We start from the raw sequence: 108,489 nt of genomic DNA on the forward strand, positions 1-108,489 counted from the left end.
TCGACCTCCTCGGTGAAGGAGCCGCTTGCGAGGCGCTGCTGCTGGACCTGGAAGCCGAGGGTCCAGTTCTCGCCGATCTTCGGGGAGTTGGGGGAGCCGAGGTCGTCGTAGGTTGCGGCTTCGACGGTGACGGGGGTGACCTGGGGGTCGACGCCGGTGATGCGGCGGATCGGCTGCCAGGCGCCGGCGATCTCGATGTCGACGCCGTATTCGTAGGAGAAGCCGTACTGGGAGTCTTCGATGCTGGGGTCGTACGTGTTCATGGGTGGGCCCCTTTCAGGGTCGGAGGATGATCTGGTAGTTGTCGGTGCGTTCGTCACGCCCGTTGCCGTCTTGGCCGAGGAGGGCGAAGGAGAGCCGCTGCGCACGACTGATCACGGCGTCTGCGTGGAGCCAGTGCAGGGCGTTGAGGAGGTCGTCGGCGATGCGGTCCGCAGAGAAGGGGTCACCGGGGCGGCCGCGGCACCAGAACTGCACCCTGCGGATCCGGGCGGTGGTGTCGTCCTCGGTGGCGTACACGGTGATCGCGATGCCAGCATCGGGGGAGGAGGCGAGGCGCTTCGCGGCGATGGCGGGCCCGTCGCGGAACTCGATGCCCTGCAGCAGGGTGCGCAGGTGCCTGGTCAGCTGTTCGTCATCCACCGAGGGCACGCCGCACCTCCGCTGCCATGATGTCCTGGGCGCGGCCGCGTTCCTCGAGCATGGTGTTCTCGAGGTACTTCGCCTGTCCGCCCTTGGGGTGCCGCCACCCGAGTTCCTCGTGCTGCCGTGCGGCGTACTCGGTGTCGAAGTAGATGCTCGCTCGGTCGTCGTCGACGTCTGTGCCGCCGCTCGAGCGGAGGTCACCGTCACGGAACGGGGTGCGGGGGATGGCCTGGGCGAGGATGAACGAGGCTCCCTTGCCGAGCGCTGCCCGGGTCGCGCCATTCACCTGCTGGGCGATCTGGGGGCCTCGCCAGGAGACGTGGAAGTCAGCCATGAAGCACCTCCCGTCAGCTCAGGTGGAGGACGTCCACGGTGGGGGATCGGGGGTGCTCGTAGTGGTCGACTCGCTCCACGGTCTCGGTCCGCTCCCGCGGCTGCCCGGGCCAGATCGTGACCCGGTCACCGACCGAGATGATCGGGTCGCCGTTCGTGTGGACCCGCGCGGACGAGACGAGCTCGGTCGCGCCAGTGGCCTGCTCCTCCTCGGTCGCGTCGACGGTGAGGACCCACGGCACCTCCACGGGGGGTGCGTATTCGTCGTCGCCCCAGCCCTGGTCATCGGTGAGCTTCTGCTCCCACACGATGGTGTGGGGGACGAGGCGGCGGGGGATCTTCACCAGGCTCACCCCCATGCGCTGTTGCCGACTGTCCCGTTGAGGAGGCTGTTCGCGGCGAGGATCTCGAGCGCCTTCGGGGCATACAGTGCCGCCATCCGGGCCTGCGCCGACCGCTGCCCGCCACCAGGCCGCGAGGTGAGCGACAGCGGCCCCAGGGACACGCTCCCGGACTCTGCCGCGGCACCGGTGGGGTCGCCGGTTTCTGCCGTGTAGACGGCCTGCGCGGCGGTCGCGGCGGCGAACACGTCGGCGAGGTCCCCGGTGGGGTACCCGTCGGGTGTGGTCTGGTAGATCGCGGCGCGGGTGAGGTGGGCGACCGTCGCGGACGCCGACTCGAGATCATGGTCATCCAGGTCTTGGATGCCCCACTTCTCTCGGGTCTCCGCGTCCATGACCTTGGTGTAGTCACGCATGGCCGCCCACCTCCCCTCTCGATCAGTCCTGCTCGGGCTCGCCCTGGAAGAGGGCCTTGATGTCGTCCCGCTTCCAGTCCTCGAGGACGTCGAAGCCCTTGGACTTCGCGTAGGCGGCCCAGTCGTCGCGGGAGGCGTTGCCCGCGGGGGCCTCGCCGTCCTCGTCGCTCTCGTCCTCGACGGTGTAACCGAGACGCTTGAGCTGGCCGATGGCCTTCTCGTCGCTGGTCTCACCGACGCCGTTCACGAACTTGATACCGGCACGGGTACCGGTGAACTCGGGGTTCTTGGTGCGGATCTTCACGGGGTGCCCTCCTCAGGGTCAGTCGGCTCCGGATCGGGCTCCGGAGCGTCTTCCACGCCCTGCCACTGCGAGGCGTGCGCCGACTCCTCCGTCGACTGGGTGGCGGCATCTGCGGAGACAGCGCCGGGACGAACCGGGCGGATGCCCTGCTCGCCGTGGATGCCCGGCGCGTACACGTTCGGGCCGTGCGGATTCCCTTCCTCCCCGCTCTTGCCCGCGTTCACGGGAGGGAGGAAGTCACCCGGGCGCGGGTCGACAGCAGCGTCACGAAGACGAGTGCCGACCCGCGTCGGGTTCACGTAGTCACGCGGATCCGCAGACATCAGGCGCTCGCGACCCGGACACCGCGCAGCACGGTGGCGGCGCGGGTCTTCTTCAGCGCGACACCGACGGGGCCCATCTCGACCTCACCGGTCTTCACCGCGCCGGCGCGGGAGAAGTCCGGCAGCCAGGACTGCACCAGCTGCGAACCGACGGTCGCGACGCCGTGGAAGCCGTCGAGGCCGACGCGGTAGGCGTACAGGTCGGTGAGGCCACCGGTGACGGGGATGATCTGCTCGTTGGTGCCGGAGCGGGTGCCCGGGTCCTGGAGGTAGATGTTCCCGTACCGCTCGGTGCGGCCGATGGTGTTGCCGTCGTTCTCGTACTGGGCGACGCCGACCATCGGGGAGATGGTGTACATCGAGGCGCGGCGGGCGACGGCGCGGACACGGGCGAGTGCCCGCTTGTTGCCGAGGATCACGGTGGGCTGGCCGTCGAGGTTGGACAGCCACTCATCGATCAGGTCGATGACGCCGTGGTACTGGGCGGACTCGTCCACGGCGGTCCAGTCGGCGTTGCCGAGGTCGGCGGCCTGGAACTCGGTGGACGAGCCGGTGAGGGCCACGTTCAGGCCGTCGAAGGAATCCTCGTTCTCCGCGGAGTCGCCGTTGATGACGGCGTCGGCGAAGGTGGAGCGGGCCGACTGGATCTTGTCGCTCATCTGGAACGCGATCTCGCCGGACGCGGCGGGGCCGAGGTTCGCGAGGACGCGGTCGATCTGGAAGGAGCCGCCGAGGACCTTCAGCTCGGTGGTGAACTGCTCCGTGGTCGCCTCGCTGGGCTGGTACTCGGAGTTGATCGCACGGAAGTCCGTGCCGGACTGGGTGACCTTGCGGCGGTACCCGTAGGTGAGGGTCGCGCCGCCACCGGCGGGGTTCACTGCCTGGTCGAACTGCATGGTGTCCAGGACCGGGTTGTCCTTGCGGAACTCGTCGATGACGAACGGGTCGTAGTCTTCCTGGGTGTTCTGCGCTGCCTGCGCGAGAGTGATCGGCATTGCCGCCTCCTATTTCACTGGTATCGGGCCGCGATCGCGGCCGTCATGTCCTTCGGCTTGGGCCGGGTGGCCTCGCCGCTGTGGTGGTCTCCCCCTGTGCGTCCCACCGTCGAGGCGGCCTTGATGTGGGGGTGCTGGTCCGCCACCTGGAGGAGTGCGTCCTGCACTGCCTTGGTGTCGGTCAGGTCGATGCCCTCGAGGGCCTTGTCGGTGGCCTTGAGGTCGAGGGCCTTGTCCGCGTCGATCGCCACGGTCTGGGCGGCGGCGCGGATGGTCTGCTGGGTCTCGTACGCCTTCACGGCGGCGAGGGCCTGGTCGCGCTCCTGGGTGAGGGTGCCGAGCTGGTCGGTGACCTTGTCGGGGTCTGCCTCGCCGAGGCCGAGAGCGGCTGCGATGGATTCGGTGATCTCGCGGCGGGCCTTGTCGGCGGCGGATTCCTGCTGGGCGGTGCGGTCGCGCTTGTTCTCGGCGCGGAGGGAGCGGATGTAGTCCTGGGCGCCGGGCGGGAGCTGGTCCATCTGCCAGTCCTCGGCGTCCTTGCCGTCGCTGCCCTTGTCGTCCTGGGCCTGCTGGGCGGCCTGCTGCGCGCCGTCCTGCCCGTCCGTGCCGGCCTGGTCGCCCTGAGCGACGGAGCCACCGGTATCGGCGCTCCCGTCGCCCTCTGCGAGGACGAGGTGGCCGAGCTGGGCGAGGAGCTGGGTGCGGGTGATCTTCATGAGGGTCTGCCTCCTGGTGGTGGTGTTCAGCGGGGACCGGGGTGGTGCCCGTAGTTCAGTTGCTCGCGCTCGCGGCGGCGCGGCTCGCCGGTCTCGTCGATGTGGTCACGGATCTTCGCCTGCAGGCGGCGGGTCTTGGAGCGGGCGGCCTTCGCTTCGTCCTCGTCCAGTGCGCCGATCTCGTCGCGCTTCGACTTGCGGACCTCGACCTCGAGCGCCCGGAGCCGGGCCTGCGCGTCCTCGGACTCCTGCGTCCATGCGGGGCCGGTGTTCTGGGCCATGCCGGGGAAGTAGCCGACGAGAGTGCACCTGCAGTTCGGGTGCTGGAACCCGTCAGCGATCGCATCATCCACAGATCCGCGCACCCGGACGGTGACGGTGGTGTCACGGGTCGAGTGCGGCACCTGCACGGTGCGGGCGCCGGTCCCGCCCTGGGACATGACGGCACCAGCCCAGCGGCCACATGCCTCGCATTGCCCGCCGCCACCGATCGCGGTGACGAGGTCGATGCCGTACGAGGCGAGGGTGGCGAGGTTCGAGTCCATGAACGCCCGCCTCGTGGCGGTGCGGGTCGCCATCTCGACGTAGGTGGCGAGGTTCCAGCGCCGGTCAGCAGAGTCGATGAACCCCGTGACGCCGGCGCGGCGGAGTTCACGCCATGCCCGGACCTGGGCTTGCCTGCCGGTGTCGCCACCGATCAGGATCCCGGGGACGGTGCGGGCGATGACCTCGCGGTAGGTGTCGTCGGGCCAGCGGAGGATCCGCCTAGTGACGTCCTCGAACCTGTTGTGCAGGTCCTGGGCGAGCAGCGACGTGGCGAGGGTGCCGTGCGGCAGGGGACTGCCGGGGAGGTCGCCGAGCATCGAACGGGTCCATGCTTCGGCGAACGTCTCGCCCGAGCTGAGGGCGCGCATTATCACGTCATCGGCGAGCGGCCCGGCCTGCTCCTGCACCTCAGCAGCAGCGGCCTCGCCTGCCGCGCGGAGCCGCTGGATGGCGGCGAGGCGGGGGGCTTGCTCGGTGATGTCTCGTGCCCGGAGCTCGAGGGCCACAGAGCGGATGAGGCGTTCCTCGGTCGCGGCGAACACTCCGGTGACGTCCCCGATGATTGCTTCGAGCACTTGGGGCCAGGGGTCTGGTGGGAGGGGACGACGAGCCATTCATACCCCCTTCCGATCAGCTGAGCTGCTGGATCGCCTCAGCGAGGCTGGGTCCCCTGCGTTCCCGTTCTCGCTCGCGCCGCCGTTCACCTTCGGCCAGCGCCGCCTGGTAGCGCCTGCCCGCGCCGTAGCCGAGCGCGTAGATCCGCGCCGCCATCCGGTGCAGGTCGCCGATGCCGGACTCGTCCAGCGCTTCCCGGTTGTCGTACTGGGTGATCTGTCGCAGCTCGTTCTCGATGTGGTCGTTGACAGCTTGAGCGACGTCTGCGGGGATCGGGGTGTCGACGCTCATGGGCGCTCCTCTCTGCTCACAGCGGCCAGCCCGTCGGGTCAGCCACATCACGGCCCTGATCGGCACGGATCAGCGCGACCTCAGCCATGACCTGCTCGTCATCCCAGCCCGGGTTCACCGTGCGCACCAGGGTCTCGGTCGATGCGGCCTGAGCCGTCGACAGCAGCCCCGCCGTGCGCGCCAGAGCCTCCGGATCCGCCTGCGCCTCGCGGGCGAACAGGACGTTCACCTCACCGGCCGGTGCGGCACCGCCGTAGTGGACCCGGTCCAGGTCCAGCAGCGCCCGAGCGAACTCGGTCAGGCGGGGCCGCCAGTGGCCGAGCTTGATCTCCCTCGTCCCCTCTGACGTTTCCTTGCGGGCCTTGATCTCCGTCGCGGTCGTGTTCACCGGGACCGCGTCGTCACCGAACGTCGCCGGCGACAGCCCCGCGGCGCGGAGTGCGGCGCGGGTGAGCTCCCGGATCGTCTCCTGATGCTCCTGCACCCTGATCTTGAACTGCGCCACCGTGAACGGGGACGACTCGTTGCTGGTCGCGAGCATCTCGAGGCCCTGGAACACTTCCCGGTCCTCGTCGAACGACACACCGTCACCGGGGCGGGTGCCCTCGAGATACATCTGGGGGACGATGATGCGACCCTTGCCGATGCGGACGTCCCGCATCCACGAGGAGTAGGTCTCGTCGATCGCGTCGAAGATCCCCTCCGCCGCGTAGAAGTCCGACCGGCCATGATCAGCTAGGCCCGGGGTGGTGCGGAAGCGGCGGTTCGGGGTCTTGTTCGGCACGTAGGTGGCGGTGAGCTGATCGATCCCTGTGGGGATCTCCCCGCTCGTGCCGACCTCGAGCGCGAGATGCTCCGTCGCCGGATCCTCCACCAGGCGGACGCGGGTGCCGAGGTTCGACGCGGTGCCGCGGTAGAGGCCGTGCAGGATCACGCCCGGCTCGTGCCGCTCGAGGTGCCGGTAGACGTGCTGCCCCTCATGCCGGGTGACGGTCCAGAACGTGACCGCGGTGAGTTTCCCGTGCCGCCACTCGGGGACGGCCTGGTCCACGTCGTGGGACGTGAACGTGGCGTGGTCGAACGCGGTCTTGTCGATCAACGCTCTCAAGTAGACGCCACCGAGGGCGGACTGCATCTCGCCCGCACCGAGGAGGATCCCGTTCGCGTGCTCGGACCCGATGATCAGGTCGAGCCGATCCTGGGTGCGCTGGTCGTCAGCGGCCCAAGTGGGTGCTTCACCGAACAGGAGGCGTGAGGCGGCTTCGGAGATGTCGGAGGCGACGGGGACGTGGATACGGGTGCGGGCCTCGCGGGCGGGCTGTTCCTTGCCCCAGAAGAACGAGGCGACGCGGCCGCGGAGGTTCCGTCGCTGCCCGTCGGTGGTGCCGGCGTAGACGGCGGCGAGCCTGTTGGCGTCGCCCTCCCACCATGCGTCATGCACGGCGGCCTGCATCATGACGGGCTTCAGTTCACGCGGCGGCCAGACCTGGTCCTTGACTGGGAGCATTCGTGACCTCCTCGGTGAAGCGGAGCGCGGTGCGCCACAGGGCCTGGGTCGTGTAGATCGCGTACCTTGCGGCGTCTGCGGAATGATCATTCGCCTTCACGGGTGCGTCTTCGCCCTTCTCGGTCTTCTTGTCGTCCCACACGTAGCCGGGGAGCTCACCGATCAGGCCCTTGCACCTGTCGGTGATGAGGAGCTGGTCGGTGGCGATGAGGGACGACATGAGCTTGATGCCGGGCAGGACGTCGTTTGCGGCGTCCCAGATGCCGCGGTGCCCGTCGTGGGCGAGCTGCACCTTCAACGATGCGGCGGCGGGGTCGATGACCGTGTACGGCGGCTGCGGGAGAGCCTGGGTGGGGTGGTGCCGGCCGTTCAGGAACACGCGGATCCGGCGGGACTGTTCCGCGTCGGTGAGCTTCCCGTGCGTCTCCGGGTCGTGCCGGTACTCGTCGAGGAACACGAGCCTGGGGTGCTGCTCGGCGGTGAGGCCGAGAATCAGCGCGCTCGTGGGGTTCGTGGTGCCGTAGTCGATCCCAGCCGCGAGCACCCGCGCGATCTGCGGCGTCTCGGCGAAGGGGATGACATGCCGGTCCTCGTCGAACTGCTCGTAGATGGAGCCTTCGGCAGCGACCCATTCGCCGTTGATGTTGCGGCGGTAGAACACGCCGGTCTGCTCGGCCTTCAGCGAGGTCTTGTAGTCCTCGTCGAGGCTGGGGTTGTCGTCGAGGGTGAACCGCCACGACACCATGGACAGCGCGGCCTTGCGGTCGATGAACTTCTTCTTCAGCCAGTGCGCGGGGCTGCCGGGGTTGGTGGTGGCGAGGAGGCGGGCGCCGGGGATGGAGAGGCGGGCGAGGAGCTGGTTCCAGAACGCCTCCGGCACGAGCGTCGCCTCGTCGAGCATGGCGAGGCACGCGGTGAGGCCGCGGAGCTTCTCCTCGGCGCGGGCGTCGGCGGCACCAATGAGGTGCACGTCCCGGCCAAGGATCCGGGCGATGGACGAGCCACGGGTGTGGGTGACGGATGCGGCGAGGGCGCCGAAGATCGCGGCGTCCATCATCGGTTCGATGATGTTCCGTTCGATGGTCTGCAGGGTGCGGCCGGCGACGATGATCAGGCCGGAGGCGGGTGCTTCGGCGACGGCGTCGAAGAACGCGAGCATCGCCGAGAACGTCTTCCCGCTCCTTACGGCCCCTTCCCAGAGGCTGATGCGGGCGCCGCGGCATTCGACGATGGAGTCGACCTGCTTCGGGGACAGGCTCATTGCGGGTTCCGCCGCTCGTAGTCGGCGTTCAGCCCTCCGATGAGGTCGGCGAGGACGGACTTCGCGTCGTCGTGGTCGCCGGTCTGGTCATCGAGGCGGGCGATGATCGTCGACGAGGAGTTCAGCGCGGACATCATGTCCTTCGCGTCCCGTGCTGGGACGTGGTTGAGCCGCTGGGTGTGCTCGGCCCCGCCGTCGCCCTTCAGGATCGTCTGCCAGCCGTGGCCGGCCGCGCCCCGCTCCACGGACGCCTGGAGCAGTTCGGTGATGGTGAGCTGCTTCTCGACGATCGCGAGGCGGCGTGCCTTCGCGTCGACGGTGCGGGCCTCGTTCGCTGCCTTCACCTTCGCCCTTGACCAGGACAGGCCGGCGGCCTTGCCGTGCCTCGCGATGGTGGACGAGGAGCGGCCGAGCTCTCGGGCGATCGAGGTGAGGGTGCGGCCCTCGGCATGGAGGGCGCGGAGCTTGGCATCGTCTTCGGCGGTCCACGGGTTTGCCATGGGTCACCTCCGGAGGCTCTGACCCGTGTCTCGCGCGCGCACGCATGGCGCTGTCGCGGAATGTTCTCCGCTGGTCGCTTCGATGAGGGTCCCGTCTGGGGAATGTGTGGGTGGTCCTCGAGGCCCGGCACCAGGATTGTTCGCTCTGGTGCCGGGCCTTCGAGGTTGCGCTGCGCGGGAAGGAGTCGCGCGCGCGGCCCGCGAGCTTGCCTGTCCAGGGGCTGCTTCGAGCGGGGGTATGGGGAAAGCCCCGGACCGTGGTGGTCGCGGGGCTTCGTGGAGAAACACTTCTCCACGCCCAAGTGTGACAGGTGTTTGCATTATGCGCAAACACGTCGGGCGAGCGTGTCTTTGATCCATTCGACGGGGTAGCGGCGGTGGGGGATGTTGTGGCCGTCTTCGCGGGCGCGTTGGGCGCGTTTGCGGAGGGTGGCCCAGGCGGTGGGGTCGAGGCGGTTGGGCCAGAAGTGCTCGGCTTCGTCGCGGGTGAGGAGCTTGTCTTCGGGGATGAGGTCGGCCATGGCGGTGAGGTCGATGGTCTCCTCGAGTGGTGTGGAGTCGTGGCGGTCGTCGACCTCGGCGGGCACGAGGGCTCGGAGGCGGCCGTGGACGGCTTCGATGTCGTCGCGCCAGGCGGTCGTCCACGGGGACTCCAGGATCCAGGGGGTCTGGTCTCGGAGGTAGCGGAGCGCTTCGGCATAGCGGAGCCGTGCCGTGGGGATGGTGCCGTGGGCGTCGTAGATGGTGTGCGCCCACTCGACGATCGTCTGCGCGGGGTGCGGGGTGTCGTCGCCGTGGGTGGCATCGGACGCCCAGGGGCCGGTGAGGACGAGGGCGTCGCCTCCGGGGAGGGGTGGTTCGGTGCTGGTGGAGGGGCCGGCGAGGTCCATGGCGTAGCTCGAGATGGTGAGCATGGTGTCGGGGATCTCGGTGAGCATGCGGTCGATGGCGTTGAGGGTGTTCCGCCAGTAGTCGACGTCGTGCTGGTGATCGGGTGACGTGGTCATCGGGGATCTCCGTTCGCGAGCTCGAGGAGGACGTCGGCGTGGCAGGGCTGATCGAGGGGGCACCAGCACATAAGGTCCCGGCCCGCGAGCTCGGCGCGGACGGCGGCGCGGAACTCCTCGTGGTCCGTCACCCGGACGCCGTAGTGGACGAGGGGCTCAGCACCGATCCGTTCGGCGAACAGGCGCACGCACTGCTCGGCGGTCGCGTCCTCGACCTGATGCCAGGTGACAGGCATCGGCTCTCCGAGCGGCGCCGAGTGGTAGAACGCGTGGGACTCACCGGATGTCTTGTGCAGTCGCCCCTCGTGCTCCCAATCGCCGCCGTCGAGTGCGGGCATCCTCACCTGGGCGTCGCCGACCTTGAACGGGTTGCCCCACTTCGTGCCGCGGCCGACGGCGACCGCGCCCTCGGGCTTCCGCCAGCCCTTCGTGCGGCGCTGCTGGATCCGCTGCGGGCTCATCGGTCGCTCCGTCCCGGCACAGGCAGATGCGAGACCCGCGACGGGGCCTGTTTCCGGGCCACGGGCAGGAGCCAGACGGTGCGCCCGTGCTCGCGCCGCACCTGCAGCCCCTGACCGAAACGGCGGGTGAGGAGCTCCGTCATCTCGCGGACGGGGGAGTGGCGGGTGGTGGCGAGCATCGCGATGGGCTGCGCATCGGTCGGGAGAGCGGGGGCGTAGGGGTTCTCGGTGGTGGTCATCGGGTCATCTCCAGGACGGTGTCGGTGGTCGGGGCAGTCGGCAACGGGTCGCCGTACCCACTCGCGCGCAGCTGCGCGAGCAGGGAGTCGAGAGTCATGCGGATGGTGTGGTCGGGGCCGGCCTGCAGCTCGGCGGCGAGCTCGCCGGGGTAGGCCCGCCAGGTCGCGAGCCACGAGGCCCGCACATACGCCCACCACAGGTGTGCCCGGGCAGCACCGACGCCCTTCCGCTTCAGGACGAGAGCGCCGGCGAGGGCGCCGGCGTTGGCGAGCTCGCGTTCGGTCTCGAGCATCCACGCCTCGATCTGGGCGTCCGAGGCTTGCTCGGCGGCCTTGCCGCCCTTCACCTCGAGGTGGACGTAGGGGGCGAGGCGGACGTCGCCGAGGTCGTCGGCGCCGTGGAGGACGAGCCGCTCTGCGAGCGGGAAGCCGAGGGGGATCGCGGCGTTGACGACAGCGGACTCGGTCCAGGTGCCGATCTGTTTCGGGCGGTTGGTCATGCTGCTGCTCCATTCGTGTGGGTGACGCGGTCGTTGATGAGCTGGGTGAGGATGTCGCGGGGCCCGGTCTGGTCGGTTCCGGTGCCGGTGGTGACGTGGTGGTCGCTGTTCGGGGTGAGGTCGTCGAGGACGTCGATGGTTCGGGCGAGCACTGCGTGGATGCGGGCGTCGAGGGTGTTCTCGGCGATGAGGGTGGTGATCTGGACGGGCTGGGTCTGGCCGATGCGGTGCTGTCGGTCTTCGGCCTGGACGACGTTGGCGGGGGTCCAGTCCGTTTCGACGAACAGGGCGGTGGAGCCGCGGGTGAGGGTGAGGCCGACGCCGGCGGCGACGATCTGGGCGATGAGCACGTCGACGTCCCCGGCCTGGAAGGCGGTGACGGCTTCGTCGCGGGCTTCGTGGGGTGTGGAGCCGTCGAGGACGCGGATACGGGCGTCGGGCCGCTCGGTGGAGAGCTGCTGGGCGAGGGCGGTGGTGACGTCGCGGTGGATGGTCCAGGCGATGAGGGGCTCGTCGGGGGAGCCGTCGAGGTGGGTGGCGATCCAGTCGGTGGCGGCGGGGATCTTGGCGATGCCTGTGGCGCGGCGCAGCTGGGACACGAAGGGGAGGGCGTCGCCGACGAGCTCGCTGATGTCGTCCTGGGTGGGGTTGGGGTGGCGCTCGAGCCAGGCGTCGATCTTGTCGGTCACGTCGGTGTAGGCGTCGCGGATCTCAGCGCCGTCGGGGGTGACGTGCTGGATGCCGCGGAGCTTGGCGGGGAGGTCGGTGAGGACGTCGGCCTTGTTGCGGCGGGTCCACACGTGCTGCTCGAGCAGGGCGTGGAGGTGGGGGAGCTTGGCCTTGATGGGGAGGCGGCCGCCCTTCCACGGCGCCGGGGTCGTGTACTCGTCGATGAAGGCGCGGCCGGTGGGGTAGCCGATGGTCTCGAGCTTCCCGAGGATGCGGAGGAGGGGGAGGACGTCGAGGGGCGAGGAGACGATGGGGGTGCCGGTGAGGAGGATCTGGTGCTTCGTGGTCTTGGCGACGCGGGTGACAGCCTTGGTGCGGCGGGTGCCGGGGTTCTTGAAGCGGTGGGCTTCGTCGACGATGAGGAGGTCCGCGGCCCAGCCGTCGAGGAGGGGGTCGAGGCTGCGGCGTGAGCTCACGAGCGCGTCGGAGGCGATGACGTAGCCGGTGTCGGGCAGCTGGGTGGGGGTCTTCGATCCGGCGGTGATGGTGAGGATTTCCCCGCCAATGTGTTCGGCGTTTCCGGTGCGGCGGGGTTCTTTTTTCCAGTTGGTGACGAGGATGGGCGGGCAGATGATGAGGATTCGTTGTGCGCCGATTAGGCGGGCGGCGAGAAGTGCCTGGATTGTTTTGCCGAGGCCGGGGGAGTCGGCGATGAGGGTGTGGCCGTCCCAGGCTGCTCGGCAGGCGCCGTGGAGTTGGTAGGGGAACGGCGTGGGGGTGAACGGCGTGGTGCTCATGGGTGGTGGTCCTCTCCGCCGTGGATCTCTCCGGTGTGCTTGTCGATGTAGGTCTGCCCGGTGGGATGAGGTCGAGGTGTTCCGTGGTTCTCTACGCGCTCTTCGACCTCTACCCCCTCCCGTAAAGGGGAGGGGGTGGGATGAGGTCGTTGGGATGAGGTCGCGTCCTCATCCGGGATGAGGTCGGGATGAGGTCGGGATGAGGTGGTGTCGTAGGCGCTGAGGTCGCCTCGGTAGTCCTCGCTCAGCGGGTCGTTCGCGGAGCGGTAGACGCGAGCGGAGCGGAACATGCGAGCGTTCCGCGGCCCCTGCGTCTCGGTGATGCTGCCGAGCTCGCGGAGGAGGTTCAGCGCCTCGACGATGGTGGTCTCCTTCGCCCGCCCGGATTCCCGATAGGCACGAATGACCGCTTGCCTGGACACGGGTTCGCGCATTGTTTCGAGAATGCGGGAAATCTTCTCCATCACCTTCGTGGGGCGGAACGGCTTGTCGTTGTCGTGGGCCTGGATTTCGCCATATTCGGGGGGTTGGACGGTGACGTCGGTGGTGCCGTCTTCCGCTGAGGAGTCGATGCGGATGCGCGCTGCCTCTTGGGTGCGGTCGGTCTTCCGCCAGTCGCCGGCATGGGCGCGGACTTGGCCGGGCCGGTCTTTGGCGACGCGGACCGTGAGGGAGCCGTCGAGGCCTCGCCCGAGCGCGGTGAGGGGTTCGACGAGGTAGCCGGTGCCGTCGATCGCGGCCATCTTGGCTTGCCCGCCGATGGGGAAGCGGCCGCGGCCTTCGGTGGCTTTGACGACGTGGTCGACGAGGATGACGGCGGCGCCGGTGTGGCGGGCGATGGTGCGGGGGATGTCGCGCATCCAGGCGGTGATCTCGTCGTTGTCCATCGTGGACTTGCCGGAGAGGCCGAGCGCTTCGGTGACGCCGTCGAGGATGGCGAGGTCCCACTCCTGCTCGAGGAGCTGCCGGAACTCTGGGGCTTCGGCGAAGGTGTGGGGTGAGGCTTCGGGGCGGACGTACGCGAACGCGTCGGAGAGGAGCTGGTCGCGGGTGGTGCCGATGGTTGTGAGGCGGCCGGTGACGTCGGGGGCGTCGGACTCGAAGTCGATGTAGAGGACGCGGCCTCCGCCGCGGAGGACGGTGCTGGTGGCGTGCTGTGCGATCCAGGATTTCCCGGACTCGGATTCGCCGTAGACGGTGTGGACCTTGCCTGGGTAGAAGAGGCCGGGCCCGTCGGTGCGGCGCATGATGGTGGGCTCGGGCGGGGTGTAGGTGCCGGAGAGGATGGTGGTGAGGTCGAGGGGCCGCCAGGACGGGGCGGGCTCGTCCGCGGCGGTGGTGGCTGCGGTGGTGGGGTCGAGGAGGCGGTCGAGGTCGCTGACGGGACCAGACGTAGTGGCCGTCGGGGTCGACGTGTTCGGTGGGGGCGACGATGATGACGCCGTTTGCGCCGCGGACGTCTCCCCAGCCGGGGGTGAGGGCGCCGAGGCCGTTGCCGAGGGTGCGCCCTTCGGGTTGGCGGTAGACGTAGTGGCGGCGTGCGGCGTCGTTGCGGCGGGTGCGTTGGAAGGGTGCGGGGTGTTCGGTGAGGGTGTCGGTGAGGACGTCGGGCATGCCGGCGGTGGGGTTGTCGACGTCGATGACGATGCCGCCGGAGCGGCCGACGTGGAGGAAGATGCCGGCGTTGTCGTGGGTCATCCAGTAGTCGGCGATGATCTGGGGGTCGCGGGTGGTCTTGGACTGCCATTGCTTGCCGAGGATGGAGCCGGGGTTCTTGGAGCCTTGGCGGACGGGGCCGACGTACCAGCCGTGTTTGGCGTAGGCGAAGGCTGCGGCCATGGGGTCGAGGCCGGTGATGTCGGGGACCTCGAGGTGCTGGGGTGCTGGCTCGGGGTGGGTCATGGTCACGTGGTCTCCAGGTAGTCGAGTAGGTCGAGCTGCACGGGCTCCGGCTTGGGCGGGGTGCCGGGTTCGGCTGGCGGCTCGGGTGCGGGATCCGGCGCGGGTTCGGGGGCGTAGTCCTTGAACGGCTGCCACTGGTACTTGTCCTCGCCGGGGCCGTAGATGCGGGGCCCGTTGAATCCGAGCGGCCACGGGACGCGGCCCTCCGGGTAGAGGACATGCGCGATATCCCGGAACCGCGGCCACTCGTCCGAGAACCACTGACCGGCGCAGTGGGGTTGAGGGTGGGGGCACTCAGGGTTCTCGCACGGCTCCGACCCGGGGTAGGTCTTCTGCTGAAGGCGACCAGTGACGTCGTCCCAGCACTGCAACCGTCGCCAGCGGGCGGTCTGGTCTCCGTCGACGGGCATGTCCGGTTCCACGCCCCGCTCCTCGTAGTAGGCGAGGACGTCGGCGAGGGGGTGGAGGTGGAAGCACGGGTGCAGGCCCCGCCCGGAGGACCGGGCCTGGTGGGTCGCGTCCGGGTGCGGGTGCTCGGGTGGGACGCCCGGAGTGTTGTCCGGCACCGGCCTGTAAAGGCGCGTGGTGCCGGTGGCGTCGGTCATCTGCTCACGATCAACAAGAGCCATCACGCCACCGCTCCGTGGACTGTGGACGCCACAGCGTTGCGGCCCGCGCGGTGCGCAGCGCGCTCTGCGGCAGGGATCGAGGGGAAGCCAGCACGGCGGACCGCTTCATGCACGGGCGTTCCGGCGTCGATGAGAAACTCGAGCTCGTCGAGCCGTTCCTCCGCTGTCGCACGAATATCGGCTCCCTGGTACGGGTGCTCGTCGTGGTCGATGTCATCCCACGCTGCTGGTGGCACCCAGCCCATGCGGGCGGCACGGCCCCGTGCACGGGACGCCGCGATCTTGTCCCGATGCGTCTCCTCGGGTGGGGCCTGGTCCCATAGCTCCTCGTACAGCGCGTTGACCGCACGGACCGTCGCGGCAGTGGCGGGCGCTCCGTCGAGGATGGGTCGAATCCGCTGGGAGGTGATCCCGGCACGGGCCGCGATCTTCTCCTGGGACCAGCCACGAGCGACGAGCGCCTGGACACGGCGGGCCGTGCCACGGGATGGGACGAGCGCCCCGTCACCGAGGATGTCGAGCGAAGGCTCGACCGCGAGGATCTTCTCCGCGGTCTCCCGCTTCACCCGCTTCGCCGGCCCCGCGTCGGGACGGTCGGGGTGGTGGTAGAGGATCGTCTGCACGGCTGTGAGGGACACGCCCGCGACCTCGGAGGCGCGCTTGTACCCGATCCCCGCCTCGGAGAGGACGGCGAGATGGTCACGGACGGGCTGCGCATCGGTCAGGCCAGCGTCGATGCCGTACAGGCGGGCGCGGCGACGCTTCTGCTCAGCGACACGGGACGCGGTCGTGCAGTCCTCGCACCGGCACCGGTCCTTCACGTACGCGACCCGGGTGCCGTGGACATGGATACCGCCGTGCGTGCATTCGCGGGCGATGCGGGGGGCGCGGTTGCTCGGGGTCTTCACGGTGTTCTCCTGTCTGTGGATCCAGCGATGTGCTCGCCGTCGTGTCCAGCGCGGCGGGTGCATCGGGTGCGCATGATCGGATGGACGTGCGTGCACTTCATGCCGCGCCCTCCACGTACGAGCGCTCCCACATGAGCGACGAGAGGATGTCGTGACGGCCGTGGTCCCGGGCCGCGGACTCAGCGCCCGCGAGGGTCCAGCCACACCGCTGTGCTGCACGGGTGGGCCATTCCCCTCCCCACAGCAGGTGCGCGAGCTCGTCCAGACGCTCCGGCACCGACACCGGGATCGGCTTCGACGCCTTCATGCCGGCGGCGAGGGTGCGTTGGTAGTGGCGGCCGCAGATCCCCCGCCTGGACGGGGCCCGGTCGCATCCGATCCACAGGCACGTCATGCGGCTGCCCTCCGCGAGGGGACCTTCACGGACATCACTGCGACGGCGGTCCGCTCGGTGACGGTGGGCTGCTCAGCTCGGAGGATGAGGTGGAGGTTCGTGAACGACATGCCTGACTCGTCGGCGATCTGTCGCACGGTGAGGCCGCGTTCCTTGAGGAGCTCGAGGCGGCGGCGGACGGGTTCAGCGGCGCGGCGGCGGGTGCGGCCGGTGGCGTTGAGGTGGGTGCCGATCTTCTTGTACCGGGTCGCGCCCTTGAGACACGGCTCGCATCCGCAGGCGTGGTAGTCGTAGCCGTGGATCCCGCCGTGGGGGCGTGGTGGGTTGCAGTCGCAGTCGCGTGCGAGGCCGCGGATGATCGGGGTTCGGGGCAGGCGTGGCATTGGTGGTGTCCTTCCTGGCGTTGGTGGGTGCTGGTGTTGGGTGCCCCGGTGCGGGTCCGGGCCGTGAGCCGTCCTCGTGTCGGCATCACCGGGGCGATGGAGGGGTCAGAAGTAGGCGTCCGGATCGCAGTCCTCGTGCACGACCTCGTTGAAGGCGTTGAAGGAGACGTCGTCGCCCTCATCGATCGGCTCGCTGCACTCGGGGCAGCGGCCGGGTTAGCGGGCGGTGAACACGCGTCCCATAGGTCAGCCCTGGAGGGTCTGGCGGAGGATGCCGACGACGTCGATGTCGAGGCCGAGCTGTGCCGCGATCGTGTTGTCGTCGAGGCCGAGCTCGATCAGCTGTCGCGCCTTCTCGTTCGGGGACTTCTCCCCGGCCGGTGCGGCGTCGGGCGCCGGAGCAGCCGGGGCCGCTGGGGTGGCCGGGGCCTGCTGGGCCGGGGCCTGGGTGGCGGGCTGGTCGGTCAGGTTGGACAGGCCTGCCGACCCGGCGGTGATCTCGTACTGGAACAGCTTCGGGGCGTTGAACCGGGCGTTCTTCTTCTCCCCGTCCCCGGTGTAGGTGGCGGTGAAGATGTCGCCGGCGCGGGGGTTGCGGCCCAGCGCCTTGGCGGCTTGACGGAACTGCTTGAGCTGGTCGCCCCAGCCCTTGATGTAGACGTTCCGGTGGCCGTCGTCGTCGGGGCCGGTCGAGTCGGCGGTGGCGATGGTGACGACGATCTGTTCCTGCGGGTTCCCGTCGTCCCAGAACGAGGGCTTGCCGGTGTCGTAGTCGTTGACCTGGCGGACGGCGATGTCGACGATCTCGCCGGCGTACGTTTCGCCGGGGGCTTCGAACTTCGCGGTGGCTCCGCCGCCGGAGAGGATGTCGTCGAGGGTGGAGAGGTTCATGGTCATGCTGCCTTTCGGTTGGTGGTGCTGGTGGTGGTCCCGAACTCGGTGGCGAGTCGGGAGGTAGGGGTCCAGTCGGGGTAGCGGGGGCAGGAGAAGCAGCCCTCGGCCCGTGCCTGGTCGGTGATCCACGCGTCCCGTACCTCGGCGCCGATGGAGGCGAGGGTGGTGAGGTTGGCGTGGATGCGGTTGGCCCGCTCGAGCGCCTGGTGGGCGACCGAGGGGTCGTAGTCCTCGACGCTGATCACGGCTTGCGCGAGGGACACGGCGTTGCGGGGAAGGTGCGCGATCGCGACCCGCCGCGGTGTGTGTCCCGCGTTCTCTTGGCCGAGGCCGTACAGCTGCCCCTGGATCCGGTAGACCGGCTTCGGGGCGGCTTTCGCGGTGCGGAGCGTCTGGGCGCCGACGATCTTCCAGTCGAGGACGGTGCCGTCGAACGTGTCGTACAGGTCGCAGGTCCCGGAGATGTGATGGCCTCCGATGGTGCCGACCTCGACCCGCTTCTCGACGCGCCAGCGGGCCCGCTGCCCGGCCGCGATGGCTCGGGCGTTGCTGGCTTCGAAGATGTTCGCGAGCTCGGCGTGCACGGCCGTTCCGATGAAGGGGAGCCATGCGACGTCGCGCTCGGTCTCTTCCCAACCTGCGAGCTTCGCCGCGAGGCAGTGGTCGCAGTCGGTGCCGATTTCGGACGGGCCGATCAGCTTCTGCTGGGAGCGGGGCTGGTGGCGGATGCCGTTCTCGATCACCGTGAGGGCATCGGTGATGGTGTCCGTCCCGGCCTTGTGCCCGAGGAGCTGCTCGAGGGTGGACATCGGTTACGAGATCCGGACCGTGGGGGACCCGGCGGTCTGGTAGTCGGCGAGCACGAGCTGGCCGAGCTCTCCGGCGGCCTTGACCTTCGCCGTGTCGACGCCCCGCTTGTACAGCTCGGGGTGCTGGGCGACGGGGAACGCGGCCTCGAGCTTCTTGGCGTCGAGGCGCTTGGGGACGGTGACGGTGACCTTGTAGGGCCCGGCCTTGGTGGTGCCCTCGCCGGCGAGGGCGGCGATCTTCTCGTCGTACTCCTTGCGGAGCTCCTCGAGGTTCTTGACCTCTTCGGCGATCTTGGCGCGGTGCATGGCGAGTTGCTCGAGCTCGGCGGTCTGGTCAGTGGTGAGTGCGGTCATGGCGGTTCTCCTTCTGGGTGGACGTGCGGATCAGGGACACCTGCTCGGCGAGCAGGACAGTGATGAAGGCGATGGCGGCGAGGATGATGAGCAGGAGCGCGGCGCGGACGAGCAGGGTCGCGGTCGCGAGTAGCAGCCCGGTCATGCCGCGTCGGCCTGGGCTGGTGGGTGGAGGAGGTGGGGGTTGGCGCGGCGGAATTCGATCCGCTGGCGGATGATCGCCTTGCTGGGGCCGGTGGGGGTGTAGGCCTGGTCGACGGCGTCGTCGATGCTGGTGCCGTCCCAGCCGAGGAGGGTGCGGTAGGCGAGGGCGAGGGGCTTGGCGGCGTGGAGGATGGGCTGGTCGGTGCGGGCGTCGATCCCTGCCTGGATCTGTTCACGGATCGTGGTGCTCATGGCTGGGGCTCCTCGGGTGTGCAGGCGGGGCAGGTGGGGTTGTCGTCAGGGCAGGACGAGACGGCGGCGTTGGCGATGTCGCGGGCCAGCTGCTCCGTGCCGGCGCGGCGCGGCATGTCGACCACGACGTGCTTGGCGCCGGCGGCGAGGGCGGCCTCTGCGCGGTCGGCGTGGGCCTGGACCATCGCCATCCACGGCGGGACGGGCATGGGGCGGGCATGGCCGGTGGGGCCGGTGCGGGCGGTAGAGTGGCGCATGAGAGTTCCCTTCGGGGTTCGTGCGCCTCCACCCATTGCCCGGGTGGGGGCGCTTTCTTGTGTGCGCTCGGTGTCAGGCCGCGACGGTCTGACGTGAGCGAGTTCTTCCAGGGGTGACAGCGGGTCGCTTCTGGCTGGACACCTCGGGCACGAAAAGAGTGCCCGGGAGGACGCTCAGGCCCTCCTCGATGAGGGTTCCGACCTTCTCGGAACATGTCCGCGCCTCCCCGGTCACCAGCTTGTGGATGAACTGGCGGGAGACGCCTGCGTAGCGGCCGAGTCGAGCCTGGGAGAAGTCCTTGGCCTCCATGTAGCGGGCTAGGAGTTCGGCGTCGCGGAGCTTCATCCATCGATCCCTTCGTGCTCGTGGTCGTCGTGCCATGAAGTGTCACCTCTGAATGTCTTGGTTGTCAACTGTGATGGGACTGAATGTACCGCCTGGGTTGACAGAGTGTCAACTGCTCGCAGGGGTGTAGTTCGGCAGGTGGCAGGTGGGAACCGGTTTGCCGATCCAACTAGTCGGTTGACACGAAACATGGGAAAGTGGGTCCACCCTTGGGTGACACATTGCCGCCGGCAACGTTGCACCCCCGCCACGACCTCAGGAACCTTGGCTCATGCACGCATACCGAAAGTTCGTCCAGGACGAGATGGACAAGCGCGGATGGACAGCAGCCGAGCTCAGCCGAGCATCCGGACTCAGCCGCCAGAACCTCTCTCGCCTCCTGAACGACGACCGGGACGTGCTGCAGAGGCGGCCGGAACCGTCCACGATCACCGGGCTCGCGAGAGCGTTCCGGATGACCGAGGACCAGGTTCTGAGCTACGTGGCCGAGGCGATGGGCTTCAAGCCCGCGCGGATCCCGGTGTCGGACGTCTCTGCCCTGAGTAACGAAGAGCTGCTCCGCGTCCTCGCGGAGCGCCTGAGCAGAGGTGGCACCCATGAACCAGCACCAGACCCCGCAGCAGCAGCGCCGGCGCCGGACCGAGACGACCTGGCGGATCCAGCTGTCACGCATGGCGCAACAAGCGGCCGTACCGACATCGCATTCCCTGGCCCGATGCCGGAGCGGGACGATCGCCCGTGGGAGCAGAACGAGTACGGGCTCGCCGCGAAGCGCGGCCGGAACCGCGGCCGCGAGGCGCGCGAGCAGCAGGACCGCAATGCCGAAGGCGGCGGAGCGTGAACTCATCGATCGGTGGACCTCTAGGTCTCGGGAAGTAGGAGTAGGACTATGGCAAAGAAGCGCACAGTCCGCGTGCTGCAGGCTGTACGGATTGACGACGAGACGCAAGGTCTGGCAGAGCTCGAGAGCAACTCGTTCTGGGATGTCGTCATGGGCATGCTGCGGGATCGACCCGACGGCGAACAGACCCACTTCCACGCTGGTCATCACTTCACCGGTGTCTACCAACCGACGTCACTGCCGAGGGAGCCGCTGCTCTACATGGCAAAGGAACGGAACGCTGAGGATCTTCCGAGCACGTGGGGGCCTACGCGTCAGGGAGTTCCGCTCGATCTACAGATCCATGAGCCACTTTTCGTGCTGCCGATCCACGGAACGCCGGCCATCGCGGTCCTGGGGACCTCAGGGGCCGCTACCCCTTCAGCGCTGGGTCGGTGGCTCACGACCTTCCTCGACGCCTCGCGACACGGATTCTCGATTGAACTCCACCCGGTGCTACTCGGAGGAAGAGAGCAGAAGCTCGCTGCTGCCATTGGGGCTACGCGACTAGAGATTGCGGTCGAGGCTTCGAAGTATGAGGCCCAATCGGACAGCCACATCGAGCGGAGCTTGGAGGCTGCCGCTACGGCCTCCCCGGCGCTTAAGCGGATCGGCCTTACGATGTCGATGGGCGCCGGACGTCACAGCGAAGGCGACCTGGAACTACTGCGTGGCGCGCAGCGCCTGAACGGTGACGACTCGCTCTTGAAGGGCGAGACGACGTTGTTGCTCCCGACCGAAGACGGTGGCTTCAGGTCCGAGTTCCTCGACCTTGTCGCTCATCGGTTCACCCACAAGGTGAAGGTCGGGGACTCGGAAACTTCGTTGAGCGTCGAGACTGCAGAGCCTGCTCTGAGGGAGGCGATCGGCGCCTTCATGGCTACGGATGAGTTCCGTCGTTTGTCAGTCGCCCACGGCTAGAATGGGCTGACAGTCGGTTGCTAACTCTAGGAGCGCGCTGTGAAGGAGTGGCTCCGGTCGAAATGGAGAGCGGGACTCACGTACGCGCAGGAGCGTCCGTGGAGGGTCCTGTGCGTATCGATGGTCGTTTCGCTCCTGCTGGGTGCGCTCTCCGCGTTCTTGCCATGCAAGCTACGACTCGGGCTCGACTTAAACGGCGTCGAGCTCGCACTTGGCGTGTTGGCGCTCGCGAGCATCCTCGCCGGTTTCGCGGGAGTTGTCGTAGTTTTCGCGCTCCAGAGCGGCTCGGCCCTGTTCGTAAGCTTCCGAGCCGAAGGTGGAGCTGTGCTCCGACGAGCGTGGCTCTTCCTGGTTCGCGTTTCGTTCCTCGCGGCAGCGGCTTCTCTACTTTCAGCAGGCGCGTTTGCTCTTGACCTCCCTCTCGGGGCGCGGACGTTGCTCTTCGCCTCCGTCGCTCTTTCGATCCAGAGCGCATTGACCATGCTCTGGTTGCTCCGGCTCCTGGTCGATGCAGTAGGGGTCGAAGACTCCGCGCAACTGCAGAAGAGCAAGAGCTTCGGTGACGCGAAGGACCTCTACCGTTAGTAGCTCGGTTGTCGGGTGTGGGACCTAGCCTCAATGCCATGCGTCCACCGGAGATCATCGATGCACCACTGCCCGAGGGCGTGCTGGGGTACACCGACGGCGTCGCGCGGATCTGGCTCGACGAGCAGCTAACCGCAGTCGACCGGCGAGTCGTGCTCGACCACGAGATGGTCCACTACGTACGCGGCCACCGCGGCCACTGCCTTGGCGTCGTCGAGGACGGCATCGACCGCCAGGTCGCCACCGGCCTCATCCACCTCGACGACCTCGGCGAGGCGGCCGCCTGGTCCCCGCACCCGGTCGTCATCGCCGAGGAGCTTGACGTCATGCCCGAGACCGTCGAGCACCGCGTCCACGCCCTCACACCCGCCGAGCGCTCCGCGCTGCACGCGCGGCTCGCAGACGCGCACTGGGTCTCGTGACGGGAGGCCAGGAGACGCCCGAGCAGTTTGAGCTTGGGCTAGAGCTGTGGGAGCCAGTGGCGGAGCCGTCCTGGGCTGGCGCGCTCGAGCACGAGACCGAAGGAGACCAGGACACAGGATGGTGGGGAGCATGACCAGGCAGCGTTGTCCGCGGGAGCGGGCGGTGATCTACAAGCGCCAGTCGACCGCGCGCGAGGAGAGCATCTCCCTCGAGCTGCAGGAGACCGCCTGCCGCGACTACGCCACCCAGCACGGCTACGACATCGTCGCCGTCGAAGCCGACCCCGGCATCTCCGGCCGCACGTTCGCCAGACCAGGTGTGCGGGCCGTGATGGCGATGGTCGAGCGGGGCGAAGTCGACGTCATCCTGCTCTGGAAATGGTCCCGCTGGTCGAGGAACCGGCTGGACTGGTACGTCGCCGCCGACAAGGCGCAGCAGGCCGGGGGCCGGATCGAATCCGCCACCGAACCCATCGACACCAGCACCTCGATCGGTCGGCTCTCCCGCGGGATGATGATCGAGATCGCGGCGTTCGAATCCGAGCGCGCCGGCGACCAGTGGCGTGAAGCGCACGAGCGCAGGGTCCGGCAGGGGAAGCCCCATCACGGGAAGAACCGGTTCGGCTACCGATACGACGCCGAGCAGAAGCTCCACATCCCCGACCCCGTCACGGGCCCGATCCTCGCCGACCTGTACCAGCGGTACGTGAACGGGGAGTCGATCTACCGGCTCGTGCAGTGGCTCAACGAGCACCAGATCCCCACCGTCGAGCACGGCAGCAAGCGCGGCGCCCCGTCCTGGGCCGAGTCCACGCTCCGCGGCATCCTTGACAATCCCTTCCCGACGGGCAGGTTCGTCTACCGCGGCGAGACCGTCGACGGCGCCCATGAGCCGGTCGTGTCGCTCGAGCTGTGGGAGGCGTACCGAGCGAGGAGAGAGAGGCGGGCCACGCGCCCGCGCGCCGAGGTATCCCCGTACCTGCTCTCCGGGATCGTGCGCTGCAAGGCCTGCGGCACCGTCCTCACGGGCTCGAAAGCGACGGGCGGGAACCGGTACTACCGATGCGCGACCGGGTTCACGCGAGGCACCCACACCGGAGGGTACATCCGCTGCTCGACCGTCGAGTCCGAGGTGAAGGCCGAGCTGCGCCGCCGAGCGAACCGGCTCGATCGCGCCGCCGACGGGGTGCTCGACAGCGGGGGAGTGGCACGGCAGGAGGGGCCCTCGGTGGCGTCGTTGGAGGCTCGGCGGAAGCGAGCGACGAAGGCGATGGCGAACCTCGCCCTGCAGGTCGCTGAGGGCGTGCCGAAGGACGTGGTGGATGAGGCGATGGCGGAGCTGGTGGTGAAGCGTGATCGGTTGGATGCGCAGATCGCTGAGGCGCGGGCTTCTGTCGCGGCGCCGGCACCGGACCAGGATCAGGTGCTGTCGCTGCTCGAGGACTGGGACGTGCTGTCGGTCGCTCTGCGGCGCGAGATGCTCGGTCGTCTGTTCACGGTCACGGTCGACTTCGCGGGTGACCGAAGCGTGAAGGTGAAGCCGCTGCACGGTGTGTAGCGTTTGCGCGGCTTCGCGAAGGAGGCGCTGCGGATGAGGCCCAGTCGAATCATCGTCGGCGAGGTCCGCGAGGCGGAGAGCCTCGACATGCTGATCGCCCTCAACAGCGGACTTCCGGGGCTCGCGTCGATCCATGCGAACTCGGCGCGCGATGCCGTCACCAAGCTCTGCACCCTGCCGCTGCTGGCCGGGGAGAACGTCTCGAGCAGATTCGTGGTGCCCACCGTGGCCAGCGCCATCGATCTGGTGGTGCATCTGGACATGCTCGCCGACGGGCGCCGCCGGGTCCGGGAGATCGTGGGTCTCAGCGGCAGGGTCGAGGACGAGACGATCGAGGTCTCGGACATCTTCTCCCTGCGCGGGGATCGGCTGGTGCGCGGCGAGGGGCAGCCGCCCCATGCGGAGCGCTTCGCCCGGGCGGACTTCGATCTGTCCGCACTGCTGGGTCAGCGGGTCGCGGCATGAGCGACGGCGCCTTCCTGGGCCTGGTCGCCGGGCTCGGCCTGCTCTCGATCTGGTGGTCGATGTGGGAGCAGGAGCAGACCGATTCCAAGCAGGGAGTTCTCGAGCGGGTGATGGCACGGCTGCGGGACGATCTGATCAAGGTCGGTCTCGACACGGTGCCGCCCGCCGCGGTGCCGGCGCTGAGCGCGGGGCTGGGCCTCGTGGTCGCCGCCGTGCTGTGGGCGGTCTCCGGTGCGGTCGTTCCCTCTCTCGCGATCGGGATCGGCGCCTCCGTGCTGCCGGTGCTCGTGCTGCGCTCGGCGGCGCGGCGCCGCACCACCGCGATGCGCGAGGTATGGCCCGAGGCGGTGGATCACGTGAACTCGGCGATCCGTGCCGGGTTGTCCCTGCCCGAGGCGCTGGTCCAGCTCAGCCGCAAGGGGCCCGAGGAGCTCCGGCCCGCATTCACCGAGTTCGCGCTCGACTACCAGACCAGCGGGGACTTCGCGAACAGCCTGGATCGTCTCAAGGTGCGTCTGGCCGACCCGGTCGGCGACCGGATCGTCGAGGCGCTGCGGATCACCCGGGACGTGGGCGGTACGGACCTCGGGAGCCTGCTGCGCACCCTGTCCGCCTTCCTGAGGGAGGATGCGCGCACCCGTGCCGAGCTCGAGGCGAGGCAGTCCTGGACGGTCAACGCCGCACGCCTGGCCCTGGTCGCACCCTGGGTGGTGCTCGGCCTGATGGCCACCCGTCCGCAGGCGGCGCAGGCCTACGACTCCATGATGGGACTGGTGCTGATCGTGGGGGGCGCCGGAGTCTCCTTCATCGCGTACCGGGTGATGCTTCAGATCGCGCGGCTGCCGCAGGACGAGAGGGTCCTGCGATGACCCTCACCAGCACCACGATCGCGGGAGTCCTGCTCGGGCTGCTGCTGGGAACAGGGCTGACCCTCCTCGTCTGGCAGCTGCCGTGGCTGCGGTCGCGCGACCTCGCGGCACGGGTGGATCCGTACCTGCGACGCTCACCGTCCTCCTCGCTGTTCGCCGCGCCCAGTTCCGCCGGCCGCGCGCGGACCGTGCTGGAGAACCTGATGGGCCCCGTCGCGCAGCGGGGGATGAGCGTGCTCGAGAGGCTGACCGGTGGCCCCGAGCAGCTCGAGCGCCGGCTGCGGCTCGCGGGCCGGCGCACCTCGATCGACTCCTTCCGCGTCGAGCAGGTGGTGTTCGGCGCCGCCGGGCTCGTGCTCGGCGTGCTCGCCGCGATCGCGGCTGTCGGTCTGCGCGACAGCAGCGTGCTGCTCGGCCTGGTCCTGGTGATCCTCGGGGCGGTGTGCGGGGTTCTGCTGCGCGATTACCTGCTCGGCGTGGAGATCAAGCGCCGCGCCGCCCGCATGGCACGGGAGTTCCCGACCGTCGCCGATCTGCTGGCCCTCGCGGTCGCCGCGGGGGAGAGCCCGATCGCAGCGATGGAACGCGTCGCGCGCACGTCCTCGGGCGCCCTCCCGGACGAGTTCGCGGCGACGGTGGCCGACATCCGCGCCGGGACCAGCGTCTCCCAGGCGCTGGCCTCGCTCGGCTCCCGCACACCGCTGGAGTCTCTCGGCCGCTTCGGAGAGGGCGTCGCGATCGCCATCGAACGCGGCACCCCTCTGGCAGACGTGCTGCGCGCCCAGGCCCAGGACGCGCGTGAAGCAGCGAAGCGCGAGCTCATGGAAGCCGCTGGTCAGAGGGAGATCATGATGCTTGTGCCCGTGGTCTTCTTCGTTCTGCCGCTGGTCATCCTGTTCGCGATCTTCCCCGGGCTCGCCGTCCTGGAGATCAGCCTGTGACCCCAGAGATCGTCCCTGTCCCCGACCCGCGTCCCCCGCGCCATCTGCCGAGGAGGCCGATATGTCTGTTCACCGCACCACCCTGCACCGCCGCGACCGCGTCGTTCGGCAGCGTCCCGACGCACCCGTCGAGGCACCGAGCAGCTCGCTGATGCGAAGGCTGTTCACCCGCCTGGAGTCCGATCGCGGGGATGTGCCCGGCTGGGTGCTGATCACGCTGATGACCGCCGGGATCGTCGTCGCGCTGTGGGCCGTCGCCTCCGAGCAGATCGTCCAGATCTTCGAGAACGCGATGGCGCCGTTCCTCGGCGGCAGCCTCTGAGCGAGCCCGCATCTCGAGGATGACCATGACGCGCATCGCCCGACCTCCCGCGGAGCAGCCCTCCGCGGCGACGGCCCGCGTGTGCGCCCCGCGCCGCAGCGGTGCGCTGGTGCGCAGGCTGCGTGAGGACTCAGGTGCCGCGGTCGCCGAGTTCCCGATGGTGGCGGTGCTGATCGTCATGATCGGCTTGCTGATCGTGCAGTCCGCAGTGATCGTCCACACCCGCAACACGCTGGTCGATGCCGCGGTCCAGGGTGCGCGCCACGGGGCGCTGATCGGATCCACCCCGCAGGACGGCGCCGCCCGTGCCGAGCGGCTCATCGAGGAACGCTTCGGCGAGCGGATGGAGGCGCAGGCGACGGCGACCGAAGGGGCGGACGGCGTGATCACCGTGCACGTCACCGCGACCCTGCCGCTGGTGGGGCTCTTCGGCCCCAGCGGATCGCTCTCCGCGCAGGGGCGCGCCCTCGACGAGGAGACGCTGTGAGCGTGCGATCCGGTCGGCAGAGCGAGCTCCCGCTCCGCCACGCGCTGAAAGAGGACGAGGGCAACGCGATCCTCGAGTTCGTGGTGCTCGCCGCAGCGCTGCTGATCCCTTCCCTCTATCTGGTGCTCACGCTCGGCAACGTCCAGGCCGCAGTGTTCGCCGCCGACACCATCTCCCGGGACGTCGCCCGGATCCACGCGACCGAGACGGACCCGCAGCGGGCCGCCGAACGGTCCACCCGTCACACCGAGATGGTGCTCGAGGACCATGGGCTCCCACCCAGGGACGTGGTCACCCTCAGCTGCAGCGAGGATCCCTGCGCCACGCCTGGCGGCACGGTCTCGGCCCAGGTGCGCATCGGCGTGCCCGTACCCGGCCTCGGCCCCGTCCTCGGCGAGACCGGGCCGGTCGTCGTCGGCGCCTCCCACGCCGTTCCCGTGGACCTGTACCGGGCAGGTGGCTGATGCCCGGCACCCTGCGCCACCTGCGTGAACGCCTCGCCGATGCGCGGGGCTCGATGACCATCCTGACCACCGGCGTGCTGGTGGTGATCCTGATGGTGATCGGCGTCGGCACCGCCATCACCGGCGTGCATCTGGAGCGCAACGGGCTGCAGCACGCTGCCGACAGCGCCGCCCTGGCCGCCTCCCAGGCCGTGGATCCCGCACGCCTGTACACCGGGGGCGACGGGCCGGTCATCCACGAGGGCTCCGCCCGCGCCGCGGCAGAGGAGCATCTGCGCAGCTACCCGATGGAGACCACCAGCACCGGCCAGATACAGCTCGCCGACGTCTCCGTGGGCGCGGACGGAACCGTGCGCGTGGTCATCACCGCCCGCACCTACCCGCCGCTGGCAGGATGGTTCCTGCGAGGGACCGGCACCGCCGTCCCGCTGACCGTCGAAGGAGAGGCTCGCGCCCGATGACCACCACCCGCACCGTGCTGCTCGCGCCGGACAAGTTCAAAGGCACGCTCAGCGCCGCCCAGGTGGTGGACGCCCTGCAGCGGGGGATCGCGCAGACCGCGCCCCAGTTGCGGCTGCTGTCCTGCCCCATCGCCGACGGGGGAGACGGCACGCTCGATGCCGCGCTCGCCGCGGGATTCACCGCGCACACCGCCACCGTCACCGGTCCTACAGGCGCTCCCCACCGGGCGCGCTGGGCGCTGAAGGACGGCACCGCCGTGCTCGAGCTGGCCGAGACCGTCGGCCTGCAGGCCCTTCCCGGCGGTGAGCTCGCGGCGCACACGGCCTCCACCCGTGGCCTCGGCGAGCTGATCCATGCCGCGGCCGCGAGCGGTGCGCGCACCGTCCTGGTCGGCCTCGGGGGCAGCTCCTCGACCGACGGCGGCGCCGGCCTGCTGCAGGGGCTCGGCGCGCGACTGCTGGATGCCGACGGGACGGACATCGCGCAGGGCCTCGACGGGCTGCGCTCCCTCGCCACCGCCGATCTGGCCCCCGCGCTCGATGCCCTCGAGGGCGTGACCCTGATCGCCGCCAACGACGTCACGAACCCCTTGCTGGGCGAGGACGGCGCCGCCGCCGTGTACGGCCCGCAGAAGGGGCTGACCGCCCACGAGATCGCACCGGCCGACTCCGTGCTCGAGGCCGCCGCCGCGCTCCTGGACCCCACCTACGCCCATCGTGACCGGCCCGGGGCCGGTGCGGCCGGCGGCACCGGCTTCGCCCTGTTCCTGCTCGGCGCGCAGCAGCGCTCCGGCGCGGACGCCGTCTTCGAGCTGATCGGCGTCGACGCGCTGCTCGACCGCGCCGACGTGGTGGTGACGGGGGAGGGGAAGCTCGACGCCCAGACCCTGCAGGGCAAGGGGCCCGCCGAAGTGGCACGCCGCGCGCGCGAGCGCGGCCTGCCGGTGGCCGCTGTGGCGGGCGCGATCACGCTCGATCCCGCGCAGCTGCGCGAGGCCGGGATCGGTGAGGCGTGGGATCTCACCTCCCGCGTAGGATCGAGCCGCCGCGCCCTCGAGCACGGCGAGCAGCTGCTGAGCGAAGTGGGCCACGACCTCGGCACCTGGCTGCTCGAGGCGGCCTCGGAGCATCCCGCGGCCCCGGCCTGAGCGCGCCCCGGGCACGACGCCCTCACGGTTAGGCGAGGCGCGTGCCCAGCCCTCTGCCGTAGACTCCCGCATCGTGGCTTCCATCGACTTCTCTGCAGAGATCCCCCAGCTCCGCTCGACCCTGTCCTCCATCGAGCAGGTGACGGACATCGAGGCGCTCGACGCCAAGATCGCCGACCTCGAGAAGCAGGCCTCGGCCCAGGACCTGTGGGATGACGTCGACAACGCCCAGAAGGTCTCCTCCGCGCTGTCCCATGCGCAGTCCGAGCGACGCCGCATCAGCGAGCTCGCCTCCCGCATCGAGGACCTCGAGGTGATGGTCGAGCTCGCCGCCGAGGAGGACGACCCCGACACCCTGGACGAGGCCGAGCAGGAGCTCGCCAGCATCCACAAGACCCTCGACGAGCTCGAGGTGCGCACCCTGCTGTCGGGCGAGTATGACGAGCGCGACGCCGTGATCACGATCCGCGCCGGCGCCGGCGGTGTCGACGCCGCGGACTTCGCGGAGATGCTCATGCGCATGTACCTGCGCTGGGCCGAGCGCCACGGCTACGCCACCAAGGTCCTGGACACCTCCTACGCGGAGGAGGCCGGGCTGAAGTCGGTCACCTTCGAGGTCTCCACGCCGTTCGCCTACGGCACCCTCTCCGTCGAGGGCGGCACGCACCGCCTGGTGCGCATCAGCCCCTTCGACAACCAGGGCCGCCGCCAGACCTCCTTCGCGGCGGTCGAGGTGATCCCGCTGATCGAGTCCACCGACTCCATCGAGATCCCCGAGAACGACCTCAAGGTCGACGTGTTCCGCTCCTCGGGCCCCGGCGGCCAGTCGGTCAACACCACCGACTCCGCCGTGCGCATGACCCACATCCCCACCGGCACCGTGGTGTCGATGCAGGACGAGAAGTCGCAGATCCAGAACCGCGCCGCCGCGCTGCGCGTGATGCAGTCGCGCCTGCTGCTGCTGAAGAAGGCCGAGGAGGCCGCCGAGCGCAAGGAGCTCGCCGGTGACGTCAAGGCCAGCTGGGGCGACCAGATGCGCTCCTACGTGCTGAACCCGTATCAGATGGTCAAGGACCTGCGCACCGAGTACCAGGAGGGCAACCCCTCCTCGGTGTTCGACGGCGAGATCGACGAGTTCATCGACGCCGGGATCCGCTGGCGCGCCGAGCAGGGCAAGTCCGACAGCTGATCTCTGGAGCGGAGGCCCAGGCCCGGTGCGTCCCGGGAGCACGCGTCGGCCGCAGCGGCGGGTGACCAGAGGCACGCACACTTGGCGAAGTTTTGACCTGGGCCGCGCTCTCACCTTCCCGGAATCCGCATCCTGCGCCCCTACTCTGGAGGAGCACTCCTTCCCCAAGATGTGACAGGCGCCTGTGATCCGGTTCGACGACGTCACCAAGACGTACATGCGTGGCCAGCACCCCGCGGTGGAGAATCTCGACATCGAGTTCTCGCGCGGGGAATTCGTGTTCCTCGTGGGCGCTTCCGGATCCGGCAAGTCGACCCTCATGCGCATGGTGCTCAAGGAGGTCAACCCGACCCGCGGCACCGTGTACGTGGCGGGCAAGGACCTCTCCCGGCTGCCCTCGTGGAAGGTGCCCACGCTGCGGCGCGACATCGGCATGGTGTTCCAGGACTTCCGACTGCTGCCGTCCAAGACCGCGTACCAGAACATCGAGTTCGCGCTCGCGGTGATCGGCACGCCCCGCAAGGTGGTGCGCCGCCTGGTGCCCGAGATGCTCGAGATGGTGGGCCTGGAGGACAAGGGCAAGCGACTGCCGCACGAGCTCTCCGGCGGTGAGCAGCAGCGCGTCGCGATCGCCCGCGCCTACGTCAACCGGCCCTCGATCCTGCTGGCCGACGAGCCCACCGGCAACCTCGACCCCTCCACCGCCTCGGGGATCCTCGATCTGCTCACCGAGATCAACGAGCGGGGCACCACCGTGGTCATGGCCACCCACGACCGCAGCGCCGTGGACCGCCTGCAGCGTCGCGTGGTCGAGATGGTGGGCGGCCAGGTGGTGCGCGACGAGGAGCGCGGCGGATACGAGACGCCGGCCCCGGTGAGCGTGATCTCCGGCAACCTGCCCGACGACTCCTCGCACCGCGAGGAGCATCCCCTGGATGACGAGTCCCTGGTGCCGGACTGGGAGGGCGCGCCCGAGCAGGAGCCGGAGACCAGCGCCCGCAGCACGGAGCCGCAGACGGATCAGACGCGCGAGGACGTGCGAGAGGACGACGGCGAGGACCGCCCGGCCGCCCGCGACATCCTCGAGGAGGACCTGATCGACGAGCGGGAGGCGCAGCGGGTCCGGGACGAGGACCCCTTCGCCGCGGACGACGAGGAGGAGCTGCGATGAGAGCGCGGTACATCCTCGGAGAGATCCTCACCGGCCTGTGGCGCAACATCTCGATGGTCATCTCCGTCATCATCGTCACCGCCGTCTCGCTGACCTTCGTGGGCACCGGTGCGCTGATGCAGAAGCAGATCATGGACATGAAGTCGACCCTGGTCGAACAGGCCCAGGTGACGATCTTCCTGTGCTCTCCGCACTCGACCGCCGCCTCCTGCGCGGGAGGCGCCGCGACCGACGCCCAGATCGCCTCGGTCCGCGAGGCGCTCGAGGGAGACGTGCTCTCCCCGTACGTCGCCTCCTACTCCGAGCGCTCCCAGGAGGAGGCGCTGGGGGTCTACCAGGAGCAGTTCGCGGGGGAGAGCTTCGTCTCCAACTTCACCGCGGAGGACATGCCCGTCTCCTTCCACATCACCCTCGAGAACGCGGACGACTCCGCCGCCGTGGTGGAGTTCTTCCAGGGCCGTGACGGGGTGGACGAGGTCACCGACCTGCTCAACGCCTTCGCCCCCTTCATCGACGTGCTGAACCAGTCCACCCTGTTCGCGCTCGGCCTGGCGGTGCTGATGCTGATCGCTGCGCTGCTGCTGGTGGCCACCACGATCCGCATGTCCGTCGCGGGCAGGCGCCGGGAGATCGCGATCATGCGCCTGGTCGGTGCCTCGAACCTGTTCATCCGCCTGCCGTTCCTGCTGGAAGGGGCCGTCGCCGCGATCATCGGCGGCGTCATCGCCTCCGGGATGCTGTGGGTGGGACTGCACTACATCGTCCAGGGCTGGCTCGCCCCCACCCTGGGCGAGCAGCTGATCACCGTCGGCGTCGCCGATCTGGCCTGGGCCGCCCCGCTCCTGATCGCCCTGGGAGCCGTCCTCTCGATCGCCTCCTCGGTGGTCTCCCTCAACCGCTACCTGAAGGTGTGACGATGTCCCGGAGCAGCCTGCACCGTCCGCTCAGCATGATCGCCGCCGTGCTGGTGGCGCTGCCGATGGTCATCTCGCCGTACTCCCCGGCGATGGCCGAGGGCAGCAAGGAGGACAAGATCGCCGAGCGAGAGGAGGTCGAGCGGCAGCTCGAGGACCTGCGGATCGAGCTCGGCGACGTCAACACCGAGCTGGCCGACACCTATCTCGCCCTGGCCGAGACCGAGCTGATGATCCCCCAGGCGCAGGAGGACCTCGAGACGGCACAGGCCGAGCTCGAGGAGGCCCGCGAGGAGGATCGCCGGATCGGTGAGCGCCTCACCGCTGCCGAGGAGGAGGAGGAGCGGCTCTCCGGCGCCGTCGAGGAGGGCCAGGAGGAGGTCGACCGCAGCGGCGGCGAGCTCGCGACCACCGCGCTGAACGCCTACAAGGGCGGCGGCATGCCCAGCCCCTCCACCATCTACCTCGGCAACCAGTCCCCCCAGGACGCGGTGGACCGCTCGATGAACTACCGCCTCACTCTCGCCTCCCAGGGCACGCGCCTGGACACCCTGCGCACCGACCAGGTGGTGACCGAGAACTCCGCAGAGCGCCTCACGGCAGTCCGTGAGGAGATCAACGAGCTGAAGAAGGACGCGGAGGAAGCCGTCGAGCGCACCGAGAAGGCCGAGGAGGAGGCCTCCCGGGCGAAGCAGGAGCTCGATGACCTCTACGAGAAGCAGCAGATCCAGCGTGACGATCTCGAGGAGAAGAAGAAGCAGTACGAGGGCGATCAGAGCACCCTCGAGACGCGCAGCAGCACCCTGGACAGCGAGATCGAGGAGCTCGCCCGTCAGGAGCGTGAGCGCGAGCGCAAGGAGCGTGAGCGCCGTGAGCGGGAGCAGAGCAACAGCGCCAGCCGCAGCGGCGGTGGCGGAGGCGGGGGATCCTCCTCGAGCGGTTCCTCGAACAGCGGCGGCTGGGTCTACCCGGTCAACGCCCGGCTGAACTCCAACTTCGGCTGGCGAGTACACCCGATCTACGGGACCCGGCGCCTCCATGCCGGCGTGGACTTCCCGGTCGCCTGCGGTGTGCCGGTGGGCGCCACCCACTCCGGTCGCGTGATCGCACGGACCTACAACAGCGGTGCGGGCAACAAGATCATCCTCAGCCACGGCATCCACAACGGCCGGCTGGTCACCAGCTCGTACCACCACCTGCAGGGCTTCGCGAAGCCCGTGGGTGCGCAGGTCTCCGCAGGCACCACCGTCGGCTACGTGGGCACCACCGGCTCCTCGACCGGATGCCATCTGCATTTCGAGATCCACGAGGACGGCAACGCCGTCAACCCGGGCAAGTACATCTGAACCCTGCCGGGGACAGGTTGATCACCGAGCGCGAAAACCGTTCGCGACCGGTGATGACCACCGCGTAAGCTGTGGTGTCCGGTCGCTCGGTGCGGCCGAGCACGCACGGACCGCGGCGAATGACAGGAGGGACGCGATGTCGGCGAAGAAGAACGCGGCGAAGAAGGCCGCAGCGGACGACGGGCCCCCGAAGAAGCTCATCGCCTCGAACAAGCGCGCCCGGCACGACTACTACATCGACCAGACCTGGGAAGCGGGCATCGTCCTGACCGGCACCGAGGTCAAGTCGCTGCGGGATCGCGGCGCCTCCCTGATCGACGGGTACTGCTACATCGAGGGCGGCGAGGTGTGGATGGACAACGCCCACATCGCCCCCTACGTCAAGGGCACCTGGACCAATCACGCAGCCCGGCGCAAGCGCAAGCTGCTGCTGCACAAGGCGGAGATCGAGAAGCTCGCCAGCAAGTCCCGGGAGAAGGGCTTCACCATCGTCCCGATGGAGATGTACTTCCTGGGTTCGCACGCCAAGGTGGTCATCGGCCTGGGCCGCGGCAAGAAGGAATGGGACAAGCGCCAGACCCTGCGCGAGAAGCAGGATCTCCGCGAGGCGCAGCGCGCCATGCGGCAGCGCGAACTCGCCTGACCGCCCCCGCCCGGCCCGACCCTCCCGCGAGGCGCAGCGTGCCATGCGGCAGCGCGCGCCGGGCCTTTCCTCCTGCGGGTCTCAGTTCGTGCTGCGGAGGCTGCGACGTTCGAGCCGGGCGACGGTCTGACGGCTCGAGGCGATCAGGGTCTCATCGGCCACACCCAGGCGCTCGCGCATGAACAAGGCCCTGCGCGCATCATCGAGCGCCGCCTCCCAGAGCCGTGCGGCCGCCGCCGGACGCTCCGCCCGCTCCTCGGCCAGAGCATGCTCGAAGCGGCACTTCGCACGATGCTGGAACACCGAGGCCAGCACGGACAGGGACGACGGGGAGGTGGGATCCTCCAGCCCTGTCTCCTCTGCCGCCAGGTCCAGCTGCTCCTCGGCGGCCAGATGCGCACCCTGCCACTGCAGCACCTGGGCGTAGCGCACCCGGCGCACCGCGCGCATCACCGGCGAGAGGTCGCTCGGCGCGAGTGCCGCACGGCCGGCGATCGCGGCCTCGTCGAGACGGCCGAGCATGCGCAGATAGGCGACGGTGCGAGGATCCTCGGGATGCTCCGCGCACCAGACCGCCAGCGCCTGGGGGTCCTTGACCACTTCGCGCAGGCTGTCGTCATCGATCCGGACCTGCACCTCACCTGCTTCGAAGCTGTTCACCTCCCCATCATCGCCGCTGCGGTGCGGAGTAGCCATCACCGGGCGCTTCGCCGTGAGCTGAGGGATATTCGCTTCAGATCGTCCCCGTGGCGCGGTAGACTAGGGGGACGATGCGCGAGGCGGCCACGTGGAGAGCACGTGGAGACTCGGCATCCGTGGCTGTTTGACAACTGAAGAGTGAGTGCAAGGACGGTCCTCAGGGCCGTCGCCATATGTGTTGCAGACCCACGCCAGGGGCCGATCGGTTTCGACGGTAGTTGTCCAGCGAGGGGAAGCGGGCCGAGAAGCCAGAGTCATCTCGTAAACGTTCTCTGGAAACCAATAAGTGCCGAACCCAAGCGCACTGACTTCGCTCTCGCTGCCTGATCAGCGTTAGCAGTCTGGAACCCCGGGAGTGCTCCTGACCCGGATCGTTCCATCATCTAAGGAGCCACTGCTGCCGACCCTCGTCATCGGGGAAGGATGAACACCTCAGAGTGACTGAGTCCGTCGACGACGTGTCCGTGCGAGCGTCGGGACTGAGAAGACGTCAATACGGACTGCGCCCGGAGAAGCCCTCGCTCCGCACTATCGGACGCGGGTTCGATTCCCGCCGGCTCCACCATTGCACTCACCATGAGAAGCCCCCTCACCTGCGCTGATGCGCGGGGGAGGGGGCTTCTTCCGTTTTCGCGGCGGGGTCAGGAGCCGTAGGTCAGGCCGTGGCCGAGCCGGTAACGGTTGCCATCGGCGTCGACGTACACGTAGGGCCGCCCGTCCATGTGCTGCTCCTTCGCGAAGCCGGGCACGTCATTGGGGGAGGCGCAGCGGCCATCCTCGTCCACCGCGATCGCCGCGGCGTCGATCGGGAACGTCAGCGGCAGCCTCCCCGTCGGCGCGAAGCCGGCGAGCATGGCGTCCACCATCACCGGGTCGTCCGTCGCGAACCCGACCAGCAGCGTGTCCGCGAGCGGCTCGATCTCGTCGAGCAGCCACGGGAACAGCGTGTTCAGCCCGATCACCAGAGTGTCCACGCCCTCGCGGATCTCCCGCACCTTCTCGATGTCGATGTGGGAGTGCTCGCCGATGCTCAGGTCGCCGATGCCCACGTACTCGAAGTACGAGCCGATGAACGGGCGCAGCAGCACGATCGCGACATCCGCCTCGCGGTGATCGGTGGTGAAGTCGATGCCCGGATGCGCCGTGGCGAGCTGCCGGCGCAGCGCATCCAGGCGCCTGACCGTCAGCTCGGTCGCGAACAGCTCGACGTAGACCCGCTTGCCCGCCAGGGCCTCTTCGCTCAGCGGCAGCACCCCGTCGTGGTTCTTGGCGAGCACCACGGACCGGCGGTGCGCGTCCTCGGCCGCCGCCTGCGCCTGCGGGTTCTGGACCACTGCGTCGGCCTGCTCGGGATCGACGTAGGGGTTCTCGAACAGGCCGAGCGCGAACAGCCCCTCGAGCAGCAGCGCGGCGGACTCGTCGAGCCGCTCGGAGGTGAAGTGACCCTTCACGTACGCCTCGCGCACCGAGGCGACATCGTTGGTGTCGGCGAACATGTCGGTCCCCGCCATGACTGCACGGCCCACGCGTTCGGCGGTGGTGAGCTCCTCGACGCCCCAGGCCATCTTCGAGAGCACCCCGGAGTCGGAATTGATGTAGCCGCGATGCCCCATCTCGCGCAGCAGGGAGAGGATCTCGCGGTTGAACGCGAAGCCGACCTGCTCGAACTCGCTCACCCGTCCCTGCGGAGTGGAGGACTTCTCCTCCGAGGGGATCGCGTAGTACGGCATCACCGAGGAGGTGCCGGCGTCCACCGCGGCCTGGAAGGGCGGCAGGTGATAGTCCTCGAGCGAGCCGGGGGTGGGGTAGATGTTGAAGCGGCCCTCCGCGTAGTGGGGGTCGGTGCCGTTCTCCCGCGCCCCGCCGCCGGGGAAGTGCTTGATCGTCAGGGCTACGCCGTCGGTGTCGAGGCCCTCGCCGCCATGGAAGCCGCACACCAGCGCCGAGATCGCGGCGCTGACGAACTCGGGATCCTCGCCGAGGGTGCCCTGGCCTCGGAACCAGCGCGGATCGGTGAGCACATCGGCCATGTGCATGTAGCCGTTGCGCAGGCCGGAGGCGCTCCACTCCGCGCGGGAGTGCTCGGCGAAGGACTCGATCAGCTCGAGCGAGCCGGTCGCGGCCAGCCCCAGGGTGCCCGGCCACTGCGTGAAGGGAAGATCCTCGGGGGTGCCGCCCATCTTGAAGGCGCCGGCCTTGTTCTTCGAGTTCGCGGCGACGATCACGGGAATGCCGAAGCGGGAGTGCTCGGCCACCTCGTTCATGGTGTTGATCCAGGTCGCGATCCGGGAGCCGGTGGGCTCCTCGCGCATGATGAAGTGGCGGATGCCGAGCTCCGAGATCATCTGCGTGGTGCCCTCGAAGGGGATCCCGGCACTGGTGTGCGGATCCAGCTTGATCGGCGGGTACTGCTCGTCGAGCACGCCGTCGTGGCTGGTCATCTCCTTGTTGCGCTGGGAGAGGCCCATCGGCCGTGAGGTGATCACCATCAAGCCGATCTTCTCGTCCGGGGACATGCGGCGCACCAGATCCGCCGCGCGCTCGGCGGGGGACAGGCGCCAGTCCTCGAAGGGGGTGAGCTGCCCGTCGCCGTCGAGGTCACGGAAGCGCAGCCCGTCGACCTCGATGATCTGCTTGATCCTGCTGTCGAGGTGAACCTGCTCGGCTATCGCTGTCCTCCTGGGGTGATCGGTGCTCGGGAGAGCGGTGCGGTGCGCACCTCCCTGTCGCCGTCCGCTCACCGTAGTGAGCGCATCGCACCGGGTGGCGCAGTTGTCCCGGATTGCCCGAGCGGCTCCAGGTCTCGAAGCTGTCGCAGGTGCAGCAGGTGCAGCAGGTGCAGCAGGTGCATTGCCCTCTCGGTGGCCCCCTCGTACGGTGTGAGGATGACCGGCGTGACGCCTGCTACACATTCCCTGCCTCCAGCTGACCTGCCGGTGGATCTGCGCCGCATCGAGCTGCTGTGCGCCCGGCTCCGCCCGGAGGACGAAGTCCAGCTCGAACGGATCAGCTGGGCGATCGGGCGCGGTCCTCGCGGAGAGGGCTGGGACAACGTGCTGTGGCCGATCGGGATGCTCGACGGGCACCAGCTGGTGCTCCGGGTCGCACGGCGAGAATCGACGCGCGGGCTGCTGTCCCGCGAGGTGACCGTGCTGCGGCGGCTGCGCGGCCTGGGCACGGCGCTGCCGATGGGCCTGCCGACGATCCTCGCGACCGCCGACGACGCGGTCCTGGTGCCCTGGATCGAGGGCACCACCGCCGACCAGGCGGCCCCCGCGACCCGCCGAGCCACGGCCGTGGACCTGGCGCACATGCTCGCCGCCGTCCACTCCGGGCCCGCGCCCGAGGTGGGGCGCAATCCGGTGCGCGGCGTTCCCCTTGCGACGAGGGCCGGCGCCTTCGCCACGGATCTTGAACGGGCTGCGCTGTCTCCTGCGATGCGGGAAAGGGCCGAGGTGCTGTGGGCCGACGGCCTCGCCGCTCCTGCCTGGCAGGGCCGCGCGCTGCTGCTGCACGGGGACCCCCATCCAGGGAACGTGGTGGTGCCGCCGCCAGGGACCGGCGGCAGGGCCGCGCTGATCGACTGGGGCGACACCACCCGCGGCGACCCGGCGAGCGATCTGGGCGGGCTGCTGCTGCACCTGCCGTCACCGGTGCTCCTCGAGACCTATCGCCAGAGCGCGGTGTGGACCGGGATCGAGGACCCGCAGTTCTGGGCGGCGCTGCAGGCACGGGCCTGGGCATGGGCGACGCGCATGGCGCTCGCCCTCGTGCTCACCTACCCTCCGGGGCACGGTCTCGGGAGCGTTGCACGGCGGCTCCTCGCAGAGAGCGCGCCACCGCGCTGAACCGCTCATGCCGCGCAGGGGTCAGGAGGCCCTGGCATCCGGGTCTGCGAGGTCTGCGAGCTCGTCATCCAGGACTGCCGGATCGGGCAGCCCCAGCCGTTCGCGCGCGATCTCCGGACCCTGGCACGCGACGCCCTCTGGGGAGCCCCCGTTCCCGCCGAGCGGGCCGCCGATCAGCACGGAGCCGTTTTCCTCGATGATGTCCTGGGGCAGCAGGAGCCGGTGGGCCGCGAGGTCGAACACCCGCAGACCATGCTCGTGCGCACGCCGGGCGAGCCAGCCGATCACCGGGCGGAGCGGCCCGTACAGCACCGGCACGAAGGTCGTGCCCAGAGCGCTCTCGGAGACGTCGCCGTACTTCCATGGGGAGCGCGGATCGAGGCCGTCCTCGGGGAACTCCTCGAGCACCCCCTCGACGAAGCGCGCGATGCGAGGCACGGCCGGCTGCGGCTCATGCACCCCGTCGATGAACTGCCCTGCGACGTGCAGGGCGGTGTGCAGGTCCGCGCAGGCGGAGTCGGTGCCGGCCAGCTCAGGTCCGATCCAGAAGGCGATGCGATAGATCATGCCGCAGATCCTGCCTCTCCCCGGCCGCTGCAGCCCTCCGGCGTGCACACTGCGCTGGTCAGCCGCCGCGCTGACCGGTCCTCCACAGCGGATATCGAACCTCTCGCCCCCTCCGGCCGCGACGCTGCCGTCCCCGCGCAGGAATCGGCACGACGAGCAGGGGAGCACCCACGTACAGTGGACCCGCCATGACCACGCCCTCCTCGACGCCCGACCAGGCCGGCACCGCACCGTCCGAGCTCCGCATCACCTATCCCGGGGACCTGCCCGTCTCCCAGCGCCGGGAGGACATCCAGGCCGCGATCCGCGAGAACCAGGTGGTGGTGATCGCCGGAGCCACCGGCTCGGGCAAGACCACCCAGATCCCCAAGATGTTGCTCGAGCTCGGCTACGGACGGCGCGGGAAGCTGATCGGACACACCCAGCCGCGCCGCATCGCCGCGCGCTCCGTCGCCCAGCGCATCGCGTCCGAGCTCGGCCAGAAGCTGGGGGAGGGCACCGTCGGCTACCAGGTGCGCTTCACCCGTGAGACCTCTCGCGGCACCCGCCTGAAGCTCATGACCGACGGCATCCTGCTGGCCGAGGTGGGCCGTGACCGGCTGTTGAAGCGCTACGACGCGATCATCATCGACGAGGCCCACGAGCGCTCGCTGAACATCGACGTGATCCTCGGATACCTCCGCCAGATCCTGCCCGAGCGGCCCGATCTGAAGGTCATCATCACCTCGGCGACCATCGACCCCGAGCGCTTCGCCGAGCACTTCGCCGCGGTGCTGCCCTCGGGGGAGCGCGAGCCCGCACCGATCATCGAGGTCTCCGGCCGCACCTACCCCGTCGACATCCGCTACCGGCCCCTGGTGCTCGAGGCCGAGGTCGAGGAGGACGACGAGCTCGAGGACATCCACTCCGTCGAGCGAGACCTCACCCAGGCGATCACCGACGCGGTGGACGAGCTCGCGGCCGAGGGTCCCGGGGACATGCTCGTCTTCCTGCCCGGAGAGCGGGAGATCCGCGAGATCTCCGACGCCCTGACCGCCCACCTCAACCGCGGCACCCGGGGCCGCGCAGCGCTGCCGGTCGAGGTGCTGCCGCTGTTCGGCAGGCTCTCCGCCCAGGACCAGCAGAAGATCTTCTCCCCGCCGCCCGCGGGCACCTACCGGCGCATCATCCTGTCCACCAACGTCGCCGAGACCTCGCTGACCGTCCCCGGCATCACCTACGTGATCGATGCGGGCCTGGCGCGCATCTCCCGCTACTCCCAGCGCACCAAGGTCCAGCGCCTCCCGATCGAGCCGATCTCCCAGGCCAGCGCGAACCAGCGCTCCGGCCGCTCCGGCCGCACCGCCCCCGGCATCGCGATCCGGCTGTACTCCGAGGAGGACTTCGAGGGACGGCCCGAGTTCACCGAGCCGGAGATCCTGCGCACCTCACTCGCTTCCGTGGTGCTGCTGATGACCTCGCTCGGGCTGGGCGACGTGGAGTCGTTCCCCTTCGTCGAGCCGCCCGCCTCGCGCGCCATCACCGATGGCGTGCGCCTGCTCGACGAACTCGGCGCGATCGAGGAGGCTCCCTCCGCCCCGGGAGGGCGCCGGCTCACCCGCGTCGGCCGCACCCTCGCCCGCTTCCCGCTGGACCCCCGCATGGCGCGGATGCTCATCGAGGCCCACCGCCTCGGCGCCCTGCGGGAGGTGCTGATCATCGTCGCCGCGATGTCGATCCAGGACCCGCGAGAGCGGCCGCTGGGCCAGGAGCAGCAGGCCAAGGAGAAGCACAAGCGCTTCGAGGACGAGACCAGCGACTTCATCGCCTACCTCAATCTCTGGAACCACCTCCAGGAGCGCCGCAAGGCGCTGTCGAACTCCGCTTTCCGTCGCGAGGTGCGCTCCGAGCATCTGCACTACCTGCGGATCCGTGAGTGGTGGGACCTGCACGCCCAGCTGCGGGACATGGCCAAGGATGCGGAGCTCTCCCGCAACGACAACGACGCCTCCCCGCAGGCGATCCATCAGGCGCTGCTGGCCGGTCTGCTCAGCCACGTCGGCCTCCAGGACGACCGCACCCGCGAGTACGCCGGCGCCCGCGGGGCGCGCTTCGCGCTGTGGCCGGGCTCCGCGCTCGCCAAGAAGCGCCCCGACTACGTGATGGTCTCCGAGCTGGTGGAGACCTCCCGCCTCTGGGGCCGCACCGCGGCGCGGATCGACCCGTCCTGGGCCGAGGAGACCGGCTCCCACGTGGTCAAGCGCTCCCACTCCGCGCCCCACTGGTCCTCGAAGCAGGCCTCGGCGATGGTGCACGAGAAGGTCACCCTCTACGGGGTGCCGCTGGTCGCGGACAGGGTCGTGGGCTACGGCCGGATCGACCCCGAGGCAGCTCGAGAGATCTTCCTCCAGCACGCCCTGATCGAGGGGGACTGGCGCACCCGCCACCACTTCTTCCGCGACAACCAGGCGCTGATCAAGGAGCTCGAGGAGCTCGAGGCCAAGACCCGGCGCCGGGACCTGCTGATCTCGGACGAGCAGCTGTTCCGCTTCTACGACGAGCGGATCCCCGCGCACATCGTCTCCGGCCGCCACTTCGACAGCTGGTGGAAGACGCAGCGCCATGAGACCCCGGACCTGCTCACCCTCACCGAGAAGGATCTGCTCGCCGCCGACGAGAGCGTGGCCGAGGCGATCGCCGCGGACTTCCCCGACACGTGGGTGCAGGGCGACATCACCCTCCCGCTGAGCTACTCCTTCGGCGAGGTGGGCGCGAAGGGCACCGACGGTGTCACCGCCACCGTGCCGCTCGCCGTGCTGAACCGCCTGCGGCCGCACGGCTTCGACTGGCTGGTCCCCGGCATGCGCGAGGACCTGGTCACCGAGCTGATCCGCTCCCTGCCCAAGGCGATCCGACGCCATCTGGTGCCCGCGCCTGAACGGGCCAAGGTGGTCGCGGCGACCCTGCACGACGACGACCCGAACTCCGGTGAGTCCTTCCTCGAGGCGGTCGCCGACGAGCTGGTCGCCCTGCCCGGCGTGCCGGACGACCTGCCGCTGTACGGCCCCGAGTTCGACCTGTCGAAGCTGCCGCCGCATCTGCGCATGCACTTCCGGGTGGTCGATGATCGCGGGCGCCAGATCGGTGCCGGGGACGACCTCGAGCAGCTCAAGGGCCGGCTCAAGAAGCGGGTGGACGCCTCGGTCTCCTCCCAGGCCGACGAGCTCGCGCAGAAGGACCTCGAGACCTTCCCCTCGACGGGGGTGCCCGCCGTGCACGAATCGACCGTGGGCGGGCTCAAGGTCACCGGATATCCGGCGCTGCTGGCACGGCGCGGGAAGGACGGGCGGCTCGAACGGGTGGATCTGGCGATCCTCGCCACCGCGGACGAGCAGGTGCTCGCCCACCGCGAGGGCGTGATCGCACTGGTGGACCGCGAGATCGGCACCGACCTCTCCGGTGTGCTGAACGCGCTGCCCAATCCCACCAAGCTCGCTGTCTCCGGCTCCGACTACGCCTCCACGGCGGCGCTGCTGGCCGACGCCTCGCGCGCCGCCACCGTGCACCTGGTGGGGGAGGCGCAGATCCGCACCCGCGCCGAGTACGAGACGCTCCTGCACAGCGTGCGCGCCCAGCACGATGAGCTCGCCGCACAGGCGGTCAAGAACGCGGCCTCAGCGCTGGCGATGGGGACGAAGCTCCACCGCGAGCTGGGCCGCGCGACCTCGCTCGCCGTCCTCTCCCATCTCACCCAGATCCGCGAGCACGCCGCCTCCCTGCTCGGCGACGGGTTCATCTCCCGCACCGGCATCGAGCACCTCCCCGAGCTCAGCCGCTACCTCGAGGCGGATCTGCGGCGCCTCGAGAAGCTTCCGGAGAACCCTCGCCGGGACGAGCAGCTGGCCTGGCAGATCGGCGACCTCGAACAGTTCTGGGCCTCCAGGAAGGCGAAGCTCAGCGCACGAGCGCGGGCCAGCGCTGCGGCGCGCGAGATCGACTGGCTGCTCGAGGAGCTGCGGGTGAGCCTGTTCGCCCAGACCCTCGGCACGAAGCAGACCGTCTCGGACAAGCGGATCCGCAAGGCGATCAACGAGCTCGGCGGCTGACCGGTCCCGGACGCGGCGCGAGGTGAGACCGGTCTCGATCGGGCGTCCTCCGCCGCAACTTGTGAAGTCTTTACGCTCGATTGCGAGGCACGGCACGAAAGTGCCGGGAGCACCCGGACCCGAAGGCGGAGACCGCGCCGAGGACCGGTGACGACGCCGTGGGCGACAACCCTCCCGGCACCCATGCCCAGGTCATGCGCACCCCAAGAGCGCCGCCGCCTGCGGGCGGGGAGGCCGACGCAGCCCTTCACAGCCTCCCAGCGAATCGTTACCTTGGCACGGCCCGCTGCGCCGGGCACGCTCCCTGCCCCAGGCTCCGAAGGATTCCGCGACCATGTCGATCACCGCCGCCCCGCGCGCACCGCTCTCCCGCCGTCATCTGCTGATCGCCGGTGCGCTCGGCATCAGCTCGCTCGCCGCGCTCGGCACTGCCGCCCCGGCGCGCGCCGCCGATGAGGTGTGGACCGAGGAGTTCATGACCCGTGCCGAGACCCGCGAGGGGTTCGACGTCGACGCCATGGACGACTGGCAGATCGACAACGCGAAGTTCATCATCGCCGTCTGCGCCGGGCACGGCTTCGGCATCGAGGCCACGAAGATCACCCTCATCACCGCGATCGTCGAGTCCTGGCTGTACAACTACGAGCCGGCCGTCGATCACGACTCCGGAGGCCTGTTCCAGCAGCGGCCCTCGATGGGCTGGGGCACCTATGACGAGGTGCGCCACAAGAAGAAGGCGATCGACGCCTTCCTCGGCCTCGGCGCCCACGCCTCCCCGCCCGGGCTGCTCCAGCTCGCCCCGGACTACAGGGAGTGGGAGCCCGGCGCGGCGGCCCAGGCAGTGCAGATCTCGGCCCACCCCGGGCGCTACTCGGAGCAGCTGCCCGCGGCGCAGATCCTCTGGGATCGCTACGCCCACGACGTCTCGCCCTACACGGACTGAGACCCGGCCGCGGACGGGCGGTCTCACAGCCCGAGGGTCGCGCCTTCACAGGGATCGGCGTCGACCAGCACGTCCGTCAACCGCATGACCCCGTCGGCGTGCACCAGCAGGCGCGAGCCGTGCGGACCCTCGGCCTCCAGCCACAGGTCACCGCCCGAGCTCTGCTCGCGGCCCAGCGCCTCGAAGCCGTGCTCCTCGAGCACCGGATCGAGCGCCGCGCGCCACGGCTCCCAGTCCATGCCCTGACCGGGCTCGGGATACAGGGGCTCATCGGCCTCCCACACTCCCGGCTGGTAGCGGCAGTCCTCTGCACCCGGCTCGATGATCTCCTGCGAACGCCGCTCCCACGACAGCGGGCGCACGGAGTCCGCCGCGGCGAGGAGCTCCTCGGCCACCAGCTCATGGTGCTCGACGGCCTCCTCGGCCGGCATCGCCGTGGCGCCCCCACCGCATCCGGCGGCCAGGAGCAGCACTGCGCCGAGGCCAGCGGAGCCATGCATCAGCCTCGCGAGACCTCGGCGTCCCCGGACCTGTCCCTCACGCACGGGCATCGCTCCCGCCGCCGGATGCGGCGGGCTCCCGCTCGAGCGCGATGCGGACGGTGCCGCGCCGTTCACGGGTCGACGGGACGGTGGACACCAGGGTCAGGGACCCGGCGTCATCGACCGGCTCGGTCTCGCCCGGCCGCAGGGTCAGCTCGAGAGCCCGCTCGGCCCCGGAGCGTGCCAGGCGCAGCACCGTGTACGGGCCGTGCTCGTCCTCGAGGGTGCGGAAGACCCCCAGCCGCCAGGGACCGTCCTGGACCTGGCCGGCCTGCTGGATCACGTGCTCGCTCCTCATCGGCTCACTCCCCGATCCCGGTCATGAAGATCGAGGTGGCGTACGCCGGATGGTCCGGATCGATCCTCACCTCGTAGGGGTTCGAGGAGCGCGGTCCGTGGGGATTGGTCAGGATGATCTCCCCGGTGCTCTCGTCGTAGCCGGAGACCTGGTAGACGTGCGCGGAGACGAGATCATCGCGGGCCGGGCCGATCGGCAGCAACGGGTCGGTCATCACGGTGATCGGGCGGCCCTCGTCGAACGCCTGTCGGTACTCGTCGAAGGAGGGCTGCCCCAGGGTGTCCGACTCGCGTGCCGACTTCCCGGTGATCATCTCGAGACCCGCCGCGGGGGTGTCCGCCCAGACCGCCGAGGGGCGCCCGTCGTGCGCGTTGATCATGGCTATCTCGTAGACGGTGGCCCAGCTGGGATCCCCGGAGCGCCCGTCCACCGTGCCCTTGGTCCCCAGATCGTCAGGACTCACGGCGATGACCTGCCACTCGCCGTCGACGAAGAGGCGCACCTCCCAGCCGTCGGCGCCGGGTGGTTCGCCGACCCCGCTGATGTTCTCGGCCAGCTGGCCGGGGTCGGTCGACTGCACGGCCATCAGCGCGGCGAGATACCAGCAGTCCCCGAGGGAGCCCTGGTCCACGAGGGACTCCTCGATCCCTGCCTGGTCGATGTCCACGCTCGAGGGATCCCAGTCCGGGTGCGCATCGGTGTACCGCTCGCCGAGCGGACTGTCCGCGTCGCCCGCCTCGACCCGGTCGCGTCACAGATCGCCGACGCGCTCGCCGGTGTTGATCACATCGGACCAGTCCAGGAACTGACCGCCCAGCATCCCGTCGTAGTCGGCAGGGTCGATCCGGCCGGTCGGATCCGAGGCGGCATCCTGCTCGGCGGCCTCGAACGCGAGATGCTCCGCGGTGCTGCTGAGGTGGTCCCCGGTCTGCGACAGCTGCTGGCGGCACTGCTCCCAGCGGTCGCGGAAGCCGTCGGCATCGGGCCCCACCCAACCCGCCGTGGCCACCGCGGTCTGCAGCGCCTCCGTGGTGACCCTCAGCTGCTGATCCCCGTCGCGGAACCGGCGCGCCAGCTCCACCATCTCTTCCGTGTTCGACCCCCAGAACGCCATGCCCGAGGATCCCACGGTGCGTGTGACGTGCGCAACGTCGGCTGCTTCGTGTCCCTGGGCGAGCACGGGAGGGAGGTCTCGCTGGCACGGGCGAGAGGCCGCGCGTGGACGAAGTATCGCGTCCTCTCACCGGGGGCCGCCGACATCGTTAGGCTGTGCCCCATGTCACCGATGCCAACCGTGAGCTACTCCATCACGATCCGACTCGAGTTCGCCGCCCGCTCCGCCGCAGTCAGCGACATCACCAGCCGCATCGAGCAGCGAGACGCGACGGTCACCGCCCTCGACGTCTCCGCCTCCGGGCCCGAGCGGATGCGCGCGGACATCACCGTGCTCACCGCCGGTCACGATCACGCGATGCAGGTCGTGGACGAGCTGCGCGGCCTCGAGGGCGTGGAGCTGGGCAAGGTTTCCGACCGCACCTTCCTCGCCCACCTCGGAGGCAAGCTCACTGTTCAGTCGAAGCTGCCGATCCGTCACCGCGACGACCTGTCGATGATCTACACCCCGGGCGTCGCCCGGGTGGTCAAGGCGATCGCGGAGAACCCCGAGGACGCCCGACGCCTGACCATCAAGCGCAACACCGTCGCCGTGGTCTCCGACGGGTCCGCCATCCTGGGGCTCGGTGATCTCGGCCCCCTCGCCGCGATGCCGGTGATGGAGGGCAAGGCGGCGCTGTTCAAGCGCTTCGCGGACATCGACGCCTTCCCCATCTGCCTGGACGCCCACTCGGTCGACGACATCGTCGCCCACGTCAAGGCGATCGCCCCGGTCTTCGCCGGGATCAACCTCGAGGACATCTCCGCGCCCCGCTGCTTCGAGATCGAGGATCGTCTGCGCGCCGAGCTCGACATCCCCGTCTTCCATGACGACCAGCACGGCACCGCGATCGTGGTGGTCGCCGCCCTGCGTAATGCGCTGCGCGTGGTGGACAAGAGCATCGAGACCGCTCGCATCGTGCTCTCCGGCGCTGGCGCGGCCGGCACCGCGATCCTGCGCCTGCTGCGCGCTGCCGGAGCACGCGACATCGTGGTCACCGATATCGACGGGATCGTCCACGAGGGCCGCCAGCAGCTCGAGGGTCGCCTGCCGTGGATCGCCGAGGTCACCAATCCGCGAGAGATCACGGGCTCCCTCTCCGATGCGGTCAAGGACGCGGACGTGTTCATCGGCGTCAGCGCCGGGAACATCCTCAGCGCCGAGGACGTCGCCACCATGGCCGAGCGCTCCGTGGTGTTCGCGATGGCGAACCCGACCCCCGAGATCGACCCTGCCGAGGCCGTCAAGCACGCCGAGGTGGTCGCGACCGGCCGCAGCGACTTCGCCAATCAGATCAACAACGTGCTCGCCTTCCCCGGCGTGTTCCGCGGCCTGCTGGATGCCCACGCCACCCGGGTCAGCGACCGCATGCTGCTGGCCGCCGCGAAGGCGCTCGCGGACGTGGTCACCTCCGAGGAGCTCAACCCCACCTACATCGTGCCCAGCGTCTTCCACGAGGGCGTCACGAAGGCGGTCGCGAGCGCCGTCGAGCAGGTGGCGCGCGAAGAGGCCGGCACCGTGGACACCATCACCGGCACGATGACCGCCGTCTACGCCGACGAGATCACCCTCGAGGGCTGACGGCGCGGCACGGCGCACACCCGCCCGCGCCGCGGCACCCCTCGCGCTGCGGCACCCGCCCCGTTCGCAGCATCGACAGCCTGCTGGCGATCCACTTTCATCGCGGAAGTGGGTCGCCAGCAGGCTGTTCCGTGCGGGAACGGATCCGTGGGGGAACGGATCCGTGCGGGGAAGGGGCCGCACAGTTCCGCTCGACCGGCACGATCCCGGGCGACCGGCGCGAGGCGCGGTTCCGGTCGACGGTGAGCGCTACTCCGCAGCGCTGTCGCGGCGCAGCATCCGCTCGCCGGCCCAGGCCGCCACCCCCAGCGCGATGCCGACCACGTCGAACAGCAGATCGAGCAGGTCTCCGCTGCGTTCGGCGAGCGCCACCAGCTGGACCAGCTCGATCAGCAGCGCATGCACGAGGGCGGCGATCACCACCCACCCGATCGGGAACCGTTTCCGCGGTGCGAGCACGCGCCCGGCGGCGAAGACGGTCGCCGCGAACACCAGCAGGTGCACCGCCTTGTCCTGGCCCGGCACGCCGAGGCCGGGCGTGCCCTCGGGCAGCGAGGGCAAGTAGAAGCCGATGTTCGCCGCCAGGGTGAGAGCCAGCAGGGCGAGCCGCCACGGCACGGAGCCGCCCACCCGTCGGATCTCCGAGGGGAGGCGGTGCAGGAACTCGACGACGGCGTCCATGCGCGCATTATTCCAGCCCCGGGCGATGTTCTTCGGGACGCGGGGCCGGGTGGATGGGCGTGCCGTGCGCGGCCCGGTAGGCTCGGAGGGTCACGACCACGATCCAGGGAGCAGTCATGTCCTCCACTTCCGATCCGTCCCGGATGGACCCCTACAGCGACGATCCGGGAGCCGGCCCCGGCAGCACCGCGGTGCTGGACCGTCAGCGCCAGGAGCAGGAGCAGAAGACCGACGACGGCGACCACGACCGGTTCGCCCACTACGTGCGCAAGGACAAGGTCACCCAGGCCGCGCTCGGCGGCACCCCGGTGATCGCGCTGTGCGGCAAGGTGTGGGTGCCCGGCCGCGATCCCGAGAAGTACCCGGTGTGCCCGGAGTGCAAGGAGATCTACGACGGCATGCGCGAGCCGAACGACGGCGACGGCGGCAAGGGCGGCTCCGGGAAGGGTGGCGGCTTCCGCGGCTTCTTCGGCGGGCGGCGCTGAGGCTGATCGGCCGCGTCGAGGAGCGGCCGACGGCGCGCGGCGATTTCCTCACATCGGCGGCGACGGCGGGTCGTCGGGGCGCGGCGGTACGGTGGAGCACGCCGTGAATACCACCCCTTCCCTGTTCTCAGCCAGCGATCCCCGCCAGCCCTCCGAGGCGGCCGCGCGATCGCTCCCCGTCGCCTACCCGGAGCGCGCAGCCTGGGGCACCGTCCCGAAGCTCCGCGCCTGGCAGGCAGAGGCCCTCGAGCTCTACCGCACCGCCGCGCCGAAGGACTTCCTGGCCGTCGCGACCCCGGGCGCGGGCAAGACCACCTTCGCCCTCCAGATCGCGGCGGGGCTGCTCTCCGAGGGCACCGTCCGCCGGATCACGGTGGTCGCGCCGACGGAGCATCTGAAGACCCAGTGGGCCGACGCCGCCGCGAGGGTGGGCATCTCCCTGGACCCCAACTTCTCCAACGCCCAGGGCGCCCACGGCTCCCACTACCAGGGCGTCGCGGTGACCTACGCCCAGATCGGCATGCACCCGGCGCTGCACCGCGCCCGCACCGAGGCCGATCGCACACTGGTGATCCTCGACGAGATCCACCACGCCGGCGACTCCCGCACCTGGGGCGACGGCGTGCGCGAAGCCTTCGACCCGGCCACGCGCAGGCTCGCGCTGACGGGCACCCCGTTCCGCTCCGACGACTCCCAGATCCCCTTCGTCACCTACGAGGAGGACGGCGAGGGCTTCCTGCGCTCCAAGGCGGACTACACCTACGGCTACGGCGATGCGCTGCGCGACCACGTGGTGCGCCCGGTGCTGTTCATGACGTACTCCGGCCGCATGCACTGGCGTACCAAGAGCGGTGACGAGGTCTCCGCGCAGCTCGGCGCGCTCGAGACCAAGGACATCACCCAGCAGGCCTGGCGCACCGCGCTGGATCCTAAGGGGGAGTGGATCCAGTCCGTGCTCTCCGCCGCGGACCGTCGGCTCACGGAGGTGCGCCGGCATGTCCCGGACGCCGGCGGTCTGGTGATCGCCACCGATCAGAAGGCAGCCCGCTCCTACGCCGCCACCCTCCAGGACCTCACCGGCGAGGCGCCCACCGTGGTCCTCTCCGATGACGCCGGCGCGGGCAAGCGGATCGAGGACTTCTCCGCCTCGGAGGACCGCTGGATGGTGGCGGTGCGCATGGTCTCCGAGGGCGTGGACGTGCCCCGTCTCGCCGTGGGCGTCTACGCCACCTCGACCTCCACGCCCATGTTCTTCGCCCAGGCGGTGGGCCGTTTCGTGCGCTCGCGGACCCGGGGCGAGACGGCGAGCGTCTTCCTGCCCACGGTCCCGATCCTCATGGGCCACGCCGCCGAGATGGAGGCCGAGCGTGATCACGTGCTGGACCGCCGCCCCAAGGGCGTGGACGAGGAGACCGGCCTCGACGAGAGCCTGATCGAGCAGGCCAACCGGCCCGAGCAGGCCTCCGACCAGCTCGAGATGTCCTTCGAGGCGCTCGAATCGGAGGCCTCCTTCGACCGAGTGCTGTTCGACGGCGGCGAGTACGGGGCCGGGGGCATGGTCGGCTCGGAGGACGAGCAGGAGTTCCTGGGCATCCCGGGACTGCTGGACGCCGATCAGATGCGCACCGTGCTCCAGCAGCAGCAGGCACAGCAGCAGGCGCGCCGTCAGCAGAACGGGAGCGCGGACTCACCGGTCACCCCGGGCGTGGTCGATCACCGTCAGCTGATGGACCTGCGCAAGGAGCTCAGCTCGCTGGTCTCAGCCTGGGCACGGAAGTCCGGCATCCCGCACGGCCAGGTGCACAACACTCTGCGCAGCCGCAGCGGCGGACCGGCCGTGGCGCAGGCCAGCGCCGAGCAGATCCAGGAGCGGATAGGGATCGTGCGCGGCTGGTTCGTCGGCCGTCGCTGACCCCGGTCGGCCCTGAGCGAGGGGTGCTCGGGTACTGGCGTCAGGGCTGTGCCCGGTCGGCCTTGAGTGCGAGCTGGTCGGGTGCTGGCGTCAGGGCGATGACTATGCCGATATCTCCGCAGTGGTCGGCTGTGCGCCTGCACCCGACCATCAGCACCCGACCATCAAAACCCGACCATCAGCCCGCGCGCTGTGCAGGCGCGGGCGCCTGAGGAGGCTCAGCTCAGCACGCGTGCGGCCTCGACGCCGTCGGTCACCGTGGGGATCGCGACCGGGCCGTCCGGCCCGTCGTCGGGGGTGAGGCTCAGCTCGGCGACCGAGGCGGCATGCCGCTCCCGCGCCGCCTCGACCGTAGCCGGTGCCCGCTGCGGCTCGACCGGTTCGCCGCCCAGGATCAGCGGCTTCTGCAGCGGCCTCAGGGACGTGCGCTTCCACTCCGGGTTCGCCGCACCGGAGGTCAGCTCCGTGATCAGCTCCCGCTCGAACTCGGCCACCTCCTCCTCTCCGGGCAGCACCAGCTCCGCATGGGCATGCTCGCCCACCAGCATCCGGTAGGCGGCCTTGCCCGCGCCGAGGGTGGCCTTGTCGTGGGACTTCTTGCCCACGGGGTGCATCTGCCCGTCGGCGCCCTCGCGCTCGACCAGCTTGTAGACGAAGCCGGGCGCAGGATGCCCGCCCCCGGTGACCAGGCGGGTGCCGATGCCGTAGCCGTCCAGCGGGGCATCCTTCAGCTCCTCGACCCGGTATTCGTCGAGATCGCCGGTCGCGGTGATGCGGGTGCCCGTCGCGCCGAGCGAGTCCAGCAGCTCACGCACCCGGACGGCCTGCGCGCCGAGGTCACCGGAGTCCAGGCGCACCGCACCCAGCTGCGGGCCGGCGAGCTCGACCGCGGTGCGCACGGCGCGGTCCACGTCGTAGGTGTCGACCAGCACGGTGGTGCCGGCGCCCTGCGCGGCCAGCTGGGCGCGGAACGCCTCCTCCTCCGTGTCGAACAGGAGCGTGAAGGCGTGCGCGGCGGTGCCGGCGACGGGGACCCGGTAGTGGGCTCCGGCGGCGAGGTTCGAAGTGGAGGCGAAGCCCACGATGCGGGCCGCGCGGGCCGCGGCGATGGCCGCGTCCTCATGGACCCGTCGGCCGCCCATCTCGATGCAGGGGCGACCCCGAGCGGCGGTGACCATGCGCGATCCGGCGGAGGCGACGCCGCTGTCATGGTTCAGGATCGACAGCACCACCGTCTCCAGCAGCACCGCGTTCTCGAAGGTGCCCTCGATGCGCAGCACGGGGGAGCCGGGGAAGTACAGCTCGCCCTCCTCGTAGCCGTGCACATCGCCGGTGAAGCGGTACTCGGCCAGGTGCTCGAGGGTCTCCTCCTTCAGCACGCCGGCGCGGCGCAGGTAGCGCAGGTCCGCGTCGTCGAAGCGGAAGTCGGCGATCGCGTCGAGGACGCGACCGGTGCCGGCGAGCGCGCCGTAGCGGCGGCCCTCGGGCAGGGAACGGGTGAACACCTCGAAGACGCAGCGGCGCGATGCGGTGCCGGCCTCGCGGGCGGCTTCGAGCATCGTCAGCTCGTAGAGGTCGGTGAGCAGGGCGGAAGTCACGGTGTCCACCGTAATGCGTGCCGGGTCGGTGGGTGGTCGGGCGCGCCCCGTAGACTCGTCTCCGCCGCATCACGAATCCAGCGATGCGGCAGGACACAGGAGGAACGTGCATGCCGGTGGAGCTGCCGCGGGCGGAGCCGGGAACGGGCTCCCGCACCGACCTCTCCCCAGACGTCGAGGTGACGGCCGAGACCGAGGGCCCCTGGTGCACCGTGGTCTGGAACGACCCGGTGAACCTCATGAGCTACGTCGTCTTCGTCTTCCGCCGCTATTTCGGCTACTCGCGCCTGGTGGCCGAGCAGCTGATGCTGCAGGTGCATGAGGAGGGGCGGGCGATCGTCTCGCGTGGCTCTCGTGAGCGGGCGGAGACGGATGTCCAGGCGATGCACTCCTTCGGATTGCAGGCGACGCTCGAGAGAGCAGGGGAGGACTGATGGCGCATGCGTTCCGACGCCGCCCCGACGGCAGCCTCGTGTGCCGGCTCGACGGCGAGGAGAAGGCGATCATCTCGCAGGTCGCCCAGGAGACCGCGGATCTGATCCGTGCCGATCTGGGGATCGATGCGGAGGGTGACGTGCTGCGTCGCGCCGCGCAGAGCGATGACCCGCTGCGCCGGCTCGAGGCGGAGTTCGCCGGTCGAGAGGCGCGCGAGCCCTCGGACTCGGCGGTCCGGCGGCTGTTCCCCGCCGCCTCGGAGGATCCGCTGCTCGCGGCGGAGTACCGGCGGCTGGGCCAGCAGGATCTGGCCGACGGCAAGCTCTCGGACCTCCGACGCGTGATGCGCACGCTGGACAGCACCGGGCAGGGGCACAGCGAGGTGGTGCTCGACGAGGAGGGCGCGATGTCGATGCTCCGCGCCCTCAACGACGTGCGGATCGTGCTCGCGGACCGGCTGGGCCTCGAGCGCGACGGCGACTTCGACACACTGCGGATGCTCCAGCAGATCGGCGAGAGGGTCGAGGACGCGGGTCCCTCCGGGGACGAGGAGCATGTGGGCTCCGACGTCGTGATCGCCGTCTACGAGCTGCTGTCCTGGCTCCAGGAGAGCCTGCTGCGCGCCCTGGACTGATGTGTGCGAACTGTGAAACGGCACGCAGTGAGCGTGCCGTCACGTCTCTCTGCGCCGTCCCCGATTAGCCTTGCACGGATGAACAACGCGCCGATCGGGATCTTCGACTCCGGGGTGGGCGGCCTGACGGTCGCCCGCGCCGTGCTCGATCAGCTTCCTCAGGAGGAGCTGATGTACATCGGCGACACCGCGCACGGCCCCTACGGCCCGCGCCCGATCGCCGAGGTGCGCTCCCTCGCGCTCGAGATCATGGACCGCCTCGTCGGCCATGGCGTGAAGATGCTGGTGATCGCCTGCAACACGGCGTCGGCGGCGGTGCTGCGCGATGCCCGCGAACGCTACGACGTGCCGGTGGTCGAGGTGATCCAGCCGGCCGTGCGCCGCGCGGTCGCCGCGACCCGCAACCGCCGGGTGGGGGTGATCGCCACCGAGGGCACCGTGAACTCCCGCGCCTACGAGGATGCCTTCGCCGCCGCGCCGAGCTTGTCGCTGACCACGCAGGCGTGCCCGCGTTTCGTCGAGTTCGTCGAGAGGGGCGTGGTCACCGGCCGGGACGTGGTCGAGGTGGCTGAGGAGTACCTCGCGCCGGTCAAGGCCGCGGGTGTGGACACGCTCGTGCTGGGTTGCACCCACTACCCGATGCTCGCCGGCCCCATCAGCTATGTGATGGGCCCGGATGTCACGCTGGTCTCCTCGGCCGAGGAGACGGCGCTGGACGTGTACCGGCAGCTGCGCGGCAGCGATCAGCTGCGCGAGAGCGGATTGGTGCCGCGCCACGTCTTCGCCCAGACCGCGGACGGTGCCGGCAGTGCGAACTTCGCCCGCCTCTCGCAGCGCTTCCTGGGCCCCACCCTCGAGATGACCGGGTCCCTGCCCGTGGTGCCGGCATGAGGGTCCACGTCATCGGCTGCAGCGGCAGCTTCGCCGGCCCCGAGGGCGCGGCCTCCAGCTACCTCATCGAGCACGAGGATGCGCAGGGCCGCACCTGGCGGGTGCTGATGGACCTGGGCTCCGGCGCCTTCGGGCCGCTGCAGAAGGTGATCGACCCGGCCGATCTGGACGCGGTGATCATCTCCCACCTCCACCCTGACCACTATCTCGACATCACCGGCCTCGAGGTGTTCTGGGCCTACCACTGGCGCGATGACCTCGGCCAGCTGCCCGTCCACGCCCCGGCCACGCTGCCGGAGCGGATCTCGGCGGTGCTGAACCGGGAGGGGACCGTGCCCGACGGCGTGGACTGCTCGCCCTTCGAGCACCACACCCTCAGCGACCACCACCGCTTCCGCATCGGCCCGTTCGAGATCGAGACCCGCGCGGTGCTGCACCCGGTCGAGGCCTATGGCTTCCGGATCACCGCCGACGGAGTCACCCTCGCCTACTCGGGCGACTCCGACACCTGCGAGGCGCTCGACGACCTCGCCCGCGGCGCGGATCTCTTCCTGTGCGAGGCCGGATACATCGAGGGACGCGATGACCGCTTCAGCGGCGTGCACCTGACGGGTCGCCGCGCGGGGGAGTGTGCCGAGCGGGCGGAGGTGCGCCATCTCGCGCTGACCCACATCCCGGCCTGGACCGATCCTGAGGTCCCGCTTACCGAGGCGCGCGCCGCCCACTCCGGGCGGATCACGATGGTGCGCCCGATGGATATCCTCGAGGTGTCCTGATCGACCTGCCGCCTGCCAGCGGCGGCAGGGGATCGGGTGACCACGCACCATCCTGACCCACCCGAGGAAGGAGCTCCGTGAGCTCTTCGACCCAGAACCCCGCCGGCGACCGCATCGACGGCCGCACCCCTGACCAGCTGCGCGAGGTGCGGATCACCCGTGGCTGGCTCGACCAGGCCGAGGGCAGCGCGCTGATCGAGTTCGGGCGCACCCGCGTGCTGTGCGCGGCGTCCTTCACCCCCGGCGTGCCGCGCTGGAAGAAGGGCTCGGGCTCCGGCTGGGTCACCGCCGAGTACGCGATGCTTCCCCGCTCCACCAACACCCGCTCCCCGCGCGAATCCGTCAAGGGCAAGATCGGCGGGCGCACCCATGAGATCTCCCGCCTGATCGGGCGTTCGCTGCGCGCGGTCATCGACCTCGACGCGCTCGGCGAGAACACCATCCAGCTGGACTGCGACGTGCTCCAGGCCGACGGCGGCACCCGCACCGCCGCGATCACCGGCGCGTACGTGGCGCTGGCCGATGCGATCTCCTGGGGCAGGCAGCACACCGATCTGCCGGCCGCGGCGAAGGTCCTCACCGACTCGGTCAGCGCGATCAGCGTCGGCATCGTGGGAGGCCGCCCGCTGCTGGACCTCGAGTACCGCGAGGACGTCGACGCCGAGACCGACATGAACGTGGTGGTCACCGGCTCCGGCTCCTTCGTCGAGGTGCAGGGCACCGCCGAGGGCGCCCCCTTCGACCGCGCAGAGCTGGGCTCCCTGCTGGACCTCGCGACCGCCGGCTGCGCCGAGCTCGCGCAGATCCAGCGGGACATCCTCGCCGAGCAGCGATGAGCGCCGGCTCCGCCGCCGTCCCGTCGGGGGCGAGGGTCATCCTCGCCTCGCACAACGCCAAGAAGCTCGCGGAGCTGCAGCGGATCCTCACCGCCGCGGTGCCGGGGCTCGGGGCCGAGCAGGTCATCTCCTCGGCCGGGATCTCGCTGCCGGACGTGGTCGAGGACGCGGTCACCTTCGAGGGCAACGCCCTGCTGAAGGCCCGCTCCGCCGCGGTGGCCACGGGCCTGCTCGCGGTCGCCGACGACTCCGGCCTCGCGGTCGATGTGCTCGGCGGCGCCCCCGGCATCTTCTCCGCCCGCTGGAGCGGGAGGCACGGCGACGACGAGGCGAACAACGACCTGTTGCTCGCCCAGCTCGGTGATGTCCCCGACGCCCACCGCACCGCGCGCTTCGTGTGCGCCGCCGCGCTGGTCGCGCCCGACGGCACCGAGACCGTCGAGCGCGGAGAGATGGTGGGCACCCTGCTGCGGGAGCGCCGCGGGGAGGGCGGCTTCGGCTATGACCCGCTGTTCCTGCCCGAGGGGGAGACCCGCTCGGCCGCGCAGCTGAGCCCTGCCCAGAAGGATGCGATCTCCCACCGAGGCACCGCGTTCCGGGCCATCGCCCCTCATGTCGCGCGGCTGCTGGGCTGAGAGACCGCCTCACCGGGAACCGAGAGACGGCCCCGTCCCGGAGGATCACCTCCGGGCCGGGGCCGTCTCCGTGCTCGGCCGCTCAGGCGGCGCCGACGTGGGCGAGGGCCCGACGGATCAGCAGATCCCGCCCACCGTCCATCTCCTCGAGCGGCGAGGACTCCGCCAGCAGCTCGTCGACCCCGTACCAGGCCAGCTCCAGGGCATCCTCCTGCGGGGCGGTCTCGCCGTCGATCGGGACCACGTAGGCCAGCGAGATCGCGTGCTGGCGCGGATCGTGGAACGGGGAGACGCCGGGGGTGGGGAAGTACTCGGCGACCGTGAACGGCACCGGGGAGACGGGGATCCGCGGCATCGCCATCGGCCCCAGGTCCTTGTCGATGTGGCGGGCGATCGCCTCACGGATCGTCTCGTGCACGAGCACCCGCCCGGAGACGATGGCGCGCACGATCCGCCCCGAGCCGGAGGCTCGCAGCAGCAGGCCCACCTCCTCGACGGAGCCGTCCACGTCGGTGCGCACGGGGACGATGTCCACGTACGGGATCGGCAGTCGGCGGCGCAGCTCGCTGACCTGCTCCGGCTCGAACCAGGAGCCTTCGGAGTCCACGGCGGTGCGGGAGCTCATCGGGTCTCACCTCCGGTGTCCTGGGCGGCGAGGGCCGCGGCGATCTCCGCGGGCGCCAGCTGTGACTTCTCGACGATGAATCGGGGGTTCTGGTCTCGGGAGATCACCTTGACCTCGTGGTCGACCTCCTCGCCCGCGATCATCCGCACCCGCCAGGTGGTGTCCTCGAGCTCGACCAGGGACAGGGTCGCGTTGGGGATCGAGGGCAGGGGATGCTCGATGATCCCGGAGAGGATGAAGCGGATCAGGGTGCCGTGCGCGACCACGAGCACCTTCTTGCCCGGGTACCGCTGCTCGAGCGCCTCGAGGGCGTCGTAGCCGCGATCGGCGACGGCCTGGTGATCCTCACGGCCGGGGAAGGAGCGTCCTGGATAGGCGGCCTGCATCTCCTCGACCGGGCGGCCCTCGGCTTCGCCCCAGTCGATCTCGACCAGCCGGGCATCGGTGCCGCCGAAGGGGATCGAATGGTCCTCGGCGATGATCCGGCCCGTCTGCTCGGCGCGGGAGAGCGGTGAGGTGATCACCACGTCCCAGTCCACCGCGGGCAGCTCGTCGAAGGCGGCGTGCGCCTGCGCGATGCCCGTCGCGTTCAGAGGGATGTCCGAGGAACCCTGGAACAGGTTCCGCAGGTTGTAGTCCGTCTGTCCATGGCGGACCAGCCCGAACAGGGTCATGTGGCCGTCTCCTCGTCACAGGGGGTGATGCGTGCGCGAGAAGGGACTCGAACCCTCACGCCCTCGGGCACTGGAACCTAAATCCAGCGCGTCTGCCAATTCCGCCACTCGCGCGCGGGCCCAGCCTAGCGGTCCCGGGGCAGTGCTCCGGTAGGCTCGGGTGGTCCTTCCGACCTCGTTCCCCAGGAGTATCCATGAGTGCCCTCGCAGGCAAGACCGCCGTCGTCACCGGTTCGTCCCGCGGAGTCGGTGCGGCCACCGCGAAGCTGCTCGCCGCGCAGGGCGCGAACGTCGTCATCAACTACCGCCAGAAGGCTCCCCGCGCCAACAAAGTGGTCGCGGAGATCGAGGCCGCAGGCGGCCGCGCCGTCGCCGTCGGCGCCGATCTCACCGATGCCGAGGGCGTGCGCACCCTGATGCAGACCGCGATCGACAGCTTCGGCTCCCTCGATCTACTGGTCCTGAACGCCTCGGGCGGCATGGAGGCCGATCTCGGCGAGGACTACGCGATGCGCCTGAACCGCGATGCGCAGAACGATGCGCTCACCGCGGGCCTCGAGCGCCTCTCCGAGGGCGGCCGGGTCGTGTTCGTGACCAGCCACCAGGCGCATTTCATCGACGAGGTCGAGACCATGCCCGAGTACGAGCAGGTCGCACGGTCGAAGCGGGCCGGCGAGACCGCGCTGACCGAGCGGATCGGCGAGATGAGCGACAAGGGCGTCTCCTTCGTGGTCGTCTCGGGCGACATGATCGAGGGGACCGTCACCGCGACCCTGCTCAACCGGGCACGCCCGGGCGCTCTCGAGGCCCGCCGCGAGGCCGCCGGCAAGCTCTACTCCGTCGAGGAGTTCGCCGCCGAGGTCGCGGCGATGGCCACGGCCGACGTCGAGACCGGGCACATCGAGCTGGTGGGCGGCGCCGAGGACTTCCTCGCACGCACCAGGGGCTGACGGCTCCCGCACGCCCCTGACCGCGATACGATCTGCACAGCAGACCCTGACGACCCCCGGAGGCAGTGGTGGCCAAGAAGAAGAGCCTGGATGAGATGCGCGATGAGGCATATCGCCGACAGGACAATCTCGCGTCCGACATCGATGAGCTGATCGACCGCGTGCATCCCAAGAACGCCGTGATGCGGTGGAAGAACGAGATCACCGGCTCGGTGAAGGCTTTTTCCGCGGCCGGTGACGGCAAGAACGCCTCGACGCTCCCGGCAGCGATCGCAGGCGGCGTCATCGGCGTGGTCCTCATCGGAGCGGGGATCGCTGCGGCGGTCGCCCTGTCCGGCGGCGAGGAGAAGGCGGCGAAGAAGTCTGCGGACGCCAAGGCCAAGGCTGCGAAGCAGAAGGCCAAGGCCCGCGCCGCGAAGGACTGACCCTTCGAGGAACTCGCCCCTGTTCACGCGCTTCGGCGCCGGTCACCTCGGTGATCGGCGCCGAACCCGTTCCCGGGGCAGAGGCGCGGGATGCTACGAGGGGCCGTCGTCTCAGACGTCGCCGTCGACGTAGTACCAGGCGCCGTCCTCGCGCACGAAGCGAGAGATCTCGTGCTGCTCCTGGCGGCCCTGCGCGCTCTTGGAGCTCGCCACGAACTCCACCGTGCCGGCGTCGTCGAAAGGGCCGCCCTGCTCGGTGGCGAGCACCTGCAGCCGCAGCCAGCGCACGTCGGAGGTGAGGGAGTCCTCGAGCTCCTCGCGCCCGGGCCGGGTGCTCGGGTGCCAGGAGTCCAGCAGGTGCTCGAGATCCCGCACCGCGAAGGCGGTGTAGCGCGAGCGCATCAGCGCCTGTGCGGTGGCGGCACGGCGCTCCCGGCGCAGCACCGGCGCGCAGCAGGCTCCGAAGATGTCCCCGCTCCCGCATGGGCAGCGCGAGGAATCGGGCAGGTCGGTCGCAGGCGTGCTCATCCCTCGAGTATCTCGCGCGCGCCGACGGGGAGATGACAGGATCGGCTCATGTCCCGTACCCCGTCCCGCCCCGGGCCCTCCGCAGAGCGCACCTCGCTGCCGCACGGCTATTCGATGCTCGAGGCGCCGCCGACCAGCGCGGAGTACGTGCGGATGCGCGAGGTGACCGGGCTCAGCCCGCGCACCCCGGCGCAGGCCGGGGGTGCGCTCGACGCGAGCTGGGCCTGGACCACGGTGCGCGATCCCGACGGTGCGCTCGCGGCGATGGGCCGGGTGATCGGCGATGGCACCTGGTACTTCCACCTCGCGGATATCGCCACCGATCCCGCGCATCAGCGCCAGGGCCTCGGACGCGCGGTGATGGAGGATCTCATCGCACGGATCGACGCAGCCGCCCCGCCCGAGCCGTACATCACGCTGCTGGCGGACCCGCCGGGCCAGAGCCTCTACCGCTCGCTGGGCTTCGTCGACTCCGCGCCGAGCCTCGGCATGCGCCTGCCCCGCTGACCTGGTCACATCGGCGCGGGGCCGGGCCGATGATGCCCCGCGCCCCGCATACGCTGAGGTGCATGAAGAGCTTCCACGTCGACGAGAACGATCCGCGCAGCCCCTGGGAGAAGCTGGTGGCGGGGGACTGGTACATCGCGGACGATCCCGAGATCCAGCGCGCTTTCCGCCACGCACTCGTGCAGACGGATCGCTTCAACACCGAGTACGCCGCCCACCCGGAGGCGGCGCAGCAGATCCTGCGAGAGCTGCTGGGCAGCGTCGGCGAGGGCGCGCACGTGCGCGCGCCGCTGCGGGTGGACTACGGCAGCCAGCTCCACATCGGGGAGGGCACCTTCATCAACTTCCACCTCACCGCCCTCGATGTCGCCGAGATCCGCATCGGGCGCCACTGCCAGCTGGGGCCGAACATCCAGCTGCTCACCCCGATCCACCCGCTCGAGCTCGAGCCGCGCCGTCAGGGATGGGAGGCGGCAGAGCCGATCACCATCGGCGATGACGTCTGGATCGGGGGAGGGGTGAGCGTGCTGCCCGGCGTGAGCATCGGCGATGGTGCGGTGATCGGGGCGGGCAGCGTGGTCACCAAGGATGTGCCCGCGCGAACTCTCGCCGTGGGGAATCCGGCGCGCGTGCTCCGCAACCTCTGAGCGAAAGGCCCCGTCGGCACGCAACCCGGCCGGACACGGGGTGGGAGTTGGTCAGCGGCGCGACCAGCCCGGCGTGGACGGGCCCACGGTGGGCCGCCACCCGGTCTCGGACATGAACCGCACCGAGGAGACGCGCAGCGAGCGCCGCTGCACGTCCAGCCGGGTGCCGACGATCGCCTGGGTGATCTCGGGGTAGAACTTCGCCGGGTTCTCGACACCGGCCTCCATCGCCAGATCCTTCGCCCAGCGCTTCTTGGTGATCGGCTCGCCGCCCACGTTGTAGAAGCCGCTGCTCGCGCGCAGCGCGGCCACGAAGGCGCGGCCGGCATCGGAGTGGTGCAGCAGGGTGATGTACTGATCGGGCTTGCCCAGCAGGATCGGATCGCCTGCCTTGGTGGCCTTGAGCGCATGGGTGGTGTGCTGATCGCGCCCGAACAGCTGGCCAAGGCGCAGGATCACGGCGCTGCGGCCCGAGGTCGCGAAGTCCACCGCCGCCCGCATCTCCTTCACGCGCGGCCGGAAGGCCTGGTTGCGCACGTTCAGCGGCTGGTCCTCACCGATCCAGTCCGTGCCGTTGTCCGGGTACAGGTAGATCGTGGATTCCTGGATCAGCCGCCGCACACCGGCCTCGGCGGCGGCCTTCGCGATCGCGACCGACGCCTCGAGGTGGAGCTTGTCATCCTCGCGCCAGGCGAGGGGCCTCAGCCCGGACATGCCGACGGGCACGTGGGCGAGCGTGTTGATGGCGACGTCGTGGCCGCGGAAGGCGCGCGCGAGATCGGAGGGGTCGAACACGTCGGCGACGATCGCACTGCCGCCCCGGCCCTCGATGATGGGGACACCGGAGTCCCGACGGGTGATGCCGGTGACCTCGTGCCCGGCGGCGACCAGCGCCTCCACGGCTTCCTGGCCGAGCACACCGGTGGCACCGGTGACCGCGATCCTCACGCTGACCTCCTCCGACGAGCGACCTGGCGGGCCCTCGCGCGCCGACATTCCTGGGAGAATCGAGTCTAGAGGATCACAGCAGGTCCTCGCGCCGCGAACGGCCTGCCGGACTCGCAGGGCGGCTCCACGGGGCCCGCTGCGGGCGGTGCTGTTCGCTCCCTCACACCGAGGTCTCTCGAGTTGGACGAGAGGCGACATGGGGGTAAAGTTCTTTCCTGTTGGCGCCATTAGCTCAGTTGGTTAGAGCAGCTGACTCTTAATCAGCGGGTCCGGGGTTCGAATCCCTGATGGCGCACCCGAGGAAGAAGCCCCACCGGTCACCCGGTGGGGCTTCTTCGTGTCTCGGAACAGTCCGAGACCGTCGAAGAGGTCCCCCACGGACACGTCGAAGTACTCGGCGACCAGCTCGACCTCATTCGCCTTCCACGGCGCCTCGCCCTTGACCTTGGCGAACACAGTGGCGCGACTCGCCCCGATGATCGGAGCGAGCTCCGCGTTCTTGACCCCTCGGCCGGCAGCTAGGGCTCGAACGGCAGCGGCGATCCGCTGGTCGGCGGTTGCGGCCTGGGACTCTTCACGGTTCGAAAGTTCGCTCATGAGTCCAAGGGTACCGCCGATGCCGAGTCGTGCCTAGACATCTTGATGCAAGACTGTTGTGGAGTCTAAATATCTGGACTAGAGTCTGGCGGCATGAGAAGTCAGGCGCCGTACGCAGACCTTCTCCTCCGGCTGTCTGGGCACGGAGGGCTCTGGGACTGGGCCATGGAGCAGCGACGCTCGGTACGTCCTCCCAACTGGGCCGAGCTGGCCGAGAGGCTCGCTACTGAGACCGAAGGAGCAGTCGTCGTCAAAGGCGACATGCTGAGGAAGTGGCTCCTCGCCGCGGAGGACGCGCGTGTCGATTCGCAGCGAAGCGCGATATCCGAGGGGGCTCATCGATGAGCGCCAAAGACGGCGGGCAGGCTGCCGAGTTCCGCCGTGTCATGGAAGCCCTGGCCTCCGACCCCGACGCGTGGAGCGGCGCCGCCGGCGACGCCTTCGTCTCCCTGATGTCTCGGGTGCTCACTCGCATGACTTCTAGTAGGGGCCGAAGCTCATTTGATGGCAACTCGTCGGTGGAGCCTGCCGATGCGGTTTCGGAAGCGGTGCTCGTGGTCTCGGGTTCTGGGCGGCTGTCGATGGCGCAGAACGTGCACAGAATCCTGGAGATGGAGCGGCCGCTTGGCTACGTAGTCGGCGCAGTGGCCAAAAATCTCTCCCGCACCGAACTCGCGAGCGAGATGGGCACCGACTCGCGCCAGGTCTCCGCCGGCACCCCACGCATCCTCCACTTCTACGAGCTGGAGAGCTCGATGGAGTCGGATCCTCTGGATCGACTCTCTGCGGAGCCCGCATGGGTACGTGGGCAGGGCCAGGCGTCGAGGGAGGCCCGCGCCGCCGTTGACTCATTCGTTGCAATCCTTGCGCAGCGATTCAAGGTGCGTCCAGAGCTTTCGAGGCGTGCGCTCGAGATAGCGGGGACGTCGGCCGTCGATGGCGATATGGGCGTGGGATTGACCCCCGCGACGGCGCGGCGGCGAGCGGGTCGGTTCATGAAGGAGCTGCCGGCGCTGCGCGGCTCGTTCGATCGAGCCCAGGCCCAGGCGTTCGCGTGGCTGCTGTTCGGTACGGAGCGGCACCCGGAGTGGTCGTTGCTGGCGGAGTGCGCTCGGGCGGTGCGCGATGGGGACGCGGTGAAGGTTTCTCCGTGGCATGCCAGGAACGCGCGCACGGTGGCGGCGCGGCCTGGTCAGGTCCGGCGCGAGGCTAGCCGTCAGCCCGCCCTGTTCCCGGCTCCCGTAGTGACGACGCGGCCTAGTCGTATGACGGCATAGACGAACGGAGCGCCGACCCGTGGGTCGGCGCTCCGGAAAAGCGGAGTCGGAACTTCAAGGTTTGGCGGCCTGTTCCGAGTCCTGAACCCCATCAACCAAGTAGATCGACAGGAGGTACGTGCCCCATGTTACTTCGGACGGTGACAGCGGATCAAGGATCCCTGTGGGCGCTGGGCCTGCTCATCGCGGGCCGGTCGCGCGTTCGTATAGGGCGCTGGGACGGCCGTAGGGGCAAGTGGCAGTACTCCACGCGGGATGAGCGAGACCTGACGGCTGAGGTGCCGAGGAGGCCTGCGGCGGTGTTGCTGTACAACTCGCAGGCGCGTTGCCGGACGCTGGTGGTCGATGTGGACGTGCCCGGCGACGAGGGGCTGGAGCTGCTGCACCAAATCGTGGCGCTGCTGGAGCGTTGCGGCGCACGCGTCGTCGTGGATCGGTCCCCTGCGGGCAAGCATCACGTATACGTGCCCCTGCGCGACGGTCTTAGCGTCGAGGAGGCAGGGACGCTGGCGAAAGCACTGGCGCACCGCTTCCCGGGCGTCGATCCTCTGCCCCACACCACGGGCGCGACTTCGGGCTGCATCCGCACGCCGGGCTCGCCGTACAAGGACGGCAGCGGCTACCAGGAGCTAGTCACGCCCCTGGATACGGCGCGACGGGTGCTGCTCATGCGCAACGGCTCCGAGGTGATCGGGGCGCTGCGCCGAGAGCTGACCGAGGAGCTGGCTGCGGGGGCTCGCGAGGCGATGACGCTGGCGCGGCCCCTGGAGGAGCTGGAGGAGGAGGCGGCGGTGCTCAACGCGCCGTTCGTCGGCCGTGTCATGGCCCCGCGCTTCGTAACCCTGGCCCAGGAGGGGCTGTACCGGGAGGCCGGCTACGGAGATCGCTCCACGGCGCGTATGGCGGTGCTGTGCGCGGCAGCGAGGGCGGGACTGCGATTTGAGGACGTGGTGGCCCGAGTGGAGGACGGGCGCTGGGCGGGCCTGGTCGAGCTGTTCCAGAACGCCAACAAGCCGGGGCAGCTGCTCGGCAGGGAGTGGCGGAAGGCCGTTGCTTTCGTGGCGAACAGCCAGCGCACGAAGAAGCCTGTCCGCCACTGCAACACAAGCGAGGAAGTAGAAGTCACGAGGGGGGCACCCAGGGCTCGCACGAGCGAAGAGATCGCGATTGACGAGCATCGCTTCATTCGGCGTTGGCGAGCGGTGCTGGCTGAGGTGGAGGCGTTGGAGCTGTCTGGGCCTCGGGGAATGCACGCACGGTTCCTCCTGCGGGCTCTGGCTGCTGCTGCTCATCAGAAGGGCTCCCGGCACATCGAGTTCGGGGTGCGTTCTCTATCGCTGGCTCTCCCGGTTCAGCCTTCGACGGTCTCTCGCGTCCTGGCCGAGCTGCGATCTGCGCAGGACCCGTGGCTGGTGCTGGTACGAGAAGGGGAGGGAACCCGGGCTGACCTGTACGAACTGCGCATCCCTGCCCGTCACGCCGAGCGCGTCGATCGCGTCGAGCTGCCGAGCGGGAAGGTTTACGCTCTGCGGCCGGCGTTCCGTGAGCTCGGCGTGGTGGCGGCACTCGTCTTCGAGGCGATCGAGCACGGTGCTCCCTCGATCGAGACGGCCCGAGTGCGTGCCGCGGTGTCGAGGTCAGCGGCCTATGAAGCGCTAGAGCTGCTGCTGGCCTGGGGATTGATCGAGCGCGACGGCCAGGGCCGGCTGCTGGCGGTGCCGTCCCGGCTGGGGGAGGTGGCTGAGCGCGTGGGTGCAGCCTTGGTCGTGGGGCTGCTGGTCGAGCGGTTCCGCGCCGAGCGGCGCGCGTGGATCGAGCACCTGTCGCGCCATGCCGTCTCGGCCGAGTGGTGGGCTGCGGTCGTGCGGGATGGTCCGCCGCCGGATGTAGACCTGGAGCCCGAGCTAGTGAGCGTCGCGTAGCGCGGTGTCGTGGTGGGCGCGCTTGTCGATGAGGACAGAGAGACGGAGGAGCTGCCATGTGGATTTTCAGGGTGCGCAAGGTGCAGATCGCACTGGCTGCCGTGGGGGCGATCGTTCTGGTCCTCATCGGCCTGGCGGTTGTGGGCCAGTTCTCCGCGGTGCCGGAGGACGAGAGGATCGATGTGAGACCCACGAGCGAGGAACCCAGCGTGGTCGGGCTGGATGATCCGACCCAGGAAGCGAACCCGGTGGTGCTGCCGCTGCCGAGCACGCGCGAGCCCCAGGAGCTAGCTCCCGCGGTCGCGGAGGTGCTTGGCAGCGCGGACACGGCCCGGTTCCAGGAGGCGTACTACGTGGCGACGATCGCGTCGGCTGCGCCGGAGATCCCCAACGAGGGCGCGGAGCCGACGACTCCCCAGCAGTGGGCGCAGCAGGTCGTCACGACGGCGTGGCAGTCGGACTCGTGGGCGGATCGAGCGGAGTTCAAGACGACCGATGAGTTCACCGCGCAGAAGGTGACGGTGGTCGAGACCGGCGAGTTCCTGGACTACTTCGCGCCGGCCACGGCACAGGGCTCGGAGCAGGCGCGAGAGTTCCTGACCGGCGAGGGCCTGGTGGTGATGGAGGTTGAAGGGGTGATGCGGCGCGAGCTGACTGACCCCGAGGACGGGGTGCGGAAGCAGCAGGACATGGGCACGGTCACCTGGACGGTGGCGATGCTGTGCGCCGAGGGTGAGGACTGCAAGGTGTTCCTGGCCGTGCCCGGCACTCTCGAAGAAGCAACGGAGGAGGGCTGAGCCATGGGTGATCTGTTGAAGGATCTTGCCGGAGGAGCGGGTGCCCTCGTAGGTGGTCCTCAGACAGCGCTGACGACCGTTATCGGCGGCAATGCGTCCCCGGTGGCTCTGGTCGGCAGCGCGGCCCAGGATGCGATCGGTGATGCGATCGAGGGCAAGGCCGAGGAGTTCCTGTGGAACTTCGCGCAGAGCGTCGTGGATGGGACGCAGGTGCTGTTCCACATGATTGTGGATCTGATGCTCCAGTTGACCGAGCCCCAGGTGACGGGTGAGTTCATCTACACGATGGGTGGGCGGATCTTCTTCATTAGCCTGCCGCTGATCGTGGCGTTCGCGGCGCTGCGGATCATCTCGGCGTCGGTGCGGGCGCAGGCGCTCACCGGGGCGCGGGATGCGTTCCTCGGCGCTGGCGTGTCTGTGCTGGGGACGGTGGCGCTGGTGCCGCTGACGGCCATAGCGGTGCGAGCGGTCGATGCTGTGGCGGACGGGATGTTGAGAGCAACCCTCGCTGATGGTGACCAGTTCGTCGATGAGGTCATGGCGGCGGTCGTGCAGCTGGGGACCTTGGTGGGGAACCTGGTCGGCGGTGCGGAAGTCTCCGGGCCGATCTCGCCGTGGGAGGTGCCGGCAGGCGGCGTCATCGCCACGTCACTGATTTGCATTGCGGCCGCGGGGCTGCTGATGGTCGCGTGCGTCATCATCGGCCTGGCGCTGGTTGCTCGGAACATGCTGCTGTACATCGTGATCGTCGTCGGGCCGCTGTGCCTGTCGGGGCTGGCGTGGGGGCCGACACGGCGGTGGGCGTCGATCTGGCTGGGCTGGATGGTGGCGCTGATCTTCACGAAGCTGGCGATCGTCGTCGTCATGGGCCTGGGGGTTCTGGCGGTCACCTCGACAATCCAGTCCGGTGCCGTCAGCGTTGATCCGCTGCCGGGGCTGACCACGGTCCTGTCCGGGGTGCTGATGCTGATTCTGGCGGCGTTCATGCCGGTGGCGTGCTTCGCGCTGTTCGGCTGGATGGGCGAGGCCGGCGTGCGGGAACTCCAGGGAGCTGCCTCCGGCGCGCAAGGAGCGCTCACCTCGGTGCCAGCGACTGCCCTGTCTGCGGGACAGACGGCCACCGGGCGGCTATCGGCACTGCTTGACGGTGGTGGCGGCTCGGGCCAGGGCAGTAACTCGGGCCTAATCGGTGGAGAGGCCAGCGGTGACAGTGGAGACGCTGACACGGCCGCTGAGACCGGCAAGGATGCGGCGATCGCCGCGACGGCCGGGACCGGTGGTCTCGCTGCCGGCGCGGTGGTCGCCAGTGAGGTTGCTTCGGAGGCCAGCGAGGCTGGAGAGGACGTTGCAGAAGGTGTGCAGGAGAACATCGGCGGCACGGTCTCCGAGACGACCGAGACGACCGAGACGACCGAGACGACCGAGACGGCCGGCGACGGCCCTACCGATGGACCGACCACAGCGGGTGGCGAGCAGCCGTACTCCGCGGAGGGGCCGGCGCCGGGGGAGAACGCCGGGGACGGTGGCAGCGCCGCTCCAGTCGTGTCCGATGTGCCGGTGAGTGGCGAGGGGCCGGCGGCGGGGGAGCCGGCACCGGGCGAGGCTCCGCCGGGTGGGACGGAGAACAGCGCCCCGGTGGACGTGCCGGCAGCGCAGATGCCGTTGCCGGAACCGGCACCGATGGCCACGGACACGGGGACCTCGGAGGAGCCGGTGTCATGGGACTTCCCTCCCGCACCGGGAAGCGCTCCGCTGGAGGTTCCGGTGACCGGTGAGAACGCGGAAGGGGGCAAGTGATGGGTGACGGTGATGATCCGGTCAAGCCCCTGGTGCCCGTGAGCGACGGCATGGCCTCGGCGCGAGAACTGCTGATCTCTATCGCGGGGACGATCGCCAATACTGCGATCCTCGCCACCGTCGCAGCACTGGTCATCGGCGCAATCCTGTGGGGCGCTGGCATCGGGCTCCAGCGCCCCGGTCTCAGCCAGAACGGCGTCCAGACCCTCATTGGAGCGGTCGCCTGCGCGATCGTCGCAGCGGGGCTCAACGCGTGGATCGCGTGGTTTGGGGAGCAGGCGATCTCCATCTGGAACTAGCCCAGCTCCAGCCACAGCGGGGGTGTCACGGCGGAAGCCGGGGCACCCCCTCGCTGTGTCGTGACGGGCTGGCTTGTCCCTGCGTGGGCGGTGAGAGGCACCGCCGATGAGTCGTGGAGGAGCCAGAGATGTTGGACGAACTGGTGGCAGGAACCGACCCGGGTGTGACGCCGACGTGGGACGCGCTGCCCCCTGGAGTGCGGACGTTCCTGGTCGATGTGGTGGGAACGCTGATGAACGTCGGCATCCTTGCGGCCGTGGCCGTGCTGATCGCCGGGGCGATCGTGTGGGGCTTCGGCTCGCTGAGCAACCGGCCCGGCGTTGGCAGCGTCGGCGTGAAGATCCTCGCGATCGCGGCGGTCGTGGCGATCGTGTGCGCGGGCGCGAATGCGGCGATCGGATTCTTCGCGGGTCAGGGCGTGGCGATCTTCTCCTGACCGGGAGGAGGGAAGGAGGAAGCCGGTATGGCTGTGGAAACAGAGGAGCGCCGGGCCACGGCCCGGTTCCCGAGGCTGTCGGGCCGCGGCCTAATCATGGGCCTTGGCAAGGCCCAGCTGGTGTTGATCGGTGTCGCGTTCGTGAGTCTGATCGCGGCATTCATGACGGGACGGTGGCTGTTCTTCGCGGCCATCATCGTCGCGTCGCTGGCGCTAGTGCCGACCTGGTTTACGGGCAGGCCGCTGATCGTGTGGGTGCCGCTGCTGTGGCAGTGGGTGCGGCGCAATGCGCGCGGGCAGGCGTCCTACCGGGTGCGGCCGCTGGCCCCTCGCCCCGCGGGAACGCTGGGGCTTCCGGGTGATGCGGCACGGCTGCGGGTGCTGGTCGATCAGCGCACCGGGGCGGGGCTGCTGCACGATCCGAGCACGCGGACGCTGACGGCGGTCGCCAAGGTTGAGCCGATGGACTCCTTTGCGCTGGCAGAGGGGTCCCGGCAGGACGTGGTGGCCGGCGCGTGGGGTTCGCTGCTGTCGAGCTTCTGCACCGACTCCTCCAACGGGGTGACCCGGGTCGGAGTGCTGCTGCGCTCGGTCGGCGACGGCGGCGAGGAGATCAATGCGTGGTTCCTGGAGCACGGCAGCGATCAGGTCTCCCCAGCGGCATATGAGGCGTATGCGGACTGCCTCTCGCGGTCCCGCACCGACTCGATCCGGCATGAATCGTTCGTCTCGATCACGCTGGACATGAAGGTCGGCGGGGTGGCCGCGCTGATCCGTCAGGCCGGCGGTGGCGTGGCCGGCGGCGCGGAGGTGCTGCGCAACCGCATGGAGTACGTGCGGTCGCAGTTCACGGAGGCGTCCCTGTCGTTCGTCTCCTGGGTCAGCTCGGATGACGTGGCGGTCCTCGCCCGCACTGCCTATGACCCGGACGTGCAGCCGGAGCTGGAGGCACACCGTGAGGTGGGCCGGTCCCTGGCGGGGGCCGGTCCGATGGGGCTGGACGAGTCGTTCACCTACCTGCGGACCGAGGCCGGCTATCAGCGGGTGCTGCTGGTGGTGGAGTGGCCTCGCAAGGCCACCACGGCGGGGTTCCTCCAGCACCTCGTGGTCGCCCAGGTGCGGCACACGTTCGCGCTGATCTACGAGCCGATCCCGACGCGGAAGGCCATGGCGCAGGCGCGGCGAGCTTCGACGTCGGCCGAGACCTCGCGGATCTGGGAGCGGAAGTCCGGGGCCGTGGACACGGTGGAGCGCAAGCGCGAGCGGGCGGCTCTGGCGCGCGAGGAGGAGGCGCTGGAGTCCGGGCACGGGGCGCTGAACTTCGCGGGCCTGGTGACGGTTTCGGGGCACACCCTCGATGAGCTGCGCATGGCGACAGAGCAGGTCCGCACGGCCGCGCTGCGGTCGGGGTGCGAGCTGCGGATCATCGGTGGAGAGCAGGCCTCGGCGTTCATCGCCGGGGCGCTGCCGTTCGGAAGGGGTCTGTGATGGTGGAAGAGCGCACCAAGCGCCGGGTGATGCGCGCCCGGATCGGGAAGCTATCGAGGGAGGAGCTGCGCGAGCTGCGCAAGGCTGAGCGCCGACTGTTCTCCGATGCGTACAAGGAGGAGGCCGCGCAGCGGGCGCGGGTCGCGGAGCAGGAGAAAGCGGCCTGGCGGTCGCGGGACTACCTGCCCGCGGCTGGCGAGGACGGGCCGGCGGCGCTTCGCACGCCCCGGTCGTTCGTCGCGCCGACCCATCGAGCGGACTCGGGGATTCTGGGGCTGGCGTACCCGTTCCTGGCGGACCCCGGGCTGGGGACCAAGGGGACGATGGTGGGGCGCAATCTGCTGGGGGGCAGCGCCTTCGTGTACGGGCCGTTTGACCTGTACAAGGAGGGCATCATCTCCGATCCGAACATCATCATCAGCGGCAAGGTGGGGGAGGGGAAATCGACCCTCGTCAAGGTGCTGACCAGCCGCGGGGCGGCGTTCAACTGTCGCTCCTACGTCCCGGCTGACGTGAAGGGCGAGTGGACGGGGCCGTGCCGCGCGATCGGCGGCTCGGCGTTTGAAATCGGGCCGGGGATGCCGGCGCGGATCAACCCGCTGGCCAACCCGATCCACCGACCCCCCTCGATCAGCGAGGAGGAGTGGGTCATCACCTCCCGGAACCGGCGCGCGATGCTGCTGGAGTCGATCACGGAGCGGCTGCTGAACCGGGAGCTGTGGGCGATGGAGCGCAGCGCCCTGGGCTACGCGCTGGAGCAGGTCGAGCGGCGCGAACAGGAGGAACCGACCCTCGGCGAGGTCGTGCACGAGCTGTTCAATCCCCAGAAGAACAGCCACGACCGGGTGCCCGATGGGTTCGGTGGCATCGCTGAGGTCGCCACGAACTCGCGGGAGGTCGGGCACGCGCTGGCGCGGCTGACGACCGGCGCACTGAGCGGGGTCCTGGATCGTCGCTCGGAGGGGGTGCAGTTCGATCCCTCCGACCCGATGGTCTCGGTGGACGTGTCGCGGCTGCGCGGCAGTGAGCTGCTGGACGTGGTGATGACCTGCACCTCGTCGTGGATGGAGTCGGCCCTGATGGACGGCACCGACTCGCGGCGCTACATGATCTATGACGAGGGGTGGCGCGTGTTCGCGCGACCCCCGCTGCTGCGCCGGATGCAGGAGCACTGGAAGGTCGCCCGGAACTGGGGCATCTCCAACGTTCTAGTGATGCACGGGTTCGGGGACCTCCAGACGGCCGGCGACGGCGGGGAAGCCTCCCGCGCCATGGCCGCGAACCTCGTCAACGACTCCTCCACCGTGATCTCGTTCCGCCAGTCCGGCAAGGCCGTGGCCGCGGCGCAGGAGATGCTGGACCTGACCGACACCGCCTCGAGCCTGCTGACCCGGCTCCGGCGCGGGCAGTCGCTCTGGCGGATCGGGCAGCGGATGAGCCTGGTCCAGATCACCCGCACCGAGCGCGAAGCGGCCCTGTTCGACACCGACGAGCGGATGGTGAGCCATGGCGCGGCGTGACACACGAGACGAGATGCGGCGTCGAGTTGGAGGGCTCGATGCCGCACTGCCGTACCTGGTGCTGGCGGTGCTGGTGCCGCCGGCGCTGCTGTGGGGAGCCGGCTGGATCGTGGCGAAGCTGACCGGGCGGGCGTACAGCGCCGGCCCGGGGGAGCTGTGGGCGGCGATCACCGGTCCCGGGCAGGCCGAGGCCGCGCTCGGCGCGGGCTCGCCCGTGGCGGTGTGGGCCGTGTTCGCGGCGTTGCTGGCCGTGGTGGGGTTCTTGGCCGTGGCGATGTTCCGCACGGTGCGGGGACAGCGCGAGCAGCAGCGCCAGGAGATCCAGAAGGAGAAGGGCCTGCCAGATAAGAGCGTGGTTGCGCGCGAGTACGGAGAGCGCTCCGTGATGACGCGGCGCAAGCAGATCCGGCCCGACTTCGTGCCCGAGAGCCGGCGTCCCCGGGTCACCGACTACGCCTTCTATGACGGCCGCTGCCAGGGCGTGAAGGTGTACACCACGTTTGAGACCCCGACGATGCTGCTGGCACCGAGCCGGGTCGGCAAGACGCAGAACGTCATCGCGCCGCGGCTGATCGAGGCCCCCGGCGCCGTGCTGTCCACCTCCACCAAGACGGAACTGGTGCGGCTGACGTGGGAGCACCGGGAGAAGCTGGATGGTCCCATGCTGATCTGTGATCCCGAGGGCGTGGGCGCAGAGGCCGGCCTACCGGGCACGGTGCGGTGGTGCCTGTGGTCCGGGTGCGAGGACGTGACCGAAGCGCTGTCGCGGGCGAAGGTGCTCGCCGCCGGCGGCTCGACCGGCGTTCAGAACGGCGAGTTCTGGGAGAACGTCACCAAGCGAGTGTTCACCCCCCTGCTCCATGCGGCGGCTCTGTCGGCGGAGACGACCATGGCCGATTTTCAGAAGTGGTGCTTTGATCCCAAGTTCGCCGAGGACGCCCTGACGATCCTCCAAGAGCATCCGGGCTCAGAGGATCTGGCCGCGATGCTGGAATCCGTGGTGAAGATGGACGACCTGGAGACTCGCGCGAATATGTGGGCTCCGGCAGCGAACGTTGGCACCGCGTTGGTGGACCCGCGTATCCGAGACACGTTCGGTCCTGCGGGGGAGCAGCTGAACGTCGATGACTTCCTGCGCCGCTCCGGCACGATCTACCTGATCGCCCAGGAGAACGGCAACGCCTCGTCGCTGGCGCTGACGCTGGTCGATGCGGTGTGGCGGCGCGCCGTCGTGCAGGCCAACAGCGCCCCGGGCGGACGGATCGAGCCGCCGATGCACCTGAGCCTCGATGAGATCGGGAACATCGGCACGCTGCCGGTGCTGCCGCGGATGATGAGCGAGGGCGGCGGTCTGGGTATCCAGACCACCGCCGGGTTCCAGTCCCTCGCCCAGGCCGAGCTGCGCTACGGCGCGGCCGGCGCTCGTGCGCTGTGGGAGGCGTCCACCCAGCGGTTCGTGCTCGGTGGTGTGGTCGATGACTCCGTGCTCAGCGCCCTGTCCCGGATCACTGGGACGCGGACCATCGTGCAGGAGTCAGTGAGCACCAATCGAGGGGGCCAACAGCCGGGTCGGTCATACTCCGAGCGCGAGGAGAACGTGCTGGAAAAGAGCCAGATCGAGACGATGCGTCGCGGTCTGGCCTGTGTGGTCGAGGCAACGAAGCACCTCATCGTGGTGGAGCTGGAGCCAGCCTTCCGGCGCTACCCGAAGAAGAAGGATCGGGAGGCGGGGGACTCTCGTCCGGTGGCTGCGGGGGCAGTGCCGGGACTGACCGAGACGAAGATCGAGACCCCGAAGGGTGAGCAGTGATGCCGAAGCAATCGCGCGAGGAGTATCTCGCTGAGCGAGCCCAGACGGTTGAGCAGCTGACTGAGGCCATGGCTGATCGAGTCGCGGGGATCGCGACCGGCGCGGAAGCGCAAGAGCTGGTGGCGTTCGTGGCGCAGTTCCGGTCGCGGTCTCCGCGTAACGCGATGCTGATCTATCAGCAGTGGGAGGCGCGCTGCCGGGCACAGGAGGACCCGGCGCAGCGCCCGGAGCGGCCCAGCATGATCGCTGGTTACAAGCAGTTTCAGGAGATGGGCCGGCAGGTCCGCAAGGGCGAGAAGGGCTATCAGATCTTTTCGCCCGTCACGGCTAGGTTCGCCTCGGCCACGCCCCAGGACGCGAACTCGTGGCGGCGGCTCGCGCCGCGCGAGAAGCCCAACCCGGGAGAGCGGGTGGAGTCCAAGATGGTCGGGGTCAAGCCGGCGACCGTCTTCGACATTTCCCAGACGGACGGGCCGGAGATCCCGGCGCTGCCGACGTGGGAGCCGCTGGCTCCTGGCCTCGTCCCGGAGGGGCTGCGGGAGGCCGTGGAAGCGGAGATCGTGGCCGAGGGGTACACGCTGTCGGGCACTGTCGACGGGCAGACCGGCGCGGAAGGCTCCACCGACTTCCGCTCCAAGGTCGTGACCTTCGATGCGAGCCGCGCCGAGAACGAACAGGTGGCCACGCTGCTGCACGAACTGGGCCACATCAAGCTGCACTCCCCAGCGGCCGGCTCCGACATGCTCAACAGCGCAGCCCACCGGGGGCAGATGGAGTTTGAAGCGGAGACGTTCGCTCACGTCATTGCCGGCCTGCACGGCATGGACACCTCGGCCTCGTCGGACGCCTACGCCGCCGGCTGGACGTTCGGGCAGAACCACGCCGATCCCAGCCGCACCGCCGAGATGACGGTCAACGCTGCCGATCGGGTGATGAAGGCGGTCAACGGCACCATCGACCGGATGCCGGTGGGCGGGGACCTCGGCACCGGAGCACCGCCCAAGCCCGAAGGACAGGACACGCCGAGCCCCGAGCAGCGGCGCGTCAGGAACGCTCTGCGCATGGAGGCGCAGGCCCCGGCGAAGATCCGCGAGGAGTCGCCAGTGGAGGACGGGCCGCGGCCGACGCTGCGCGCCCGACGATGAGGAAGGCAGCCAGCGATGAGCACACCGACCGACCGAGACCCCGAGGGCCAGGAGCGCGCGCAACGGCGCGCCTTCGATGCGCGCTGGGAAGCGTGGACACAGCAGTGGGAGCGCGAGACCGGATTCAGCACTGGGCTGGAGGTGCGCCGGGCGATGCTGACCGACGAACCGCCGCGGGTAGTCCTCGGCCGTGAGGGGCTACCGGATACCGCCGATGAGGTCACGCTGTCGCTGGGCCGCGACGATGGGCCGGCAATCCAGCAGCATGACTCCGCGGGGCAGCAGCTCTCGCTGCGGCAGACCGCGAGCCTGCTCGCGATGACCGGCCCCGCGCTGCAAGGCGCACGCGCAGCGGTCCTCGATGGGCTGGAGCAGTCCGAAGCAGCGGCCGGGCGCACACCCGCCGATCGCGCGCCGGCCCCCGCGCCGGCCGCGACGGTGCGAGAGCGCAACGCAGAGCGCATGGCACGACAGGTGCCGGCGGGAATCCGAGACGAGGACCCGGTGGCGTCGCTGCGTTCGACTGGGCCGCGTCTGAGCCGATGAGGAGAGTTCGGGCTCACGCCGTCGTGGGCCAACAGCGGGCACGCCGCCGACGCCAGTACGCCGAGTACATGGCCTCGGCGGCGTGGCATATCCGCCGGCGCCGCTGGGTCGAGGAAGAGGAGCAGCGCACCGGGGCCCCGGTGTGCTGCGCCGTCTGCGGCAGCGAGGACTGGGACGACCTGCACCACCTGACCTATGACCGGATGGAGCAGGAGCGGCACGGCGACATGGTGGCGCTGTGCCGTCCCCACCATGAACAACTGCACCGGGCCTATGACGCGGGTCGTTGGCGGCACTTAGGCTACGAGGCGGTGATGCGGCGACTGCTGCGTCTAGCCCGCGAGGAGCACGAACGGCGGCGAACATGACGCGATGGTGGATGCGCGAGGGGGCGGGCCTGGTCGAGGACCAGGGCCGTCCTGCTGTGCCGTTCCACGCGCTGCACACCGCCCGCGACCTGCCGGATGCGGAGTCATGGCTGGAGGTGCCGGGCACCCGCTGGGGCCAGCGACACCGGGAACTGACCGCCCGCACCAACTTCAACCACCTGGAGAAGGTGTACCCCTTCGTACAGCGCGTGGTGGCTGTGGAGGAGCGGTGGCGGTCTCTGATGGTGCGCGACGTGGACGCGTGGCGGCTGGAGAGCGTGATGGGGGTCCTCGAGGACGGGGGCGCGGTGAACCAGGCCGCGCTGTCGGCGTTGCTGCGCCGGCTGCTGCGCGCTCACGTCGAGCAGATCGAGGCTCCAGAGGTCAGCGAGGAGCTGCCGCGGCTGCTGGAGCGAGCCGGCGCGCACCGAGCGGCCCGCGCCGTTGCGGGCTCGCTGGATGACGAAGCGGTGGTGCGGGCGTATCTGACGATCGCGGCCGACACCTCCCCGGTGCCGGAGGTCGATGCGCTCGGGGCACGGTTCCCCGCGCATGCCGTCGTGGTGGAACGGCTTGTCCAAGCAGTGAGGAAGAGACCGGAACTGGTCACGGTGGGGGCTCCGCTGGGTGGGGCTCCGTCGTGGCAGACGTACGAAAGGTGGGTGTTGGGATGAGTGACCACGAAGACGACTTCGCGGACCTGGAACTGGAGATCGAGCAGACCGACGAGCCGGAGGTGGCCGAGCTGCCGACGCCCGTGGATTGGATGGGGCTGTCGATCCACGAGTGGGGCGAGGAGATCGGCCGGCTGCGGCTCTGGGTCGCGCAGATCGTCACGGAGTGGGCTCTGCCGGCGTCCGTGATCCTGCCCTGCTGGGAGCAGCACCCCGGGCAGGTGCAGCTGCTCGGTGCGCTGCGCGATGGGTACGACACGCTGTACCACGAGATGCAGCCGGGCACCGGCTCGGTGGACTGGCAGCGGTACTGGGCGTGGGGGCGCTCGGAGCTGGCCTCGATCACCGGCTCCCTGCGCTGCACGCCGACCGAGCATCGCGCCGACAAGCTCCAGGATTGGGCTCGGTCGATCGCGGAGGAAGGCGAGGGGAGCGAATACGCGGCGGCTGCTGATTCCCGCGTAGAAATGGCGGTTCACAATCACCTCAACAAGGGCCGCACCGGCGGTCCCTTGAATGTGGTGTTCGTCGATTTCAGCAAGGAGCGCTGAGGAACAGCGGGCATTAAGTCGCTGGGACGCAAGAAAGGCCGGGGCAAATGCCCCGGCCTTTCTTTGTGGGGCCGGCTGTCAGCGCAGCGGGCGAGAGGGGCGCTGTGCGTCCTCGTCCTGGAAGGGCCCCTCCGGCTGCGCGGTGTGCGGCTGGGCGGGTGTCGGGGTGCTCTGGCGGGCGCGGGCGTGGCGCTGGCGGTTCTCCTTCGCCGCCGGCCCCTCGGGCATCTCGCGCCGCACCTTCGCCTCCTGGCGCAGCTCGTTCTCCTGTGCGTCTAGGTCGGTGAGGTCCAGGCGCGCGGTGTGGATCGACTTCGCGAGCGACACCTCGGTGCGGTCGGTCTTCTCGACCTCGGCCTGAGCGCGCGCGGCCTGGGCCGTGGCCTGCTCCACGCGGGCCGGGAGGCCGGCCGCGCTGACGGTGCGGTGAGCGGCCTCGGCCGCGGTCGCCTGCACCCAGGTCTCGGCCGCGGTCTCCTCGGGCACGGTGCCGTGCGCGGCGATGAAGCGTTCCTCGACCTCGGCGGCGGCACGCTGCGCACCGCGACGGCGCAGCATCCCGGCCGATGCTGCCGCCTCGCGGGCCTGCTGGAGTGCGGTCAGCTCGGCCCGGAGGGTCGTCGCGTGCTCCCGCACTGCCTGCTCGGCCGCGGCGTCCATCTGCTGCTGGGCGGCGCGGGCGGCGGCTGCTGCCTGCTCGGCCTCGCGGCGCATGTCGGCGGTGTGCGCCCCGGCGCTGTTCTGCTCGGCCGACGCGCGGGCGATGACGGTGCGGGCCTCGTCGCGCTCGGCGCGGATGCGGGCCTGCTCCTTGGTGAGGCTGGCGGCGAGACCGAAGGGCCGGCGCAGCGAGTCGGTGGGCTTCGCGGGCTCGTAGATCGCGGCGTGCTCACGGGCGCGCTGCTCGGTGCGGGCCTGCTCGGGGTCCATCACGGTCCGCGTCTCGATCTCCTCGGCCAGACCGGACAGGTGGTGGTCGATGCGTCCGAGCTGCTTGCGGGACTTCTCCAGCCGCGCGCCGACCTCCTCCAGCTGGCGCTGGGCGATCTCACGCCGCTTCTCGGCGGTGCGGATCGTCAGGGCATCGGCCTGGTCACGGCGGGCGACGGCCACGGCCGGCTCCAGCTCCACGCTGATCTTCTCGGCCAGCGTGTGGTGGCGGTTCTCGTCGCTGCGGACCGTGGCGGTGAGCCGGTCCCGGCGGCGGGTGAGGCGGTCGTGGACCACTCCCGGATCGGGCAGGTCCCCGTAGGGGCGCTGCCGCCACGCCTTGGCGTCCCGGGCCGGCTCGGCCTCCGCGTTCGTGCCGGCGCGGTCGAGGTCGCGGGCGACGAGCTGGCGTAGCTGCTCATCGGTGAGGTCGTGGCGCTCTCGGAGCATCGCGTCACTGAGCTGGGTCAGCACAGCGCTGGTGTCGGCCCCGGCGACCAGGGCGCGGTTCTCGAGCTTTCCACGGGTCATCCCCACGTAGAGCTGGGCGGCGGTGGTGTCGTCGGAGACGACCGTGACGGCGCGGCGGGTGGTGACGCCCTGCGCGCCGTGGATGGTGCTGGCGTACCCCAGGGCCACGCTCTCGGCGGCGTACTCGGCGGGGATCTGCTCGGTGCGCTGGTCGATGCCACCGGAGAGCGTCACGGTGCCGTCCTCGGCCACGTCCCGGACCGTCCACACCTCGCGGTTGGCGACGGTGAAGTCCTCGCCGCGGTGGTTCCGGCGCGTGGTCACCACGTCTCCGATGTGCAGCACTGCGCCGTCGCGGCCGGCGGCGGTCGTGGTGGTGGTGTTGAGCTGGCCGGCCTCGATCCGGGCTTCCTGGATCGCGGTGTTGATCGCGTCCACGGTCTCGTTGTTGGTGGCCATGACGGCGATCGACTCGCCGGCCCCGTGGGCGGTCAGCCAGGCGGCTGCGGCCTGCTCGGTCTGGGCGGCGCTGTCGCTGAGCCGGTCCACATGGCCGTGCTCGTGAAGCCACAGGGCCACCTCGTGCGCCTTGGCGGGCGTCCCCGCGGTCCTCATGTCACGGGAGATCTCGGCGTAGGCGGTGTCGGCCACGCGGGGGTCATCGGCGCGGCGGAACCGGTGGATCGAGTGGAGGTCCACGCGGGCGTCCTCGGGCACCTGGGCCTGGACCAGGGCCATAGCGCCGGAGTGCCCCACGGGGCGGACCTGGTGGGGATCACCGACCAGGGCCAGGCGTGCCCCGGTGTCGTCGGCCACGGTCAGCAGCGCGGCCATGGCGTCCACGTCCACCATGCCGGCCTCGTCGCAGACGATCACGTCGCCGGCGGCGAGCTGTGCGGCGGCGCTCGGGCCGTAGTAGATCGAGCCGTCCGTGTCGGTGTCCCCGGAGGCGAGGCGCTGCCAGGTGGTCTGCCCGGAGGGCGCGGTGCGCCACCGGAACCCGTGCTGGTACAGCAGCGCGTGGAGGCTGGAGCCGTCAGCACCGATCTCGGCCTGCGCCACCTGCGCGGCCTTCATCGTCGGGGCCACGGTCAGCATCCGGTGTCCCTCGGCGGCGATCGCCCGCTCTGCGACGGTCAGCATCGTGGTCTTGCCGGCCCCTGCCGGCCCCTCGATCGTCACCAGCGGGGAGCTGCCGGCCGCGGCGCGGGCCGCGGCGATCTGGCGATCATCGAGCCGCACCGGATCGTCCCCAGCGGCGGCACGCTCGGCGTCCACCACGGCGACGGCCGCGGCAATCGCCTCGACGGGCGCGGGCGCCGGGTCCCCGATTGCCGCGCGAACGGCGGCGCGCTCGGTGATCCGGGCGCGGGCCTCGCCCACGGCGGTCAGCCGGAAGGTCTTCACGTCCTCGGGGCTGCGGACGTCGGCCGGAGCCAGCGACTCGACCTCCAGTAGCGCCCGGGTCTCGATCTCCCCGATGAGGCGGTGCAGCTCCTCGGGGGCCGCGGTCAGCTGCGCCTGCGCGACGGCCATGGTCGCCCCGGCGCGGAGGTCCACGCGGGAGAACCTGCCCTGAGAGCGGACGGCCCGCTGATCGGTCCAACCCAGCGCGTAGGCGGTCAGCTGGTCCCGGTCCACCTCGTGTGCTTCGCGGGGCTGCACCGGGGCCGGCGGGCGGGCGACCAGCACGGCGGGGTCCACGTCGGCGATCTCGCGGCGCATCTGATCGCGCCACTGGTCCTCGTCCAGCTCCTCGGGCTTCTGCGCTCGATCCAGCGCCCACGCCTGCCGGTCCCACGATTCGATGAGCCGCGGGCTCGGCTCCTCGCCCGGATTCGCGGCCCTCCACTCCCGCTCGAAACGGGCCTTGTTCCGGCCGATCTGGGCCGCGCGCTTACTCATCGGGTCCACGACGTGAGACAGCTCCGCGATCTCTCCCTCGTCGTTCAGCGTGTACCCGTGCGAGGCCAGCGCTGCCCTCCAGCGGGCGTCGGTGCGCGCTGCCAGCTCGCCGCGGGCGTTGACGAGGACCTGGTGCCGGAACACCTGCTGTGAGTCCACGTTCGACCACTTTCCATCGGCGCCCTGCACCTTGGCGTTGAGCCAGAGGTGGCGGTGCGCGTGGGGGTCCAGGGACCGGGAACGCTCGTGGTCCAGGGTCACGACTTCGACCTGCGCCAGGCCGATCCGCTGCTTCCCTCCCGCGCCGCGGCGGGTGGTCAGCTCCTCGCTCCAGGCGGTGACGGTCTCCTCGGTCACCCGGTCCATCAGAGCGTCGAACTCCTCGCGCAGCTCGGGGTGCAGCACCGCCGCCAGCGAGTAGGACTTCGGGGCGTTGATCGTCGCGTCATAGAGCAGATGGGCGTCGGGGGAAGTCATCGTCCGGCCGCGCTGCTCGCCGGTCTCGGGGTCCACGCCGTCGATCCACGCGCGCAGCTGCTCGGCGTCGAGCCGGTCGCGCTGGATGCCGTCTGTCCGGGCGGTGTGCCGGACAACGGTGGGTGCGTCGTCGGGGCCGTACGCGGCGGCGGCATCCGCGCCGGCCGAGACCTGGCGCTCGACCTCGGCGGCGTCGCAACCGCCCTGGAGGGCGTAGGCCGTGGCGTGGCGAATCCCGTGGCCATCAACACCACGTCGCCAGACCTGAACCCCTCCGCGCATGCGGCCAGCGTAGCGCACCCACCACGTAGTGCTTACGTGCATAGCAGAATTTGATGGGAGGGCTGGATGGTGGGGCGGCACAGCGGGCGGAGCGAGCCGGTGGCGCTGAAGGAGCCGGCTCGTCGTCGTGAGGGAGGGGTGGCGGGCGCGTGAGCGGGGAGCTGTTGTAGCGGTGCGGCTGGTCAAGGAGACGGCAACGAAAGGGACAGCGATGGACGAGCAGAGCAACTACCAGGATCGTGGACGGCTGATCCGGCTGGAGGGCCGGCCGATCGAGCCGGACTGGATGACGCTGCTGGGGGCGGTGCGCAATGCCGTCCAGACGGGCAGGGCGGCATTGCGTCGTTCCTGTCAGACGTGATGTGGGAGGGCGTGGATAACACGGTGGTGCCCCGCCCGGCCGCGCTCGACTACCCGTTCATGCGGCGCTGGCTCGCCGCGCGCGAACAAGCCGCGATCGACTACCTGTGCGACGGCTGGCGTTATGCGTTGTACGACCCCGAGCCGGAGCTGCCGACCAGGCGTTGGCGCGGCTGGATCTTCCCCGTTGCGCTACCAAGGCGAACGAGTGGCAGCACTTCATGTACGTGAATAAGCTCCTGGACCAGGACGGCCCGGTGGAATGGTCCGTGGGCTACTGCAACGACTGCCTATGGGCCGTGCTGACGCTGGATGACGAGAAGCAGCCGGGACCCTCCTGGTGGCTGTTCTACGACCAGGAGACGACATGAGTCCCGCTTCCTCCCGTCAAGCAGACGCGGGGGCCGATCCGCGTTCCGGCGACCTCCTAGAGCTGCTGGGCCTGCCGCCAGCGAAGCTAGAGCGGTCTCGTTATGCAAGACGCACGGAGCGGGAGCGGTGCTGCGGCGTCCTGCCAGACCCGCTCTGAACGCAAAGGGGTATGGCCGAGTGATGCATTGTCGGGGGTGGCTGTGACGATAGGAACCACGACGCCACCAAGGGGGACTGTCATGGACAGTGAAATCGAGGGGCTCAGCGAGACCGGGCTACTCGTGTTCGTAGGGACACTGGGAGGCCTCGCTGTCGTCATCGTCGTGGCCGCGCTTCTCGCACTCGGGTTCGCGCACCGCCACCGGATGCTGACGGGCTGCGGCGTGTTCCTGGGCGGCGCTGCGATCGGCACGCCGGTACTGATCGTCGCAACCATCATCGCCCGGTCGATCTAGTCGGCCAGCGGCGGTGCGCGACTCTCGGCTGAGTGGGCGACGGAAGCACTGGGCGTCGATAGGATCAACACCCCAGGCCACCAAAACGAAGCGCGAGGGCCGCACAGAGCCATCGAGGAGAAGTAGTAAGAGATGCCCGAATCACTGCATAAGCTTTGGAATAGCTTAAGCGCCTTGGCCGACCTTGTGCCGGACCCGGTTTGGACAGCTATCGGCGCGATGATTCCCGTCATTGTTGCCGCGCATTTCGCCATACGCAAAGTAGGGCATGAGCGCCGCTTTGACAAGAACCTCGACATATACTCTCGACTCCATCGCGCAACGGATCGCGTGGCCGTCAATGCGCCCGGCTCCGACAAGAGCAAAGAGCAGGACGACGTCGCCGCAAAGGCGCTCAGCGACATGATTGACGCGTACGATGAAGCGAAACTACACATATCTCCGAGGTCGAGAGTGGCACTAGAGAATTTATTTGGACAACTGAGGGTGCTGTGGGCCGATGCGCAGGACGATCAGTCCCCCACCTCAAACCTCTCGAACAGGCGCGCAAACTTGCTCCTCCGTGAACTCCCGGAGCAGATCATCATACTCGGGCGCCGCGACCTATATGGCGGAGAATCGTTGCGGAATCTTAATTTCAGGCTCTTCTGGCGACGTGACAGAAAACGAATACTGGGCGTTTTCCAGAAAGTTTGGGAAGATTCCGTCAAGACTCCTGTGCCTCTCGACTAGTTTATATTCGCGGGTTCTTGGTTCTATGGGCGTCGAGGATAATGCTCGCGAGCGGCAGCTCGAATAACTGCGGCGAAATAGCTTCGGCGTCGTTCGGGACGATGCAGCGGACGGTCCCGCGCAAATCCAGTCAGGGGCCATCGGCAGCGACCCCCGTCCTCGAGGACGGGGGTCAACTCGTCAGGCGTGGGGTGGTCATAGGGCGATGCGCCCTGGTGGTGCTGCCGGATCTAACCCGATCTGCCCTCCACGGCCGGCGCTGCGGCCGGGAGCCAGCGCCTTGATCTTGTCGGGCCGGAAGCCGCTCCAGTGATCCTGACTCGTGACGACCACAGGGGCCCGGGCGTAGCCGAGGTCCTTGACCCTCGCCAGGGCCGCGGCGTCCTCGGTGAGGTCCACGGTCTCGTACTCGATGCGGTTGCTCGTCAGGGCGCGCTTGGTGGCGTCGCACTGAACGCACTGCGGCTTGGTGTACACGGTGACGTTCATCGGGGTCTCCTCGTCGGTGGGGATGGATGGGGCCGGCTGCTGGGCGGTGCTCGCTGTGGTGGCGTCATCGGGGATCACTGGGTGAACCCCTCGGGGACGCGGGCGATCCCCACGAACTGACCACCACTGAGGCGGGCATCGCTGATCTTGGTCACGGCCGCGCCGCGGCTCGCCTCGATCATCTTTCCGTCGCCCAGATAGATGCCGACGTGGGACACGTCAGCGCCGAGCCGTCCCCAGGATTCGAAGATGAGATCGCCGGGCTGTGCCTCTCTGGGAGAGACCGCGTGGGAGCGCAGTGCCGCCCACTGCGCGCGGGCCGTGCGGGGAAGCCTGATCCCTGCGGCCGCGTAGGCGTACGTCGTCAGCCCAGAGCAGTCCTGCCCGCCTCGCGTGGGGCCGTCCCACCCGCCGCCACCGAACACGTAGCGCTGCCCCAGAGTGGTGTGGGCTCGCTCGATCACAAAGGCCAAGTCGCCGGTCGCGGTGGAACTGCCGTCGCCGCACACCGCGGAGCCGGCCTCGTCCTGGTCGATCGACACGTCCACGCCGGACAGGGCCGACATGATCTCCCGCGCCACCGGCTCGTGCTTGGCGTATGCCTGCGGGTGCGCGCTGCGCTGGACGCGCTGCGCGGCCACGGTTGGCGCCAGCGACTCCCAGCCCTCCACGTTCACCAATCCGGGAATGTGATAGCCCCTCGGGCCGGCTCCTCCGGGAATCGCCTCGGTGAGCGTCTTTCCCTTGTAGAACACCTTCGCGGCATAGGCGGTGTCGCTAACTTCCTCCAGGGAGCCATACCAGCCGGGGAGCTGCCGCTGCTGGAATACTCCCGCGTCACCATTCCCGTCCGGCGTGAAGGTGCTCGGGTGATCCCCTAGACGCGATTCCTGCATCGCGGTCATCAGCGCGATCAGCTGCCCTCGGGCCGAGATCCCCTCGGCCTCCCCTACCGTCATGATGATCGCGGCCTGCTCCATCGCGCGCGGTGTGTACCCGCCGACTGCCGCGGGAAGCTCCCCGTCGATACTGACGGACAGTGAGCTACCGGCGCAGATCGCGGTGTTGCTGCCGACGCTGCCGGCGAACATGCCGACTCCCACGACACCGGCACCGGCAACCAGGACCAGCGGCGCCGCGCAACCGACTACCAAGCTCGCCGCGATCGCCTTCTTCTTCATGCTCAGGCCACCTCCTCCGGCGGCTCCAAGTACGAGACCTTCCACGGGTCGACGGGGTCCGCGCGGACCATCACCAACTGGAAGTCCCCGATCGTCGCCGGGACGGTGACCTCAGCATCGGTGCCACTGACCAAGCCGTACTCGGCGCTGCCCTGCGGGGCTCCGGCCGGCCCGCGGCGAGGATCGGTGTACTGCCAGACCTCCTGCGCGGCCGGCGTGAGGTGCTGGGAGAAGTTCGACCACCACTCGTCGGGATCTTCGGTGGCGAAGTACGCCTCGACGGCCGCGTGCGCGGCCGTGCCGGCCTCCTCGGCGTCCCCCTCCTCGGCCTCGGGCGGACCCTCGTCGCCGGGCACCACCGGGGCCTCCTCGCTGGGAGCCACGTCCCACTCGGTCGGGGACTCCTCCGGCTCGGCGGGCTCGCTCGTCGCGGTCGCCGGGGCCTCGCTGGTCGTCGGCTCCGGCTCGGGCACGTCGGCCGGGCCGCTGCATCCCACCATCAGGAGCGCGACGGCCGCTATCGGAACTGCTCGGATTGATCGCATGCCCAGACAAGCGCGCCCATCACGACAGCTCTCCCAGAACCGCCTACTGAGCGACTGCTTTACTGCGCGCCTTCGTAGCCCCCGTGGCACCAAACCACGGCCCCGCGGTCGCTGGAACGGGACGGGGGCCGGGTGCTGCCATGGAGCGTCGGGTACGGCTGTCGCGAAAGGGCGAGGCTAAGCTTAGGGACATAGACGATGTTATCAATGAGCTTTCAATGAGCGGGAGACGGCATGAAATGGATACTTCGGCCCGAGAAGCAAGATGTACTCGCAGTATTTGGAGCAGCTTACGCTCTCATTCTTCTCGGGCCTACGATCGCAGCTGTTGGTCGGGGGGCATACACGCCTATCGGTGACTCGCTGTCGATTCTCGGGGGGGCCTCCATGGTGTTCGCTGCAATGGTCTACATGCAGTACTATCGCCGGAAGCGGATTTGGCGCTCCGGCGAAGTTCCGAGCGAATATGTTGCCTTCGCGTCCGGAGCGAGAGCGAAGGGCGACCGTAATGATTACAAACCAAACTATGGCGTCGGGAAGTTGCCGCGTCCGGGAGATGTTGAGCGCGTGGTCGACCTCGCTTTAGAGTACATTCCCGCGGAGCTCTTTTATTCCGAAAAGCAGGTACACGGCTTTCTTGAACGGAACCCTGGGGCGCTACGCTGCATCCGAACGTCGTCGGCCGGCGAAATTTCCGGCTACTACATCCTCCTTGCGCTTTCCCAGCGTGGAGAAGACCTCATCTTGGACGGCGCTGTCGATGTGGGGGTAGCGATGTCCCCGTCCCTTACCCTCAGCGACCCCGCCGATGCGTCCGCGCTCTACATTGGCATGATCCAGGGCGAAGGCGGGAGGGGAAGTGCTGCAGTGCTTTTGGCATTCGTTGAACATCTTCTGCAAATCGTTGAGCAGAACAAGAAGCCGATACGCCTATACGCGCGGTCTGGCCACAAGTCGTCGCGTTACCTAATGGACAAGCTCGGCTTTACGCCCGTAAAGGTAGCGGGTGGCGTCTCTTATCTCGAAGTGGCCGAAGTCGGTGAGGCTCAGCTACGCGAGTTGCGGAATTCTGGGCTGCGTACGCGCAGGCGGGCAGAACGGGTGATGAAACAGCGTGAGGAGTTATAGCAAGTCGGAGTTCCTAGAGCTAGATGACGACGCGAAACGAAACGACGTCACCGCGACTCTGACCGCCTGTGCTCGGCCAGTCCTAAGAACCTACAGGTTGTTGAGGCAGTCTCGCGGGTGTCATCCGTCGAGACAGTTCGAGCGCGTTCCTCCGCCAGGCTTGCGTCTCGCGAGCTCGTCTCGTCGGTAAGCGCCTCATGAGGCGTTCTATAGCAGCCCGTGAAATGACGCTCGCCCAACGACCCATCGCGGCATTACTGCACGCACTCACAGCCGGGCCCCTCTCGGGAACGGGGCACGGCCCCGCGGTCGCTGGAATGGGACAGGGGCCGGCTGCTGCCACGGGACGTCGGGTACGGCTGTCAGCGCACCCCTCCAGCCTTTCGGAGGCAAAGGGCGCGGAGCGGCCTGCGGCAGCGCCTTTCCCACCGTGCCGATCGAGGGCCGGCGTCGGACCGCCGGGGCACCATGGCGTCATGAGTGAGGCATGGCTCCGGCGCGGGCCGCACGGCTGGAGAGAGCCCACACCGCCACGCTGCGGCTGCGGCTCAACTCGGTACCTCGTCGGATGGGCGGCATGCCTGTGCGGGGCGGACCGATGACGCTCGGGCATCGGACGTGGTACTGCCAAGAGTGCGGGCAGCGCACCGTCATCGCCTGCGTGGATGCAACCTGTGACGTCCGGCCCGGTGATCCAGCGGCGCTACTGAACTACTGATGTACGGAGGTACTGCATTTCTGCGTTGCGCTCGGCTGGCGCGGCGTCAGCGCAGAACGGGCTGGATCTCCTGTTGCCGGCGGTAGGTCTCGTGGCCGGGGGTGTCGCCGCGGCAGATGCGCGCAACCGTGCTGGCAGAGAGTCCGTCGCGGAGGCTATGGCTCGGTACGCCCGGCCCTGGCCGCGCAGTAGCAAGAGGGTCTCGTACTGCTCGGGCTTGACGGCGATCGGACGGCCGGGGCGGCGGCCGCGGTTCCGGGCTGCTTCGAGCCCTGCCATGGTGCGCTCCCTGATGCGGTCCCGCTCGCGCTGCGCGAGGGCTCCGAGCAGCGTCACCGAGAACATGCCGTCAGCTGTGGAGGTGTCTACGCGCTCGTGCAGCGACTCCACCGTGATCCCGCGAGTCGTCAGCTCGTCCAAGGTGAGGATGAGCCGGCTCGTGCGCCGGGACAGGCGATCGAGGTCGGTTGCCACCAGGGTGTCGCCCCCGATCACCACGTCCGACATGAGTCGGTCTAGGACGGGGCGGTGGGGCGCTGCGCCCGATGCCGTCTCCTGGTGCAGGTGCTCGGGGAGCACACCGTGGGCGGTCAGTGCGTCGATCTGTCGCCCAAGGTTCTGCTCGTCGGTGGAGACCCTGGCGTACCCGTAACGCGTCATTGGCTCGCGCCTTCCCGTGTGTCTTAATGCCGTGGGTCAGAGGACTTCTGGCACAGAACATTATGGGGCGCCGTTATGACACAAGCCGACCTGCGGTGATCGTCGCCAGCGGCCGGCGTCCGGCCGCGTGCCACTACCGACCGTTTACGGCACAGGGGTCGTCGAGTCCTCGGCTAGCCGATAGCTGGTCTTTCCGGCTAGTCCGCACGCTCTAGTACCGTAGGACTGTCACGGCTAGCCGCTCTGAGCCTGCTGTCCCCAGGCGGGACGGCCCATGTGGCGCGATGCCCTCCATGGTTAGGCATAGGGGTGACTAGAAGTGGCCGAGGCCCGGCATGCCCGTAAGGGAGCTCTCGGTAGTGCCCGAGTTGGTAGGTGCCGCTCCCTCGCGCGCAGTTCCGCAACGGGCTACGGGCGAGGGAGCATGCCTTGCTCACCACGGTGCTGTATCCAGCGGGCGCTGGAACGCACTGCTTGTGCGCAGGCCGTGACCGCGCAGCTTGCGCACAAAATCTCGTAGTTCTTCTCGTGTTTGGCGAGGAGTAGATTTAGGCATAGCGATGGTGCGCCCGCGAGGCGACCTGAGGCGAAGTGTTGATTCGCTGTCGGTTTTTACGACCCAGCCTTGCGTCAGCGCGTCTGCCTTCAGTTTTGCGATTTCGCGCTCGAGGAGCCGTGAATCTTCTTTCGCCGACCCAACTGACGGCAGCGAGGTATGGCCGGGTTGCGGTGCGCTGGCTCTCCGTCCGAGTTTTCCGAATGCTTGCTTTACCTGGTAAGCAGCTGCGCGGACCGCTGGGAGACCACCGCCGACGTCGTCCCGATAGGGGAGCCGTGTAAGGCCGAAGAGATCGCTCGGCAGATCTATTTCGCCTGCCGCGAGAATGAAGGTCCGATCGCGCCCCAGGGCTCCGACGAATATTCCGAACTCGAGGATGATGTTGTCTCGCGCCGCAGGCTTGGCGGTGCCGCGCTTTGTGGTCGTGTCGTCTGGCGTGGCAACAAGGATGGCGAAATCCACTTCAGCTGCCTTTTGCAGGAGCGCTTCCAGCGTGAAGCTGCCGGGATCGAACACATCCAGGTCCCACCTCACTGGGTGGACCGTTGAGCCCAGGGAGTGCTCGAGGTCTTCCGCTACATCCTTTCCCTCGCTGGAGGAGCCGATGAACAGCTTCGGGAGGGGAGGTGGTGGAGGTTGAAGAATCGCCATGCCAGAACCTTAAGAGTCGACGGGTTGCGCTGCGACGCACAAGTCCTGTTTATACCCGAGCGAGCAGATCTGTGTCAGATCGGCCGTTTCGGAACCTGTGTAACGGGGGGACTTACGGCGCCGTCGCTGTCACGCAGGGTGGTGCTCAATGTGGCAGATGTGCCTAGTTGAGGTGTCACCAACTCGTGCATCAGTCCCTCTGGGGCTGCTGCGCCATCGGGAGGCAACCGAGGCGTCACTCTGAGGTATACCTAAGGCACTCGGCACCGCTGTTGCTACGCCGCTGATCGGCCAGCTGGTCGATGAGTGGTCTGCGCAAGCGGGCTACCTCGCGATCACCGGGGTTCTCATTCTCCTGCTCATCGTGACGGTTCGGCTCGATCGCGGCCGCCGACTATCGCCCGTACCATAAACGGTTCACTTAGGCGCGGTCCGGTCGCCACCGGGGTGGAGGCTATTCGGTTTCGACGCCGTCCTCAACCGCTACCATTTCGGCAATCTTCTTGGCAATCTGCTCCAAGGTGTCATCCGCCGTGTCCATACCGTGCCTGGATCCGAGAAGGGGGCTGACCTCGCGAACCTCGTCGTATGTCACGCCATGAGCAACGGGGATTAGTTGATCGCGCGATAGCAGCTCTGACAGTTCTTTGTCGGAAACTCCGCCTCTTTCTACGCGCTGTAGGAACGCTGCAGTGATCAGGACAAGGCCTACTCGAGTCCTCGCAAGACCCCTGTCAATCTCTCGCATGAAGGGCGTGCCAAGAATGATGTCCTTCTCGCTGAACCAAACCGACACGCCTTCGGCTACAAGCAGAGTGTGAAGCTCCATAGCCGATTGACGTCGATCGTCCCAAGCGTGGCAGAGGAACACATCGCGGAGGTCGGGCCGTGCGCCGCGGGCTTCGACTACTTTCCGGTAGGGCTTTAGTGCCTCAACCTCAGCGTCTGTGTACGTCACAGTCGAGCTTGGAGGTGACCACGGGGCTCTGCTTCGGCCGCCGGAAGATCCACCGCTGCCGCCCGAACTTCCATACGACTCTCGTGACCGAGTCGGGCGCACCCGGGCGGGGTATTGGGGGGTCTGGCGTGGGTAGGCGCTGTACCCGCGTCGACCGTGGACCGGGCATCGCGCGGCCCCTGAGGCAGTCCGGTGCCCGCGATCGGGGGCTGTGCATCCGCTCATAGCTCTGATTCTAGGTGACCTGCCACACAAAAATGTCGCGCCCAGGTCGCGGGCCGCGAGTTCTCCCCGGATGCGTCGCTTTGAGGTATACCCAGCGCGACAGATGTGGCGCAAAAGTGCACCTTTGGGCCCTATTGGGAACCGTAAGCGACCAGCGAGTAACTGTTCTGCTGGGGTGCCGCAGTTTGGCACGCAACGTGCGGCGCGGTGCGTGACCCCTCTCGGTGGGTCAGTCTCCAGTCTGCTAACGAGGCGAACGGGCCCGTTAGCGTCACCTGATTTGTGTGTTGTTCGTCGTGGCGGTCAGCTACGTGGAGTCGGGGCAGGGAGTATCTCGGTGAGCAGGTGGCGGACTCGGGCGTCGATCTCGTCGCGGACTTCGCGTGCTTGCTCGAGTGTGCTGTCTGCTGGGTCCCGGAGGTCCCAGTCTTCGTAGCGTCTGCCGGGGTAGATGGGGCAGGCGTCGCCGCAGCCCATGGTGATGACGACGTCGGCTGCGCGGACGACATCGTCGGTGAGGGGCTTGGGGAACGCGGAGCCCAGGTCGATCCCGATTTCTCGCATGGCTTCCACGGCGCGTGGGTGCAGCGCGCCGCTGGGGGCGGATCCGGCGGAGCGGACGTGCACTCGACCGGCAGCGTGGTGGTCCAGCAGTGCGGCTGCCATCTGGGAGCGGCCTGCGTTTTGGACGCACACCAGCAGCACTTCGGGGACATCGTGCGGGGCGGCGCCCTTGGACTGTGCGAGCGCGGTCAATCGGTCTCGGGCGAAACGCTCGGTGAGTGAGGGCAGGTGTGAGGTGATCTTGGAGGTGCGAGCCAGAGCGGTATAGGACTCGAAGACGTACCGGTCCACCGTCTCGGCGGCGAAGATTCCCGTGAAGCGGCGGGAGAGGTCCTCGGCGATGCGGTGGAGGACGTGCTCGGCGTTCAGGAGTGAGGGGGTCTCGCGCGGCGTTGCCATCACGGTCCTCAGTTCTTAGCTGGAGTGGTCGGGGCGTGCTCGGGCAGGAGGCTGGCGATGAGCTCCTCGATGCGGGTGCGGATCCCGTCGCGCACGGGGCGGACTTCCGCGACGCCCTTGCCTGCTGGGTCCTCGAGCTTCCAGTCCTCGTACCGCTTGCCGGGGTAGTAGGGGCAGACGTCACCGCACCCCATGGTGATGACCACGTCGGAAGCCTGGACGGATTCGGGGGTGAGGATCTTCGGGTTCTGGTGGGAGATGTCGATGCCAACCTCGGCCATGGCCTCGACTGCTGCGGGGTTGATCGAGTCGGCGGGCGCGGACCCAGCGGAGCGGACCTCGATGCGGTCCCCGGCGAGCTCCCGCAGCCACCCGGCTGCCATCTGGGATCGACCGGCGTTGTGAACACAGACAAACAGGACGCTGGGGCGAGCGGTCATGGGAGTCTCCAGACAGGGGTGAGAGGGAGGGGTTCAGGCGATGTCGAGGAACGCACGGAGCTCGGCGAAGGCTGACGGGACGACGGAGTAGTGGGCCCAACGGCCCTTCTGCTCGCGCGTGAGCAGGCCGGCGTCGACGAGCTTCTTCATGTGGTGGCTGACGGTGGGCTGACTGATACCGAGCGGCTCGGTGAGATCGCACGCACAGACCGACTCGCAGCCCTGAGCGGCGACGTGGGAGAGGAGACGGAGGCGCGTGGGGTCGGACAGCGCCTTGAGCAGGGAAGCGATCCGCTCGGCATCGACGGTGTCGACCGGACCTGCGGACAGCGAGCAGCACCCGACAGGGCCGGTCCTCGCCGCGAATCCGGTGGCTGTGGTGTCGGTCGTCGTGGTCATGCCCTCACCTTACATTGACAGTCATCGATGTGGAACATAGCGTACTCATCGATAACCGTCGATGGAAGGTGTCTGGGCCTGATGAGTACGACCACCAAGGACGTGGAGCAGCCGCGCGTGATGAAGGAGATGTCCTTCCTTGATCGCTGGCTCCCAGTATGGATTTTGGCCGCCATGGCCGTGGGGCTCCTGCTGGGGCGGTTCGTCCCCGGCCTGAACACCGCGCTGGAGGCGGTGAAGATCGGATCCGTGTCCCTGCCCATCGCGATCGGGCTGCTGGTGATGATGTACCCGGTCCTGGCGAAGGTCCGCTACGACGAGACCCGGCGCATCGGCGCAGACAGACGCCTGCTGTTGACCTCGCTGGTGCTGAACTGGATCGTCGGACCGGCCCTCATGTTCGGCCTCGCGTGGATCTTCCTGGCCGACCTGCCGGAATACCGGACCGGCCTGATCATCGTCGGACTCGCGCGCTGCATCGCGATGGTCCTCATCTGGAACGACCTCGCCTGCGGTGACCGCGAAGCTGCCGCCGTGCTGGTCGCGATCAACTCCGTCTTCCAGGTGATCGCCTTCGGTGCCCTGGGCTGGTTCTACCTCCAGGCGCTGCCGTCTTGGCTGGGGCTGCCGACCACGTCGGCCGAGTTCTCGATCGGCGCGATCGTCCTCAGCGTGCTGATCTTCCTCGGGATCCCCCTGGTCGCCGGCTTCCTGACCCGCGTCCTCGGGGAGCGAGCGAAGGGCCGGGCCTGGTACGAGGAGCGGTTCCTCCCGAAGATCGGTCCCTGGGCGCTGTACGGGCTGCTGTTCACCATCGTGCTGCTGTTCGCCCTCCAGGGCGACGCAATCATCTCCGCCCCGGGCGACGTGGCCCGCATCGCCCTGCCGCTGCTGGTCTACTTCGTGGTCATGTTCCTGGGGTCCTTCCTGCTCGGCCGTGCGATCGGCATGAACTACGCGAAGTCCACGACCGTCGCGTTCACCGCCTCGGGCAACAACTTCGAGCTCGCCATCGCCGTCGCCATCGGCACCTTCGGCGTCACCTCCGGCCAGGCCCTCGCCGGGGTCGTCGGCCCCTTGATCGAGGTCCCCGTCCTCGTCGCCCTCGTCTACGTCGCCCTCGCCATGGGCCGCCGGCTCTTCCCCGGCGACCCAACCGTTCCCACCCGATGAACCAGCAGAGAGATCGAGTCACCATGACCGCGAAACGCCCCGCAGTCCTGTTCGTGTGCGTGAAGAACGGCGGCAAGTCCCAGATGGCAGCCGCCCTAATGCGCCACCACGCCGGAGATGCCGTCGAGGTGCACTCCGCCGGCACCCGCCCCGGCACCGTCATCAATGCCCAGTCCGAGGAAGCGATCGCCGAGGTCGGCGCGGACATGTCCTCCGCCGTCCCGCAGCCGGTCACCCCCGAGCTGCTGCGCAGCGTCGACCACGTGATCGTCATCGGCGGCGAAGCCGTCATCGAACCAGTCGAGGGAATGACCGCGCCGGTCACCACCTGGCACACCGATGAGCCCTCCCAGCGGGGCATTGAGGGGATGGAGCGCATGCGCCTGGTCCGCGATGACATCGACCGCCGCGTGCGGGCGCTGCTCGAGGATCTGCGAGTCCACCGGGACTAGAGAGCCGCTGTGGTGTGAAGCGGTATCACTGGCCCGGCCCGGGGCTGCTCACGCGCAGGCGGACCAGCCGGTACACCAGCCCGACCGCGAGCACTGCAGCCCCGGCGAGGATCGAGGTCGGGGGCAGGGTCGCCACCAGCACCACGCAGCCGATCGCGCCCAGGCCCTGCCAGGCCTTGGCGTAGCGGCGGTGAGGCCCCTCCTGGGTGGCCGCGGCGATGTTCGCGATGAGGTAGTAGACCAGGACTCCGAAGGACGAGAACCCGATCGCGTCGCGCAGGTCGGCCACGAGGATGATCCCGCTGACGACCAGCGCCAGAGCAATCTCGGCACGGTGGGGCACCTGGTACCTTGGGTGCACCGCGGCCAGCCAGCGGGGAAGATCCTGGTGGCGGGCCATCGCCAGGCTGGTGCGACCGACCCCCGCCACCAAAGCCAGCAGCGCACCCAAGGCCGCAGCGGCCGCCCCGATCCGCACCAGCGGCTCCGCCCCTGCCCAGCCGCGCGCGATGACGACGTCAGCCAGCGGAGTCGCCGAGCTCGCGACGCTCGAGGCTCCCAGCGTCATCAGGACGCTCGCAGCGATCAGCACGTAGATCACCAGGGCCAGGCCGAGGGCAGTCAGGATCGCCCGCGGGATGGTGCGCTGAGGTTCCTTGACCTCCTCGCCCATGGTCGCGATCCGCGCGTAGCCCGCGAACGCGAAGAACAACAGACCTGCTGACTGCAGGACGCCATACCAGCCGCCCTGGATCCACAGCCCCTCGGCGCCGTCGAGCGCTGGAGCGCCGGAGGTCAGCCCGGCCACGATGACCACAGCCAGCACCACGAGCACGAACGACACGATCACCCGCGTCGCCGCGGCAGTGCGCGTGACCCCGAAGTAGTTGATGGCCGCCAACGCCAGCACAGCCGCCACGGCGACCGGCTTCTGCCACGGACCAGGGACCGCGTACGCCGCGAAGGTCATGGCCATCGCCGCGCAGCTCGCGGTCTTGCCGATGACGACCCCCCCCCCCGCCACGAACCCCGGCCACTGCCCGAGGCGCTCGCGACCGTACACATAGGTTCCTCCGGACGTCGGGTACTGCGCCGCCAGCTGCGCCGAGGACGTGGCATTGCAGTACGCCACCACGGCAGCGATTGCCAAGCCGATCAGCAACCCTGCCCCGGCGGCTGCGGCAGCCGGCGCGAACGCGGCGAAGATGCCCGCACCCACCATCGACCCCAGCCCAATCATGACGGCATCACCCGTCCCCAACCGCCGGGCCAGACCAGGCTGAACACTCATCTCTCGTCATCCCTCCAGAACGCGCGCCGTGGCAAGCCGCCACTCGCTGGAATCGTACCCCGATATCGGAAACCGATCCAGGATCGTCCAGTGGGCGGGTGGTGGGCGTAGACTCCGGTGCCGATATCGGATCCGTCACCACAGAGGGAGGTGGAGCGCGGTGCGCGACTTCCAAAGGGGTGCAGTGCGGCTGCACATCCTGCATCACGCCGTCGAGGACGAGATCCACGGCGCATGGATGATGGCCGAACTCGCCGAGCACGGGTACTCCATCAGCCCTGGCACCCTGTATCCCACCCTGCATCGCATGGAATCCGATGGACTGCTGACCTCAACCAGCCGCACCGTCGAGGGACGCAACCGACGCGTCTACCGCGCCACCGACGCCGGCCGCGAGGCTCTGGACGACGACCGCAGAGCCCTCGCAGAACTCGCCCACGAAGTCCTCGGCTGGCGCTCCCCGGAGTAGACAAGACACCGGCCGCATCATCGGTCTAACGGGCGGCGGTTCATGGGGTCGTCGTTCAGGGCCTCAAAAATAGAGGGGGGGTGCTGGAGGGGATCAGTGCCCGTCCCCGAGATTGCCCGAGAGGAGCTCGAGACGTCGGAGGCTGGCGCCGTCCAGGCCGATGATGCGAGCCTCCTTGCCGCGGGCGGCGTACTTGCTCTGCACTGCATCGAGGGTGGCAACGGTGGAGGCGTCCCAGACGTCGGCGGCGGTGAGGTCGATGATCACGGTCTTTGGGTCGCCGGCGTAGTCGAACTGGTAGACCAGGTCGTTGCTGGAGGCCCAGAACAGCTCACCCTTGACCGCGTAGCGGCGGATGTCGACGATGCCGTCTCCGTCGACGTCGGTCTCCCATACCTTCTCGATGGTGACGAGGTGGGCGACGCGGCGGGCGAACAGGATCATCGCTGTGATCACGCCGAGGACGACGCCGATGGCGAGGTTGTGGGTGGCGACGGTGGCGATGACGGTGACCAGCATGACGGCGGTCTCAGACCACGGCATCAGGCGCAGCGTGGTGGGGCGGATGCTGTGCCAGTCGAAGGTCGCGACGGAGACCATGATCATCACCGCGACCAGCGCGGCCATCGGGATCAGGCCCACGATGTCGTTCAGGGCGATGACCAGGATGAGCAGGAAGATGCCGGCGAGGAGGGTGGAGATCCGGGTGCGGGCCCCGGACTGCTTCACGTTGATCATGGTCTGGCCGATCATGGCGCAGCCACCCATGCCCCCGAAGAACCCGGAGGCGATGTTGGCGATGCCCTGCCCCCAGGATTCGCGGGTCTTGTTGGAGTGGGTGTCGGTGATGTCGTCGACGAGCTTCGCGGTCATCAGCGATTCCATGATCCCCACGATCGCCATCGCGAAGGCGTACGGGGCGATGATCTGCAGCGTCTCGAGGTTCAAGGGCACGTTGGGGATGAACAGGGATGGCAGCGATTCGGGCAGCTCGCCCTGATCGGAGACGTTGGGCAGCGTCAATCCGCTGACGACAACGACGATGGTCAGCAGCACGATCGCGATCAGCGGTGCGGGGACCGCGGTGGTCAGTCGTGGGACGAGGACCATGATCGCCAGCCCCACCGCGACCAGGGGGTAGACGATGAGGGGGATGTTCTCGCCGAAGAGGTGGGGCAGCTGGGCGGTGAAGATGAGGATCGCCAGGGCGTTGACGAAGCCGGTCATCACGCTGCGGGGGATGAACCGCATCAGCTTCGCGACGCCAAGCAGAGCGAGAACGATCTGCAGAAGCCCGGCGAGGATCACGGTGGCGATGAAGTAGTCCAGCCCGTATTCGAGAGCGACGGGGGCGATGACTAAGGCGATCGCGCCGGTGGCCGCGGAGATCATCGCGGGTCGGCCGCCGACGAACGCGATCGTGACCGCCATGACGAATGAGGAGAACAGTCCGACCTGAGGGGGAACGCCGGCCAGGATGGAGAAGGAGATCGCCTCGGGGATCAGGGCGAGAGCGACAACGAGACCGGCGAGGACCTCGGTCTTGAGCCGGCGGGGATTACGCAAGGCAGAGACGACGGTGTCCGGCTGCTGTTGGGAGTGTTGATGTGCGCTGTCGGTGGGCGCAGTGTTGAGGGAAGTCACGAGTCGTCCTAGGTGGGGAGGGATGGGGCCCCGGCAGCACGAAACGTTTCCGTGAGGGACCCACTGGTCAACCCTCACGTTACGTGAGGTTTAGCCCGGCGGATACGAGGCCTGCCTCACAGACGGCCAGGCACCAGGCCTCCCGCTCTCCTCCGCTTAGGGGGTGGGTGCGGAGAGGTCGCGGAGGCGCGAGAGGAACTCGTCGGCCATCGCCACCTTCTTCTCCAGTGCGTTGCGCCGCTCGATGGCGATCGCCTCTATCTCTTGCAGCTTCTGCCGCGCCTCAAGGGGAGCGCCAGGCTGAGAGACGTCGTGGGTGATGTCGAGCAGTTCGCGCATCTGCTCCAGTGTGAAGTCCAGCGGCTTCATGCGACGGATCAGCAGGATCCGCTCGACGTCCGCTTCGGAGTAGAGGCGGAATCCACCCTCGCTGCGCTCGGAGGGGTTGACTAGCCCGATCTCGTCGTAGTGCCGCAGTGTCCGCAGGCTGAGCTCCGTGCGCTCGGCGACCGCACCGATATGCAGTAGCTGTTGCCTTCCGCTCTCTTCATCCATGAAGCCAGTTTGCCCCACCCGGTCAACTGCTCCGCGGGCGCGCAGACGCGGCAGGCTCTGCCCCATTGGGGTATACCCAAACGCGACACCTGTTGCCGAGACATCGCCGCTGTTCCACAAGGCCCAATCGCGTGTTTTGGCGCATGTCTCGGCTAGGGTCTTAGACATGAATGGAACACATCGGGCCCCGGGGCAGCGCGTCGCGTACCTCCGGGTGTCATCGGCCGGCCAGAACCTCGCTCGCCAGCTCGAGGCGGTGGGGGAGTGCGACCAGACCTTCACCGAGAAGCAGTCCGGCAAGAGCGCAACCGACCGCCCGCAGCTGCAGGCTCTGATTCGGCACGTCCGCCGCGGCGACCATGTCGTCGTCGCCTCCATGGACCGTCTGGCCCGCTCGGTCATCGACCTCAACGACATCGTCCAGCAGATCACCGGCGACCCCGCCGAGCACACCGAGCAGCACCCCATGAAGGGCGCGAGCATCGAGTTCCTCAAGGAACGACTCACCTTCGAGCCCGGGCACTCCGATGCGATGGCCGCGTTCCAGTTGAACATGGTGGGCGCCTTCGCGCAGTTCGAGCGCGAGCTCATCCGCCAGCGCCAGGCCGAGGGCATCGCCGCTGCGAAGAAGCGCGGCGCCTACAAGGGCCGGCCCCGCAGCCTCGCAAGCGACCAGATCCACTCCGTCCGCACCGCCGCCCTCGCCGGCATGCCCAAAGCCCAAATCGCCCGTGACCACGGCATCAGCCGATCCACGCTGTATCGTTATCTGGCGTAGATGCAATTCCGCGGCCCCGCGAGCGCGAGGTTTGCTCGCGGGGATATCATTCCGGGGTGACGTTGTGGCAAAAAGGCCTCTCAAGCCTCTCGATCATCATTATTGGCGTTTGTCCGGTAGTCATTGGAAGCTTCGACGAGCCGTGGCGGAACCTCTGGTTGGTGTGCCTTGGCGTGCTGGTTCTACTCGCGCTCGTGTGGCAATCCAGTCAGATTCTCTTCACCCCCGGGCCGAGCAAATGGCGGGATCAGATCCTGCTCGGTCTGGCTGACACGACCCAGGCGACCTTTGAGTCAATCGCTCGAATGGCGCAGAAGACCCCCGGTGCGATCGCACGAAGTCGAGCCGATCAGTACGACAAGCTGGCTGGTGAGTTACGTGCCGCGCTCATGGACCGGCACCGTCGTCCCCGAGTTCAAATCTTCCTCGTCGCACCCTCTACTGAGGGGGTCCCAGTTCGCGTAGAGCCTGATGGGCACGCAGGTCGCCGTCCGAAAAGCGACCCTTTTATTGCGGGCACACCGCGGGGAGATGCGACCCTCGCCTTCATCGAGCATGGCCAGTCGTACCTCTCCCATAATGTGCAAGACGATCCTCCGGACGGCTGGCAGGGCACGACCTCTGGTTATCAGTCCTTCATGTCATGCCCAGTGGTGCGTGACGGCACCGACGGTCTCGGGATGGTGACGGTCGACTTCGAGCGGCCCGTCACGCTAACTGCAGGTGACGAGGCGATCCTTCGGCTCTTCGCGGGTCATGTGGCGGTGGCGCGCTCGATCGAACTGGCTTCGCAGCGATAGAATCGAAGCGACTGCGGGGCGCCGTAGTGAACCTGGGAGGCGGTTATGACTGTTCAAGTAGTTAACGAAGGATCTGGCGCTTACATCAAGCGCACCGTTCCCTTGCGGCCAGTCGCTCCGAAGGTGCGCCCTTCTATTGACATCCGTATCCGGCGCTGGCTGCGCGAGATGGGGTCTGACGATAGCCGGGCACCCCACACGCACCGTCTGGATCGACGAAATGGTCAATAAAGCGAACTTTCACTCCTAGATCGCAGGAGTAGGCGGTCAAGCAGTAAGTTCCGCGTAACGGGCGAACAGGACCTGCTGTCGTTCCTGCTCCGAGCGGCACGTGCGCTTGGAGCCGAAGACTCGATCGACCACCGCGTCGAGCTTGCCGTGGGCGGACACCAAGCTGGGATCCATGGCGAGAGGGTCGTAGTGCTCGGCCAGTGACCGCTCGGGGTGAGCCATGCGCGCCTCGAGCACCCCGTGCCCCGCGGCGGCGATCTTCGTCCGCAGCTCCTCGCTGGTAGCGGGAAGGGGCAGAGTGTTCCATGTCAGCGTATTGGAGAAGCGGATGTCCGACTTCAACCGTCCCCCGACCGATCGCTGCCAGGCCATGAACATCGATGAGGAAATCACTCCGAAGAGGAACCCATCGGGATCGTCGGCCTTGAACGCAGCGTTGCTGGTCACGACTTCTGGCCCGAAGTAAGCGCAGGTCATGAAGGGTCGCCGTTCGCTCACCACCCCGGGGATGCAGACATAGGGGACGTCGGGCTGGGATCGCTGCCCGAAGAGATGGGGGGTGGCGGCCATGGCGCGTGTGGAGGCGGCAGAGCTGGCGCTGCGGAACTCGCGGACCGCGTCGAGGCGGGCTCGGAGGATCGGGGACCTGCGTACGTCTGCGGGGTCCAGGTCGGTGAGCCACAGGCACCAGCGCTGTTGTCGTCGCACGAGTTCGCGGGCGCCGACGTACGGGCGCACGTACTTCGCGGCGATTGGATCAGCCATGACCTCGTCGTAGTCCTCGACTTCCACGACGAGGTTTCCGCCGTCGCGGGGCATGCTGCCGAACGTCGCTTCGGGCAGGCCCGGCGACAGAGGCGATCGGCGCTGCTCGACGAGCACATTGGGGCCATCGACGAGGTAGCCGTTGATCGTCTGCGCCGGCGCCGAGATGGCTTCGCCACGGAGATCCGGGTACGAGAACAGGCGCGCCTGGATTTTCGATCTGTCGAACCCGACCACGACGCAGTGCACCGCGGCGGCGCCGGGGGCCTCGGAGACCCAGGCGAAGGTGCGGTGCGCGAAGCGGATGCGCCAGCCGGCCTCGAAGACGGGACCGAACAGGGCAGGGACGGGCTCGCCCTGACAGATGGAGTTGGTCGAGACGAAGGCGAATCGGCCGTTCACCGCGCCGAAGTAGTCGATCGCCTTCTTGTACCAGCCGGTGACGTAGTCGAGCCGTCCGATGTCCTTGCGCTCCCACACGTCGCGCAGCTCCTGGGCCTGCTCGGCGCTGCGCGTGGCGTGGCCGAGGAACGGCGGGTTCCCGAAGATGTGGACGTCAACGGAGGGCGGGATCACGCTGGCCCAATCCAGGCGCAGCGCGTTACCAACGGTGATGCGGGCGGAGTCCTGGAGGGGGAGCATGGGAACGGCGTAGCCGAGGGTGAGGTTCACGGCCTGGTTGGCCTGGTGCTCGACCAGGAACATCGCGGTGCGGGCGATGGTGGCCGGCCACTCCTCGAGCTCGAACCCGTAGAACTGCGACAGCCGAACATGGACGCGCGACTCGGCGTCCAAGGACAGCTGAGCCCGGGACGGGTCGAGCTGCTGGAGGCGCTCGTGGATGCGCAGCTCGAGGGCGCGCAGTTCCCGGTAGGCGATGATCAGGAAGTTCCCGCACCCGCAGGCCGGGTCCAGGAACGACAGCGAGCCCAGGTGCTCGAGCAGCTTCTCCAGCTCGCGCTTCTTGGCGTGCGCCTTGGTGAACTGGTCCTCGAGTTCGTCGAGGAATAGGGGGCGGATGACTTTGAGGATGTTCGTCTCGGTCGTGTAGTGCTCGCCGAGTTCGCGCCGGGCCTTCTTGGACTTCACGGCCTGGAACATGGAGCCGAAGATCGCGGGGGAGATACTGGACCAGTTGAAGTACGCGGCCTGCAGCAGCAGCTCGCGGGAGGCCCGGTCGAAGTAGGGGATCTCCACGGCCTCGCCGAACACGGAGCCGTTGACGTAGGGGAACGCCTGGATCAGGTCATCGTCGCGCCCGTACCGCTTGTCCTCGGGCTTGTTCAGGGCCTGGTAGAGCGTGGTCAGCTGCGCGCCGAGGTCGGAGCCGTCTTCGCTGGTGCGCTCTTCGATGTACCGGGAGAACAGGTCGCGCTCCCAGAGGCCGGAGTCGTCGGCGTACAGGCAGAACAGGGTGCGGATCAGGAAGATCGAGGCCTGGTGCTCGTCGTACCCGGTGGCCTCGAGATGCTCGTACAGCTTGGCCATCAGCTGCGCGGCCTTGATCGACGCGGTCTCCTGCTCAGTCGAGCCGAACTTCGCGCGCCGGTAACCGGCCAGGAACATCAGATCGTCGACATGCGCGGGCAGCTCCTCGAGCGGGAACTCGAGCAACTCGGTCTCGGGGGAGTCCGCGGCAAGATCGAGCAGCCGGAAATGCTTGAAGTCGCTGGTGATCACGAAGTCGGGCCGCTCGTGCTCGGTCAGGGACTCCATGTAGTCCAGCGCCTGAGCCTCGGCCTTGGCGAGGTCGGCGCCGGCGGACTTCATCTCGATCAACGCGGTACCGGAGATCAGCGCATCGATGTAGCCCTGACCGCCGGTGGAGGCGCGCTGAGCGCGCTTCTCATAGAGCGCCGCGCCGGAGCGGGTGATGCCGAAGACCCGCAGCAGGTCCCGGACGAAGGACTGTGCTTCCCCGCGCTCGTACCCCTCCGCGTCCCGCCACTGCGCGACGAACGCCCCTGCTCGGGAGCGGATATCGGGCAGCACGAGAGGCTTATGGCTCATGGGTACATGATCTCAGGCCGTACTACCCGGTGGTCACGTTCTCGCGCGACCGCTTAGAGCGCGACACGCCGGGAGATTCCTTGGGATACGGAATCGCGCGCCTGTGCGCCCGCGCAATCAGGTGGAAGCGTCCTGGCACGTCATAGGAGAAAGTGCTGTGCGTGTACGCAACGCGAAACCCCTACATGTTGGGTCGCGCGAAGCCTTCTCGCCCAACATGTAGGGGTGCGTGTCGGGCTCGCTCGGTAGAATGTGGGCGGCTGGGGATACCAACCCCAGCCGCTGATCGGCGAACCTCGGACGTCACTGTAGGAAGTGGATCCCGAGAGTATCAGGCACCGTGCCTGCTGCCGGAGAAAGGAGACGGAAATGGCCAAGAGTCGATCCGTCACCAGGAGCGCTCGTACGGGGCGCTTCGTCACCAAGTCCCACGCGAAGAGGTCGCCGCGCACGACGACCACCGAGCGAGTGGGGCCCGGGACCTCCAACAGCCGCCAGGTGACGCGGTCCGCTAGCTCGGGCCGGTTCGTCACCACGCGATGGGGTGACCAGAACCCCGGGGGGACGGTCAGGCAGAAGGTCTGACCTGACGTGGGTGGGTGGCGCCATCCAGCGCCATCCACCCCTTCTCTCGAGAACGGTCCGTACCGGGGTGTCCAGCGCTTCGATTGTATCGCTAGCTCTTTACTCGATACTGCAAAAGTCGCTCTCAGGGGCTACAGTTGCAGTACCGAGCATGGTGGAGGTGGCTGATGCGTGCGAGTGATGCGCTGACTGTGCTGGAGCAGTTGGGGTCGGGGCAGTGGGGGCTGGTGACTACTGCTCAGGCAGCTGCTCTGGGGGTGACGCGCCCGGATCTTGGTCGACTTATGGGAGCTGGATCTGTGCAGCGGGTTCGGCACGGGGTGTACGCGCTGGCCTCGGCTGGGTACGGGCCGTTGCAGGATCTGCAGGCGGCGTGGCTGGCTACAGATCCCCGCACGGCGGGGGAGGCCAGGGTGATGGGAGGCGATGATGTCGTCGTCTCGCATGTCTCAGCGGCTCAGGTGCATGGGCTCGGTGACCTGATCGCCATGGCGCATGAGTTCACGTCGCCGCGGCGACGCCAGACGGCACAGCCTGACGTGCGGTTTCACCGCCTCGACCTGCCGGACGAAGACCGTGCGGTGGTGGATGGGCTGCCGGTGACGTCGGTCGTGCGGACGGTCGCCGACTTGGTGGCCTCGGCGACTGACTTCGATCATCTCGCGTCGGTGGTGCGGGATGCGTTATCGCTCCCGGACGTGCGTCACGACATGCTTGCTGCGCGCCTGGACGCCGGCGCCGGCCGCTACGGCTTCGAGGACGGCGATGAGCTCGTCAGCGCGTGCTTGGAGAGTGCCGGGTTGCCAACTGTCGCTGCGAATCTCGTCTCCAGCGATGCGTTTCTTCGGTCGCTGGTAGAGCCGCTCAGTCGGCAGCTCGTCGAGAGTATTCAGGGAACGTTCACTCGTAGCTTCCTGCAGGGTGGGACGGGGGTGGCGCCGACGATGCAGAACCTTCAGAAAGTCATTTCGCTGGACCATCTCACCGGTCCCATCGCTGAGTTGATGCGTCAGAACTCGGCACTGTTCGTGCCACCGAACCCGCGTGTGACCGCGGCAGCGCTGGAACACCTCGCCGCCTCTAGTCCATGGACCAAGGTCATCGAGACAGGCTTAGCAGCGAGTGGGGCCCGGAATGACATGAGCGAGCGTCACGAGCGCGAGGACGAGGTGCCGGAAGGCAGCGACGATGAAGATGCAGAGGAGGGACAGTGCCACGATGGTGACGAATAGGCCGGCTCCCAGTTCGCCGGCGGCGCTACGTGCGTCGCTGAACAGTCTGCTGAAGAACGAGGCTCGGCGTCGCGGCGTGACGGTCGAGTTGGTGCGCAAGCAGTACATCTTCACGGTGTTCTTCCGCCGCGTATTCGCTCGCGAACAGACGGGATGGATGCTGCTGGGTGGCAACGCCCTGTTGATCCGCACGGGCGGTGGGCGGTTCACCCGGGACATCGACCTCGCTCGCGCGAGCGGATGGGAGAGCCCGGAGGCGCTACTCACCGAGCTTCGCGACCTCGTCGCTGACGAGCCAACGGACGGCTTCCGTTTCGAGGTGACCGGGGTGCTCGAGCACGATCGCACCGATGCGTACGGGTATGGGACGGCCACGTCAAAAGTCGGTGTCAGATCATTTCTCGGTGCGGTGCCGTTCGAACCGTTCTCGATCGACATCAGCGTGCGCCGACACGTCGAGGGGCCGGTGGATCGCATCGCGCCGATGCAGGTCATCGATCACCCGTCACTGATAGACCTGCCGCTGATCCCGACAGTGCCGGTGGAGAACCATCTGGCAGACAAGATCTGCGCGATGTACGAACCGCACGAAACCGGCGTCTCCACGCGCTACCGCGATCTCGCGGACATCGTGCGCATCATCAAAGACCTCCGGTTCAATGCAGGCCAGCTCGACAAGCTCCTCGAGCACGAAAGCCAGCGCCGCCGTATCCAGCGTCCCGGCGCGCTGACATCGCCAGGCAGCCAGTGGTCCACCGGGTACGAGAGCGCGGCGCGCGGCTTCGCCGAGTTCCCCGTCGAACTGCAGTCACTGGATGCATCGCTCGCGTACGCCAGCGGCTGCTTAACCGATGTGCTGGCGCGCCATCGCCGAACCGGGACGTGGGACCCCGAGGCGCAGGCGTGGGCGTGAGGGCCCGTCTCTGCGGTAGAGGCGGCACCGGACGCTCCCACCCTCAGTGCTTCGCTGGTTTCCTCGCAGTGGGAAGGCCCGCCGGCGACAGCGAGTTCACGGCCGTTGCGTCAAGCAGCCAGGCTGGGCACGGGGGACAGGCCACGGCACACCTTGTAGTGCACATAATAGAAGTTATGCGAATGGGTCATCCTTCGCGAGGCACGGAAAGATGTCTCGGATGCGAGAGGTTCCGAGGCCTCCTGGTCCTTCTCTGCTGCTGGTAGCAGTCAGCTTCTGACAGCCTTCTGTGGCAGGGACGGTCCGCATCCGCAGCTCGACCGGATGGCGAGCTGGGGGACCAGCCTCACGGCGCCCACAGCCATGTCGGGCCCGAGCAAGTCGAAGGCGCACCGCACCATGTCGTCCACCGGTTGCGTGACAGAGGTGACTGGAGGGCGGGCGTAGCGCATCTCCTCCGTCCCGTCGAAGGAGATCAGCGCGACGTCGTCGGGAGTGCTCAAGCCGTGCTGGTGCAGACCGAGAAGGATCCCGGAGGCGATCTCATCGGAGGCAGCGAAGACTGCTGTCGGTGGCCCGGGCATCTCGAGCAGCTCGGTCGCGGCAGCGAGTCCCGCATCCCGCGAGTACTCGGTGCGCAGGGTGAGGTCGGCAGGGAGGTCGGCGACCGCGAGGGCGTCGGACCAGCCGCGACGTCGCGCTTCCTCGGGGTCCGCAGGACCGGTGTAGGCAATCCGTTGATGCCCATGGCCAATCAGGTGAGAGACGGCCTCGAACGCTCCTGCATAGCGATCCACGATGACGCTGCGGATCCCCGCGATCTCGGTGGGTTGGTTGAGGAGAACAACGGAAGTTTCGGAGTTCTCCATTCGCAGCAGATCGCCTCGAGTTACCTCGTTCGCGATGAGAACCCCATCGAGCTGCAGCGAAGCGATCCGGGTGACGACCTCCAGCACCCCAGAATCCGCCGAGTTCATGACCACCGTCGCAAGGCCGCGCGCCCGCGCCTGCGCCTCGATGCGGTCGGTCAGCCAGGCGAAGAACGGGTTGCTAACCCCCGGCACCACCAGGCCGATCTGCGAGGTACTGCCGAGCTTCAGGGCACGTGCCGTGGCGTTTGGGCGGTACCCCAGTAGCCTCACGGCCTCCAGGACGCGCTGTTTCGTTGCCTCCGCCACCGGTCGCGGGCCGTCGTTGAGCGCGTAGCTGACCACGGCCGTACTGACGCCGGCCAGGCGGGCGACGTCCGCTCGGGTGACCCGGCGATCGGAGGGAGGTGCGGTCATCGTGGGAGGCTCTGCGGTGCGTCGCCGAAATCGTCGATCGGGAGTCGCTGACCATCGCGCAGCGCCGACTGATGGGCGACGATGCCGGGCAAGGTGAAGCGCGCCGCCACCCAGGCGTTGACCGCGGGCAGGCGGCGCTCCTCCACGGCGCTGACGAACTCGTGCACGAGCAGATGATGCGCGCCCTCGTGCCCGTTGGGCAAACCCGTCAGCTCCTTGGGCAGCGCGCTGGTGTCGTGGACGGCGGCATGGCCGGAGACGAAGGCATCACGTAGCTCGGGAGCAACATGCGCCAGGGAGGGGTCATCAAGGCTCAGCGTGCTCTCCGTGCGGATCAGGTCCGAGACATCGGTGGCCTCGCGCTTGTCCTGCCACAGCGAGGTGGTGGCGAGCTGCTCGAAGCTGGCGTCCGTCCCGAAGAACCGGAACCGGGACTCGCGGATGTGCGAGGGGTAGCCAACCCGCCTCATCTCGTTCGTGCGCACCGCGCCGCCGTCGGCAAGCTCGAACAGCGCCGTCGCGTTGGAGATGTCGTTGTCCCACATGCTCACCTCGCGATCGAACACCCCATCTTCGAGATGATCGCGCATGCCGATGCAACTGACACTCACGGCGTGGCTGGGCCAGGCCCCAAGGACTCCACCCAGGGCGTGCGTCGGGTACATCATCGGCGGGTAGCTCGCAGTGGACCGCCACTGCTGGCCACCGGAGTACTCGTAGGCCTTGTAGAAGCCGAGGTCCATGTCGTGCACATAGTCGCCCTCGGCGTAGAACAGGCGACCGAAAGCGCCCTCGGCGAGCTTGGTACGCGCATAGACGGTGGCCGGGTTGTAGTAGCTGGTCTCACCCATCATGTAGGTCAGCCCCGTCTCCCGGACCGCCTCGATAATCGCGGCGATCTCCTCCCGCGTGATCGCCATCGGAACCGCGGAGTAGACGTGCTTGCCGGCACGCAGCGCCGCGACGACGAGGGGCCCATGGGTCCAGCGCTGCGTGAAGATCGCGACCGCATCGACGTCTGACTCGAGCATCGTCTCGAAGTTCGGGAGTGTGCCGTCGAGATTCTCTCGCTCCACCAGGGCCGCAGCGCGCTCCGGACGCAGGTCCGTGGCCAGCACCCGGTCGATACCGGGGTGGGCCTTGAACAGTCGCGCGAAATGGCCGGAGAACTGACCGGCACCGACGAATCCCAACGTGAACGTCATCGTTTCCTCTTCTCTGCGGGGTGGCGCTGATGCCACAGCGCAGCCGGAGTCTACTCGAATAGATGCGTGATGCAAGGACGGAGAGGGAGAGCCCTCGCTAGCCAGCACCTGCCGGCGCGACGCCAGACGCGACGGCTTCGGAGATGCGCACTGCCTGGAAATTTGTTGGATCGACCGTGAGGCTCGTGCGTCAAGAAGCTTCGAAGTGGACCTTGTGGTCATTGATCTACACGTGTAGGTTGCGGTGCCAGATGCCGGTCGCCTTTCAAGCGCGGGACCGGTGCGCAGAGGCTTTCGACGAGGAGGGCACATGGCAGGCCACGCGGCGCCCGACGCGGCACCCAGCACGATGACGACGGACAGCACACCGGCATACCCACCGGATGATGGGCGGCCGGGGCCCCGTCTTTCCCTGGACCGGCGCCGCCGGCGGTTGCGCCGGGACCTGCCGCTCATCCTCATCGGGGTGCCGGGCATCGCTCTGCTGCTCGCGTTCCACTACCTGCCGCTGCTGGGGAACGTGATCGCCTTCAAGGACTACCAGC

The 108,489-nt window shown here is 68.9% G+C and carries 121 protein-coding genes, 2 tRNA genes, 1 other RNA gene and 4 pseudogenes (2 of these 128 cut by a window edge); 65 read left to right on the forward strand and 63 right to left on the reverse strand.

Going from position 1 to position 108,489, the window contains the following annotated elements; genetic code table 11:
* The 32 genes and pseudogenes from BN4251_RS02245 to BN4251_RS02395 form a co-directional block, all read right to left on the reverse strand.
* On the reverse strand, positions 1-263 hold the 5' portion of the coding sequence (locus BN4251_RS02245) for a phage tail tube protein (protein WP_087483537.1). It extends 259 nt beyond the left edge of the window; only the first 263 of its 522 coding nucleotides appear in the window; the start codon lies at positions 261-263; the stop codon falls past the left edge of the window.
* Positions 264-276: 13 nt separating this feature from the next.
* On the reverse strand, positions 277-651 hold the full coding sequence (locus tag BN4251_RS02250) for a minor capsid protein (RefSeq protein WP_087483538.1): 375 nt from the start codon (positions 649-651) through the stop codon (positions 277-279).
* Positions 635-979, reverse strand: a complete 345-nt coding sequence (locus tag BN4251_RS02255; RefSeq protein WP_087483539.1) for a hypothetical protein — start codon at positions 977-979, stop codon at positions 635-637. Before BN4251_RS02255 ends, BN4251_RS02250 begins: the two co-directional genes overlap by 17 nt.
* Positions 980-992: 13 nt before the next feature.
* Positions 993-1,322, reverse strand: coding sequence for a hypothetical protein (locus BN4251_RS02260; protein WP_140398355.1), 330 nt, complete (start codon positions 1,320-1,322; stop codon positions 993-995).
* Positions 1,323-1,327: 5 nt separating this feature from the next.
* A complete protein-coding gene (locus BN4251_RS02265; RefSeq protein WP_087483541.1) occupies positions 1,328-1,735 on the reverse strand; it encodes a hypothetical protein in 408 nt (135 codons plus the stop codon).
* Between the two features lie 22 nt (positions 1,736-1,757).
* Positions 1,758-2,039 (reverse strand): hypothetical protein, encoded by a 282-nt coding sequence (locus BN4251_RS02270; RefSeq protein WP_087483542.1) that lies wholly within the window; start codon positions 2,037-2,039, stop codon positions 1,758-1,760.
* Positions 2,036-2,263, reverse strand: coding sequence for a hypothetical protein (locus tag BN4251_RS02275; RefSeq protein WP_140398356.1), 228 nt, complete (start codon positions 2,261-2,263; stop codon positions 2,036-2,038). Before BN4251_RS02275 ends, BN4251_RS02270 begins: the two co-directional genes overlap by 4 nt.
* Before the next feature lie 98 nt (positions 2,264-2,361).
* Complete coding sequence (locus BN4251_RS02280) at positions 2,362-3,357, reverse strand: major capsid protein (RefSeq protein ID WP_087483544.1); 996 nt, start codon at positions 3,355-3,357, stop codon at positions 2,362-2,364.
* A 14-nt stretch (positions 3,358-3,371) separates the two neighbouring features.
* Positions 3,372-4,073 (reverse strand): hypothetical protein, encoded by a 702-nt coding sequence (locus BN4251_RS02285; RefSeq protein WP_087483545.1) that lies wholly within the window; start codon positions 4,071-4,073, stop codon positions 3,372-3,374.
* A 26-nt stretch (positions 4,074-4,099) separates the two neighbouring features.
* Positions 4,100-5,233: a phage minor capsid protein gene (locus BN4251_RS02290; protein WP_087483546.1), complete on the reverse strand. Its 1,134-nt coding sequence runs from the start codon at positions 5,231-5,233 to the stop codon at positions 4,100-4,102.
* A 16-nt stretch (positions 5,234-5,249) separates the two neighbouring features.
* Positions 5,250-5,525 (reverse strand): hypothetical protein, encoded by a 276-nt coding sequence (locus BN4251_RS02295; protein ID WP_087483547.1) that lies wholly within the window; start codon positions 5,523-5,525, stop codon positions 5,250-5,252.
* A gap of 16 nt (positions 5,526-5,541) precedes the next feature.
* On the reverse strand, positions 5,542-7,032 hold the full coding sequence (locus BN4251_RS02300) for a phage portal protein (RefSeq protein WP_170931784.1): 1,491 nt from the start codon (positions 7,030-7,032) through the stop codon (positions 5,542-5,544).
* Complete coding sequence (locus tag BN4251_RS02305) at positions 6,995-8,293, reverse strand: PBSX family phage terminase large subunit (protein WP_087483549.1); 1,299 nt, start codon at positions 8,291-8,293, stop codon at positions 6,995-6,997. Before BN4251_RS02305 ends, BN4251_RS02300 begins: the two co-directional genes overlap by 38 nt.
* The gene (locus tag BN4251_RS02310) at positions 8,290-8,793 is read right to left on the reverse strand and encodes a helix-turn-helix domain-containing protein (RefSeq protein ID WP_087483550.1); all 504 of its coding nucleotides are present in this window, start codon (positions 8,791-8,793) and stop codon (positions 8,290-8,292) included. The genes BN4251_RS02305 and BN4251_RS02310 overlap by 4 nt, the downstream gene beginning before the upstream one ends.
* A 320-nt stretch (positions 8,794-9,113) precedes the next feature.
* Complete coding sequence (locus tag BN4251_RS02315) at positions 9,114-9,800, reverse strand: hypothetical protein (RefSeq protein ID WP_087483551.1); 687 nt, start codon at positions 9,798-9,800, stop codon at positions 9,114-9,116.
* Entirely contained in the window at positions 9,797-10,261 is a 465-nt protein-coding gene (locus BN4251_RS02320; protein ID WP_087483552.1) for a DUF4326 domain-containing protein, read from the reverse strand. Before BN4251_RS02320 ends, BN4251_RS02315 begins: the two co-directional genes overlap by 4 nt.
* Complete coding sequence (locus BN4251_RS02325; protein WP_087483553.1) at positions 10,258-10,500, reverse strand: hypothetical protein; 243 nt, start codon at positions 10,498-10,500, stop codon at positions 10,258-10,260. The genes BN4251_RS02320 and BN4251_RS02325 overlap by 4 nt, the downstream gene beginning before the upstream one ends.
* Positions 10,497-11,000, reverse strand: coding sequence for a hypothetical protein (locus BN4251_RS02330; protein ID WP_087483554.1), 504 nt, complete (start codon positions 10,998-11,000; stop codon positions 10,497-10,499). Before BN4251_RS02330 ends, BN4251_RS02325 begins: the two co-directional genes overlap by 4 nt.
* Complete coding sequence (locus BN4251_RS02335; RefSeq protein ID WP_087483555.1) at positions 10,997-12,466, reverse strand: DEAD/DEAH box helicase; 1,470 nt, start codon at positions 12,464-12,466, stop codon at positions 10,997-10,999. The genes BN4251_RS02330 and BN4251_RS02335 overlap by 4 nt, the downstream gene beginning before the upstream one ends.
* Positions 12,463-13,713, reverse strand: a complete 1,251-nt coding sequence (locus tag BN4251_RS02340; RefSeq protein ID WP_087483556.1) for an AAA family ATPase — start codon at positions 13,711-13,713, stop codon at positions 12,463-12,465. Before BN4251_RS02340 ends, BN4251_RS02335 begins: the two co-directional genes overlap by 4 nt.
* Positions 13,714-13,885: 172 nt before the next feature.
* Positions 13,886-14,368, reverse strand: a pseudogene (locus BN4251_RS18955) (bifunctional DNA primase/polymerase); the annotation flags it as partial.
* A 2-nt stretch (positions 14,369-14,370) separates the two neighbouring features.
* Complete coding sequence (locus tag BN4251_RS02350; protein ID WP_140398357.1) at positions 14,371-14,973, reverse strand: hypothetical protein; 603 nt, start codon at positions 14,971-14,973, stop codon at positions 14,371-14,373.
* 23 nt (positions 14,974-14,996) lie between these two features.
* Complete coding sequence (locus tag BN4251_RS02355; protein ID WP_087483558.1) at positions 14,997-15,905, reverse strand: hypothetical protein; 909 nt, start codon at positions 15,903-15,905, stop codon at positions 14,997-14,999.
* A 97-nt stretch (positions 15,906-16,002) separates the two neighbouring features.
* Positions 16,003-16,212, reverse strand: coding sequence for a hypothetical protein (locus tag BN4251_RS02360; protein WP_140398358.1), 210 nt, complete (start codon positions 16,210-16,212; stop codon positions 16,003-16,005).
* Between the two features lie 83 nt (positions 16,213-16,295).
* Entirely contained in the window at positions 16,296-16,682 is a 387-nt protein-coding gene (locus tag BN4251_RS02365) for a helix-turn-helix domain-containing protein (protein ID WP_087483560.1), read from the reverse strand.
* A gap of 246 nt (positions 16,683-16,928) precedes the next feature.
* Positions 16,929-17,579, reverse strand: a complete 651-nt coding sequence (locus tag BN4251_RS02370) for a hypothetical protein (protein ID WP_140398359.1) — start codon at positions 17,577-17,579, stop codon at positions 16,929-16,931.
* A complete protein-coding gene (locus tag BN4251_RS02375) occupies positions 17,576-18,385 on the reverse strand; it encodes a hypothetical protein (RefSeq protein ID WP_087483562.1) in 810 nt (269 codons plus the stop codon). The genes BN4251_RS02370 and BN4251_RS02375 overlap by 4 nt, the downstream gene beginning before the upstream one ends.
* Positions 18,386-18,388: 3 nt before the next feature.
* The gene (locus BN4251_RS02380) at positions 18,389-18,739 is read right to left on the reverse strand and encodes a lipoate--protein ligase family protein (RefSeq protein ID WP_087483563.1); all 351 of its coding nucleotides are present in this window, start codon (positions 18,737-18,739) and stop codon (positions 18,389-18,391) included.
* Positions 18,720-18,884: a hypothetical protein gene (locus tag BN4251_RS18170; RefSeq protein ID WP_170931785.1), complete on the reverse strand. Its 165-nt coding sequence runs from the start codon at positions 18,882-18,884 to the stop codon at positions 18,720-18,722. The genes BN4251_RS02380 and BN4251_RS18170 overlap by 20 nt, the downstream gene beginning before the upstream one ends.
* Positions 18,881-19,135 (reverse strand): hypothetical protein, encoded by a 255-nt coding sequence (locus BN4251_RS02385; protein WP_087483564.1) that lies wholly within the window; start codon positions 19,133-19,135, stop codon positions 18,881-18,883. Before BN4251_RS02385 ends, BN4251_RS18170 begins: the two co-directional genes overlap by 4 nt.
* On the reverse strand, positions 19,132-19,392 hold the full coding sequence (locus tag BN4251_RS02390) for a hypothetical protein (protein ID WP_087483565.1): 261 nt from the start codon (positions 19,390-19,392) through the stop codon (positions 19,132-19,134). The genes BN4251_RS02385 and BN4251_RS02390 overlap by 4 nt, the downstream gene beginning before the upstream one ends.
* 73 nt (positions 19,393-19,465) lie before the next feature.
* Positions 19,466-19,738 (reverse strand): helix-turn-helix domain-containing protein, encoded by a 273-nt coding sequence (locus BN4251_RS02395; RefSeq protein ID WP_087483566.1) that lies wholly within the window; start codon positions 19,736-19,738, stop codon positions 19,466-19,468.
* 304 nt (positions 19,739-20,042) lie between these two features.
* Between BN4251_RS02395 and BN4251_RS02400 the strand changes: the two genes are divergently transcribed.
* The 18 genes and pseudogenes from BN4251_RS02400 to smpB all read left to right on the forward strand — a co-directional run bounded on the left by BN4251_RS02400 (position 20,043) and on the right by smpB (position 34,524).
* Entirely contained in the window at positions 20,043-20,579 is a 537-nt protein-coding gene (locus tag BN4251_RS02400) for a helix-turn-helix domain-containing protein (RefSeq protein ID WP_170931786.1), read from the forward strand.
* A 48-nt stretch (positions 20,580-20,627) separates the two neighbouring features.
* Complete coding sequence (locus tag BN4251_RS02405; RefSeq protein ID WP_087483568.1) at positions 20,628-21,539, forward strand: hypothetical protein; 912 nt, start codon at positions 20,628-20,630, stop codon at positions 21,537-21,539.
* Between the two features lie 39 nt (positions 21,540-21,578).
* Positions 21,579-22,124 (forward strand): hypothetical protein, encoded by a 546-nt coding sequence (locus BN4251_RS02410; RefSeq protein WP_087483569.1) that lies wholly within the window; start codon positions 21,579-21,581, stop codon positions 22,122-22,124.
* 38 nt (positions 22,125-22,162) lie between these two features.
* Positions 22,163-22,546 (forward strand): hypothetical protein, encoded by a 384-nt coding sequence (locus tag BN4251_RS02415; RefSeq protein ID WP_087483570.1) that lies wholly within the window; start codon positions 22,163-22,165, stop codon positions 22,544-22,546.
* A gap of 130 nt (positions 22,547-22,676) precedes the next feature.
* Positions 22,677-24,104 carry a recombinase family protein gene (locus BN4251_RS02420; protein WP_170931787.1) on the forward strand — a complete coding sequence of 476 codons (1,428 nt, stop codon included), beginning with the start codon at positions 22,677-22,679 and terminating at the stop codon, positions 24,102-24,104.
* Positions 24,105-24,107: 3 nt separating this feature from the next.
* A pseudogene (locus BN4251_RS02425) lies at positions 24,108-24,569 on the forward strand (ATPase, T2SS/T4P/T4SS family); the annotation flags it as partial.
* The gene (locus BN4251_RS02430) at positions 24,566-25,438 is read left to right on the forward strand and encodes a type II secretion system F family protein (RefSeq protein WP_087483572.1); all 873 of its coding nucleotides are present in this window, start codon (positions 24,566-24,568) and stop codon (positions 25,436-25,438) included. The pseudogene BN4251_RS02425 and the gene BN4251_RS02430, both read left to right, overlap by 4 nt.
* Positions 25,435-26,379, forward strand: coding sequence for a type II secretion system F family protein (locus BN4251_RS02435; protein WP_087483573.1), 945 nt, complete (start codon positions 25,435-25,437; stop codon positions 26,377-26,379). Before BN4251_RS02430 ends, BN4251_RS02435 begins: the two co-directional genes overlap by 4 nt.
* Positions 26,380-26,440: 61 nt before the next feature.
* Positions 26,441-26,701 carry a hypothetical protein gene (locus BN4251_RS02440; protein WP_087483574.1) on the forward strand — a complete coding sequence of 87 codons (261 nt, stop codon included), beginning with the start codon at positions 26,441-26,443 and terminating at the stop codon, positions 26,699-26,701.
* A 25-nt stretch (positions 26,702-26,726) separates the two neighbouring features.
* Positions 26,727-27,188 (forward strand): TadE/TadG family type IV pilus assembly protein, encoded by a 462-nt coding sequence (locus tag BN4251_RS02445; protein WP_140398360.1) that lies wholly within the window; start codon positions 26,727-26,729, stop codon positions 27,186-27,188.
* Positions 27,185-27,652, forward strand: a complete 468-nt coding sequence (locus BN4251_RS02450; RefSeq protein ID WP_087483575.1) for a hypothetical protein — start codon at positions 27,185-27,187, stop codon at positions 27,650-27,652. The genes BN4251_RS02445 and BN4251_RS02450 overlap by 4 nt, the downstream gene beginning before the upstream one ends.
* Positions 27,652-28,113, forward strand: coding sequence for a pilus assembly protein TadG-related protein (locus BN4251_RS02455; RefSeq protein WP_087483576.1), 462 nt, complete (start codon positions 27,652-27,654; stop codon positions 28,111-28,113). The genes BN4251_RS02450 and BN4251_RS02455 overlap by 1 nt, the downstream gene beginning before the upstream one ends.
* The gene (locus BN4251_RS02460; RefSeq protein WP_087483577.1) at positions 28,110-29,261 is read left to right on the forward strand and encodes a glycerate kinase; all 1,152 of its coding nucleotides are present in this window, start codon (positions 28,110-28,112) and stop codon (positions 29,259-29,261) included. Before BN4251_RS02455 ends, BN4251_RS02460 begins: the two co-directional genes overlap by 4 nt.
* Before the next feature lie 73 nt (positions 29,262-29,334).
* Positions 29,335-30,450, forward strand: a complete 1,116-nt coding sequence (prfB, locus tag BN4251_RS02465; RefSeq protein WP_087483578.1) for a peptide chain release factor 2 — start codon at positions 29,335-29,337, stop codon at positions 30,448-30,450.
* A gap of 184 nt (positions 30,451-30,634) precedes the next feature.
* Positions 30,635-31,621, forward strand: coding sequence for a cell division ATP-binding protein FtsE (ftsE, locus tag BN4251_RS02470; protein ID WP_087483579.1), 987 nt, complete (start codon positions 30,635-30,637; stop codon positions 31,619-31,621).
* A complete protein-coding gene (ftsX, locus tag BN4251_RS02475; RefSeq protein WP_087483580.1) occupies positions 31,618-32,535 on the forward strand; it encodes a permease-like cell division protein FtsX in 918 nt (305 codons plus the stop codon). The genes ftsE and ftsX overlap by 4 nt, the downstream gene beginning before the upstream one ends.
* A gap of 2 nt (positions 32,536-32,537) precedes the next feature.
* Positions 32,538-33,881, forward strand: coding sequence for a M23 family metallopeptidase (locus BN4251_RS02480; RefSeq protein ID WP_087483581.1), 1,344 nt, complete (start codon positions 32,538-32,540; stop codon positions 33,879-33,881).
* A 136-nt stretch (positions 33,882-34,017) separates the two neighbouring features.
* Positions 34,018-34,524 (forward strand): SsrA-binding protein SmpB, encoded by a 507-nt coding sequence (gene smpB, locus BN4251_RS02485; protein ID WP_087483582.1) that lies wholly within the window; start codon positions 34,018-34,020, stop codon positions 34,522-34,524.
* An 81-nt stretch (positions 34,525-34,605) separates the two neighbouring features.
* Here the strand turns inward: smpB and BN4251_RS02490 are convergent, their stop codons facing one another.
* The gene (locus tag BN4251_RS02490; RefSeq protein ID WP_170931788.1) at positions 34,606-35,184 is read right to left on the reverse strand and encodes a hypothetical protein; all 579 of its coding nucleotides are present in this window, start codon (positions 35,182-35,184) and stop codon (positions 34,606-34,608) included.
* 233 nt (positions 35,185-35,417) lie between these two features.
* Here BN4251_RS02490 and ssrA point away from each other — a divergent pair.
* Positions 35,418-35,788: a transfer-messenger RNA gene (ssrA, locus tag BN4251_RS02495) on the forward strand.
* Positions 35,789-35,864: 76 nt separating this feature from the next.
* Here ssrA and BN4251_RS02500 read toward each other — a convergent pair.
* Entirely contained in the window at positions 35,865-37,964 is a 2,100-nt protein-coding gene (locus tag BN4251_RS02500) for a glycoside hydrolase family 3 protein (RefSeq protein WP_245810160.1), read from the reverse strand.
* Between the two features lie 144 nt (positions 37,965-38,108).
* On the opposite strand from BN4251_RS02500, the gene BN4251_RS02505 reads away from it, so the two are divergent.
* A complete protein-coding gene (locus BN4251_RS02505) occupies positions 38,109-39,071 on the forward strand; it encodes a phosphotransferase (RefSeq protein ID WP_087483583.1) in 963 nt (320 codons plus the stop codon).
* A gap of 21 nt (positions 39,072-39,092) precedes the next feature.
* Here BN4251_RS02505 and BN4251_RS02510 read toward each other — a convergent pair whose 3' ends face one another.
* The gene (locus BN4251_RS02510) at positions 39,093-39,638 is read right to left on the reverse strand and encodes a hypothetical protein (RefSeq protein ID WP_087483584.1); all 546 of its coding nucleotides are present in this window, start codon (positions 39,636-39,638) and stop codon (positions 39,093-39,095) included.
* Between the two features lie 188 nt (positions 39,639-39,826).
* On the opposite strand from BN4251_RS02510, the gene hrpA reads away from it, so the two are divergent.
* Together hrpA and BN4251_RS02520 are read left to right on the forward strand one after the other, a co-directional pair.
* A complete protein-coding gene (gene hrpA, locus BN4251_RS02515; RefSeq protein WP_087483585.1) occupies positions 39,827-43,723 on the forward strand; it encodes an ATP-dependent RNA helicase HrpA in 3,897 nt (1,298 codons plus the stop codon).
* 334 nt (positions 43,724-44,057) lie between these two features.
* The gene (locus BN4251_RS02520) at positions 44,058-44,666 is read left to right on the forward strand and encodes a hypothetical protein (RefSeq protein ID WP_245810161.1); all 609 of its coding nucleotides are present in this window, start codon (positions 44,058-44,060) and stop codon (positions 44,664-44,666) included.
* A gap of 23 nt (positions 44,667-44,689) precedes the next feature.
* Here BN4251_RS02520 and BN4251_RS02525 read toward each other — a convergent pair whose 3' ends face one another.
* From BN4251_RS02525 to BN4251_RS02540, 4 genes are all read right to left on the reverse strand, one after another.
* A complete protein-coding gene (locus tag BN4251_RS02525; protein ID WP_087483586.1) occupies positions 44,690-45,166 on the reverse strand; it encodes a hypothetical protein in 477 nt (158 codons plus the stop codon).
* A 37-nt stretch (positions 45,167-45,203) separates the two neighbouring features.
* Positions 45,204-45,506, reverse strand: a complete 303-nt coding sequence (locus tag BN4251_RS02530; protein ID WP_140398361.1) for a hypothetical protein — start codon at positions 45,504-45,506, stop codon at positions 45,204-45,206.
* A gap of 4 nt (positions 45,507-45,510) precedes the next feature.
* Positions 45,511-46,173, reverse strand: coding sequence for a C2 family cysteine protease (locus tag BN4251_RS02535; protein WP_087483588.1), 663 nt, complete (start codon positions 46,171-46,173; stop codon positions 45,511-45,513).
* 84 nt (positions 46,174-46,257) lie between these two features.
* On the reverse strand, positions 46,258-46,620 hold the full coding sequence (locus tag BN4251_RS02540; RefSeq protein WP_140398362.1) for a WXG100 family type VII secretion target: 363 nt from the start codon (positions 46,618-46,620) through the stop codon (positions 46,258-46,260).
* A gap of 162 nt (positions 46,621-46,782) precedes the next feature.
* On the opposite strand from BN4251_RS02540, the gene BN4251_RS02545 reads away from it, so the two are divergent.
* Positions 46,783-48,240 (forward strand): NAD-dependent malic enzyme, encoded by a 1,458-nt coding sequence (locus BN4251_RS02545; RefSeq protein WP_087483590.1) that lies wholly within the window; start codon positions 46,783-46,785, stop codon positions 48,238-48,240.
* 249 nt (positions 48,241-48,489) lie between these two features.
* Here the strand turns inward: BN4251_RS02545 and BN4251_RS02550 are convergent, their stop codons facing one another.
* Positions 48,490-48,921 (reverse strand): VanZ family protein, encoded by a 432-nt coding sequence (locus tag BN4251_RS02550; RefSeq protein ID WP_087483591.1) that lies wholly within the window; start codon positions 48,919-48,921, stop codon positions 48,490-48,492.
* A 116-nt stretch (positions 48,922-49,037) separates the two neighbouring features.
* On the opposite strand from BN4251_RS02550, the gene BN4251_RS02555 reads away from it, so the two are divergent.
* Entirely contained in the window at positions 49,038-49,406 is a 369-nt protein-coding gene (locus BN4251_RS02555) for a DUF3039 domain-containing protein (protein ID WP_087483592.1), read from the forward strand.
* Between the two features lie 103 nt (positions 49,407-49,509).
* The gene (locus tag BN4251_RS02560; RefSeq protein ID WP_245810162.1) at positions 49,510-51,318 is read left to right on the forward strand and encodes a DEAD/DEAH box helicase; all 1,809 of its coding nucleotides are present in this window, start codon (positions 49,510-49,512) and stop codon (positions 51,316-51,318) included.
* 218 nt (positions 51,319-51,536) lie between these two features.
* On the opposite strand, the gene BN4251_RS02565 is transcribed toward BN4251_RS02560, so the two are convergent.
* Complete coding sequence (locus BN4251_RS02565) at positions 51,537-52,916, reverse strand: nicotinate phosphoribosyltransferase (protein ID WP_170931789.1); 1,380 nt, start codon at positions 52,914-52,916, stop codon at positions 51,537-51,539.
* Positions 52,917-53,026: 110 nt separating this feature from the next.
* Here BN4251_RS02565 and clpS point away from each other — a divergent pair, with 110 nt between their 5' ends.
* The 6 genes from clpS to rdgB all read left to right on the forward strand — a co-directional run bounded on the left by clpS (position 53,027) and on the right by rdgB (position 57,123).
* A complete protein-coding gene (gene clpS / locus BN4251_RS02570; RefSeq protein ID WP_087483595.1) occupies positions 53,027-53,350 on the forward strand; it encodes an ATP-dependent Clp protease adapter ClpS in 324 nt (107 codons plus the stop codon).
* Positions 53,350-53,985 (forward strand): DUF2017 domain-containing protein, encoded by a 636-nt coding sequence (locus BN4251_RS02575; protein WP_087483596.1) that lies wholly within the window; start codon positions 53,350-53,352, stop codon positions 53,983-53,985. Before clpS ends, BN4251_RS02575 begins: the two co-directional genes overlap by 1 nt.
* A gap of 78 nt (positions 53,986-54,063) precedes the next feature.
* Entirely contained in the window at positions 54,064-54,876 is an 813-nt protein-coding gene (gene murI / locus BN4251_RS02580; RefSeq protein ID WP_087483597.1) for a glutamate racemase, read from the forward strand.
* On the forward strand, positions 54,873-55,652 hold the full coding sequence (locus BN4251_RS02585) for an MBL fold metallo-hydrolase (protein WP_087483598.1): 780 nt from the start codon (positions 54,873-54,875) through the stop codon (positions 55,650-55,652). Before murI ends, BN4251_RS02585 begins: the two co-directional genes overlap by 4 nt.
* 77 nt (positions 55,653-55,729) lie before the next feature.
* On the forward strand, positions 55,730-56,488 hold the full coding sequence (gene rph, locus BN4251_RS02590; protein WP_087483599.1) for a ribonuclease PH: 759 nt from the start codon (positions 55,730-55,732) through the stop codon (positions 56,486-56,488).
* On the forward strand, positions 56,485-57,123 hold the full coding sequence (rdgB, locus tag BN4251_RS02595; protein WP_087483600.1) for an RdgB/HAM1 family non-canonical purine NTP pyrophosphatase: 639 nt from the start codon (positions 56,485-56,487) through the stop codon (positions 57,121-57,123). The genes rph and rdgB overlap by 4 nt, the downstream gene beginning before the upstream one ends.
* A gap of 82 nt (positions 57,124-57,205) precedes the next feature.
* On the opposite strand, the gene BN4251_RS02600 is transcribed toward rdgB, so the two are convergent.
* The 3 genes from BN4251_RS02600 to BN4251_RS02610 all read right to left on the reverse strand — a co-directional run bounded on the left by BN4251_RS02600 (position 57,206) and on the right by BN4251_RS02610 (position 58,536).
* The gene (locus BN4251_RS02600; RefSeq protein WP_087483601.1) at positions 57,206-57,748 is read right to left on the reverse strand and encodes an NUDIX hydrolase family protein; all 543 of its coding nucleotides are present in this window, start codon (positions 57,746-57,748) and stop codon (positions 57,206-57,208) included.
* Entirely contained in the window at positions 57,745-58,422 is a 678-nt protein-coding gene (locus BN4251_RS02605) for a histidine phosphatase family protein (protein ID WP_087483602.1), read from the reverse strand. The genes BN4251_RS02600 and BN4251_RS02605 overlap by 4 nt, the downstream gene beginning before the upstream one ends.
* A gap of 32 nt (positions 58,423-58,454) precedes the next feature.
* Positions 58,455-58,536, reverse strand: a tRNA-Leu gene (locus tag BN4251_RS02610).
* An 80-nt stretch (positions 58,537-58,616) separates the two neighbouring features.
* Here BN4251_RS02610 and BN4251_RS02615 point away from each other — a divergent pair.
* Both BN4251_RS02615 and BN4251_RS02620 read left to right on the forward strand, forming a co-directional pair.
* Positions 58,617-59,372 carry an SDR family oxidoreductase gene (locus tag BN4251_RS02615; protein ID WP_087483603.1) on the forward strand — a complete coding sequence of 252 codons (756 nt, stop codon included), beginning with the start codon at positions 58,617-58,619 and terminating at the stop codon, positions 59,370-59,372.
* A gap of 68 nt (positions 59,373-59,440) precedes the next feature.
* Positions 59,441-59,797: a hypothetical protein gene (locus tag BN4251_RS02620; RefSeq protein ID WP_245810163.1), complete on the forward strand. Its 357-nt coding sequence runs from the start codon at positions 59,441-59,443 to the stop codon at positions 59,795-59,797.
* Positions 59,798-59,908: 111 nt separating this feature from the next.
* Here BN4251_RS02620 and BN4251_RS02625 read toward each other — a convergent pair whose 3' ends face one another.
* Complete coding sequence (locus BN4251_RS02625) at positions 59,909-60,325, reverse strand: YchJ family protein (protein ID WP_087483604.1); 417 nt, start codon at positions 60,323-60,325, stop codon at positions 59,909-59,911.
* A 48-nt stretch (positions 60,326-60,373) separates the two neighbouring features.
* Here BN4251_RS02625 and BN4251_RS02630 point away from each other — a divergent pair, with 48 nt between their 5' ends.
* Entirely contained in the window at positions 60,374-60,832 is a 459-nt protein-coding gene (locus tag BN4251_RS02630; RefSeq protein ID WP_087483605.1) for a GNAT family N-acetyltransferase, read from the forward strand.
* 62 nt (positions 60,833-60,894) lie between these two features.
* Positions 60,895-61,479 (forward strand): sugar O-acetyltransferase, encoded by a 585-nt coding sequence (locus BN4251_RS02635; RefSeq protein ID WP_087483606.1) that lies wholly within the window; start codon positions 60,895-60,897, stop codon positions 61,477-61,479.
* A 51-nt stretch (positions 61,480-61,530) separates the two neighbouring features.
* Here the strand turns inward: BN4251_RS02635 and BN4251_RS02640 are convergent, their stop codons facing one another.
* Positions 61,531-62,427: an NAD-dependent epimerase/dehydratase family protein gene (locus tag BN4251_RS02640; RefSeq protein WP_087483607.1), complete on the reverse strand. Its 897-nt coding sequence runs from the start codon at positions 62,425-62,427 to the stop codon at positions 61,531-61,533.
* Positions 62,428-62,648: 221 nt separating this feature from the next.
* Here BN4251_RS02640 and BN4251_RS02645 point away from each other — a divergent pair.
* Positions 62,649-62,722 (forward strand) — tRNA-Lys (locus BN4251_RS02645).
* A 77-nt stretch (positions 62,723-62,799) separates the two neighbouring features.
* Here the strand turns inward: BN4251_RS02645 and BN4251_RS18960 are convergent.
* Positions 62,800-63,024 (reverse strand): annotated as a pseudogene (locus BN4251_RS18960) (helix-turn-helix domain-containing protein); the annotation flags it as partial.
* A 341-nt stretch (positions 63,025-63,365) separates the two neighbouring features.
* On the opposite strand from BN4251_RS18960, the gene BN4251_RS02655 reads away from it, so the two are divergent.
* From BN4251_RS02655 to BN4251_RS02720, 14 genes are all read left to right on the forward strand, one after another.
* The gene (locus BN4251_RS02655) at positions 63,366-64,301 is read left to right on the forward strand and encodes a hypothetical protein (protein WP_087483608.1); all 936 of its coding nucleotides are present in this window, start codon (positions 63,366-63,368) and stop codon (positions 64,299-64,301) included.
* Between the two features lie 299 nt (positions 64,302-64,600).
* Positions 64,601-66,223, forward strand: a complete 1,623-nt coding sequence (locus BN4251_RS02660) for a hypothetical protein (RefSeq protein ID WP_140398363.1) — start codon at positions 64,601-64,603, stop codon at positions 66,221-66,223.
* A gap of 56 nt (positions 66,224-66,279) precedes the next feature.
* Positions 66,280-67,020, forward strand: coding sequence for a hypothetical protein (locus BN4251_RS02665; protein ID WP_087483610.1), 741 nt, complete (start codon positions 66,280-66,282; stop codon positions 67,018-67,020).
* Positions 67,021-67,023: 3 nt separating this feature from the next.
* Positions 67,024-68,817 (forward strand): type IV secretion system protein, encoded by a 1,794-nt coding sequence (locus BN4251_RS02670; protein ID WP_087483611.1) that lies wholly within the window; start codon positions 67,024-67,026, stop codon positions 68,815-68,817.
* Positions 68,817-69,116, forward strand: coding sequence for a hypothetical protein (locus tag BN4251_RS02675; RefSeq protein ID WP_140398364.1), 300 nt, complete (start codon positions 68,817-68,819; stop codon positions 69,114-69,116). The genes BN4251_RS02670 and BN4251_RS02675 overlap by 1 nt, the downstream gene beginning before the upstream one ends.
* Before the next feature lie 131 nt (positions 69,117-69,247).
* Complete coding sequence (locus BN4251_RS02680) at positions 69,248-69,553, forward strand: hypothetical protein (RefSeq protein ID WP_212647573.1); 306 nt, start codon at positions 69,248-69,250, stop codon at positions 69,551-69,553.
* 27 nt (positions 69,554-69,580) lie between these two features.
* On the forward strand, positions 69,581-71,041 hold the full coding sequence (locus BN4251_RS02685; protein ID WP_087483614.1) for an SCO6880 family protein: 1,461 nt from the start codon (positions 69,581-69,583) through the stop codon (positions 71,039-71,041).
* On the forward strand, positions 71,041-72,561 hold the full coding sequence (locus BN4251_RS02690; protein WP_087483615.1) for a hypothetical protein: 1,521 nt from the start codon (positions 71,041-71,043) through the stop codon (positions 72,559-72,561). The genes BN4251_RS02685 and BN4251_RS02690 overlap by 1 nt, the downstream gene beginning before the upstream one ends.
* Positions 72,562-72,574: 13 nt before the next feature.
* Entirely contained in the window at positions 72,575-74,371 is a 1,797-nt protein-coding gene (locus tag BN4251_RS02695; protein ID WP_140398365.1) for a type IV secretory system conjugative DNA transfer family protein, read from the forward strand.
* The gene (locus BN4251_RS02700) at positions 74,371-75,516 is read left to right on the forward strand and encodes an ArdC-like ssDNA-binding domain-containing protein (RefSeq protein ID WP_087483617.1); all 1,146 of its coding nucleotides are present in this window, start codon (positions 74,371-74,373) and stop codon (positions 75,514-75,516) included. The genes BN4251_RS02695 and BN4251_RS02700 overlap by 1 nt, the downstream gene beginning before the upstream one ends.
* A 15-nt stretch (positions 75,517-75,531) precedes the next feature.
* The gene (locus BN4251_RS02705; RefSeq protein ID WP_087483618.1) at positions 75,532-76,062 is read left to right on the forward strand and encodes a hypothetical protein; all 531 of its coding nucleotides are present in this window, start codon (positions 75,532-75,534) and stop codon (positions 76,060-76,062) included.
* The gene (locus BN4251_RS02710; RefSeq protein ID WP_140398366.1) at positions 76,059-76,430 is read left to right on the forward strand and encodes a hypothetical protein; all 372 of its coding nucleotides are present in this window, start codon (positions 76,059-76,061) and stop codon (positions 76,428-76,430) included. The genes BN4251_RS02705 and BN4251_RS02710 overlap by 4 nt, the downstream gene beginning before the upstream one ends.
* Positions 76,427-77,104 carry a hypothetical protein gene (locus BN4251_RS02715; protein WP_140398367.1) on the forward strand — a complete coding sequence of 226 codons (678 nt, stop codon included), beginning with the start codon at positions 76,427-76,429 and terminating at the stop codon, positions 77,102-77,104. The genes BN4251_RS02710 and BN4251_RS02715 overlap by 4 nt, the downstream gene beginning before the upstream one ends.
* Entirely contained in the window at positions 77,101-77,655 is a 555-nt protein-coding gene (locus BN4251_RS02720) for a hypothetical protein (protein WP_087483621.1), read from the forward strand. Before BN4251_RS02715 ends, BN4251_RS02720 begins: the two co-directional genes overlap by 4 nt.
* A gap of 78 nt (positions 77,656-77,733) precedes the next feature.
* Here BN4251_RS02720 and mobF read toward each other — a convergent pair whose 3' ends face one another.
* On the reverse strand, positions 77,734-81,720 hold the full coding sequence (mobF, locus tag BN4251_RS02725; RefSeq protein ID WP_170931790.1) for a MobF family relaxase: 3,987 nt from the start codon (positions 81,718-81,720) through the stop codon (positions 77,734-77,736).
* A gap of 211 nt (positions 81,721-81,931) precedes the next feature.
* Between mobF and BN4251_RS18175 the strand changes: the two genes are divergently transcribed.
* From BN4251_RS18175 to BN4251_RS17885, 5 genes are all read left to right on the forward strand, one after another.
* Positions 81,932-82,081 carry a hypothetical protein gene (locus BN4251_RS18175; RefSeq protein ID WP_170931791.1) on the forward strand — a complete coding sequence of 50 codons (150 nt, stop codon included), beginning with the start codon at positions 81,932-81,934 and terminating at the stop codon, positions 82,079-82,081.
* Positions 82,082-82,092: 11 nt separating this feature from the next.
* Positions 82,093-82,311 (forward strand): hypothetical protein, encoded by a 219-nt coding sequence (locus tag BN4251_RS17880; protein WP_140398368.1) that lies wholly within the window; start codon positions 82,093-82,095, stop codon positions 82,309-82,311.
* On the forward strand, positions 82,302-82,451 hold the full coding sequence (locus BN4251_RS18180) for a hypothetical protein (RefSeq protein ID WP_170931792.1): 150 nt from the start codon (positions 82,302-82,304) through the stop codon (positions 82,449-82,451). Before BN4251_RS17880 ends, BN4251_RS18180 begins: the two co-directional genes overlap by 10 nt.
* 240 nt (positions 82,452-82,691) lie before the next feature.
* Positions 82,692-82,907 carry a hypothetical protein gene (locus tag BN4251_RS02730; protein ID WP_087483623.1) on the forward strand — a complete coding sequence of 72 codons (216 nt, stop codon included), beginning with the start codon at positions 82,692-82,694 and terminating at the stop codon, positions 82,905-82,907.
* 132 nt (positions 82,908-83,039) lie between these two features.
* Positions 83,040-83,639: a hypothetical protein gene (locus BN4251_RS17885; RefSeq protein WP_140398369.1), complete on the forward strand. Its 600-nt coding sequence runs from the start codon at positions 83,040-83,042 to the stop codon at positions 83,637-83,639.
* Positions 83,640-83,834: 195 nt separating this feature from the next.
* Here the strand turns inward: BN4251_RS17885 and nrdH are convergent, their stop codons facing one another.
* The 3 genes from nrdH to BN4251_RS02745 all read right to left on the reverse strand — a co-directional run bounded on the left by nrdH (position 83,835) and on the right by BN4251_RS02745 (position 85,809).
* A complete protein-coding gene (nrdH, locus tag BN4251_RS02735; RefSeq protein ID WP_170931806.1) occupies positions 83,835-84,128 on the reverse strand; it encodes a glutaredoxin-like protein NrdH in 294 nt (97 codons plus the stop codon).
* Between the two features lie 74 nt (positions 84,129-84,202).
* Positions 84,203-85,309, reverse strand: coding sequence for a C40 family peptidase (locus BN4251_RS02740; RefSeq protein ID WP_087483624.1), 1,107 nt, complete (start codon positions 85,307-85,309; stop codon positions 84,203-84,205).
* A gap of 2 nt (positions 85,310-85,311) precedes the next feature.
* Positions 85,312-85,809 carry a hypothetical protein gene (locus tag BN4251_RS02745; RefSeq protein ID WP_087483625.1) on the reverse strand — a complete coding sequence of 166 codons (498 nt, stop codon included), beginning with the start codon at positions 85,807-85,809 and terminating at the stop codon, positions 85,312-85,314.
* A 279-nt stretch (positions 85,810-86,088) separates the two neighbouring features.
* Between BN4251_RS02745 and BN4251_RS02750 the strand changes: the two genes are divergently transcribed.
* Positions 86,089-86,982 carry a hypothetical protein gene (locus tag BN4251_RS02750; RefSeq protein ID WP_170931793.1) on the forward strand — a complete coding sequence of 298 codons (894 nt, stop codon included), beginning with the start codon at positions 86,089-86,091 and terminating at the stop codon, positions 86,980-86,982.
* Between the two features lie 703 nt (positions 86,983-87,685).
* Here the strand turns inward: BN4251_RS02750 and BN4251_RS02755 are convergent.
* The 6 genes from BN4251_RS02755 to BN4251_RS02780 form a co-directional block, all read right to left on the reverse strand.
* Entirely contained in the window at positions 87,686-88,360 is a 675-nt protein-coding gene (locus BN4251_RS02755; RefSeq protein ID WP_087483627.1) for a recombinase family protein, read from the reverse strand.
* 433 nt (positions 88,361-88,793) lie between these two features.
* Positions 88,794-89,570 carry a TIR domain-containing protein gene (locus BN4251_RS02760; protein WP_087483628.1) on the reverse strand — a complete coding sequence of 259 codons (777 nt, stop codon included), beginning with the start codon at positions 89,568-89,570 and terminating at the stop codon, positions 88,794-88,796.
* Positions 89,571-90,024: 454 nt separating this feature from the next.
* The gene (locus BN4251_RS02765; protein WP_245810164.1) at positions 90,025-90,528 is read right to left on the reverse strand and encodes a toll/interleukin-1 receptor domain-containing protein; all 504 of its coding nucleotides are present in this window, start codon (positions 90,526-90,528) and stop codon (positions 90,025-90,027) included.
* 528 nt (positions 90,529-91,056) lie between these two features.
* On the reverse strand, positions 91,057-91,716 hold the full coding sequence (locus BN4251_RS02770; protein ID WP_087483630.1) for an arsenate reductase ArsC: 660 nt from the start codon (positions 91,714-91,716) through the stop codon (positions 91,057-91,059).
* An 8-nt stretch (positions 91,717-91,724) separates the two neighbouring features.
* Entirely contained in the window at positions 91,725-92,156 is a 432-nt protein-coding gene (locus tag BN4251_RS02775) for an arsenate reductase ArsC (RefSeq protein WP_087483631.1), read from the reverse strand.
* Positions 92,157-92,189: 33 nt separating this feature from the next.
* Positions 92,190-92,555, reverse strand: a complete 366-nt coding sequence (locus BN4251_RS02780; protein WP_087483632.1) for an ArsR/SmtB family transcription factor — start codon at positions 92,553-92,555, stop codon at positions 92,190-92,192.
* Positions 92,556-92,636: 81 nt separating this feature from the next.
* Between BN4251_RS02780 and arsB the strand changes: the two genes are divergently transcribed.
* Positions 92,637-93,728, forward strand: coding sequence for an ACR3 family arsenite efflux transporter (gene arsB / locus BN4251_RS02785; protein ID WP_087483633.1), 1,092 nt, complete (start codon positions 92,637-92,639; stop codon positions 93,726-93,728).
* A gap of 23 nt (positions 93,729-93,751) precedes the next feature.
* The gene (locus BN4251_RS02790; RefSeq protein WP_087483634.1) at positions 93,752-94,180 is read left to right on the forward strand and encodes an arsenate-mycothiol transferase ArsC; all 429 of its coding nucleotides are present in this window, start codon (positions 93,752-93,754) and stop codon (positions 94,178-94,180) included.
* Positions 94,181-94,205: 25 nt separating this feature from the next.
* On the opposite strand, the gene BN4251_RS02795 is transcribed toward BN4251_RS02790, so the two are convergent.
* The gene (locus tag BN4251_RS02795) at positions 94,206-95,471 is read right to left on the reverse strand and encodes an APC family permease (protein ID WP_087483635.1); all 1,266 of its coding nucleotides are present in this window, start codon (positions 95,469-95,471) and stop codon (positions 94,206-94,208) included.
* 160 nt (positions 95,472-95,631) lie between these two features.
* Between BN4251_RS02795 and BN4251_RS02800 the strand changes: the two genes are divergently transcribed.
* Entirely contained in the window at positions 95,632-95,940 is a 309-nt protein-coding gene (locus BN4251_RS02800) for an Rv3488 family transcriptional regulator (RefSeq protein WP_087483636.1), read from the forward strand.
* Positions 95,941-96,033: 93 nt separating this feature from the next.
* On the opposite strand, the gene BN4251_RS02805 is transcribed toward BN4251_RS02800, so the two are convergent.
* Both BN4251_RS02805 and BN4251_RS02810 read right to left on the reverse strand, forming a co-directional pair.
* A complete protein-coding gene (locus BN4251_RS02805; RefSeq protein WP_087483637.1) occupies positions 96,034-97,584 on the reverse strand; it encodes a SulP family inorganic anion transporter in 1,551 nt (516 codons plus the stop codon).
* A gap of 156 nt (positions 97,585-97,740) precedes the next feature.
* Complete coding sequence (locus BN4251_RS02810; RefSeq protein ID WP_087483638.1) at positions 97,741-98,139, reverse strand: MerR family transcriptional regulator; 399 nt, start codon at positions 98,137-98,139, stop codon at positions 97,741-97,743.
* Positions 98,140-98,305: 166 nt separating this feature from the next.
* Here BN4251_RS02810 and BN4251_RS02815 point away from each other — a divergent pair, with 166 nt between their 5' ends.
* Together BN4251_RS02815 and BN4251_RS17890 are read left to right on the forward strand one after the other, a co-directional pair.
* Positions 98,306-98,917 (forward strand): recombinase family protein, encoded by a 612-nt coding sequence (locus tag BN4251_RS02815; protein ID WP_087483639.1) that lies wholly within the window; start codon positions 98,306-98,308, stop codon positions 98,915-98,917.
* Positions 98,918-98,973: 56 nt separating this feature from the next.
* Positions 98,974-99,717: a GAF domain-containing protein gene (locus BN4251_RS17890; protein ID WP_140398371.1), complete on the forward strand. Its 744-nt coding sequence runs from the start codon at positions 98,974-98,976 to the stop codon at positions 99,715-99,717.
* A gap of 267 nt (positions 99,718-99,984) precedes the next feature.
* On the opposite strand, the gene BN4251_RS02820 is transcribed toward BN4251_RS17890, so the two are convergent.
* On the reverse strand, positions 99,985-102,723 hold the full coding sequence (locus tag BN4251_RS02820) for a DNA methyltransferase (protein WP_087483640.1): 2,739 nt from the start codon (positions 102,721-102,723) through the stop codon (positions 99,985-99,987).
* Positions 102,724-103,475: 752 nt separating this feature from the next.
* Between BN4251_RS02820 and BN4251_RS18965 the strand changes: the two are divergent.
* The 3 genes and pseudogenes from BN4251_RS18965 to BN4251_RS02835 form a co-directional block, all read left to right on the forward strand.
* Positions 103,476-103,631: pseudogene (locus BN4251_RS18965) on the forward strand (type IV toxin-antitoxin system AbiEi family antitoxin domain-containing protein); the annotation flags it as partial.
* Positions 103,632-103,724: 93 nt separating this feature from the next.
* Entirely contained in the window at positions 103,725-104,540 is an 816-nt protein-coding gene (locus tag BN4251_RS02830) for a type IV toxin-antitoxin system AbiEi family antitoxin domain-containing protein (RefSeq protein ID WP_245810167.1), read from the forward strand.
* Entirely contained in the window at positions 104,527-105,453 is a 927-nt protein-coding gene (locus tag BN4251_RS02835) for a nucleotidyl transferase AbiEii/AbiGii toxin family protein (RefSeq protein WP_170931794.1), read from the forward strand. Before BN4251_RS02830 ends, BN4251_RS02835 begins: the two co-directional genes overlap by 14 nt.
* A gap of 269 nt (positions 105,454-105,722) precedes the next feature.
* On the opposite strand, the gene BN4251_RS02840 is transcribed toward BN4251_RS02835, so the two are convergent.
* Entirely contained in the window at positions 105,723-106,739 is a 1,017-nt protein-coding gene (locus BN4251_RS02840) for a LacI family DNA-binding transcriptional regulator (RefSeq protein WP_087483644.1), read from the reverse strand.
* A complete protein-coding gene (locus tag BN4251_RS02845) occupies positions 106,736-107,944 on the reverse strand; it encodes a Gfo/Idh/MocA family protein (RefSeq protein WP_087483645.1) in 1,209 nt (402 codons plus the stop codon). Before BN4251_RS02845 ends, BN4251_RS02840 begins: the two co-directional genes overlap by 4 nt.
* A gap of 310 nt (positions 107,945-108,254) precedes the next feature.
* Here BN4251_RS02845 and BN4251_RS02850 point away from each other — a divergent pair, with 310 nt between their 5' ends.
* Positions 108,255-108,489: the 5' end (the start) of an ABC transporter permease gene (locus tag BN4251_RS02850; protein ID WP_425426177.1), read on the forward strand. 779 nt of this gene lie beyond the right edge of the window; only the first 235 of its 1,014 coding nucleotides appear in the window; its start codon is at positions 108,255-108,257; its stop codon lies off the right edge, out of view.

Origin of the sequence: Brachybacterium massiliense (assembly GCF_900184245.1) — a bacterium.
GTDB classification, from domain to species: Bacteria; Actinomycetota; Actinomycetes; order Actinomycetales; family Dermabacteraceae; genus Brachybacterium; species Brachybacterium massiliense.

Excerpts from the sequence above, each read along its gene's own strand:
- BN4251_RS02255 (WP_087483539.1), bottom strand. The coding sequence starts at position 979 with ATGGCTGACTTCCACGTCTCCTGGCGAGGCCCCCAGATCGCCCAGCAG.
- BN4251_RS02265 (WP_087483541.1), bottom strand. The coding sequence starts at position 1,735 with ATGCGTGACTACACCAAGGTCATGGACGCGGAGACCCGAGAGAAGTGG.
- BN4251_RS02280 (WP_087483544.1), bottom strand. The coding sequence starts at position 3,357 with ATGCCGATCACTCTCGCGCAGGCAGCGCAGAACACCCAGGAAGACTAC.
- BN4251_RS02285 (WP_087483545.1), bottom strand. The coding sequence starts at position 4,073 with ATGAAGATCACCCGCACCCAGCTCCTCGCCCAGCTCGGCCACCTCGTC.
- BN4251_RS02290 (WP_087483546.1), bottom strand. The coding sequence starts at position 5,233 with ATGGCTCGTCGTCCCCTCCCACCAGACCCCTGGCCCCAAGTGCTCGAA.
- BN4251_RS02295 (WP_087483547.1), bottom strand. The coding sequence starts at position 5,525 with ATGAGCGTCGACACCCCGATCCCCGCAGACGTCGCTCAAGCTGTCAAC.
- BN4251_RS02300 (WP_170931784.1), bottom strand. The coding sequence starts at position 7,032 with ATGCTCCCAGTCAAGGACCAGGTCTGGCCGCCGCGTGAACTGAAGCCC.
- BN4251_RS02305 (WP_087483549.1), bottom strand. The coding sequence starts at position 8,293 with ATGAGCCTGTCCCCGAAGCAGGTCGACTCCATCGTCGAATGCCGCGGC.
- BN4251_RS02310 (WP_087483550.1), bottom strand. The coding sequence starts at position 8,793 with ATGGCAAACCCGTGGACCGCCGAAGACGATGCCAAGCTCCGCGCCCTC.
- BN4251_RS02315 (WP_087483551.1), bottom strand. The coding sequence starts at position 9,800 with ATGACCACGTCACCCGATCACCAGCACGACGTCGACTACTGGCGGAAC.
- BN4251_RS02320 (WP_087483552.1), bottom strand. The coding sequence starts at position 10,261 with ATGAGCCCGCAGCGGATCCAGCAGCGCCGCACGAAGGGCTGGCGGAAG.
- BN4251_RS02325 (WP_087483553.1), bottom strand. The coding sequence starts at position 10,500 with ATGACCACCACCGAGAACCCCTACGCCCCCGCTCTCCCGACCGATGCG.
- BN4251_RS02330 (WP_087483554.1), bottom strand. The coding sequence starts at position 11,000 with ATGACCAACCGCCCGAAACAGATCGGCACCTGGACCGAGTCCGCTGTC.
- BN4251_RS02335 (WP_087483555.1), bottom strand. The coding sequence starts at position 12,466 with ATGAGCACCACGCCGTTCACCCCCACGCCGTTCCCCTACCAACTCCAC.
- BN4251_RS02340 (WP_087483556.1), bottom strand. The coding sequence starts at position 13,713 with ATGCGCCGCACCGACGGGCCCGGCCTCTTCTACCCAGGCAAGGTCCAC.
- BN4251_RS02350 (WP_140398357.1), bottom strand. The coding sequence starts at position 14,973 with ATGACCGACGCCACCGGCACCACGCGCCTTTACAGGCCGGTGCCGGAC.
- BN4251_RS02360 (WP_140398358.1), bottom strand. The coding sequence starts at position 16,212 with ATGAAGGCGTCGAAGCCGATCCCGGTGTCGGTGCCGGAGCGTCTGGAC.
- BN4251_RS02365 (WP_087483560.1), bottom strand. The coding sequence starts at position 16,682 with ATGCCACGCCTGCCCCGAACCCCGATCATCCGCGGCCTCGCACGCGAC.
- BN4251_RS02370 (WP_140398359.1), bottom strand. The coding sequence starts at position 17,579 with ATGACCATGAACCTCTCCACCCTCGACGACATCCTCTCCGGCGGCGGA.
- BN4251_RS02375 (WP_087483562.1), bottom strand. The coding sequence starts at position 18,385 with ATGTCCACCCTCGAGCAGCTCCTCGGGCACAAGGCCGGGACGGACACC.
- BN4251_RS02380 (WP_087483563.1), bottom strand. The coding sequence starts at position 18,739 with ATGACCGCACTCACCACTGACCAGACCGCCGAGCTCGAGCAACTCGCC.
- BN4251_RS18170 (WP_170931785.1), bottom strand. The coding sequence starts at position 18,884 with ATGACCGGGCTGCTACTCGCGACCGCGACCCTGCTCGTCCGCGCCGCG.
- BN4251_RS02385 (WP_087483564.1), bottom strand. The coding sequence starts at position 19,135 with ATGAGCACCACGATCCGTGAACAGATCCAGGCAGGGATCGACGCCCGC.
- BN4251_RS02390 (WP_087483565.1), bottom strand. The coding sequence starts at position 19,392 with ATGCGCCACTCTACCGCCCGCACCGGCCCCACCGGCCATGCCCGCCCC.
- BN4251_RS02395 (WP_087483566.1), bottom strand. The coding sequence starts at position 19,738 with ATGAAGCTCCGCGACGCCGAACTCCTAGCCCGCTACATGGAGGCCAAG.
- BN4251_RS02400 (WP_170931786.1), top strand. The coding sequence starts at position 20,043 with ATGGACAAGCGCGGATGGACAGCAGCCGAGCTCAGCCGAGCATCCGGA.
- BN4251_RS02405 (WP_087483568.1), top strand. The coding sequence starts at position 20,628 with ATGGCAAAGAAGCGCACAGTCCGCGTGCTGCAGGCTGTACGGATTGAC.
- BN4251_RS02415 (WP_087483570.1), top strand. The coding sequence starts at position 22,163 with ATGCGTCCACCGGAGATCATCGATGCACCACTGCCCGAGGGCGTGCTG.
- BN4251_RS02420 (WP_170931787.1), top strand. The coding sequence starts at position 22,677 with ATGACCAGGCAGCGTTGTCCGCGGGAGCGGGCGGTGATCTACAAGCGC.
- BN4251_RS02430 (WP_087483572.1), top strand. The coding sequence starts at position 24,566 with ATGAGCGACGGCGCCTTCCTGGGCCTGGTCGCCGGGCTCGGCCTGCTC.
- BN4251_RS02435 (WP_087483573.1), top strand. The coding sequence starts at position 25,435 with ATGACCCTCACCAGCACCACGATCGCGGGAGTCCTGCTCGGGCTGCTG.
- BN4251_RS02440 (WP_087483574.1), top strand. The coding sequence starts at position 26,441 with ATGTCTGTTCACCGCACCACCCTGCACCGCCGCGACCGCGTCGTTCGG.
- BN4251_RS02445 (WP_140398360.1), top strand. The coding sequence starts at position 26,727 with ATGACGCGCATCGCCCGACCTCCCGCGGAGCAGCCCTCCGCGGCGACG.
- BN4251_RS02455 (WP_087483576.1), top strand. The coding sequence starts at position 27,652 with ATGCCCGGCACCCTGCGCCACCTGCGTGAACGCCTCGCCGATGCGCGG.
- BN4251_RS02460 (WP_087483577.1), top strand. The coding sequence starts at position 28,110 with ATGACCACCACCCGCACCGTGCTGCTCGCGCCGGACAAGTTCAAAGGC.
- ftsX (WP_087483580.1), top strand. The coding sequence starts at position 31,618 with ATGAGAGCGCGGTACATCCTCGGAGAGATCCTCACCGGCCTGTGGCGC.
- BN4251_RS02480 (WP_087483581.1), top strand. The coding sequence starts at position 32,538 with ATGTCCCGGAGCAGCCTGCACCGTCCGCTCAGCATGATCGCCGCCGTG.
- smpB (WP_087483582.1), top strand. The coding sequence starts at position 34,018 with ATGTCGGCGAAGAAGAACGCGGCGAAGAAGGCCGCAGCGGACGACGGG.
- BN4251_RS02505 (WP_087483583.1), top strand. The coding sequence starts at position 38,109 with ATGACCGGCGTGACGCCTGCTACACATTCCCTGCCTCCAGCTGACCTG.
- BN4251_RS02510 (WP_087483584.1), bottom strand. The coding sequence starts at position 39,638 with ATGATCTATCGCATCGCCTTCTGGATCGGACCTGAGCTGGCCGGCACC.
- hrpA (WP_087483585.1), top strand. The coding sequence starts at position 39,827 with ATGACCACGCCCTCCTCGACGCCCGACCAGGCCGGCACCGCACCGTCC.
- BN4251_RS02520 (WP_245810161.1), top strand. The coding sequence starts at position 44,058 with ATGTCGATCACCGCCGCCCCGCGCGCACCGCTCTCCCGCCGTCATCTG.
- BN4251_RS02525 (WP_087483586.1), bottom strand. The coding sequence starts at position 45,166 with ATGCATGGCTCCGCTGGCCTCGGCGCAGTGCTGCTCCTGGCCGCCGGA.
- BN4251_RS02530 (WP_140398361.1), bottom strand. The coding sequence starts at position 45,506 with ATGAGGAGCGAGCACGTGATCCAGCAGGCCGGCCAGGTCCAGGACGGT.
- BN4251_RS02540 (WP_140398362.1), bottom strand. The coding sequence starts at position 46,620 with ATGGCGTTCTGGGGGTCGAACACGGAAGAGATGGTGGAGCTGGCGCGC.
- BN4251_RS02545 (WP_087483590.1), top strand. The coding sequence starts at position 46,783 with ATGTCACCGATGCCAACCGTGAGCTACTCCATCACGATCCGACTCGAG.
- BN4251_RS02550 (WP_087483591.1), bottom strand. The coding sequence starts at position 48,921 with ATGGACGCCGTCGTCGAGTTCCTGCACCGCCTCCCCTCGGAGATCCGA.
- BN4251_RS02555 (WP_087483592.1), top strand. The coding sequence starts at position 49,038 with ATGTCCTCCACTTCCGATCCGTCCCGGATGGACCCCTACAGCGACGAT.
- clpS (WP_087483595.1), top strand. The coding sequence starts at position 53,027 with ATGCCGGTGGAGCTGCCGCGGGCGGAGCCGGGAACGGGCTCCCGCACC.
- BN4251_RS02575 (WP_087483596.1), top strand. The coding sequence starts at position 53,350 with ATGGCGCATGCGTTCCGACGCCGCCCCGACGGCAGCCTCGTGTGCCGG.
- murI (WP_087483597.1), top strand. The coding sequence starts at position 54,064 with ATGAACAACGCGCCGATCGGGATCTTCGACTCCGGGGTGGGCGGCCTG.
- BN4251_RS02585 (WP_087483598.1), top strand. The coding sequence starts at position 54,873 with ATGAGGGTCCACGTCATCGGCTGCAGCGGCAGCTTCGCCGGCCCCGAG.
- rdgB (WP_087483600.1), top strand. The coding sequence starts at position 56,485 with ATGAGCGCCGGCTCCGCCGCCGTCCCGTCGGGGGCGAGGGTCATCCTC.
- BN4251_RS02600 (WP_087483601.1), bottom strand. The coding sequence starts at position 57,748 with ATGAGCTCCCGCACCGCCGTGGACTCCGAAGGCTCCTGGTTCGAGCCG.
- BN4251_RS02605 (WP_087483602.1), bottom strand. The coding sequence starts at position 58,422 with ATGACCCTGTTCGGGCTGGTCCGCCATGGACAGACGGACTACAACCTG.
- BN4251_RS02615 (WP_087483603.1), top strand. The coding sequence starts at position 58,617 with ATGAGTGCCCTCGCAGGCAAGACCGCCGTCGTCACCGGTTCGTCCCGC.
- BN4251_RS02625 (WP_087483604.1), bottom strand. The coding sequence starts at position 60,325 with ATGAGCACGCCTGCGACCGACCTGCCCGATTCCTCGCGCTGCCCATGC.
- BN4251_RS02630 (WP_087483605.1), top strand. The coding sequence starts at position 60,374 with ATGTCCCGTACCCCGTCCCGCCCCGGGCCCTCCGCAGAGCGCACCTCG.
- BN4251_RS02635 (WP_087483606.1), top strand. The coding sequence starts at position 60,895 with ATGAAGAGCTTCCACGTCGACGAGAACGATCCGCGCAGCCCCTGGGAG.
- BN4251_RS02655 (WP_087483608.1), top strand. The coding sequence starts at position 63,366 with ATGAGCGCCAAAGACGGCGGGCAGGCTGCCGAGTTCCGCCGTGTCATG.
- BN4251_RS02665 (WP_087483610.1), top strand. The coding sequence starts at position 66,280 with ATGTGGATTTTCAGGGTGCGCAAGGTGCAGATCGCACTGGCTGCCGTG.
- BN4251_RS02670 (WP_087483611.1), top strand. The coding sequence starts at position 67,024 with ATGGGTGATCTGTTGAAGGATCTTGCCGGAGGAGCGGGTGCCCTCGTA.
- BN4251_RS02675 (WP_140398364.1), top strand. The coding sequence starts at position 68,817 with ATGGGTGACGGTGATGATCCGGTCAAGCCCCTGGTGCCCGTGAGCGAC.
- BN4251_RS02685 (WP_087483614.1), top strand. The coding sequence starts at position 69,581 with ATGGCTGTGGAAACAGAGGAGCGCCGGGCCACGGCCCGGTTCCCGAGG.
- BN4251_RS02690 (WP_087483615.1), top strand. The coding sequence starts at position 71,041 with ATGGTGGAAGAGCGCACCAAGCGCCGGGTGATGCGCGCCCGGATCGGG.
- BN4251_RS02695 (WP_140398365.1), top strand. The coding sequence starts at position 72,575 with ATGCGGCGTCGAGTTGGAGGGCTCGATGCCGCACTGCCGTACCTGGTG.
- BN4251_RS02700 (WP_087483617.1), top strand. The coding sequence starts at position 74,371 with ATGCCGAAGCAATCGCGCGAGGAGTATCTCGCTGAGCGAGCCCAGACG.
- BN4251_RS02705 (WP_087483618.1), top strand. The coding sequence starts at position 75,532 with ATGAGCACACCGACCGACCGAGACCCCGAGGGCCAGGAGCGCGCGCAA.
- BN4251_RS02710 (WP_140398366.1), top strand. The coding sequence starts at position 76,059 with ATGAGGAGAGTTCGGGCTCACGCCGTCGTGGGCCAACAGCGGGCACGC.
- BN4251_RS02715 (WP_140398367.1), top strand. The coding sequence starts at position 76,427 with ATGACGCGATGGTGGATGCGCGAGGGGGCGGGCCTGGTCGAGGACCAG.
- BN4251_RS02720 (WP_087483621.1), top strand. The coding sequence starts at position 77,101 with ATGAGTGACCACGAAGACGACTTCGCGGACCTGGAACTGGAGATCGAG.
- mobF (WP_170931790.1), bottom strand. The coding sequence starts at position 81,720 with ATGCGCGGAGGGGTTCAGGTCTGGCGACGTGGTGTTGATGGCCACGGG.
- BN4251_RS18175 (WP_170931791.1), top strand. The coding sequence starts at position 81,932 with ATGGACGAGCAGAGCAACTACCAGGATCGTGGACGGCTGATCCGGCTG.
- BN4251_RS18180 (WP_170931792.1), top strand. The coding sequence starts at position 82,302 with ATGTACGTGAATAAGCTCCTGGACCAGGACGGCCCGGTGGAATGGTCC.
- BN4251_RS02730 (WP_087483623.1), top strand. The coding sequence starts at position 82,692 with ATGGACAGTGAAATCGAGGGGCTCAGCGAGACCGGGCTACTCGTGTTC.
- BN4251_RS17885 (WP_140398369.1), top strand. The coding sequence starts at position 83,040 with ATGCCCGAATCACTGCATAAGCTTTGGAATAGCTTAAGCGCCTTGGCC.
- nrdH (WP_170931806.1), bottom strand. The coding sequence starts at position 84,128 with ATGAACGTCACCGTGTACACCAAGCCGCAGTGCGTTCAGTGCGACGCC.
- BN4251_RS02740 (WP_087483624.1), bottom strand. The coding sequence starts at position 85,309 with ATGAAGAAGAAGGCGATCGCGGCGAGCTTGGTAGTCGGTTGCGCGGCG.
- BN4251_RS02745 (WP_087483625.1), bottom strand. The coding sequence starts at position 85,809 with ATGGTGGGATGCAGCGGCCCGGCCGACGTGCCCGAGCCGGAGCCGACG.
- BN4251_RS02750 (WP_170931793.1), top strand. The coding sequence starts at position 86,089 with ATGAAATGGATACTTCGGCCCGAGAAGCAAGATGTACTCGCAGTATTT.
- BN4251_RS02755 (WP_087483627.1), bottom strand. The coding sequence starts at position 88,360 with ATGACGCGTTACGGGTACGCCAGGGTCTCCACCGACGAGCAGAACCTT.
- BN4251_RS02760 (WP_087483628.1), bottom strand. The coding sequence starts at position 89,570 with ATGGCGATTCTTCAACCTCCACCACCTCCCCTCCCGAAGCTGTTCATC.
- BN4251_RS02770 (WP_087483630.1), bottom strand. The coding sequence starts at position 91,716 with ATGGCAACGCCGCGCGAGACCCCCTCACTCCTGAACGCCGAGCACGTC.
- BN4251_RS02775 (WP_087483631.1), bottom strand. The coding sequence starts at position 92,156 with ATGACCGCTCGCCCCAGCGTCCTGTTTGTCTGTGTTCACAACGCCGGT.
- BN4251_RS02780 (WP_087483632.1), bottom strand. The coding sequence starts at position 92,555 with ATGACCACGACGACCGACACCACAGCCACCGGATTCGCGGCGAGGACC.
- arsB (WP_087483633.1), top strand. The coding sequence starts at position 92,637 with ATGAGTACGACCACCAAGGACGTGGAGCAGCCGCGCGTGATGAAGGAG.
- BN4251_RS02790 (WP_087483634.1), top strand. The coding sequence starts at position 93,752 with ATGACCGCGAAACGCCCCGCAGTCCTGTTCGTGTGCGTGAAGAACGGC.
- BN4251_RS02795 (WP_087483635.1), bottom strand. The coding sequence starts at position 95,471 with ATGAGTGTTCAGCCTGGTCTGGCCCGGCGGTTGGGGACGGGTGATGCC.
- BN4251_RS02810 (WP_087483638.1), bottom strand. The coding sequence starts at position 98,139 with ATGGATGAAGAGAGCGGAAGGCAACAGCTACTGCATATCGGTGCGGTC.
- BN4251_RS02815 (WP_087483639.1), top strand. The coding sequence starts at position 98,306 with ATGAATGGAACACATCGGGCCCCGGGGCAGCGCGTCGCGTACCTCCGG.
- BN4251_RS02820 (WP_087483640.1), bottom strand. The coding sequence starts at position 102,723 with ATGAGCCATAAGCCTCTCGTGCTGCCCGATATCCGCTCCCGAGCAGGG.
- BN4251_RS02830 (WP_245810167.1), top strand. The coding sequence starts at position 103,725 with ATGGGAGGCGATGATGTCGTCGTCTCGCATGTCTCAGCGGCTCAGGTG.
- BN4251_RS02835 (WP_170931794.1), top strand. The coding sequence starts at position 104,527 with ATGGTGACGAATAGGCCGGCTCCCAGTTCGCCGGCGGCGCTACGTGCG.
- BN4251_RS02840 (WP_087483644.1), bottom strand. The coding sequence starts at position 106,739 with ATGACCGCACCTCCCTCCGATCGCCGGGTCACCCGAGCGGACGTCGCC.
- BN4251_RS02845 (WP_087483645.1), bottom strand. The coding sequence starts at position 107,944 with ATGACGTTCACGTTGGGATTCGTCGGTGCCGGTCAGTTCTCCGGCCAT.